90 protein-coding genes, 1 pseudogene and 2 riboswitches (1 of these 93 cut by a window edge) are annotated in these 115343 nt (G+C 74.9%); of the genes and pseudogenes, 45 read left to right on the top strand and 46 right to left on the bottom strand.

From position 1 onward, the window contains the following. A protein-coding gene (locus AB0C76_RS01820; RefSeq protein ID WP_359958010.1) for a class I SAM-dependent methyltransferase crosses the window boundary here: on the bottom strand, positions 1-522 show its 5' portion. It extends 480 nt beyond the left edge of the window; only the first 522 of its 1002 coding nucleotides appear in the window; the start codon lies at positions 520-522; its stop codon lies beyond the left edge, outside the window. A 390-nt stretch (positions 523-912) separates the two neighbouring features. Here AB0C76_RS01820 and AB0C76_RS01815 point away from each other — a divergent pair, with 390 nt between their 5' ends. Together AB0C76_RS01815 and AB0C76_RS01810 are read left to right on the top strand one after the other, a co-directional pair. Next, complete coding sequence (locus AB0C76_RS01815) at positions 913-1428, top strand: DUF6624 domain-containing protein (protein ID WP_359958008.1); 516 nt, start codon at positions 913-915, stop codon at positions 1426-1428. Positions 1429-1582: 154 nt separating this feature from the next. Further along, complete coding sequence (locus AB0C76_RS01810; RefSeq protein WP_359958005.1) at positions 1583-3070, top strand: aldehyde dehydrogenase family protein; 1488 nt, start codon at positions 1583-1585, stop codon at positions 3068-3070. A gap of 114 nt (positions 3071-3184) precedes the next feature. Here the strand turns inward: AB0C76_RS01810 and AB0C76_RS01805 are convergent, their stop codons facing one another. Next, entirely contained in the window at positions 3185-4684 is a 1500-nt protein-coding gene (locus AB0C76_RS01805; protein WP_359958002.1) for a glycine hydroxymethyltransferase, read from the bottom strand. 20 nt (positions 4685-4704) lie between these two features. After that, positions 4705-4801: riboswitch (ZMP/ZTP riboswitch) on the bottom strand. Positions 4802-5095: 294 nt separating this feature from the next. Here AB0C76_RS01805 and AB0C76_RS01800 point away from each other — a divergent pair. Together AB0C76_RS01800 and AB0C76_RS01795 are read left to right on the top strand one after the other, a co-directional pair. Next, entirely contained in the window at positions 5096-5833 is a 738-nt protein-coding gene (locus AB0C76_RS01800; protein ID WP_359957999.1) for an ABC transporter permease subunit, read from the top strand. Further along, positions 5794-6225 carry an ATP-binding cassette domain-containing protein gene (locus tag AB0C76_RS01795; protein WP_359957997.1) on the top strand — a complete coding sequence of 144 codons (432 nt, stop codon included), beginning with the start codon at positions 5794-5796 and terminating at the stop codon, positions 6223-6225. Before AB0C76_RS01800 ends, AB0C76_RS01795 begins: the two co-directional genes overlap by 40 nt. A gap of 64 nt (positions 6226-6289) precedes the next feature. Here AB0C76_RS01795 and AB0C76_RS01790 read toward each other — a convergent pair whose 3' ends face one another. Continuing rightward, positions 6290-6940, bottom strand: coding sequence for a GNAT family protein (locus AB0C76_RS01790; RefSeq protein ID WP_359957994.1), 651 nt, complete (start codon positions 6938-6940; stop codon positions 6290-6292). A 92-nt stretch (positions 6941-7032) separates the two neighbouring features. Between AB0C76_RS01790 and AB0C76_RS01785 the strand changes: the two genes are divergently transcribed. From AB0C76_RS01785 to AB0C76_RS01775, 3 genes are all read left to right on the top strand, one after another. Beyond that, positions 7033-7434 (top strand): cytidine deaminase, encoded by a 402-nt coding sequence (locus AB0C76_RS01785; RefSeq protein WP_359957991.1) that lies wholly within the window; start codon positions 7033-7035, stop codon positions 7432-7434. A 183-nt stretch (positions 7435-7617) separates the two neighbouring features. Beyond that, entirely contained in the window at positions 7618-7932 is a 315-nt protein-coding gene (locus AB0C76_RS01780; RefSeq protein WP_359957988.1) for a hypothetical protein, read from the top strand. Between the two features lie 314 nt (positions 7933-8246). Beyond that, a complete protein-coding gene (locus AB0C76_RS01775; protein WP_359957985.1) occupies positions 8247-8810 on the top strand; it encodes an EF-hand domain-containing protein in 564 nt (187 codons plus the stop codon). 342 nt (positions 8811-9152) lie between these two features. Here AB0C76_RS01775 and AB0C76_RS01770 read toward each other — a convergent pair whose 3' ends face one another. Continuing rightward, positions 9153-10205 (bottom strand): EamA family transporter, encoded by a 1053-nt coding sequence (locus AB0C76_RS01770; RefSeq protein ID WP_359957982.1) that lies wholly within the window; start codon positions 10203-10205, stop codon positions 9153-9155. 130 nt (positions 10206-10335) lie between these two features. Between AB0C76_RS01770 and AB0C76_RS01765 the strand changes: the two genes are divergently transcribed. The 5 genes from AB0C76_RS01765 to AB0C76_RS01745 all read left to right on the top strand — a co-directional run bounded on the left by AB0C76_RS01765 (position 10336) and on the right by AB0C76_RS01745 (position 14485). After that, on the top strand, positions 10336-10770 hold the full coding sequence (locus AB0C76_RS01765; RefSeq protein WP_359957979.1) for a gamma-glutamylcyclotransferase family protein: 435 nt from the start codon (positions 10336-10338) through the stop codon (positions 10768-10770). A 269-nt stretch (positions 10771-11039) separates the two neighbouring features. Beyond that, positions 11040-12278 (top strand): precorrin-6y C5,15-methyltransferase (decarboxylating) subunit CbiE, encoded by a 1239-nt coding sequence (cbiE, locus tag AB0C76_RS01760; protein WP_359957976.1) that lies wholly within the window; start codon positions 11040-11042, stop codon positions 12276-12278. Beyond that, positions 12275-13036, top strand: a complete 762-nt coding sequence (gene cobM / locus AB0C76_RS01755) for a precorrin-4 C(11)-methyltransferase (RefSeq protein ID WP_359957973.1) — start codon at positions 12275-12277, stop codon at positions 13034-13036. The genes cbiE and cobM overlap by 4 nt, the downstream gene beginning before the upstream one ends. Positions 13037-13040: 4 nt before the next feature. Then, on the top strand, positions 13041-13805 hold the full coding sequence (locus AB0C76_RS01750; RefSeq protein WP_359957970.1) for a cobalt-precorrin-6A reductase: 765 nt from the start codon (positions 13041-13043) through the stop codon (positions 13803-13805). 164 nt (positions 13806-13969) lie between these two features. Next, positions 13970-14485: a protein phosphatase gene (locus AB0C76_RS01745; RefSeq protein ID WP_359957968.1), complete on the top strand. Its 516-nt coding sequence runs from the start codon at positions 13970-13972 to the stop codon at positions 14483-14485. A gap of 28 nt (positions 14486-14513) precedes the next feature. On the opposite strand, the gene AB0C76_RS01740 is transcribed toward AB0C76_RS01745, so the two are convergent. Together AB0C76_RS01740 and AB0C76_RS01735 are read right to left on the bottom strand one after the other, a co-directional pair. Further along, positions 14514-16043 (bottom strand): UDP-N-acetylglucosamine 1-carboxyvinyltransferase, encoded by a 1530-nt coding sequence (locus AB0C76_RS01740; RefSeq protein WP_359957966.1) that lies wholly within the window; start codon positions 16041-16043, stop codon positions 14514-14516. A 236-nt stretch (positions 16044-16279) separates the two neighbouring features. After that, a complete protein-coding gene (locus AB0C76_RS01735) occupies positions 16280-17446 on the bottom strand; it encodes a cobalt-precorrin-5B (C(1))-methyltransferase (RefSeq protein ID WP_359957963.1) in 1167 nt (388 codons plus the stop codon). Between the two features lie 430 nt (positions 17447-17876). Here AB0C76_RS01735 and AB0C76_RS01730 point away from each other — a divergent pair, with 430 nt between their 5' ends. Next, a complete protein-coding gene (locus AB0C76_RS01730; RefSeq protein ID WP_359957960.1) occupies positions 17877-19616 on the top strand; it encodes a TIGR03767 family metallophosphoesterase in 1740 nt (579 codons plus the stop codon). Between the two features lie 98 nt (positions 19617-19714). On the opposite strand, the gene AB0C76_RS01725 is transcribed toward AB0C76_RS01730, so the two are convergent. Genes AB0C76_RS01725 through AB0C76_RS01715 form a run of 3 tightly spaced genes read right to left on the bottom strand, consistent with a single transcriptional unit; the run spans position 19715 to position 23129 of the window. Next, a complete protein-coding gene (locus tag AB0C76_RS01725) occupies positions 19715-21232 on the bottom strand; it encodes a precorrin-2 C(20)-methyltransferase (RefSeq protein WP_359957957.1) in 1518 nt (505 codons plus the stop codon). Next, complete coding sequence (locus AB0C76_RS01720) at positions 21229-21855, bottom strand: precorrin-8X methylmutase (protein ID WP_359957955.1); 627 nt, start codon at positions 21853-21855, stop codon at positions 21229-21231. The genes AB0C76_RS01725 and AB0C76_RS01720 overlap by 4 nt, the downstream gene beginning before the upstream one ends. Further along, complete coding sequence (locus AB0C76_RS01715; protein ID WP_359957952.1) at positions 21852-23129, bottom strand: cobalamin biosynthesis protein CobG; 1278 nt, start codon at positions 23127-23129, stop codon at positions 21852-21854. The genes AB0C76_RS01720 and AB0C76_RS01715 overlap by 4 nt, the downstream gene beginning before the upstream one ends. 368 nt (positions 23130-23497) lie before the next feature. After that, a riboswitch (cobalamin riboswitch) is annotated at positions 23498-23583 on the top strand. A gap of 160 nt (positions 23584-23743) precedes the next feature. Between AB0C76_RS01715 and cobN the strand changes: the two genes are divergently transcribed. Both cobN and lnt read left to right on the top strand, forming a co-directional pair. Continuing rightward, on the top strand, positions 23744-27364 hold the full coding sequence (gene cobN / locus AB0C76_RS01710; protein ID WP_359957949.1) for a cobaltochelatase subunit CobN: 3621 nt from the start codon (positions 23744-23746) through the stop codon (positions 27362-27364). A 131-nt stretch (positions 27365-27495) separates the two neighbouring features. Next, positions 27496-29130, top strand: a complete 1635-nt coding sequence (gene lnt / locus AB0C76_RS01705) for an apolipoprotein N-acyltransferase (protein WP_359957946.1) — start codon at positions 27496-27498, stop codon at positions 29128-29130. On the opposite strand, the gene AB0C76_RS01700 is transcribed toward lnt, so the two are convergent. From AB0C76_RS01700 to gdhA, 4 genes are all read right to left on the bottom strand, one after another. Beyond that, complete coding sequence (locus AB0C76_RS01700; RefSeq protein WP_359957944.1) at positions 29106-29870, bottom strand: VOC family protein; 765 nt, start codon at positions 29868-29870, stop codon at positions 29106-29108. The two genes, lnt and AB0C76_RS01700, sit on opposite strands and share 25 nt — an antisense overlap. Positions 29871-29934: 64 nt before the next feature. Beyond that, positions 29935-30846: a zinc-binding dehydrogenase gene (locus AB0C76_RS01695; protein ID WP_359957942.1), complete on the bottom strand. Its 912-nt coding sequence runs from the start codon at positions 30844-30846 to the stop codon at positions 29935-29937. A 187-nt stretch (positions 30847-31033) separates the two neighbouring features. Continuing rightward, on the bottom strand, positions 31034-31909 hold the full coding sequence (locus AB0C76_RS01690; RefSeq protein WP_359957939.1) for an AraC family transcriptional regulator: 876 nt from the start codon (positions 31907-31909) through the stop codon (positions 31034-31036). A 152-nt stretch (positions 31910-32061) separates the two neighbouring features. Beyond that, positions 32062-33462 (bottom strand): NADP-specific glutamate dehydrogenase, encoded by a 1401-nt coding sequence (gene gdhA / locus AB0C76_RS01685; RefSeq protein WP_359957936.1) that lies wholly within the window; start codon positions 33460-33462, stop codon positions 32062-32064. A 410-nt stretch (positions 33463-33872) separates the two neighbouring features. Here gdhA and ribA point away from each other — a divergent pair, with 410 nt between their 5' ends. Beyond that, positions 33873-34502 (top strand): GTP cyclohydrolase II, encoded by a 630-nt coding sequence (ribA, locus tag AB0C76_RS01680; RefSeq protein WP_359957934.1) that lies wholly within the window; start codon positions 33873-33875, stop codon positions 34500-34502. Between the two features lie 22 nt (positions 34503-34524). Here ribA and AB0C76_RS01675 read toward each other — a convergent pair whose 3' ends face one another. The 3 genes from AB0C76_RS01675 to AB0C76_RS01665 all read right to left on the bottom strand — a co-directional run bounded on the left by AB0C76_RS01675 (position 34525) and on the right by AB0C76_RS01665 (position 39803). Continuing rightward, positions 34525-37794: a hypothetical protein gene (locus AB0C76_RS01675; protein ID WP_359957931.1), complete on the bottom strand. Its 3270-nt coding sequence runs from the start codon at positions 37792-37794 to the stop codon at positions 34525-34527. Between the two features lie 129 nt (positions 37795-37923). After that, positions 37924-38769 carry a glycoside hydrolase family 16 protein gene (locus AB0C76_RS01670; RefSeq protein WP_359957929.1) on the bottom strand — a complete coding sequence of 282 codons (846 nt, stop codon included), beginning with the start codon at positions 38767-38769 and terminating at the stop codon, positions 37924-37926. A gap of 86 nt (positions 38770-38855) precedes the next feature. Next, entirely contained in the window at positions 38856-39803 is a 948-nt protein-coding gene (locus AB0C76_RS01665; protein WP_359957926.1) for an alkaline phosphatase family protein, read from the bottom strand. Positions 39804-40100: 297 nt separating this feature from the next. On the opposite strand from AB0C76_RS01665, the gene AB0C76_RS01660 reads away from it, so the two are divergent. The 5 genes from AB0C76_RS01660 to AB0C76_RS01640 are packed head-to-tail and all read left to right on the top strand — an operon-like array spanning position 40101 to position 48787. Beyond that, positions 40101-43094 (top strand): hypothetical protein, encoded by a 2994-nt coding sequence (locus AB0C76_RS01660; RefSeq protein WP_359957923.1) that lies wholly within the window; start codon positions 40101-40103, stop codon positions 43092-43094. Further along, positions 43091-45556, top strand: coding sequence for an aminoglycoside phosphotransferase family protein (locus AB0C76_RS01655; RefSeq protein ID WP_359957920.1), 2466 nt, complete (start codon positions 43091-43093; stop codon positions 45554-45556). The genes AB0C76_RS01660 and AB0C76_RS01655 overlap by 4 nt, the downstream gene beginning before the upstream one ends. After that, positions 45553-47475: a glycosyltransferase gene (locus AB0C76_RS01650; RefSeq protein WP_359957917.1), complete on the top strand. Its 1923-nt coding sequence runs from the start codon at positions 45553-45555 to the stop codon at positions 47473-47475. Before AB0C76_RS01655 ends, AB0C76_RS01650 begins: the two co-directional genes overlap by 4 nt. After that, on the top strand, positions 47472-47912 hold the full coding sequence (locus tag AB0C76_RS01645; RefSeq protein ID WP_359957914.1) for a hypothetical protein: 441 nt from the start codon (positions 47472-47474) through the stop codon (positions 47910-47912). The genes AB0C76_RS01650 and AB0C76_RS01645 overlap by 4 nt, the downstream gene beginning before the upstream one ends. Continuing rightward, entirely contained in the window at positions 47909-48787 is an 879-nt protein-coding gene (locus AB0C76_RS01640; protein WP_359957912.1) for a glycoside hydrolase family 16 protein, read from the top strand. The genes AB0C76_RS01645 and AB0C76_RS01640 overlap by 4 nt, the downstream gene beginning before the upstream one ends. Before the next feature lie 27 nt (positions 48788-48814). Here the strand turns inward: AB0C76_RS01640 and AB0C76_RS01635 are convergent, their stop codons facing one another. The 6 genes from AB0C76_RS01635 to AB0C76_RS01610 all read right to left on the bottom strand — a co-directional run bounded on the left by AB0C76_RS01635 (position 48815) and on the right by AB0C76_RS01610 (position 57125). Beyond that, positions 48815-49630 carry a polysaccharide deacetylase family protein gene (locus tag AB0C76_RS01635; protein ID WP_359957909.1) on the bottom strand — a complete coding sequence of 272 codons (816 nt, stop codon included), beginning with the start codon at positions 49628-49630 and terminating at the stop codon, positions 48815-48817. Next, positions 49627-50649 (bottom strand): glycosyltransferase family 2 protein, encoded by a 1023-nt coding sequence (locus tag AB0C76_RS01630; protein WP_359957906.1) that lies wholly within the window; start codon positions 50647-50649, stop codon positions 49627-49629. The genes AB0C76_RS01635 and AB0C76_RS01630 overlap by 4 nt, the downstream gene beginning before the upstream one ends. 8 nt (positions 50650-50657) lie before the next feature. After that, positions 50658-52157: a glycosyltransferase gene (locus AB0C76_RS01625; protein WP_359957903.1), complete on the bottom strand. Its 1500-nt coding sequence runs from the start codon at positions 52155-52157 to the stop codon at positions 50658-50660. Positions 52158-52760: 603 nt separating this feature from the next. Then, a complete protein-coding gene (locus AB0C76_RS01620; RefSeq protein ID WP_359957900.1) occupies positions 52761-53627 on the bottom strand; it encodes a glycosyltransferase family 2 protein in 867 nt (288 codons plus the stop codon). A gap of 398 nt (positions 53628-54025) precedes the next feature. After that, positions 54026-56143: an EAL domain-containing protein gene (locus AB0C76_RS01615; protein WP_359957897.1), complete on the bottom strand. Its 2118-nt coding sequence runs from the start codon at positions 56141-56143 to the stop codon at positions 54026-54028. Positions 56144-56321: 178 nt separating this feature from the next. After that, positions 56322-57125, bottom strand: coding sequence for an SAM-dependent methyltransferase (locus AB0C76_RS01610; protein WP_359957894.1), 804 nt, complete (start codon positions 57123-57125; stop codon positions 56322-56324). 231 nt (positions 57126-57356) lie between these two features. On the opposite strand from AB0C76_RS01610, the gene AB0C76_RS01605 reads away from it, so the two are divergent. Together AB0C76_RS01605 and AB0C76_RS01600 are read left to right on the top strand one after the other, a co-directional pair. Then, a complete protein-coding gene (locus AB0C76_RS01605; protein ID WP_359957891.1) occupies positions 57357-59198 on the top strand; it encodes a glycoside hydrolase family 15 protein in 1842 nt (613 codons plus the stop codon). Between the two features lie 9 nt (positions 59199-59207). Next, the gene (locus AB0C76_RS01600; RefSeq protein WP_359957888.1) at positions 59208-59663 is read left to right on the top strand and encodes an SRPBCC family protein; all 456 of its coding nucleotides are present in this window, start codon (positions 59208-59210) and stop codon (positions 59661-59663) included. 135 nt (positions 59664-59798) lie between these two features. Here AB0C76_RS01600 and AB0C76_RS01595 read toward each other — a convergent pair whose 3' ends face one another. Next, entirely contained in the window at positions 59799-60377 is a 579-nt protein-coding gene (locus tag AB0C76_RS01595; protein ID WP_359957886.1) for an antibiotic biosynthesis monooxygenase, read from the bottom strand. 157 nt (positions 60378-60534) lie between these two features. Here AB0C76_RS01595 and AB0C76_RS01590 point away from each other — a divergent pair, with 157 nt between their 5' ends. The 7 genes from AB0C76_RS01590 (at position 60535) to AB0C76_RS01560 (ending at position 69744) form a co-directional block, all read left to right on the top strand. Further along, the gene (locus AB0C76_RS01590) at positions 60535-61818 is read left to right on the top strand and encodes an aminotransferase class I/II-fold pyridoxal phosphate-dependent enzyme (protein WP_359957883.1); all 1284 of its coding nucleotides are present in this window, start codon (positions 60535-60537) and stop codon (positions 61816-61818) included. A gap of 334 nt (positions 61819-62152) precedes the next feature. Then, positions 62153-63415, top strand: coding sequence for an ergothioneine biosynthesis glutamate--cysteine ligase EgtA (egtA, locus tag AB0C76_RS01585; protein WP_359957880.1), 1263 nt, complete (start codon positions 62153-62155; stop codon positions 63413-63415). Next, entirely contained in the window at positions 63412-64764 is a 1353-nt protein-coding gene (gene egtB / locus AB0C76_RS01580; protein WP_359957877.1) for an ergothioneine biosynthesis protein EgtB, read from the top strand. The genes egtA and egtB overlap by 4 nt, the downstream gene beginning before the upstream one ends. Next, on the top strand, positions 64764-65621 hold the full coding sequence (egtC, locus tag AB0C76_RS01575) for an ergothioneine biosynthesis protein EgtC (RefSeq protein WP_359957874.1): 858 nt from the start codon (positions 64764-64766) through the stop codon (positions 65619-65621). The genes egtB and egtC overlap by 1 nt, the downstream gene beginning before the upstream one ends. Before the next feature lie 44 nt (positions 65622-65665). Beyond that, positions 65666-66637, top strand: coding sequence for an L-histidine N(alpha)-methyltransferase (gene egtD, locus AB0C76_RS01570; protein WP_359957872.1), 972 nt, complete (start codon positions 65666-65668; stop codon positions 66635-66637). A gap of 219 nt (positions 66638-66856) precedes the next feature. Next, positions 66857-68281, top strand: coding sequence for a sugar porter family MFS transporter (locus AB0C76_RS01565; protein ID WP_359957870.1), 1425 nt, complete (start codon positions 66857-66859; stop codon positions 68279-68281). Between the two features lie 311 nt (positions 68282-68592). Continuing rightward, on the top strand, positions 68593-69744 hold the full coding sequence (locus AB0C76_RS01560) for a nitric oxide synthase oxygenase (protein WP_359958105.1): 1152 nt from the start codon (positions 68593-68595) through the stop codon (positions 69742-69744). A 77-nt stretch (positions 69745-69821) separates the two neighbouring features. Here AB0C76_RS01560 and AB0C76_RS01555 read toward each other — a convergent pair whose 3' ends face one another. Then, a complete protein-coding gene (locus AB0C76_RS01555) occupies positions 69822-70493 on the bottom strand; it encodes a TetR/AcrR family transcriptional regulator (RefSeq protein ID WP_359957867.1) in 672 nt (223 codons plus the stop codon). Positions 70494-70701: 208 nt separating this feature from the next. Between AB0C76_RS01555 and AB0C76_RS01550 the strand changes: the two genes are divergently transcribed. From AB0C76_RS01550 to AB0C76_RS01535, 4 genes are all read left to right on the top strand, one after another. After that, a complete protein-coding gene (locus tag AB0C76_RS01550; RefSeq protein ID WP_359957865.1) occupies positions 70702-71865 on the top strand; it encodes an acyl-CoA dehydrogenase family protein in 1164 nt (387 codons plus the stop codon). 44 nt (positions 71866-71909) lie between these two features. Next, entirely contained in the window at positions 71910-73097 is a 1188-nt protein-coding gene (locus AB0C76_RS01545; RefSeq protein WP_359957863.1) for a thiolase family protein, read from the top strand. 154 nt (positions 73098-73251) lie between these two features. Beyond that, positions 73252-74010, top strand: a complete 759-nt coding sequence (gene fabG / locus AB0C76_RS01540) for a 3-oxoacyl-ACP reductase FabG (protein ID WP_359957860.1) — start codon at positions 73252-73254, stop codon at positions 74008-74010. A 284-nt stretch (positions 74011-74294) separates the two neighbouring features. Further along, complete coding sequence (locus AB0C76_RS01535; RefSeq protein WP_359957857.1) at positions 74295-75665, top strand: S53 family peptidase; 1371 nt, start codon at positions 74295-74297, stop codon at positions 75663-75665. Positions 75666-75945: 280 nt separating this feature from the next. Here the strand turns inward: AB0C76_RS01535 and AB0C76_RS01530 are convergent, their stop codons facing one another. From AB0C76_RS01530 to AB0C76_RS01465, 14 genes are all read right to left on the bottom strand, one after another. Next, positions 75946-78117, bottom strand: a complete 2172-nt coding sequence (locus AB0C76_RS01530; protein WP_359957854.1) for a hypothetical protein — start codon at positions 78115-78117, stop codon at positions 75946-75948. A gap of 571 nt (positions 78118-78688) precedes the next feature. Then, a complete protein-coding gene (locus tag AB0C76_RS01525) occupies positions 78689-82744 on the bottom strand; it encodes a LysM peptidoglycan-binding domain-containing protein (RefSeq protein ID WP_359957851.1) in 4056 nt (1351 codons plus the stop codon). Beyond that, positions 82744-83277, bottom strand: a complete 534-nt coding sequence (locus tag AB0C76_RS01520) for a hypothetical protein (protein ID WP_359957848.1) — start codon at positions 83275-83277, stop codon at positions 82744-82746. The genes AB0C76_RS01525 and AB0C76_RS01520 overlap by 1 nt, the downstream gene beginning before the upstream one ends. Before the next feature lie 272 nt (positions 83278-83549). Beyond that, complete coding sequence (locus AB0C76_RS01515) at positions 83550-83951, bottom strand: TadE/TadG family type IV pilus assembly protein (RefSeq protein ID WP_359957846.1); 402 nt, start codon at positions 83949-83951, stop codon at positions 83550-83552. Between the two features lie 65 nt (positions 83952-84016). Then, the gene (locus AB0C76_RS01510; protein WP_359957843.1) at positions 84017-84391 is read right to left on the bottom strand and encodes a TadE/TadG family type IV pilus assembly protein; all 375 of its coding nucleotides are present in this window, start codon (positions 84389-84391) and stop codon (positions 84017-84019) included. A 65-nt stretch (positions 84392-84456) separates the two neighbouring features. After that, positions 84457-84741, bottom strand: a complete 285-nt coding sequence (locus AB0C76_RS01505) for a hypothetical protein (protein WP_359957841.1) — start codon at positions 84739-84741, stop codon at positions 84457-84459. A gap of 67 nt (positions 84742-84808) precedes the next feature. Further along, positions 84809-85687 (bottom strand): hypothetical protein, encoded by an 879-nt coding sequence (locus tag AB0C76_RS01500; RefSeq protein ID WP_359957838.1) that lies wholly within the window; start codon positions 85685-85687, stop codon positions 84809-84811. Continuing rightward, positions 85684-86667, bottom strand: a complete 984-nt coding sequence (locus AB0C76_RS01495) for a type II secretion system F family protein (protein ID WP_359957835.1) — start codon at positions 86665-86667, stop codon at positions 85684-85686. The genes AB0C76_RS01500 and AB0C76_RS01495 overlap by 4 nt, the downstream gene beginning before the upstream one ends. Then, positions 86664-88349, bottom strand: a complete 1686-nt coding sequence (locus tag AB0C76_RS01490; RefSeq protein ID WP_359957832.1) for an ATPase, T2SS/T4P/T4SS family — start codon at positions 88347-88349, stop codon at positions 86664-86666. The genes AB0C76_RS01495 and AB0C76_RS01490 overlap by 4 nt, the downstream gene beginning before the upstream one ends. After that, entirely contained in the window at positions 88339-89796 is a 1458-nt protein-coding gene (locus AB0C76_RS01485) for a hypothetical protein (RefSeq protein ID WP_359957829.1), read from the bottom strand. Before AB0C76_RS01485 ends, AB0C76_RS01490 begins: the two co-directional genes overlap by 11 nt. Continuing rightward, positions 89796-90734, bottom strand: a complete 939-nt coding sequence (locus AB0C76_RS01480; protein WP_359957827.1) for an SAF domain-containing protein — start codon at positions 90732-90734, stop codon at positions 89796-89798. Before AB0C76_RS01480 ends, AB0C76_RS01485 begins: the two co-directional genes overlap by 1 nt. A 75-nt stretch (positions 90735-90809) precedes the next feature. Beyond that, positions 90810-91751, bottom strand: a complete 942-nt coding sequence (locus AB0C76_RS01475; RefSeq protein ID WP_359957826.1) for a hypothetical protein — start codon at positions 91749-91751, stop codon at positions 90810-90812. Then, positions 91745-92368, bottom strand: a complete 624-nt coding sequence (locus AB0C76_RS01470; RefSeq protein WP_359957824.1) for a hypothetical protein — start codon at positions 92366-92368, stop codon at positions 91745-91747. The genes AB0C76_RS01475 and AB0C76_RS01470 overlap by 7 nt, the downstream gene beginning before the upstream one ends. 137 nt (positions 92369-92505) lie before the next feature. Continuing rightward, the gene (locus tag AB0C76_RS01465) at positions 92506-93378 is read right to left on the bottom strand and encodes a hypothetical protein (RefSeq protein ID WP_359957821.1); all 873 of its coding nucleotides are present in this window, start codon (positions 93376-93378) and stop codon (positions 92506-92508) included. A 147-nt stretch (positions 93379-93525) separates the two neighbouring features. Here AB0C76_RS01465 and AB0C76_RS01460 point away from each other — a divergent pair, with 147 nt between their 5' ends. From AB0C76_RS01460 to AB0C76_RS01450, 3 genes are all read left to right on the top strand, one after another. After that, positions 93526-93954, top strand: a complete 429-nt coding sequence (locus tag AB0C76_RS01460) for a pyridoxamine 5'-phosphate oxidase family protein (protein ID WP_359957819.1) — start codon at positions 93526-93528, stop codon at positions 93952-93954. Between the two features lie 151 nt (positions 93955-94105). Then, positions 94106-94558 carry a MaoC family dehydratase gene (locus AB0C76_RS01455; RefSeq protein WP_359957817.1) on the top strand — a complete coding sequence of 151 codons (453 nt, stop codon included), beginning with the start codon at positions 94106-94108 and terminating at the stop codon, positions 94556-94558. A gap of 393 nt (positions 94559-94951) precedes the next feature. Further along, a complete protein-coding gene (locus AB0C76_RS01450; RefSeq protein WP_359958102.1) occupies positions 94952-96103 on the top strand; it encodes an MBL fold metallo-hydrolase in 1152 nt (383 codons plus the stop codon). A gap of 91 nt (positions 96104-96194) precedes the next feature. Here AB0C76_RS01450 and AB0C76_RS01445 read toward each other — a convergent pair whose 3' ends face one another. Together AB0C76_RS01445 and AB0C76_RS01440 are read right to left on the bottom strand one after the other, a co-directional pair. Then, positions 96195-98939, bottom strand: coding sequence for a DUF6493 family protein (locus tag AB0C76_RS01445; protein ID WP_359957815.1), 2745 nt, complete (start codon positions 98937-98939; stop codon positions 96195-96197). After that, positions 98936-100330 carry an SWIM zinc finger family protein gene (locus AB0C76_RS01440; protein ID WP_359957812.1) on the bottom strand — a complete coding sequence of 465 codons (1395 nt, stop codon included), beginning with the start codon at positions 100328-100330 and terminating at the stop codon, positions 98936-98938. The genes AB0C76_RS01445 and AB0C76_RS01440 overlap by 4 nt, the downstream gene beginning before the upstream one ends. A 135-nt stretch (positions 100331-100465) precedes the next feature. On the opposite strand from AB0C76_RS01440, the gene AB0C76_RS01435 reads away from it, so the two are divergent. Beyond that, entirely contained in the window at positions 100466-101365 is a 900-nt protein-coding gene (locus AB0C76_RS01435) for an acyl-CoA thioesterase II (protein ID WP_359957809.1), read from the top strand. 141 nt (positions 101366-101506) lie between these two features. Next, a complete protein-coding gene (locus tag AB0C76_RS01430; protein ID WP_359957806.1) occupies positions 101507-102229 on the top strand; it encodes a TetR/AcrR family transcriptional regulator in 723 nt (240 codons plus the stop codon). Here the strand turns inward: AB0C76_RS01430 and AB0C76_RS01425 are convergent. Continuing rightward, a complete protein-coding gene (locus tag AB0C76_RS01425; protein WP_359957803.1) occupies positions 102226-103368 on the bottom strand; it encodes a sulfite oxidase in 1143 nt (380 codons plus the stop codon). The genes AB0C76_RS01430 and AB0C76_RS01425 overlap by 4 nt on opposite strands. Before the next feature lie 352 nt (positions 103369-103720). On the opposite strand from AB0C76_RS01425, the gene AB0C76_RS01420 reads away from it, so the two are divergent. The 4 genes and pseudogenes from AB0C76_RS01420 (at position 103721) to AB0C76_RS01405 (ending at position 106372) form a co-directional block, all read left to right on the top strand. Then, the gene (locus tag AB0C76_RS01420) at positions 103721-104512 is read left to right on the top strand and encodes an alpha/beta fold hydrolase (protein ID WP_359957800.1); all 792 of its coding nucleotides are present in this window, start codon (positions 103721-103723) and stop codon (positions 104510-104512) included. Positions 104513-104584: 72 nt separating this feature from the next. After that, positions 104585-104956: a MerR family transcriptional regulator gene (locus tag AB0C76_RS01415; RefSeq protein ID WP_359957797.1), complete on the top strand. Its 372-nt coding sequence runs from the start codon at positions 104585-104587 to the stop codon at positions 104954-104956. Positions 104957-105163: 207 nt separating this feature from the next. Then, a pseudogene (locus AB0C76_RS01410) lies at positions 105164-106035 on the top strand (BCCT family transporter); the annotation flags it as partial. A gap of 154 nt (positions 106036-106189) precedes the next feature. Further along, a complete protein-coding gene (locus AB0C76_RS01405) occupies positions 106190-106372 on the top strand; it encodes a hypothetical protein (protein WP_359957794.1) in 183 nt (60 codons plus the stop codon). Between the two features lie 160 nt (positions 106373-106532). Here AB0C76_RS01405 and AB0C76_RS01400 read toward each other — a convergent pair whose 3' ends face one another. Continuing rightward, a complete protein-coding gene (locus AB0C76_RS01400; protein WP_359957791.1) occupies positions 106533-108260 on the bottom strand; it encodes a DUF2398 family protein in 1728 nt (575 codons plus the stop codon). Between the two features lie 500 nt (positions 108261-108760). Between AB0C76_RS01400 and AB0C76_RS01395 the strand changes: the two genes are divergently transcribed. Further along, complete coding sequence (locus AB0C76_RS01395; RefSeq protein WP_359957789.1) at positions 108761-109453, top strand: lysoplasmalogenase; 693 nt, start codon at positions 108761-108763, stop codon at positions 109451-109453. A gap of 123 nt (positions 109454-109576) precedes the next feature. Here AB0C76_RS01395 and AB0C76_RS01390 read toward each other — a convergent pair whose 3' ends face one another. The 3 genes from AB0C76_RS01390 to ggt form a co-directional block, all read right to left on the bottom strand. Continuing rightward, positions 109577-110194 carry a hypothetical protein gene (locus AB0C76_RS01390; protein WP_359957786.1) on the bottom strand — a complete coding sequence of 206 codons (618 nt, stop codon included), beginning with the start codon at positions 110192-110194 and terminating at the stop codon, positions 109577-109579. 153 nt (positions 110195-110347) lie between these two features. Beyond that, positions 110348-111151 carry an exodeoxyribonuclease III gene (locus AB0C76_RS01385; protein ID WP_359957783.1) on the bottom strand — a complete coding sequence of 268 codons (804 nt, stop codon included), beginning with the start codon at positions 111149-111151 and terminating at the stop codon, positions 110348-110350. A gap of 115 nt (positions 111152-111266) precedes the next feature. Then, complete coding sequence (gene ggt, locus AB0C76_RS01380) at positions 111267-113054, bottom strand: gamma-glutamyltransferase (protein ID WP_359957780.1); 1788 nt, start codon at positions 113052-113054, stop codon at positions 111267-111269. 257 nt (positions 113055-113311) lie between these two features. On the opposite strand from ggt, the gene AB0C76_RS01375 reads away from it, so the two are divergent. Continuing rightward, positions 113312-113995, top strand: a complete 684-nt coding sequence (locus tag AB0C76_RS01375) for a hypothetical protein (RefSeq protein ID WP_359957778.1) — start codon at positions 113312-113314, stop codon at positions 113993-113995. Between the two features lie 125 nt (positions 113996-114120). Here AB0C76_RS01375 and AB0C76_RS01370 read toward each other — a convergent pair whose 3' ends face one another. After that, entirely contained in the window at positions 114121-115182 is a 1062-nt protein-coding gene (locus AB0C76_RS01370; protein WP_359958099.1) for an ROK family glucokinase, read from the bottom strand. Positions 115183-115343: the final 161 nt, after the last annotated feature.

The raw sequence follows: 115343 nt of genomic DNA, 5'->3' as shown, positions 1-115343 counted from the left end.
GTAGTCGTCGAGCACCACGACGCCCTGGTCCTGCAGCGCGACGCGGGCCACCTGGAGGTCGCCGACCACGTGCTCGTACAGGTGCGAGGCGTCGATGTGGATGAACCGGAACGCGCCCGCCGCTATCCGCCCGCCCGCCAGCGTCGAGGTCGGCGCCTGGATGATCTCCGGCAGCTCGCCGTGGAACGACAGGTAGTTCGACTCGAAGGCCGAGCGGCTCAGGGTCTTGCGGTAGGACATGTCCATTTCGGCGGAATTCTCGTCGTCCGGCGCGTCCGAGTCGAAGAGGTCACAGACGGTGAACGACTCGCCGGGCTGGAGGTGCTCCCCGATGACGATGGCGCTGCGCCCCAGGTATGCGCCCATTTCCAGCAGGTCGCCCGTGACGCCGCTCTTCTCCTGGCGCCCCAGGAACCATTCGAAGGAATGCCGGTCGTGGTCCCAGAACCACCCCGGCACGTCGTCCAGCGAGGCCGGCTCGGCGGGCCGGTGGTGCTCGTCGGTGAACGCGGCTTCGGTCACGGGGAAGCTCCTTTTGCGGTACGGATGACCTGCGGATTCGAGCCAGACCTCAGAGTGGCGGCGCCCTCCCGCCCACCGCGGGGGCGCACGACGTGCCGACGGTGTGCACACGTCTTGCACCCGCCGCCAACCGTAGCCCCCCACAGCTGAGTTCGCTGCAATCTACAGCGCCGTCCGCGCGATTGAGGAGCCTTTCGGGCGCAGGAGTTTCGTGGACCGTCGCATCGGGCCGGGAGTGGGCACGGGCGCACCGATCACGTACGTCCATTGTGCCCCCTCCGCTTCGCAGAGTCACCATTCCCTGGAACGATCTTCGCCGCTTTTCTACTGCCTACCGTGGAACACCGTCGGCCCCCATCGCGGTGGGCCGGGAATGGGGAGCGGAGCGACATGACGACGACCGGGCACGATCTCGCCGCACTGGCCGAGGAATTGACGGAGATGATGACCGAGGATGCCGCCGCCGTGCGGCTCGCCGGCAGCACCGACCTCGCCGAGCAGGCCACCTGGCGACGGCTCACCGCCGGGCACGGGGACCGGCTGGCCGCGATCATGGCCGAGCACGGCTGGCCCACCGAGGCACTGGTCGGAGCCGACGCCGCGAAGGCCGCCTGGCTGGTCGCCCAGCACGCCGATCGCCAACTCGACGTCCAGCGCCGGGCCGTGGAACTGATGGCCGCGGCCGTCGCGGACGGCGCCGCGAGCGCGCGCGACCTGGCGTTCCTTCAGGACCGGCTCGCCGTCAACGAGGGGCGCGAGCAGCGGTACGGCACGCAGATCGGCGCGGTCGCGGACGGCCGCCCGGTGCCGTGGCCCTGCGAGGACCCGGAGCGGCTGGACGAGCGGCGCGCCGACGTGGGGATCGAGCCGTTCGCCGAGTACACCTCGCGGTTCGCGCCGCGGTGACCTCAGGCCCTGCCGGAGCGGATTGACTCTTGCGCGCGGCTACCCCGGCCGCCTTGACTTGGCCTTTGAACCAGCGCTGGTGGTTGAGCGCGGTGGAGCGCGGTGGAGCGCGGTGGAGCGCGGTCGGAAGGCCAGGCGGACGAGAGGACCATCGGTGCAGCACGACGCGGAGCAGGACGCGCGGAACGACGGGCGGGGCGGGGAAGAGCAGGGCGGCCGGTGGTTCGGGGACCACGCGGACCAGTACGTCGACGGCGCCTGGCGCCCCTCCGGGGACACCGGGTCGATCGAGGTGCTGAATCCCGCGACCGAGCGGGTGATCGCCACCGTGCCGGCCGGCGGCGCGGCCGACGTGGACGCCGCGGTGGGCGCGGCCCGCCGAACGGCGCGGGCCTGGGGCGCGACCACCCGTGAGGAGCGGCTCGCGCTGCTCACCCGGCTCCGGGACGGCATCGCCGGGGCGCAGGACGAGATCACCGCGACGGTGGTCGCCGAACTGGGCGCCCCGGTCGGCTTCGCGGCCGCCGTCCACGCCGGGCTGCCGCTGACCGTCGCGTCCACCTACCTGGCGCTGCTCGCCGAGCACCCCTTCGAGGAGCGGATCGGCAACTCGCTGGTGCTGGCCGAGCCGGCCGGCGTGGTCGCGGCGATCACTCCGTGGAACTACCCGCTGCACCAGATCGTGGCCAAGGTCGTCCCGGCACTGGCGGCCGGCTGCCCGGTGGTCCTCAAGCCGGCCGAGGACACGCCGCTGGTGGCGCGGCTGTTCGCCCGGCTGGTGCACGAAGCGGGCTTCCCCGCGGGCGTGTTCAACCTGGTGACCGGCACCGGTGCGGTGGCCGGCGCGGCGCTCGCCGCCCACCGGGACGTGGACGTCGTGTCGTTCACCGGGTCGACCGCCGTCGGCCGCGCGGTCGCCGAGACGGCCGGGCGCGGCCTGAAGCGGGTCGCCCTGGAGCTGGGCGGCAAGTCCGCCAACGTGGTGCTGCCCGGCGCCGACCTGACCCGCGCGGTCAACGTCAACGTGGCCAACGTGTTCGCCAACTCGGGCCAGACGTGCAGCGCGTGGACGAGGCTACTGGTGCACCGGGACCACTACGAGGAGGCCGTCTCGATAGCGGCGAAGGCCGCCGAGAAGTACGTCCCGGGCGATCCGGCCGATGCGCGGACCCGGATCGGTCCGGTGGTCAACGCCAAGCAGCTGGCTCGGGTGCGTAGTTACCTGGAGGGCGCGATCACCGAGGGCGCCCGGGTGGTCGCCGGCGGTCCCGAGCCGATCGCCGACCTTCCCGTCGGCTTCTACGTCCGTCCGACCGTACTCGCCGACGTCACACCGGACATGACGGTGGCTCAGGAGGAGGTCTTCGGACCGGTGCTGGTGGTCCTGCCCTACCGCGACGAGGACCACGCCGCCGAACTCGCCAACGGCACCGAGTACGGCCTGGCCGGCGGCGTCTGGGCGGCCGACACCGACACCGCCGCGGCCTTCGCCCGCCGCCTCGACACCGGCCAGGTCGACCTCAACGGCGGCCGCTTCAACCCCCTGGCCCCGTTCGGCGGTTACAAGAGCTCGGGCCTCGGCCGCGAGCTCGGCCGCCACGGCCTGGAGGAGTTCCTGCAGTACAAGTCGCTGCAGTACTGACCGGTGCGGTGCCGACCTTCGCGCTGGCGACTGATGCGCTGCCGACTGGCGTAGGAGCCGGCCGGGTCGGGGGCGGGACGCGTCGATGCGTCCCGCCCCCGAGGGCTTTGGCGCTCAGACCAGGTCGACGCCCGGGTACAGGGGGAAGGGCGCGAGCAGGTCGGCGGCGCGCTTGGCGATGCCGTCGCGGAGGGCGTCGTCCAGAACGTACTGCGCCTTCGACGGGGCGCCGTTCGCGGTCGTGGTGGGGGTCGTGGCGCGCAGGACGGTGTCGATGAGGGCGGCGATCTCGTCCATCTCGGCAGTGCCGAGGCCGCGGGTGGTGAGCGCGGGGGTGCCGAGGCGGACGCCGGAGGTGTACCAGGCGCCGTTCGGGTCCTGCGGGACGGAGTTGCGGTTGGTGACGATGCCCGCGTCGAGGAGCGCCGCCTCGGCCTGGCGGCCGGTCAGGCCGTGGCCGGAGACGTCGGCGAGGACCAGGTGGTTGTCCGTGCCGCCGGTGACGAGCGTGCCGCCGCGGCGCAGCAGGCCCTCGGCGAGCGCCTGCGCGTTGTCGACGACGGCCTGGGCGTAGGCCCGGAACTCGGGACGGCGGGCCTCGGCGAACGCGACCGCTTTGGCGGCCATGACGTGCGAGAGCGGGCCGCCGAGGACCAGCGGGCAGCCCCGGTCGACGTGTTCGGCGAGTTCGGCGGTGGACAGCACCATGCCGCCGCGCGGGCCGCGCAGCGACTTGTGGGTGGTCGTGGTGACGATGTGGGCGTGCGGCACCGGGTCGAAGTCGCCGGTGAACACCTTGCCCGCGACGAGGCCCGCGAAGTGCGCCATGTCGACCATGAGCGTCGCGCCGACCTCGTCCGCGATCTCGCGCATCCGGCGGAAGTCCACGCGCCGCGGGTAAGCGGAGTACCCGGCCACCAGGATGAGCGGGCGGAACTCGCGGGCCGTCTCGCGCAGCGCGTCGTAGTCGATCAGGCCGGTGGCCGGGTCGGTGCCGTAGCTGCGCTGCTCGAACATCTTGCCCGAGATGTTGGGCCGGAAGCCGTGGGTGAGGTGGCCGCCGGTGTCCAGGGACATGCCGAGCATCCGCTGGTTGCCGAGCTCGTGGCGCAGCCGCGCCCAGTCCTGCTCGGTGAGGTCGTTGACGTTGCGCACCTTGGCGCGCTCCAGGGCCGGGCTCTCTACGCGCTGGGACAGGACGGCCCAGAAGGCGGTCAGGTTGGCGTCGATGCCGGAGTGCGGCTGGACGTAGGCGTGGTCGGCGCCGAACAGGGCGCGGGCGTGCTCGGCGGCGACGGTCTCGACGGTGTCGACGTTGCGGCAGCCGGCGTAGAAGCGGCGCCCGGCGGTGCCCTCGGCGTACTTGTCGCTGAGCCAGTTGCCCATGGCGAGCAGGACGGCCGGGGAGGCGTAGTTCTCGCTGGCGATCAGTTTGAGGGAGGCGCGCTGGTCCTCGATCTCCCGGCCGATGGCGGCGGCGATGCGCGGCTCGACGCCCGCGACGACGTCGAGGGCGCTGCGGAAGGCGGTGTTCGCGGCGGCGTCGGCGGCGGTGTGGGGCTGCGGAAGAAACTGGTGTTCGGGCTGAGGCTCGGGCTGGGGCTGGGCGGCCATGGCGGTCTCCTGGTGGGGATGCGGACGGCCCAGGCGCTCGGCAACTGCACGTGACAGGGCACGGGGCCGCTTCCCGATGGTTGATTCCATCCCTACGCGCCAGTCGCGGCCCACCGGGATCGTACCAATACCCGCAGGGGTGTGGCGCAGATCTCAGAATGCGGGACGGGCTGGATGTTTTGGGGGCTTTTGCCCGTTCTCCTGCGACGAGCGTGTTGCGGCGCCGTGAAGCCGTCGCACCGGCCGAAAAAATGCGCAACACATCGACGCGAAGTGATTTGCCCGAGGTCCATCGCATCCGATCTGATGACATTGCGCCGGCCGCCGGGAAATCCCCGAATGCGGCTCGGAAACGCACGTCATCGCACCCTCATCCCACAGGGCGGCGGAGAATTCGGGAGTACGCCTCGCATGGCCATCGTCGAAACAGTCGCGGCACCTGATTCCGCTGTCCGGCCGGCCCCGGACGGTCCGGTCCGCCGGATCCTGCGCGACCGGGTCGGCGCCACCGCCCTCGCCGTCGTCCTGCTGTTCCTGCTCCTCACCCTCGCCACCCCGCTGATCGCCGCCCTGTACGGGAAGAACCCGACCGAGCACTACGGCCAGGACGCTCCTGGCCTGCTCAGCGACGGCGGATTGCCCGTGCTGGCGAACGGCGGCGTCTCCGGCGATTTCTGGTTCGGCCTGGAGCCGGGCCTCGGCAGGGACGTGTTCACCCAGCTGCTGTACGGCATCCGCACCTCCCCACTGATCGCCTTCGCGTCCGCCGCCGTGACGACCGTGCTCGGTGTGCTGGCCGGTGTCGCGGTCGGCTGTCTCGGCGGAATCGCGGACCGCCTGTTCGGCTTCCTCGCGAACGTGCTGCTCGCCTTTCCGACGCTGCTCCTGCTGCTCGCGCTGAGTCCGGTCATCCAGTCGAGGCTGGTCGATCCGGGCGCCGCGGAACCGGAATGGATGCAGTTCCTGGTGCTGATCCTGGTATTCGCCGCGTTCGGCTGGATTCCGCTCGCGCTTTCCCTCCGGGCCACCGTGCGCTCGTTGCGGGAACGGGATTTCGTGCAATCCGCCCGCGCCCAGGGGCGAGCGGTTTCCACGTCGTCGTCCGCGAATTGCTGCCGAACGTCCGCTCGCAACTGCTGGTGCACGTGACGATGGCGGTGCCGGCGTTCGTCGCCTCGGAGGCGGTGCTGTCGTTCAGCGGGGTCGGCATCACCGAGCCGGTCCCGGACTGGGGCCGGATGATCGCCCGCGGCGCCGAGGTGTTCCGGGCCGACCCGACGTACATGGTCTTCCCCGGACGCCGCCGCTTCCCCGGCGGACGCACCGAGGCCGTCAAGGCCGTCGACGGCGTCGGGCTGCGCATCGCCCCCGGGGAGACCGTCGGCCTCGTCGGCGAGTCCGGCTCCGGCAAGTCCACCACCTCGCGCGTCCTCGCCGGGCTACAACAGCCCACCGGCGGACGCGTTGCGTCGGCGTCGCCTTCCTGTTCGTCTCGCACGACCTCGCCGTGGTCCGGCACTTCTGCGACCGGGTCGCCGTGATGCACCGGGGACGGCTGGTCGAGTCCGCCGACCGCGACCGGCTGTTCGCCGCGCCGCACACGGACTACACCCGCGAGCTGCTGGCCGCCGTGCCCGGGGCGGGTACGCGCACTGCGTCCGGGGCGGATGCGCGTACGGCGTCCGGACGGGCCGCCGTGGCGGGCTGAAGCTCCAGGTCGGCGGCGAGGAGGGCGTACAGCTCCATGTCGCGGCGCTCACCGGCGATCGTGCGATGGGCGCGCAACAGACCCTCGCGCCGGAAGCCGGCCCGCTCGGCCGTTCGCAGCGAGCCGGTGTTCCACGGCTCGATGTGCAGCTCCAGCCGGGCCAACCCGGCCTCGCGCAGCGCCCAGTCCGCGACCGTGCGCAGGGCATGGCCGGCCACGCCCCGGCCGCGGGCCGAGGCCGCCGTCCAGTAGCCGATCGTGGCCCGGCCGTCGCCCTGCGGGAACAGCCCGACGAAGCCGACGGCCCGCTCGTCGGCGCGGCGCGCGACGGCGAACGGGTAGGCGCCGCCGGCCGCCGCCTTGGCCCACTGCCGCTCGACGAAGGCCCGTGCGGCGTCCGCGTCGTAACGGGCCGGGACGGTCGTCACCAGCGGGATGTACGGGTCCGCGGCAGCCTCGCGGAGCACGTCGGCGTCGCTGAGCCGCCACGGGCGCAGGTCGAACGGGCCGGCGGAAAGGGTTGGCAGGGACAGGGGGCTGCGGGCCATGCTCGAAGCCTGTCACGAACGACCTGGGAGACCCACCGAATATGTCCGCCGAGCCCGAGCCCGAGCCCGTGTCTCCGTCACCGTCCCCGTCCTTGCCCCTGCTGTCCACCGCGCACCGGGAGCTCGTCGACGCCGCCGAGGACGCCGTCCGCCGCTTCGCCCGCACGGACAACCACACCGTCGCCGCGGCCGCCCGCAACGCCGACGGACGGGTCGTCACGGCCCTGAACGCCTACCACTTCACCGGCGGTCCCTGCGCCGAGCTCGCCCTCATCGGCGCGGCTGCCGGCCAGGGCGCGTACGACCTCACGGCGATCGTCGCGGTCGGCGACGAGGGGCGGGGCGTCATCCCGCCCTGCGGCCGGTGCCGCCAGGTGCTGCTCGACTACTTCCCCGGCATCGAGGTGCTCGTCGGCCGCGGGCCGGACCTGCGGGCGGTCCGGGTGCGCGACCTGCTCCCCGAGGCGTACGTCCGGGCCGACCACCAGGACTGAGCCGGCGCCTTTCGGCGCCCTCGCGCCCCCGCCGTTCGGACCGGATGCGGGAACGCCGCCTCCGCCCGGGGGCTGACGCCCGCGGTCCGTCCGCCCTGGGAGAGTTCACCGACCCGTTGGGCGCGGACCCGTGCGGGAACAGGCTCTGGGCGGACGGGGGCATCGGTGGGCGGACGACCCGCAGTGCGGTGGCCGCAGGTGGCGGTGTGCCTGGCCGCGATGGCGCTCGCGGGCGGGGCGGCGGGGAGCTGGCAGCTGTTCCAGCGGGACCTGCCCTGCCAGGGCGACGGGCCGCCGTGGCTGCTCCCCGCGCTCGGGGCGGTCGGGCTGGGGCTCCTCGGGGCCGTCGCGGCGGCGCTCTCATGGGTGGCCGGCTGGTGGCGGCACTCCCGGCGGGCCCGGGCCGCGCTGTGGTCGCTGGCGGTGGTCGCGGTGCTGTGCGGGATCGGGATGGTGATGCTCGGGCGCACGTGGCCGTCGTCATGGTCGTGCGAGTGAGCCGGGGGCGTGCGGATGAGTTGTCGTGTCCGTCTGAGCCGGCGCCGTGCGTGTGGGCCGAGGAGGTGCACGTGGGGCGGGAAGCGCCCGTGGGGCGGGAAGCGCACGTGGGGCGGGAAGCGCACGTGGGGCGGGGACGGCGCGCGGTCGGCGCCGTGGATCGGGAGGGCCACCGTCCGGCTGACTGGCCGTGGCCGGAAGCGCTAGCGTGCTGGCGTCGTGCTCCGGCAGGATCGACGGCACGCCCGGCGGACTTCGTCGGCCGGGTCCGTCAAGCGGACTCCACCGGCAGGGATCGCCAACCGAGGGGACATATGTCTGACGATCTGCTCATCGCGAAGATCAATCACGGGTTCCGGTACCTCGACGCCGACGGCGACGGGCTGATCACCGAGCGGGACCACGTCCTCATGGGCCACTCGGTCGCCCGCTCGCTCGGCCACCAGGAGGGTTCGGAGGCGGAGGCGGTCATCGTCCGCGCCTACCTGACGATCTGGCACGACCTGCACCTCGCCCACCTCCCGGCCGACACCGAGTCGATCACCCGGGAGCAGTTCGTCCGCTCGACGGGCTCGCTGGCCGACGACCCGGAGGCCGCCCGCGCCAGCCTCGGGGCGCTCGCGGAGGCCTTCCTCGCCGTGGCCGACGCCGACCGCAGCGGCACGGTCGACGCGGGCGAGTTCTTCGTCTTCCAGCGCGGCCACTTCGTCGGCCTCTCGCGCGACGACGCCGACGAGGCCTTCCGGCGGCTCGACCGCGACGGCGACGGCACCCTCTCCGCCGAGGAGTTCACCACCGCCATCATCGAGTTCTGGACCAGCCGCGACCCCGACGCCCCCGGCAACTGGTGGACGGGCACTCCGCCGCACGCGCTCTGACCCCGCCCCTCTCTGCCGGGAAGGCTATCTGCGGCAGATCGTGTCCTCCCGCACCCCGACGCGAGTCCGCCCCGGCGGTGGAGGTCACCGCCGGGGAGCCGCCGCGCCTCCTCCGCCGACTCGGGCAGGAGGACGAGCTCGGCCTCCGGCTCTGCGCCGGGCCCGGACCGGACCGGCCGGGCCCGGCGGTCAACTTCTGCCCGATATCGACGAGTTGATCGTCGAGCGGCACCCGGTTTCGGCCGGCTCCGGCGTGCCGCTGTTCCCCGCGGACTCCCCACGGACTTGGCGCGGACTGGCGCGCGGACTTCGCGCGGGGCGACGCCGTCCTCACTTACGGGCTCACTTACGAGCGGGCTTCCGGCTGACGCTCACGACCAGGCACACGCCCGCCACCACGATCGCCCCGCCCGCGAGGGTCGGGCCCGTCAGCGGCTCGGACAGGATCAGCCAGCCGAGGAGCACCGCGACGACCGGGTTCACGTAGGCGTACGTCGAGACCAGCGTCAGCGGCGCGTTCCGCAGCAGCCACGCGTACGCGGTGAAGGCGAGCAGCGAGCCGAACAGCACCAGGTACGCGAGCGCGAACCAGGACCGGCCGGAGACCGCGGCGACGTCCAGCCCGTGTGCCTCGCCGCGCACGAGGCCGACCAGCAGATCGGCGAGGCCGCCCGCCAGCATCTGGTAGGCGCTCGCGGCGAGCACGTTGCCCGGCATCGGCAGGCGCTTGCTGACGAACGAACCGCCCGCCCAGGTCAGCGTGGCGCAGATGATCACGATCACGCCGAGCGGCGCGATGTCCCCGCCAAACGCGGGCGCGGACAGCACCCCGAGACCGACAAGACCGAGCAGCACGCCGGCCAGCTCGGCGGGCCGGGGCCGCTCGCCCCCGAACGCCGTCAGCAACACCATCCACAACGGGACGGCCGCGACCAGCAGGGCGGCCAGACCGGACGGGACCGAGCGCTCGCCCAGCACGACGAGGCCGTTGCCTCCGGTCAGCAGGAGCACGCCCACCAGCGCCGAGGAGGCCAGCTGGCGCGCACTCACCCGCAGGCCGGCCGGGCCGCTCCGGACCAGCAGGAAACCGGAGAGCAGGAGGCCCGCGGTCAGGAAGCGGGCGGCGGCGGAGAGGAAGGACGGCATCGTCTCGACCGAGATCCGGATCGCCAGGTAGGTGGAGCCCCAGACGACGTAGACGACGGCGAGGGCCAGCCACACCGCACCACTGAGACGGGCCGGGCGGGGAAGGACAGCGGGGTGCGAGGAGGCGGGGCCCGTGGAGGTCGCGTCCGGAGCGGCAGCCGACGCCGGCGAGGCCGGGCCTGGAGAGGCTTCGCCGTCGGTGTCCCCGGCGGAGGCTCCGGGTGGCGGGGAGGAGGCGGGCGCTGTCATGGGTGTCCCCCTTGGACGGTGCTGGCAGAACATCCGATATGACACCGCATCGGCGGACCCGCACGCCAGTGGGTATCACCAGTCGAGCACGACGACGTACGGTGGGCGCCCCGGACGAGAGGTCGAATCCGTGTCTGATCAGCGCCCGTCCGACGAGTCGCTCCCGTTCTTCGTCTACGGCACCCTGCGCAGCGACGGCCACAACCACGCCGTCCACCTGGCGGGCCGCTGCGCCGACATCCGGCCGGCGGTCCTGGAGGGCGCCGCCCTCCACGACGGTCCCGGATTCCCGTGGGCGGTGCCGGACCCGACGCCCGGGCGCCGGATCGTGGGTGAACTCGTCACCGTGCGCCCGGGAGCGTACGCGGGCGCGCTCGCGGACCTGGACCGGCTGGAGGAGTGCCGGGCCGACGGGACGGGACTGTACGTGCGGCAGCGGCGGGCGGTGCGGACGGCGGCGGGCGAGACTCGGGAGGCATGGGTGTACTTGGCCGGGCCGACGGCGGAGGAGGAACTGCGGGCGCGGCCGGCGCTGATCACCTCGGGGGACTGGGCGAAGCGATGACGGGGCGTGGGTTGGGACCGCTCGGCGCGCGGGGCTCGGGACGGTCTGGGGCGCGGGGGCGGGCGCGGGGGCGCGGTTGCGCTCCGAACGACTTTCAGCGAACAGATGACAGATTTCGAAATCTGTCATCTGTTCGCTGAAAGTCGTCGCCCGCCCGCCGTCACCCGTCGCCCGCCCTGATCCTCCGCCAAACCGCCAGGTAGGCTGCCCCGGCTACGTCCGTTTCCCCCTCCCGCCTCACGGCCCACCGAACGACGAGGAGCCACCCGGTGCCCGAGCTGCCACCCCCGATCACCGTCGTCGGGATCGGGGCCGACGGCTGGCCCGGCCTCGCCACCACCTCCCGCGCCGCCCTCCACTCGGCCGAGGTCGTCATCGGCGGCCCCCGGCAGCTGGACCTCCTCCCCCAAGGCGAGGTGCCCGCCGACCGCGTCCCCTGGCCGTCCCCGCTGCGCCCCGCCGTCCCCGAGCTGCTCGCCGCCCACACCGGCCGCCGCATCGCCGTCCTCGCCAGTGGCGACCCGATGTTCTACGGCATCGGCCGCACCCTCGCCGAGACGGTCGGCGCCGAACGCCTCCGCGTCCTGCCGCACCCCTCCTCCGTCTCCTACGCGTGCGCCCGCCTCGGCTGGCCCCTGGAGGCCACCGAGGTGATCAGCCTCGTCGGCCGCCCGCTGGACACCCTCGCCCTGGCCCTCCACCCCGGCCGCCGCCTGCTCGTGCTCAGCGCCGACGCCGCCACCCCGGCCGCCGTCGCCGCGCTGCTCACCGCCCGCGGTTACGGCACCGCCCGCCTCCGGGTGCTCGAACAGCTCGGCTCCCCCGCCGAACGGCAGCTCGACGGCCCGGCGGACGGCTGGCCGCACCCGCCCGGCGACCCGCTGAACGTCATCGCGGTCGACCTCGGCAACGGCCCCCGCACCTCCCTCGTCCCCGGCCTGCCCGACGCCGCGTACGAGAGCGACGGCCAGCTCACCAAGCGCCACGTCCGCGCCGCGACCCTCGCCGCCCTCGCGCCCGCCCCCGGCGAGCTGCTCTGGGACGTCGGCGGCGGCTCCGGCTCGATCGCCATCGAGTGGCTGCGCGCCCACCGCGACTGCCAGGCCGTCACCGTCGAGCGCGACCCCGTCCGGGCCGGGCGCATCACCCGCAACGCCGCCGCGCTGGGCGTCCCCCGGCTGCGCGTCCTCACCGGTCCGGCCCCTGCCGCGCTCGCCGGACTCCCCACCCCCGACGCCGTGTTCATCGGCGGCGGCCTCACCGCGCCCGGCCTGCTGGAGAGTTGCTGGGCCGCCCTGGCGCCCGGCGGCCGGCTGGTCGCCAACACGGTGACACTGGAATCCGAGGCGCTGCTCACCGACTGGTACCGGCGCCACGGCGGCGAGCTCGTCAAGCTCGCCGTCGCCCACGCCGTCCCGGTCGGCGGGTTCACCGGATGGCGCCAGGCCATGCCGGTCACCCAGTGGTCCGCCGTCAAGCCCAACACCCCCCAGGAGGACGCCTCGTGACCGTCTACTTCATCGGAGCCGGCCCGGGCGCCGCCGACCTGATCACCCTGCGCGGCCAGCGGATCCTCGCCCGTGCCGAGGTCTGCCTCTATGCCGGCAGCCTGGTGCCGCGCGAGCTCCTCGACGAGTGCCCGGCCGGCGCCCGGCTGATCGACACCGCCCAGCTCAACCTCGACCAGATCGTCGCCGAGCTGGTCCGTGCCCACGAGGCCGGGCAGGACGTGGCCCGCCTGCACTCCGGCGACCCGTCCGTCTTCTCCGCCGTCGCCGAGCAGATGCGCCGCCTCGACGCGGCCGGCGTCCCGTACGAGGTGGTCCCGGGTGTGCCCGCCTTCGCGGCCGCGGCGGCCGCGCTGAAGCGGGAACTGACCGTACCGACGGTCGGCCAGACCGTCATCCTCACCCGGATCGCCAAGCGCGCCACGCCCATGCCCGAGGGCGAGGACCTGGCGACCCTCGGGCGCAGCGGCGCCCTGCTGGTGCTGCACCTGGCCGCAGGTTACGTCGACGACGTCGTCGAGCAGCTGCTTCCGCACTACGGCGCCGACTGCCCCGCCGCCGTCGTCGCGATGGCCAGCCGCCCGGACGAACTGGTGCTGCGCGGCACGCTCGCCGACATCGCGGGGCAGGTGAAGGCGGCCGGCGTGGTCCGCACCGCGGTGATCATCGTCGGACGGACCCTCGCCGCCGAGCAGTTCCGCGACAGCCACCTCTACTCGGCGGACCGCGAGCGCCCGCACGAGCCCTGCGGGGCGTGACCGGGTGGCCCGCCACGTCCTGATCCTGGGCGGCACGACCGAGGGCCGGGCCCTCGCCGCCGAACTCGCCGGGCACCCGCACCTGCGCGTGACCAGTTCGCTGGCCGGCCGGGTGGCCCAACCCCGGCTCCCCGCCGGGGAGGTGAGGATCGGCGGCTTCGGCGGTCCGGACGGCCTGGCGGCCTGGCTGCGCACCGAGCGCGTGGCCGCCGCGGTGGATGCCACCCACCCGTTCGCCGCCGGCATGTCCCGCAACGCCGCCCTCGCGGCCGCCGCCACCGGCGTGCCGCTGCTGGCGCTGCGACGGCCCGGTTGGTCGCCGGCCGACGGCGACCGCTGGCACCCAGTCCCCTCGCTCGCCGCGGCGGCCGAGGCCTTGCCCGCCCTCGGGCGGCGGGTGTTCCTCACCACTGGACGGCAGGGCATCGGCACCTTCGCGCACCTCGACGGACTGCACTTCGTGGCCCGCTCGGTCGACCCGCCCGAGCCGCCGTTGCCGGCTTCGCTCGAAGTCCTGCTGGACCGGGGCCCGTTCACGCTGGACGGCGAACGGTCGCTGCTGCGCGAGCACCGGATCGACGTCCTCGTCACCAAGGACAGCGGCGGCGCGGCCACCGCCCCCAAGCTCACCGCCGCCCGCGAACTCGGCCTGCCCGTGGTCGTCGTGGAGCGCCCGCCGCTGCCCGACGGCGTCCCGGTCGCGCCGGACGTCCCCGGCGCGGTCCACTGGCTGTCCACGACGGCCGGGCCCCTGGGCGAAGTCGCCTAGTCCGCGGGCATCACCGGTCGACCCGCCCGGGAACTCGTTTGCGCCACAGCATCGTTGGACACCCCGGGCCGCTTCGGCGCGGAGGTCCGCCCGCTTCGCCGGATCCTCGTTCCCGTTGATCGACGAGCACCGCCCGCCGAACGGGAAGGAGTACGGGACCACACATGCGGACCCGCCAGAAGGAGCGCGACACCCCGGGCCCCTCGGCCCCCTGGAACGAGATCACCCCCGGGCTCTGGATGGGCGGGCACTACTGGACCCCGCCCGGCGGTGATCTCGAACCCGCCGTCGTGGGATACGAGTTCGACGTGGTCGTCAGCCTGTTCACGCTGCCGGGACACGGGCCCGCCCCGCACGTGGAGCACGTCGTCCGGGCGGTGCCGGACGACGTGCTCTCCGCCGCCCAGATCCGGGCGGTCCAGGACGCGGTCGCGCTCACCGCGCAGGCCGTCCGCCGGGGCCGCCGGACGCTCGTGCGCTGCCACTCCGGCTACAACCGCTCCGGCCTCGTGGTGGCGGGCGCCCTCGCGCTCCTCGGGCACGACACCGACCGGGCCGTCGGACTGGTCCGGGAACGGCGTTCGCCCTGGGCACTGAACAACCCGGTGTTCGTGGAGTACCTGAACACCGGGTTGGACGTGGCCCTGCTGCTGTCCGGCCTCGACGGGTCAGTGCACTGACGTACCGTCAGGACGCCTACGCCGGCCGTCAGATGTCACGGAAGGTCTCGATCTGCGCGCCGATCGAGTTGAGGCGCTCGGCGAGGTCCTCGTAGCCGCGGTTGATGACGTAGACGTTGCGCAGCACGGAGGTGCCCTGCGCGGCGAGCATCGCGAGGAGGATGACCACGGCGGGCCGCAGCGCGGGCGGGCACATCATCTCGGCGGCGCGCCAGCGGGTCGGGCCCTGGACGAGGACGCGGTGCGGGTCGAGGAGCTTGACGTCCGCGCCGAGCCTGGTCAGCTCGGTGAGGTAGATCGCCCGGTTGTCGTAGACCCAGTCGTGGATCATCGTCGTGCCGTGCGCCGCCGCGGCGATCGCGGCGAAGAACGGCACGTTGTCGATGTTGATGCCCGGGAACGGCATCGGGTGGATGGTGTCGATCGGCGCGGTCAGCTTGGACGGGCGCACGGTGAGGTCGACCAGCCGGGTGTGACCGTTGTGGGCCCGGTACTCCGGGGTCCGGTCGTAGTCCAGGCCCATGCCCTCCAGCACCGCGAGCTCGATCTCCAGGAACTCGATCGGCACCCGGCGGATCGTCAGCTCGGAGGAGGTGACGACGGCGGCGGCGAGCAGGCTCATCGCCTCCACCGGGTCCTCGGCCGGGGTGTAGTCGACGTCGCAGGTGATCTCCGGGACGCCGTGCACGGTGAGGGTCGTGGTGCCGATGCCCTCGATCTTCACACCGAGCTTCTCCAGGAAGAAGCACAGGTCCTGGACCATGTAGTTGGGCGAGGCGTTGCGGATGACGCTCACGCCGTCGTGGCGGGCCGCGGCCAGCAGCGCGTTCTCGGTGACGGTGTCCCCGCGTTCGGTCAGCACGATCGGACGGTCCAGCGGGACGCCCGGCTCGACCGAGGCGTGGTAGGCGCCGCCGGTGGTGGCGACCTCCAGGCCGAAGCGGCGCAGCGCGGTCAGGTGCGGCTGGACGGTGCGGGTGCCGAGGTCGCAGCCGCCGGCGTACGGGATGGCGAAGTGCTCGGCGCGGTGCATCAGCGGGCCGAGGAACATCAGCACGCTGCGGGTGCGGCGGGCGGCCTCGACGTCCATCGCGGCGAGGTCGAGCTCGGCCGGCGGGGTGAGTTCGAGGTCGCGGCCCTCGTTGATCCAGCGGCTCTTGACGCCGATGCTGGTGAGGACCTCGAGGATGCGGTAGACCTCCTCGATCCGGGCGACGCTGCGGATCGTGGTGCGGCCGGTGGTGAGGAGCGAGGCGCAGAGGATCGCGACGCAGGCGTTCTTGCTGCTGCGGACGTCGATCGCGCCGGAGAGGCGGGTGCCGCCGGCGACGCGCAGGTGCATCGGGCCGGAGTAGCCGAGGGAGACGATCTCGCTGTCGAGGGCTTCGCCGATGCGGGCGATCATCTCAAGGCTGACGTTCTGCTTGCCCTGTTCGATGCGATTGACCGCGCTCTGGCTGGTGCCGAGGGCCTCGCCGAGCTGCGCCTGGGACCAGCCGCGGTGCTGGCGCGCGGTACGGATGAGGGTGCCGATACGGGTGAGGTAGTCGCCTGTCACTCGGCAGACCATATCTCACGCTTGAGATGGCAACAGAATCAGGGGGCGGATGCTTGCTCTATTTGTCCGTTTCTTACCCCGCATGGTCGTCAGATCTTCACATCACCATGAGATATTGCTGAGCCTTCCGCGCATTCCTGGGAGTTCACGCGGCGGAACTCGCGGGGTCCCGACGCGCACCCACAGGGCCCTGGTGCGCACCCGGGACGGCCGGGGGCGCGCACCCGCCGCGCGCCTCACGGCCCGAGCGGTTCCGCCCGTCCGACGATGGTGCCCGCGCGGTCGATGCAGATGACGTCCACCGCCACCGGGGAGCCGACGAGCACACCGAGCGCCGTCGCCCTGGCCGCCTCGGCGACCAGGTCCCCCAGCGGCACGCCCGCCGCGCGGCACAACTGCACCGCCTCCAGCCCGGTGTTGGCGGCGGCCACCGCCGCGGCCAGGGCCTCGTCCGCGCCGCCGCGCCGGGCAAGGTCGGCGAGGTAGCCCTTGTCCACCTGCGAGCGCGCCGAGTGCAGGTCGAGGTGGCCGGCCGCGAGCTTGGACAGCTTGGCGAAGCCGCCCGCGATGGTCAGCCTCGGCACCGGGTGGCGCTTGAGGTACTTGAGGACGGCACCGGCGAAGTCACCCATGTCGAGCAGCGCGTCCTCGGGAAGTCCGTGCACGGCGACGGCGACCTTCTCCGACGTCGACCCGGTGCACCCCGCCACGTGCGTGCGGCCCGCCGCGCGCGCCACGTCCACGCCGCGGCGGATCGAGTCGATCCAGGCCGAGCAGGAGTAGGGGACGACGATGCCGGTCGTGCCCAGGACGGACAGGCCGCCGAGGATCCCGAGCCGGGGGTTCCAGGTCGAGCGGGCGATCTCCTCGCCGTGGTCGACGGAGACCTCGACGACGACGTCCCCCGTCCCACCGTGCTCGGCGGCCACCTCGGCGACGGCGTCGCGGATCATCTGCCTCGGCACCGGGTTGATGGCGGGCTCGCCGACGGGCAGCGGCAGACCGGCCTTGGTGACCGTCCCGACCCCGGGGCCGGCCCGGAACACCACCCCGGCGCCGGGCTCGCCGGCCCGCACCGTCGCGCGGATGAGGGCGCCGTGCGTCACGTCGGGGTCGTCGCCGGCGTCCTTGACCACGCCGGCCATGGCGCTCGGCCCGTCGGGGGCACCCGGGTGCCGACCGGGGGCGGCCGGGCCGCTCGCCGACCTGAGCTCCTCCGCGGCAAGGGCGAACGCGGGCCGCTGCCCCTTGGGGAGGGTGATGGTCACCGGGTCCGGGAACTCGCCGGTGAGCAGCGCCGTGTACGCGGCCTTGGCGGCCGCGGTGGCGCAGGCGCCCGTCGTCCAGCCGTGCCGCAGGCCGCTGCTCTTCAGCTGCCCGGCCCGGCCTCCCGGTTCGGCCACGTCCGCCTCGCTCGCTGTCTCGGTCGCCGTCGTGGCCGCTGCTCCCGTCGCCGCACCGATTGCTGCACGGACCGCCGCCCCCGGCCGCACCACCGGTCACTGCTCCGGCCGCCGCCCCGGGACGGCCGCAACGGCCTCCGATGCCGATTTTCCCCCATGGGCCCGGCCGGACGGTGACCGGGGCCATCGGCGGGTGTGAGCAGGAGTGGGGGCGGGGGCTGGCGGGGGCGGTGGGGGGATGGCGGTGGGGGCGGTGGCGGGGCGGTGGGAATGGCCGCCTCTGGTTACCGAGAAGTTCTCTGCACGGGTCTCGAAACCGCCGCCTACCAGCGAGTAATCTGGCGCTCCGCCAGATGCGGGGTTCATGACACAAGGCCCGGAACCGGTACGACCGGCCGGGCCATCAGAATGCGGGGTTTTCGTGGCAGGGATGAGTCGGCGCACGTTCGTGACGGGTACGTCGGTGGCCGCCGCCTGGGCGGCCCTTTCGCTGGGCGGCGCACAGTTCGCCTCGGCGGCGGCGCGCGACCGGGCACTGGCGGCCACCGCCGCGAGAGCCGTCCGGGTGACCGGGACCACGCTCGACCAGGTGGCGACGCCGGTCGGCAGCGGCTCCTACAAGCGGCTGACGGCCGGGCCGGGCTGGCCTCTGGTCGTCCGCGGGGACATCGCGGCCCCGGGCAGCGGGCGCGACGACCGCCGCACCGGGCTGGCCAGCTTCGTCCAGTTCTCCGACCTGCACCTGGTCGACACCGAGTCGCCGTTCCGCTTCGAGTACCTGGCCAAGTTCCTCGGCGCGGCGCACCGGCCGCACGAGACCCTGAACGCCCGCGGTGTCTCGGCCCTCGTCGAGCGCGTCAACTCGCTCGCCGGCGGCCCCTACACCGGGATGCCGTTCAGCCTGGTGATGGCCACCGGCGACAACACCGACAACCACGAGCACGTCGAACTCGACTGGTACCTCACGGTGATGGGCGGCGGACGCCTCGCTCAGAACACCGGTGATCCGAACCGCTACGAGGGCGTGCAGAACTCCGGCAGCTCCGCCTACTGGAACCCCGAACTGTCCTTCCAGGACGGCTACAAGGCAAAGGGTTTCCCGCAGATACCCGGCTTCCTGTCGGCCGCCGGCCGCCCCTTCGACGCCCCGGGCCTGCGCACGCCCTGGTACACGACGGTCGGCAACCACGATGACAGCCTTGAGGGTTCGCTCCCGGACCTCGGACTGCTGAACGACCTCTACACCGGCCGGTACAAGCTGGAGGGCTGCGACGACGCCGAGGCCGGCCGACTGATGGAGGCCCTGCGGCACGACCCGGCGAGCGCCGCGCTGCTGCTCGGCAAGCTGCTGGCGACCGGCGACGCGGTGCGCGAGATCACCCCCGACGAGCGCCGACGGCCGTTCACGCTCAAGGAGTTCGCGAAGGCCCACCTCGACCCGGCGGTCACCGGCGCGGGCCCGCACGGACACGGCTTCACCTCGGACATGGTGAACAGCGGCAAGCTCTTCTACACCTTCCGCATCTCGGACAAGGTCCTCGGCATCAGCCTGGACACCACCAACCAGGCCGGATTCGCGGACGGTTCGATCGGCACCGCCCAACTGCGCTGGCTGGAGCAGCAGCTGAAGGCGCACAGCGGGCACTGGTACGACGGCAACGGGCGCAAGGTGACCGGCGGCAGCACCGACGACCTGATCCTGATCTTCAGCCACCACACCAGCGGCACCATGGGCAACCTGCTGCCCGACCCGCGCAACATCTTCGAGAAGCGGCACGACGGCAACGAGCTGGTGGCGCTGCTCCAGCGCTACCCCAACGTCGTCGCGTGGGTGAACGGACACACCCACATGAACAAGATCACTGCGCACGGGCACGCGGTACCGGAGCGCGCGTTCTGGGAGATCAACACCGCCTCCCACATCGACTACCCGCAGCACGGCCGGATCATCGAGATCGCGGACAACGGGGACGGCACGCTCTCCCTGTTCACGACGCTGATCGAGTCCGACGCCCCGTACGGGACGGACTTCGCCGGCACGTCGGACGCGAACCTGGCCGCGCTCTACCGCGAGCTGTCCTACAACGACCCGTACGGTCGGCCGGCCGCGCTGCTCGGCGCGGGGCAGGACCACAACACGGAACTGCTGATCACCAAGCCGACGCGGTGACGGGGCGGCCGGCGACCGAGGCCTGACGGCTGACGGCTGACGAGTAACAGATGACAGCTGACAGATTTCGTCATCTGTCAGCTGTCATCCGTTCTCCGTTACTCCGGGTACCGCCGCGGCGTCCAGACCACCTCGACGCCGGCGCCGCGCTCGACGGCCCGCGTCTGCGAGGAGCCGATCAGCAGGATCGTCCGCATGTCGACGAGCGCCGGGTCCAGCTCGCCGAGCCGGACGATCCGGACCCGCTCGGTCGGGCCGCCGACGTCGCGCGCCATCACGACCGGCGTCTCCGGCGCGCGGTACTCCAGGAGGAGGTCCCGGGCCAGACCGACCTGCGTCGTCCGCGACTTGGACCCCGGGTTGTACAGCGCGAGCACCAGGTCCGCCTCCGCCGCCGCGCGCAGGCGGCGGGCCACCGCGTCCCACGGCTTGAGCCGGTCCGACAGTGAGACGACCGCGTAGTCGTGCCCCAGCGGGGCGCCCGCCCGGGACGCGGCCGCGTGCGCCGCGGTCATGCCTGGCAGGACCCGCACCGGCACGTCCCGGTAGGCCTCCTCGCAGGCGACCTCCAGCACCGCCGTCGCCATCGCGAAGACGCCCGGGTCGCCCGAGGACACCACGCAGACCCGCCGTCCGCGCCGGGCCAGGTCGAGGGCGAACTCGGCGCGCTCGGACTCCACCTTGTTGTCCGATCCGTGCCGCACCTGCCCCGGCCGCTCCGGCACCCGGGCCAGGTAGGTGGTGTAGCCGACCAGGTCAGTGGCCTCGGCCAGCGCGCCGCGCGCCTCCGGGGTGAGCCACAGCGGTCCGGCCGGCCCGGTACCGACGACGGTCACACGGCCGACCCCCTCCGCCGTCCGCACGACCGGCTCCAGCGGCGCGACCTTGCTCGGCAGCACCGCCACCGAGAAGTAGGGCACGGTCTCCCCGTCGATCTCGGCGAGCGGCGCGATCCGCTCACCCTCCATGAACGCGCGCTCGACGTACTGCGCGTCCTCCAGGCGGCCCGCCCGCTCCAGCGCGCGGCGGACGGCCGGGAAGGTGCGCCCGAGCTTCATGATCACGGCCGAGTCGGCGGACGCGATCCGTGCCGCCAGCTCCTCCTCGGGCAGCGTTCCCGGGATGACCGTGAGGGTCTCCTCGGCCTCCGTCAGCGGCTGGCCGAGCCGAGCGGCCGCCGCGCTGACGGAGGTCACGCCCGGCACCACCTCGGTCGGGTAGCGGTGCGCGAGCCGCTTGTGCATGTGCTGGTAGGAGCCGTAGAACAGCGGGTCACCCTCGGCGAGCACGACGACGTCGCGCCCGGCGTCCAGGTGGGCGGCCAGCCGGGCGGCGGCCTCCTCGTAGAAGTCGTCCAGCGCACCCCGGTAGCCGCCCGGGTGGTCGGTGGTCTCGACGGTGATCGGGTAGACCAGCTTCTCCTCGACCTGACCACCCGTCAGGTACCGCTCGGCGATCGAGCGCGCGATGGACCGCCCGTGCCGGGCACTGTGGTACGCCACGACGTCGGCCTTGCCGATGAGTTCGGCGGCGCGGACGGTCACCAGGGACGGGTCGCCCGGCCCGAGCCCGACTCCGTAGAGCCGTCCGGTCGAGGCGTTCTGACGATCCGTCACTCTTCTTCACTCGCAATCGCGTTGATGGCTGCGGCGGCCATCGCGCTGCCACCGCGGCGGCCGCGCACCACCAGGTGCTCCAGGCCGGACGGGTGCTCGGCCAGGGCCTGCTTGGACTCGGCGGCGCCGATGAAGCCGACCGGCACGCCGATCACCGCGGCCGGGCGCGGCGCGCCCGCCTCGATCATCTCCAGGAGCCGGAAGAGCGAGGTCGGCGCGTTGCCGACGGCCACCACGGCGCCTTCCAGGCGGGGCAGCCACAGCTCCATGGCGGCGGCGCTACGGGTGTTGCCCATCGCGCGGGCCAGTTCGGGGACCGACGGGTCGGTGAGGGTGCAGACGACCTCGTTGTCGGCGGGCAGCCGCTTGCGGGTCACGCCGCTCGCGACCATGTTGACGTCGCACAGGATCGGCGCGCCGGCGTGCAGCGCGGCGCGCGCGGAGGCGACCACGCCGGGCGAGTACACCAGGTCCTCGACCAGGTCGACCATCCCGCAGGCGTGGATCATCCGCACCGCGACCTGGGAGACGTCCGCCGGCAGGGCGGCCAGGTCGGCCTCCGCGCGGATGGTGGCAAAGGACTGGCGGTAGATGGACGCACCGTCCTTCTCGTACTCGATCACTTCGTGGTCCTCCTGGCCTCGGCGACCGCCTCGGCCATCTCCTCGTTCGTCACATCCACGGCGGAAACCTCCATCGCGGAAACCTCCACGGCGGAAACGTCCACAGCCGAAGCCTGCGCCCCCGCGCCGACCGCCGGGCCGTTCACCGTCACCCGGTAGCCCTGCCCAGTGGCGAGCACGTCCACCCACCGCCCGGCCGGGTGGCCGCAGCGCCGTTCACAGCCCGACCAATGCACGGGCAGGCCGCCGGCGCTCGCCACGTCCAGGGCCCGCGCCGCGTCCGCCCGCACGTCGGCGAGCGATCTGGCGCACCCGGGCAGCCCGGTGCAGGCGGAGGCCCGTTCCCAGGGCGAGCCGGGCAGCGTCCGGAACCCGGCCTCGGCGAGGCCGGCCAGCCGCTCGGCCGGGGCCCCCGGCAGGACGGCTCCGCGCCAGGGCGTCAGGCGCAGTTCACCGGCGGAGGACGCGACCAGCGCGCGCCACTGCGCCGCGCTCGCCCGGCCGAAGCGCACGCCCACCGACAGCCCGCCGGGCAGCGCGCCGACGACGGGGGCGGCCCCGGTGAACGCGGGCAGGGGCACGGTGCCGGCCGGAAGCAGGTCCGGGACCTCGCGCAGGTGCCAGGCCTTGCGCCCGCTCGCGCGCAGCGCGTCCAGGAAGGACCGGGCCGCGTCCAGCACGGCCGTCACTTCCCGCCCGGCCTCGACCGGGTGTCCGGAGGCGTCCCGCCCGAGGCGCAGCAGACGGCGGCCGTCCGGGCCTGCGATCAATGTCACATCGGCGTCGAGCGCGGCGACGTCGCCGTGGCCGTCGTCCAGCGCGAACAGGAACTTGCCGGAGAGTCCGGCCGCCCAGTCGCCCGCGCACAGCCGCGTGTCCAGTTCCCGCACCCAGGCCTGCACGTCGGCGGCCGGGCGGGCGTCGAGGCCGGCGAGCGGCGAGGCGACGATGTTGCGCACCCGTTCGTGGGTGTCGGAGGGCAGCAGCCCGACGGCGCGCAGTCGTTCGGCGAGGTCCGCCGCGCAGTGCGGAGCCAGGCCGCGGAGTTGGACGTTGCCGCGGGAGGTGGTCTCCAGTTCGCCGTCGCCGAGGGCCTCGGCCGCGTCGGCCAGCGCGATCGCCTGACGGTCCGTCAGGAGACCGCCGGGCAGGCGGACCCGGGCCAGGGCGCCGTCGTCGGCCGTGTGCAGACGAAGCGCCCCTGGACAGGCGTCCGCGCGCCCCCGGTCGGGCACCGCGGCGCCCGGCGGGGTGGCGTCGGGTGTCGGTGGCATGGCGGCGAGCATACAGATGATCCGATCGGTTGCCTCCGTCCGCTGCATCACACTCCGGATCACACTCCGGCTCCCGGTAGGTGCCTCTCGCTCACCCCGCCACCGCGCACCCTGGCGCACCCCGGCGCGCGGCGCCCACGCCCGACCACACGCCCCCGCCCGCACCCCCGCCGCACCCTTGCGGCCACCCCTGCGGCCACCCCACCGCACCCCCGCGGCCAGCCCGTCCCCGCGCCTCCTCCGCGCTTCCCCCGCGCCCGCAGCGACACCGGGCAGGTCAGAACTCGCTCTCCCCCAGGTCAGCCACACCCCGTACGATGCTGGCGGGCGGTCCCCGCGGACCGCCCGACGCCAGCGACGGCGCAGGGGAGGAAACCGGTGCAAGCCCGGTGCGGTCCCGCCACTGTGACCGCGGCTCACCGGGACACCCGGTGGCCGCGGGAGCCAGGAACTCCCGCCGTCCTCCACCGGCCCGGGGCGCGGACCCCGAGGAAGGCAGAAATGCACCACCGCTGTCGCATGCCCGCGCCCGCGTCCCCGGCCACCACCGAGGCCGTCCGGGCCGCCGCCGTTTCGGCCGCCCCGGCCACCACCGAGGCCGGGAGGGCCTACGCATGATCCTGCTGCTGTCGACGTCCGACACCGACCTGCTCAGTGCCCGCGCCTCGGCCGGCCCCGTCCCGTACCGGCTCGGCAACCCCGCCCGGCTGTCCCCCGAGGACCTGCCGGAGCTGCTGGACGGCACCGAGCTGGTGGTGGTCCGCCTGCTCGGCGGGCGCCGCGCCTGGCAGGAGGGCCTCGACGCGCTGCTGGCGGGCCCGCGCCCGGTGGTCGTCCTGACCGGCGAACAGGCCCCCGACGCCCAGCTGATGGAGCTGTCCACCGTCCCGGCCGGCATCGCCGCCGAGGCGCACGCCTACCTCGCCCACGGCGGCGCGGCCAACCTGGCCGAGCTCGGCGCGTTCCTCTCCGACACCGTGCTGCTCACCGGCCACGGCTTCGCCCCGCCCGCCTCCGCCCCGGCCTGGGGTCCCCTGGAGCGCGAGGCCGCGACCACCGCCGGCGACGGCCCGACGGTCGCCGTGCTCTACTACCGCGCCCACCACATGAGCGGGAACATCGCGTTCGTCGAGACCCTGTGCCGGGCGATCGAGGACAAGGGCGCCCGCGCGAAGGCGTACTACTGCGCCTCGCTGCGCGGCGCCGAGCCCGAGCTGCTGGCCGCCCTCGGCGAGGCCGACGCGATCGTCACCACCGTGCTCGCCGCCGGCGGCACCCGCCCCGCCGACGCCCAGGCCGGCGGCGACGAGGAGGCCTGGGACGCGGGCGCGCTCGCCGCGCTGGACCGCCCGATCCTCCAGGCGCTGTGCCTCACCTGGTCGCGCGCCCAGTGGGAGGCCAGCGACGACGGCCTGTCCCCGCTGGACACCGCGACGCAGATCGCCGTGCCGGAGTTCGACGGCCGCCTGATCAGCGTCCCGTTCTCGTTCAAGGAGCTCGACGAGGACGGCCTCACCGTCTACGCCGCCGATCCGGAGCGCGCCGCCCGCGTCGCCGGCACCGCCGTCAAGCACGCCCGCCTGCGGCACGTCCCGGCCGCCGAGCGCCGCCTCGCGCTCGTGCTGTCCGCGTACCCGACCAAGCACGCCCGCGTCGGCAACGCCGTCGGCCTGGACACCCCGGCCAGCGCCGTCCGGCTGCTGCACCGGCTGCGCGAGGAGGGCATGGACCTCGGGAACGACCTGCCCGGCCTGGACGACGGCGCCGAGGACGGCCACGAGGGCGACGCGATCATCCACGCCCTGATCGCCGCCGGCGGCTACGACCAGGACTGGCTCACCGAGGACCAGCTGGCCCGCAACCCGGTCCGCATCCCCGCCGCCGACTACCGCCGCTGGTACGCCGGGCTCCCGCAGGCCCTGCGCGCGCAGGTCGAGGAGCACTGGGGCCCGGCCCCCGGCGAGCTGTACGTCGACCGCTCCCAGAACCCCGACGGCGACATCGTGCTCGCCGCGATCCGCTCCGGGAACCTACTCGTCCTCATCCAGCCGCCGCGCGGCTTCGGCGAGAACCCGGTCGCGATCTACCACGACCCCGACCTGCCGCCGAGCCACCACTACCTCGCCGCCTACCGCTGGATCGAGGCCGCCCAGGAGGACGGCGGCTTCGGCGCCCACGCCGTCATCCACCTCGGCAAGCACGGCAACCTGGAGTGGCTGCCCGGCAAGACCGCCGCGCTGTCCGCCGAGTGCGGCCCCGACGCCGTCCTCGGCGACCTCCCGCTCGTCTACCCGTTCCTGGTCAACGACCCGGGCGAGGGCACCCAGGCCAAGCGCCGCGCCCACGCCACGCTGGTCGACCACCTCGTGCCGCCGATGGCCCGCGCCGACTCCTACGGCGACATCGCCCGCCTGGAGCAGCTCCTCGACGAGCACTCCAACATCGCCGCGATGGACCCGGCCAAGCTCCCCGCGATCCGCGCCCAGATCTGGACCCTCATCCAGGCCGCCAAGCTCGACCACGACCTCGGCCTCGACGAGCGCCCCGAGGACGACGGCTTCGACGACTTCCTGCTGCACGTCGACGGCTGGCTGTGCGAGGTCAAGGACGCCCAGATCCGCGACGGCCTGCACGTCCTCGGCCAGGCCCCGGCCGGCACCGACCGGGTCAACATCGTGCTCGCCATCCTGCGTGCCCGCCAGATCTGGGGCGGCGTCAGCGCCCTGCCCGGCCTGCGCGAGGCGCTCGGCCTGGACGAGGCCGCGCTCACCCTCGGCGCCACCGACGCGGCCGAGGCCAAGGCCCGCGCCCTGGTCGAGGCCATGGAGGCCGAGGACTGGGCGCCCGAGGCGGTCGAGAAGGTCGCCGCCGGGTACCCCGAGGCCGTCCGCGAGGTGCTCGCGTTCGCCGCCACCCAGGTGGTGCCGCGCCTCGCCGCCACGACCGACGAGCTGGACGCCGTCCTGCACGCGCTCCAGGGCGGCTTCGTCCCGGCCGGGCCCTCCGGCTCCCCGCTGCGCGGCCTCGTCAACGTGCTGCCCACCGGCCGCAACTTCTACTCCGTCGACCCCAAGGCGGTGCCCAGCAAGCTCGCCTGGGAGACCGGCCAGGCCCTCGCCGCCTCGCTTGTCGAGCGCTACCGGGCCGACAACGACGGCGCCTGCCCGCCCTCGGTCGGGCTCTCGCTGTGGGGCACCAGCGCGATGCGCACCGCCGGCGACGACATCGCCGAGGCCTTCGCCCTGCTCGGCGTCCGCCCGGTCTGGGACGACGCCTCGCGCCGCGTGACCGGCCTGGAGCCGATCCCGCTGGAGGAGCTCGGCCGCCCGCGCATCGACGTCACGCTGCGCATCTCGGGCTTCTTCCGCGACGCGTTCCCGCACGTCGTCGCCCTGCTGGACGACGCGGTGCGCCTGGCCGCCGCCCAGGAGGAACCGGCGGCGGACAACTTCGTCCGCGCCCACGTGCAGGCCGACCTCGCCGTCCACGGGGACGAGCGCAGGGCCACCGTCCGCGTCTTCGGCTCCCGCCCCGGCACCTACGGCGCGGGCCTGCTCCAGCTGATCGACAGCCGCGACTGGCGCACCGACGCCGACCTCGCCGAGGTCTACACGGTGTGGGGCGGCTACGCGTACGGGCGCGGGCTCGACGGGCGCCCGGCGCGCGAGGAGATGGAGACCGCGTACAAGCGGATCACCGTCGCCGCGAAGAACACCGACACCCGCGAGCACGACATCGCCGACTCGGACGACTACTTCCAGTACCACGGCGGCATGGTCGCCACCGTCCGCGCCCTCACCGGCAAGGCGCCGACCGCCTACATCGGCGACTCGACCCGCCCGGAGACCGTCCGCACCAGGACGCTCACCGAGGAGGCCGCCCGCGTCTTCCGCGCCCGGGTGGTCAACCCGCGCTGGATCGAGGCGATGCGCCGCCACGGCTACAAGGGCGCGTTCGAGATGGCCGCGACCGTCGACTACCTGTTCGGCTACGACGCCACGACGGGCGTGGTCGCGGACTGGATGTACGAGAAGCTGACCCAGGAGTACGTGCTGGACCCGGTCAACCGGGAGTTCCTCGCCGGCGCCAACCCGTGGGCTCTGCACGGGATCAGCGAGCGCCTCCTGGAGGCGGCGAGCCGCGGCCTGTGGGAGAAGCCGGACCCGGAGCTGATCGAGCAGTTGCAGGCCGCGTTCCTGGAGACCGAGGGGGACCTGGAGGGCGACGAGGGCTGAGGCACCCCGGCCAGGGCCGGGACACCGGGACGGGACCGGTCGTTCGGGTGTTCCAAACGTGGTGTTCACGTCATCCGTCCGGGTGACGTGAACACTGGTGGCATCATGCGCCCGAGCGGACAATACGGGGCATGTCGCGACGCCTCGCCCTCAGCCGTCCCGTCTCCCCCACGCCCTTCGCCTGCGACCGGGGCGACCCGGCCGGCGCCGGGCCGACGCGGCCCGCCCACCGGTACCGGGCGCGCCTCGGGGCGCTGGCGGCCGGGGCGCTGCCGGTGCTCGCGTTCCCGCCCCTGGGGCTCGCGTGGCTGGCCTGGGTCGCGCTGGTGCCGGGACTGCTGCTGATGCAGCGGGCGCCGTCGGGGCGGGAGGCGGCGGTGCGCGGGTGGTGGTTCGGCGCGGGTTTCATCCTGACCGCGATGTACTGGCTGGTCCCGTCGATCGGACCGGGTCTGCCGGTGCTCGCCGTCCTGTTCGGGGCGCTGCAGGCCGTCGTCGGCCTCGGCGTGCACCGGCTGCTGCGCCCACCGCTGACGGCCCGCCGCGCGCTGCTCGCCGTGGCCCTCGTCCCCGCGCTGTGGCTGACCACCGAGTACGCCCGCTCCTGGCACGCGCTGGGCGGGCCGTGGGCGCTGCTCGGTGCCACCCAGTGGCAGCACCCGGCCGTCCTCGCGCTTGCTTCGGCGGGCGGGATCTGGCTGGTCAGCGCGGCGGTGGTGGCGGTGAACACCGGGGTGCTGGTCGTGCTCACGGCCGCCCCCTGGCGCCCACGGGCCGTCGCGGCGCTGACCGCCGTCCTGGTCCTGGTGGCCGGTCCGCTCCTGTTCGCGCTGCGCGACGCGCCCGCGCGGACGGGGGCGGTGACGGTGGCACTCGTCCAGCCGGGGATCGTCGACGACCCGCGGGCCCGGTTCGACGCGAGCGCCCGGGCCACGGCGGAGCTCGGCGGGCGGCCGGTGGACCTGGTCGTCTGGGGCGAGAGCAGCACCACGTCCGACCTGGACCGCGACCGGGTCGCGCTGGACCGGCTGCGCGAACTGTCCGCCGCCACCGGCGCGCAGGTCATCGCCGGGGAGGACGCGCGCAAGGCCGACGGGCGGATCTCGAAGGACGCCGTCCTGGTCTCCCCGGCGGGCGTCGTGGACCGCTACCGCAAGATCCGGCTGGTGCCGTTCGGCGAGTACATCCCGCTGCGGCCGGTGCTCGGGTGGATCGCGGGCGTCAGCCGGGCGGCGGGCGAGAACCGGGCACCCGGGACCTCGTTCCACGTGCTGCCGGCCACCGACCGGGCGGGCGGCGCGCTGCCGGTCGGCGTGCTGGTCTGCTTCGAGTCGGCGTTCCCCGACATGGCGCGGACGGCGGCGCGGGACGGGGCCCGGGTGCTGGTCTACCAGTCGTCCACGTCGACGTTCCAGCACACGTGGGCGCCCGCGCAGCACGTCTCGCTCGCGGCGATCCGGGCCGCCGAGACCGGCCGTCCGGCCGTGCAGGCCTCGCTGACGGGGGTCTCGGCGGCCTTCGACGCGCAGGGCCGCGAGCTCGCCCGGCTCGGCACCGACGGCACCGGGGCGCTGACCGTGCGGCTGCCGCTCACCGCGCCCGGCACGCTGACCTGGTACGACCGCGTCGGTGACGTGGTGCCACTGGCGGCCGTGCTCGTGACGGCGGGTGCGGCGGCCGCGGTGTGGCGGGGACGGCGCGCGGCACGGGCACTGGTTTCCGGCGGGGAGTCCGGGGAGGGTCAGCCCTCGTCGCCCGCGCGGTAGACGCCGAACACCGCTCCCTGGGCGTCGCGCAGGACGCCGATGCGCGGGCCGTCCGGGACGTCCGTCGCGGGCATCAGCACGTCGGCGCCGAGACCGCTCGCGCGCGTGACGGTGTTGTCGACGTCCGCGACCGCGAAGTACGGCAGCCAGTGCGCGGGGACCTGTGGCGGGAAGCGGTCGTCCATCACCATCATGCCGCCGAAGTCCGCACCGGCCAGGCCCCATTGGGTGTACTGCGGGGACGCGGTGACCGACCAGCCGAACACCGCCGGGTAGAAGGCCGTCGCGCTCTCCGCGTCCCGGGTGGCCAGCTCCACCCAGCCGAGCGCGCCGGGCTCGTTGAACACGCCCGCGCCCTGGAACGCGCGGGCCTGCCAGAGCGTGAAGACCGCGCCGGAGTTGTCGGCGACCACGGCGAACCGACCGAGGTCGAACACGTCGGAGGGCTCCACGAGCGCCTTGCCGCCGCGCGCCTTGATCGTCGCGACGGTCTCGTCGGCGTCGGCGACCGCGAAGGACACCGTCCAGCCCGTCGGCTGCTGCGGCCCGTAGAGCGGGGTGACGGCCGCGACCGGCGCGTCACCGAGGAACATCTGCGTGTAGCCGCCGGCTTCGGGCCGCACGTCGGTCTCGGCGCGCCAGCCGAACAGCTCGCCGTAGAAGGACCGGGCTGCGGCGGGGTCGGAGGTGCCCAGCTCGACCCAACAGGGGGCGCCGATGGTGGCGGAGTTCTGCTTCATGTGCTTCTCTCTGGCCGTTCCTGCGTCGGTGACGACGGTGATGATCCGTCAATTCTGCTTGCTGTCATGCGATTTCGAGGACAATCTTGCCTTTCGCGTGCCCGGACTCGACGAGGGCGAGCGCCTCGGCGGCGCGGGCCAGCGGGTAGCGGGCGGTGATGTGCACGTCCAGCTCGCCGGCCGCGACGAGGGCGGCCAGGGCGGCCAGGCTTTCGGAGGTGGTGGAGCGCGTGACGTAGCGGCCGCCCAGCTCGGCGGCCGTCGCCGGATCGGCGGTGCTGACCAGCTTCGAACGGTCGGCGAGGGCATCGGCGGCGGCGCGCGGCGCGTCACCGCCGACGAGGTCGAGGATGCCGTCCACGCCTTCCGGAGCCGCCTGAGCGATCCGCTCGGCGACACCCTCGCCGTACCGGACGTGCACGGCACCGAGCGCCTCGACGTGGCCGCGGTTGGCGTCGCTCGCGGTGCCGATCACGCGCAGGCCGCGGCTGCGGGCGATCTGCACCGCCGCGCTGCCGACGCCCCCGGCGGCACCGAGGATCAGGAGCGTGCGGCCGGAGCCCAGGCCCACGTCGCGGACGGCGTCGTCGGCGGTCGCCGTGGCGACGGCGAGGGTCGCGGCCCGGTCGAAGCCGACGGCCGCGGGCTTGAGGGCGCTCATCCCGGCGCGCAGCAGCGTCTGTTCGGCGAAGGCGCCGGCGGCGGCGACCCCGAAGACCTCGTCCCCCGGGGTGAAGGCGGTCACGTCCGGGCCGACCCGCAGGACGACGCCCGCGGCCTCCTGGCCCATGACGAAGGGCAGGTCTCGGCCCTGGCGGCCGAGGAAACCGCTGCGGACCTTCCAGTCCACCGGGTTCACCCCGGCGGCGCGGACAGCGACGGCCAGTTGCCCCGGGCCCGGCAGGAGCTCCGGGCGGTCCAGGAACTCCTGGGTCTCCGGCCCGCCGTAGTCGACGAACGCGAACGCTCTGGCCATCGGTGATCCCACTCCTCGGGTAGCCCCCCGCTGGTAGCCCCACCCCGCCCCCGCCCAGCATGCGGGGGCGTTCGGGGACGGGCCGCCGGTGCTGCGCCGAACGGGGGCGAGCGAACGGAAAACAGATGACAGATGACAGATTTCGAAATCTGTCATCTGTCATCCGTTCGCCGTCAGTCGCCGACCGTCAGCTCCGCACGGCCCGCGCCACCGGGATCCAGAGCTCCGCCTCGGCGTCGCCCGTCCCCGGGACGAAGTGGGTGCGCAGGATCTCCGGGCCCGGCCTGGCCTCGTACGGGTTGGAGGGGAACCACTGGCCGTACACGTCCGCCCACATCTGCTGCAGCGCCTGCGGGAACGACCCCGTGTTGGTGAACACCGCCCACGTCCCGGCCGGGACGTGCAGAACGTCCAGGTCGTCCGGGACGACGGCGTCCTCGCGCGCCACCACCGCGTGCCAGTAGTCGAGTTCGGAGCCCTCCTCCCGGTTGGGCGAGAAGTCGTCGGTCACCGAGACGATGCCGACCGGCTCGTTGCCCGTCAGCGCCGCGATCCGCTCGACGGTCCCCTTGCCGAGCCCCTTGATGAACTCGGCGATGTGCGGGTTGACGCCCTGGTAGATCAGGGGCACCCGCGCCTTCTTGCCGACGATCCGGAAGTCCGGCTTCCGCACGATCCGGTAATCCATACTGCTTGCTCCTTCCACGACGAGTCGGAAGGACATCCGGGCCTGGGACTTGAGCACCGCGCCGTCGCGCCGGGCCTCCCCGGGCCCGACCCCGTGCATCGCCCGGAACGCCCGGGCGAACGCCTCCCCCGAGGTGTAGCCGTACCGGACCGCGATGTCGAGCAACGTCCGCTCGCCGTCGAGCACCTCGGCCCCGGCGACGGTCAGCCGCCGGCGCCGGACGTACTCCGACAGCGGCATCCCGGCGAGCATCGAGAACAGCCGCCGGAAGTGGTGTTCCGACGTCACCGCGATCCGCGCCAGTTCGGCCACGTCGATCTCGCGGTCCAGGTTGCGGTCGATGTCCTCCATCGCCCGGTTCAGGTGCTCCAGCACGCCGGCCCCCGTCCTTCCTCGTTGGTCTCCACCGTAGGAAGGACCCACCTTGCCGCACCCGACAATCGGTGCCCGCTTCGGTCGGGTGGCGGTCCCGGCGGGACCGCCACCCGCGACACGCACCGGGCACCGGGCTCCGGGTCAGCGCCTGATCAGACCAGGCCCTGCGCCAGCATCGCGTCAGCGACGAGCTCGAAGCCCGCGATGTTCGCGCCCACCACGTAGTCGCCCGGCCGCCCGTACCGCTCGGCGGTGACGGCGCAGGACTCGTGGATGTGCCGCATGATGCCGGCCAGCCGCTCCTCGGTGCGTGCGAAGGTCCACGAGTCGCGCGAGGCGTTCTGCTGCATCTCCAGCGCGCTGGTCGCGACGCCGCCCGCGTTCGCGGCCTTGCCCGGGCCGAACGCCACGCCGGCCTCCTGGAACACCCGGACCGCCTCCGGCGTGGTGGGCATGTTGGCGCCCTCGGCGACCGCCTTCACGCCGCCGCGCACCAGCGCGATCGCGTCCGCCTCGGCCAGCTCGTTCTGCGTGGCGCAGGGCAGCGCGACGTCGCACGGCACGCTCCACACGCTCACCCCCTCGGCCCCCGCCTCGACGAACCGGACGTGGTCGCCGCGCAGTTCGGCGTACTCGGCGATCCGGCCGCGCCGGACCTCCTTGACCTCCTTGAGCAGGTCGAGGTCGATACCCTTCTCGTCGACCACGTAGCCGGAGGAGTCGGAGCAGGTGAGGACGGTCGCGCCGAGCTGCTGCGCCTTCTCGATCGCGTACACGGCGACGTTGCCCGAGCCCGAGACGGCGACCCGGCACCCGTCGAGGCTCTCGCCGCGGGCGCGCAGCATCTCCTCGGTGAACAGCACACAGCCGTACCCGGTGGCCTCGGTGCGCACCTGCGCGCCGCCCCAGCCGAGGCCCTTGCCGGTGAGGACGCCGCTCTCGTGGCGGTTGGTGATCCGCTTGTACTGGCCGAAGAGGTAGCCGATCTCCCGGCCGCCGACGCCGATGTCCCCGGCCGGGACGTCGGTGTGCTCGCCGATGTGGCGGTACAGCTCGGTCATGAAGGACTGGCAGAAGCGCATGACCTCGGCGTCCGAGCGGCCCTTGGGGTCGAAGTCGGAGCCGCCCTTGCCGCCGCCGATGGACAGCCCGGTGAGCGCGTTCTTGAAGATCTGTTCGAAGCCGAGGAACTTGACGATGCCGAGGTCGACGGAGGGGTGGAAGCGCAGCCCGCCCTTGTACGGGCCGAGGGCGCTGCTGAACTCCACGCGGAAGCCGCGGTTGACGTGGACCGCGCCGGAGTCGTCCGTCCACGGCACGCGGAACATCAGCTGGCGCTCGGGCTCGCAGACGCGCTCGATGATCCGGGCGTCGACGAGCTCGGGGCGGCGGGCGAGGACCGGACCGAGGGTCTCCAGGACCTCGTGGACGGCCTGGTGGAACTCGTTCTCGCCGCGGTTGCGGCGGACGACGTCCGCGTAGAGCGCCTCGACGGCGCGGCTCTCGGCCTCGGTGGCCTGCGGGGAGGGGGCGGTGGGAGGGTTGGCGGGCATCCGGTTCGGACCTTCCGTGGTCGGGAGTGGACGTGCGCGAGGCGTTCCCGTGCCCAGGAAACGCGGGCAAGTCTCGCAGTGTCCCCGGTACGGCTCCCGGCCCATCCACATACTGAAACCCCCCTGGCCCCGCGGTGGTTACGGTCCCTCAGCCCCCTCGCGCCCGCACCGAGCCCGGCTGAACCGTCTCCCGGCCCCGCCCGCGAATCACGGAACGTAGTCCCCGTGGACGGGAACAGCCGGGGCGGACGTGGTGTTGTGCGCCTCCGACATCGTCTGCGTAGTCGGCCCGGGCACGGACAGTACCCAGTTGTTCAAATTGGAACGACCGAGTACGGTCGGAGCCCGGTCCACCCCCTCGGGGACCTGACCACCTCGGCAACCCGCCACTCGCCATCGGAGGCCCGCCCATGCCGCAGCCCGGCTCCGCCACGGTGCGCTCACGCGTGCGCATCCCGCTGACCTTCCCGGACGGCTACCGCGCCGACGCGGAGGTCTTCACCTTCCACGGCCTGGCCGACGGCGCCGAACACCTGGCGCTCGCGTTCGGGCGGGTGCCGGAGGGCGGGACGCCGCTGGTGCGGCTGCACTCGGAGTGCCTGACCGGCGACGTGTTCGGCTCGGACCGCTGCGACTGCGGCCCGCAGCTGCGCGAGTCGGTCGAGCGGATCAGCGAGGCCGGCGGCTACCTGCTCTACCTCCGTCAGGAGGGCCGCGGCATCGGGCTCTACAACAAGCTCGACGCCTACGCCCTGCAGGACTCCGGCCTCGACACCTACGACGCCAACACCGCCCTCGGCCTGCCCGAGGACGGCCGGGACTACACCGCCGCGGCCCAGATGCTGACCGCCCTCGGCGCCACCGGCATCGAGCTGCTGAGCAACAACCCGGACAAGGCCGCCCAGCTGTCCGCCCTCGGGATCACCGTCGAGCAGCGGGTCCCGACCGGCGTCCACCTCTCGGAGAGCAACGTCCGCTACCTGCGCGCCAAGGTCGAGCGCACGGGCCACTCGATCGAGCTGTCCCGCCTGGTCGGCTGACGACTCGGCTGGAGAACGGGCCTCAGCGGCCCCCGGCGGTACCGGCGGTGGTAGGGGCGGTGGTAGGGGCGGCCGTCCGGCCGACGGTCCGCTGGACGCCCAGGCAGACGAGCGGGAGCGCGATCAGCACGGCGGCCCAGAACGCGCTGTGTCCCCAGAGCCCGGCGATGCCGCGGTAGAGCGGCTCCGCCACCGGGATGCGCAGCGCCTCCATCGGGCCGAGTGCCGTGGGCCAGGCACCGAGCAGCAGGGTGCCGAGGATCCACAGGACGAACAGGCGACGGGCGGTGCGCGGACCGCCGAGGGCGGCGGCGACCGAGACGGCGGCGAGCAGCAGCGTGAAGCCGGCCTGGTAGACGGCACCGGTCTGGCCGGTGCCCCAGGACGCCGGGGTCCGGTGGTGCCCGACGGCGGCGAGCCGGACCTCGACGGTCGCCCACAGCAGGACGACCAGGACCGCGGTGGAGCCGAGGGCGAACACGGCACGGTCGCGCGCGCCGGGTGCACCCGCCCGCCAGGCCGCCGCCGCGGGCCGCGGCCAGGACGCGGCGGCCGCCGCCGTCATCGGGGAGGTGGCCGCCCCGCGGCCGTCGGCGATGTCGCGCCACCGGGCCACCGTCCGCCGACGCGCCGCGTGGACCGGGCCGAGCAGCCTGGTGGCGCGCTCGATCAGGACGAGGGCGAGGACGACCCCGGCGATCGCCGCCACCCCGGCCCAGCTGCCCATGCCGCCCTCGAAGGTCACCACCCGGTCGGCCAGCGCGGGCGGCGGCTTGAGCACCGTCATCGGCGGCCCTAGCCGCAGGTAGCCGATCGCGCCGGCGCCGGCGGCGGCCAGGGCGAGCGTCCCCCGGCCGACGCGCGCGGGGAAGGCCACCAGGGTGAGGGCGGCGGCCAGCGCCGCGCCGAGCTGGGGCGTCATCATCCGGGCGGCGTGTTCGCCGGCCGTCCGCAGCGGACCGCCGAACAGGCCGTTGGGCAGGATCTTCAGCTGGTTGCCCGCGTCGACGCTGATCCGGGCGAGCGCGCCCGCCCAGAGCACCAGCGCGAGCGCGACGAGCACGAGCAGCGCCGCCGCGACCTGCCGGGGAACCACGGTTCCGGCGTTGGCCCACCAGGCCGCGGCCCATGCCCGCCAGGGCCTCGGCCGCCCGGTGCGCCCGGCCGCCGCCCACCGGTTCGTCCCCGGCGTCCCGCCCCGCCCGGCCTGCCCGTTCGCGGCCGGCCGGCCGCCTGCCGTGCGCCGGCCCCGCAGCGCCTCGGCCGCGATCAGCGCAGCGCAGCCGTGCACGGTCGCGGGGTCGGCGCCGACCGCACGCCGGCGCAGCGCGGACCAGCGGCGCCGCACGTCGTCCGCCGGGCGGCGGCGCACCGCGCCCCAGGCCTTCGCCACGGCGTCCACCAGGACGGCCGCGATCACGGCCGTCATGGCCGCCGCCCGCCCGGTGAGCGGGAGCCGGTACAGCGCGGCGGGCAGCGGGGAGAGCCGGGCGAGCAGCCGGGCGTGCTCCTCGGGCTGGACGGTCAGCCAGATCGCCAGGCGGTAGGCGTGGGCCCGCTCGTCGACGGTCAGGCCGTCGCCGGTGCGTCCGCCGCCGCCGAGTTCGCGGGCGGCGCGGTCGGTCTCGGCGACGACCTGCGGGACGCGGACGAGGGCGAGCAGCCGTCCGCAGTGCTCGCCGGAGCACTCGGGATGGTCGCAGTCGTAGCGGGCGGCGACGGCCGGCACCGAGGCGGCGAGCAGTTCGTCGAGGACGGCGACGACGTCCGGCTCGGTGCCGATCCGGGTCAGCCCGGCCGCGTCGACCGGGCGCTCGCGGTAGTGCGGGACGGCGGAGGGCGCGAACGCGGCGCCGAAGGCGAGCACGGCGAGCGCGGCCGCGCGGGCCCGTCCGGTGCCCCGGGCGCGGTCGACGTCGCGCAGGTGGTGCAGGTCGAAGAGGGTGTCGCGGACGTCGTCCTGCAGCCAGGAGAGCAGCCTCCGTGCGCCGCCGTCGACCAGCCACTCGGCGGCCTCGCCGGAGCGGTTGAGCATGGTCCAGGCGAGGGCGGACGGGGCGTGGTAGGGGTCGCCGAGGAAGGTGACCGGCCGGTGGGCGTGGCCGGTGCCGGCGGCCGCGGCGGGCGCCTGGGTGCGCACGACCGCCGGGCTGCCGCCGTCCAGCCAGGCCCTGACCTGCTGGGCCTGCCAGCGGTGGGCCGGGTTCCTGGTGAACAGGCCCTGGAGCAGGAGCCGGCGGCGCGGGTCGGTGACGGCGGAGAGGTCGACCTCCTCGTTGAAGACCAGGTCGTACTGGAGGACCTCGTCGCTCAGCAGGAGGCCGTCCTGGTCCAGGTAGCGGGGGCGGCCGGTGAACAGCTCGTACAGGACGTTGCCCAGGCCCCACCAGGGGCCCGCCGGGTGGTTGGAGCCGGCCAGCTGCTCGGGGGCCATGTAGGCGACGGTGACCTGCATCTCGGGCGAGAAGCTGCGGCTGGCGGTGAGCTTGGCGACGCCGCCGAAGTCCGCGATCACGAACTGGCCGGGGCCGGCGCCGGGGCGCACCAGGATGTTGGCGGGCTTGAAGTCGACCGGGTTGCGGGCCACCCGCCGCTGCCAGAAGTCCAGCATCGCGACGAGTTCGCGGACGATGGGGTCGGTCGCGCGCGGGTCGGTGTGCCGGCCGGCGCGGCTGAGCTCGGCGATGCGGTCGGCGAGGGTGACCGGGAGGTACTCCATCGCCACCCAGTCGCAGCCGATCCCGGCGTGCTCGACCTGGCCGTAGTCGACGATCCGCGGGACGTGGCGCAGGTAGGCCTCGTCGCGCAGGTGGTCCAGGAGCTCGGTGTCCATGGCCTGGCCCGTGCGGGTGACCTTCACCGCGGCGTCGCCGCCGCCGTCCAGGCGCCGGACCTGCCAGACGGTGCCCTCGGTGCCCGAGCCGGCGACCTGGTTCGGCTCGTAGCGGTTCAGCAGGGCCGCCGGGAAGGCGCCCCCGAAGTGGCCGCCGCGGGAGGGGGCCGCGCGGCGGGTCTGCGTGGGCGGGGTGGCGGCCCGGGGTTTGACCCTGGTCGGCGCCTCGGGATCGACGCGCACCCTGGTCGGTGCCTCGGGATCGACGCGCACCCTGGTCGGCGCCTCGGGGTCGACCCGGACCCGCGTCGGCGCCTCCGGGTCCGCGCGTAGCCGCCGGAGCCGCGAGGGCGGGAGGTCCTGGCCGCGGGCCCGGTCGCGGCGGGTCCGGGGCCACTGGTCCGTCCGCGCCGGCGGAACCGCGTCCGGGACCGCATCCGTCGGCGTGCCGTCGCCCATCCTGCCGTTCTCCCTCCACCGCCCGCGTGACGCATCATCATGTCGCGCGGAAGGGGGCCGCGTTCCCGGTTTGGACGGCTTTGGGGAACGCCTGTGGCCAAGCCGTTACGCAGCGGGTACGAGGAGGTCCTACTGCTGCCAGACCCGGACGTAGTCGATCAGCAGGGTGGCCGGGACCGACGTGGGGCCGCCGATCGTCGGCTGGACGGCGTTGTCGATCATCAGCCACATGGGGGCGGAGGTGATGCCCTGGTTGAGGGTGGCCGCGTAGACGCCGTCCCGGTAGTAGTCCACGCGCCCGTTCTGCCACTCGGCGCCGAAGACGTGCCAGCCGGTCAGGTCGCGGGCGGCGCAGCTGCCGGTGGAGGCCGTCGCGGAGTTGAAGTAGGCGCAGATCTTGCCGTGCAGCCCCTCCATGACGTCGTTCTCCCCGCCGCTGGGCCAGTCGGGCCCGACGGCCCAGAAGGCGGGCCAGTTGGCGACCGACCCGTCGGCGGTGGCGGGGACGTGGACCCGGGCCTCCAGGGCGCCGAAGGCGAAGGAGAACTTGTCCTTGGTGTTGACCATGCCGGAGACGTACGGGAGCGTCCTGCCGCCGCACTTCTGCTGCTTCTGCACGGCGGTGATGTGCAGCATGCCGTCGCGCACCACGACCTGGCCCGCGTCGTAGCAGTCGAGCTCCTGGCCGCCGACCGGCGGGGTGATCCGCTGCGGCTCGACGTACGGGTTGCCGACGTTCCACTTGGAGCCGTCGAGGGAGGTGCCGTCGAAGTCGTCCTGGAAGACGAGGTGCCAGTCGCCGGGGATGCCGGTGGGCAGGACGGCGCGCGGCCCCGGGGAGCCCGCGGACGGGGGCGCGGAGGACGCCGGGGCGGGGCCGCCGCCGGTGCCCGAGCAGCCGGCGAGGGCGGTGAGCAGGAGGGCGAGCGCTGCGGCCGGGACGGTGTACCGCGGTCCGCGGCGGCGGTGTTCCATGGCGCACCCACCTCCTTGCCCGACCAGCGTTCCACCGCGGCCCGGCGCGCGCATCCGGTGCGCGGCGGCGCGCCCGCCGGGCCCGGTCAGGGCCGGGTCCGCCAGATGTCCCCGATGGGCGCGGTGTCCGCCGCCGCTCCGGTCGGCGGCAGGCCGAAGGCGTCCTCCAGGGTGCGCAGCAGCCGGTAGTGGTCGATCCGCTCGTCGTAGCCTCCGGGCTGGACCTGCTGGCCGACGACGACGGTGGGGACCTGGTTGCCCTGGCCGTTGTCGTCCTCGTCCCAGGTGACCACCAGCAGGCTGTTGTGGCCGCGGGCCCAGTCCGCGTAGCCGGCCAGGTTGGCCTTCAGCCAGTCGTCGCCCTGCCGGACGGTGCCGTCGTGCATGTCGTGGGTCAGGTTCGGCACGACGAAGGAGAGCGCCGGCAGGGCGGCGTAGTCGCCGGGGAAGGCCGAGAAGGGCTGGTTGACTCCGGGCGGCAGGGCTCCGAAGTCCACCCACGGGTTGTGCTTGCGGGCGTACCCGCCGGCGGCGCAGCCGGTGTAGCCGGCGGCGGGGAGGTCCTCGGAGTAGCCGGTGAAGGTCAGGCCCGCGGCGAGCAGGGCGGAGCCGAGGTCGGGCGTGCCGAAGGACTTGGGGCAGGAGTCGTCGGTGACGCCCTGGACGGAACCGGAGAACAGCGCCAGGTAGTTGGGCTGGCTGGGGTGGGCGACGGCGTACGACCGGCTGAAGGACGCGCCCTGCGCGGCCAGCGCGTTGATGAACGGCGCGTCGGAGGTGTTGCCGATCACGTCGGAATAGGACTTGTTCTCCTCGACGACCACCACGACGTGGTCGGGCCGGGGCACGCGGACCGCGGAGCCCGGGGAGCCCGGGGAACTCGCCGAGCCCGCCGAGCCCGGGGAGCCGTGCGTGGACGGGCCGCCCCCCGAGCCCGCGCACCCGGCCAGCAGCACCGCGCAGAGCGCGGCCGCACCGGCGACCGCGCGCGCCCGGCGGCGCCGACCGGTACCCCGGACCTCCGTGGGGATCACAGACTCCAGCCTGGGCGTCCGGGAAGGCGGCGGCAAATCGGACCGGACGGACGACGGGGACAGGCGGTCGCGCGGCCCCGACAGTGTGTCAACTACTCCACGGCCCGACTACTCCACGTCACGAACGATGAGCATTTATTGCCCATATATAGGGCGAAAACGTCCGTTGTCCACCACTGTATTGACTGAAGGTGACCGACGGGCTAAGGATGGGAGACAGTACCGCTGACCCTTCGGTGACGCACGCCGGTGACGCGCGCCGGAGACGAGGATCCCAGCCACTCCGGGAGCCCGACGATGAGTGACGCGCAGGCCCCGGCGGCACTCTCCACGGCGGAACGTTCCAGCCGCCCGTCCTCACCGCGCTCCGGCTCCGGCGAGCCGTCCCGCACCGCCGATCTGTACCTGGACGTCACCGAGCTGACGGCCCGGCTGGTCACCGCCGTCGAAGAGTCCCGCCGCACCACCCCCCACCCCGCCGTGTCCCACCCCGCCGGGGCCCACCTCCTCGACGCCTTCCTGCTGAGCGCGGGGATCTGCCAGATCGTCGAGGACCGGCTCCAGGGCGCCTCCTGGGGCGCCCGGCGACTGGTGGACCACCTCGCCCCGGGAGCGCGCGGGCCCGCCGCGCGCTCGGCGCTCCGGGCCGCGCGCCTGGGCGTCGGGCTGTCCGCCGGGGCGTTCCGGTCGGTCGCTCCCGGCCGCGGCCTGCGGCGCTGGGGTGACGGGATGGCCGCGCTGCGCGACCTGCTCGCCGGACGGGTGGTGGACGACCTCCTCGCCGACACCCCGGGGCCCGAGCGCCTCGGCGGCGGCCGCGGCCACGCTCCGGACGCGGACCTCGTCCGGGCCGTCCACGAGGCCGCCGCCCGGCTCACCACGCTGCCCGCCACCGGGGCCCTGCTCGGCGCGGAGTACCTGCGCCCGCCGTCCTGCTTCCGCAGCTTCGACCAGCACCCGGCGGACACCGTCGAGCTGGCCCGCCGCTTCACCGGGCCGCACGGCACCCGGCACCGGCCACTCCTGGTCCTGGGAGTGCGCACGTCGGGCAGCTACCTGGCGCCCCTGGCCGGCGCGGCGCTGCGCCGGCTCGGCCACCGGTCGGTGACGGTCGGCACCACCCGGCCCGGCCTGGCGCTGCTGCCCGGCCGGGCGGCGGTCGTCCGCGCCGTCCGCGAGAGTGCGGGAGCCGTCCTGGTCCTCGACGATCCGCCGGCCACCGGCGGATCGCTCGCCGCCGTCGCCGCCGCCGCCGAACACGCGGGCTTCCCCGCCGATGCCGTCGTCCCCCTGTTCGCGACCTTCGAGGACGACGGACCGGTGCCCGACGTCCTGCGGCGGTACCCGTGCCTCGTGCTGCCCGGCGGGGATTGGGAGGTCCACCGCCGACTGGGCGCGGCGGCGCTCGCCGACCTGCTGCCCGACCTCCTGCCGGGCGCGGCGCGGGCAGCCGCCCGCGCGCCCGAGATCGGCCCGGCGGGCCCGCTCTCCCGCTGGTCGCACATCTCCGTCCCCCTGACCGCGCACGTCCCGGACGCCGAAGGCCGCGAGCACGCCCTGCCCCTCGTCGCCCAGTGGGCTGGGGTCGGCTACCTCGGCCGGCAGGCGGTGACCGTCGCCCGGGCGCTGGACGGCCTGGTGCCCGAGGTCCACGGCTTCGCGGACGGCGTCCTGCTGCGCACCCGCCTGCCCGGCGAACCCGGGCCCGGGCCCGGGCCAGAGCCGGAGCCAGGTCCGGAGCCGGGCACCGGCGCCGACCGCACCGGCCGCCCCCGCCCGGCCGAGGTCGCCAGGTACGTCGCGGCCCGCCAGCGGCTCCTCGCGGTGCCCGCCGACCGGAGCCTGGGGCTCGCCGGGCGCCAGCCGGTCTGGGAGGTCGCGGCGCGCATCCTGGCCCCCGTCGGCGGCCGCCTCGACCCCGTCCTGCGCCCCGCGCTGCTGCACCCGCTGGCCCGCTCCCTGCTGGCGGCGCCCCGGCCCTGCGTCGTCGACGGCCGCACCGGGGACGAGCACTGGACCCCCGACGGCAGCGGCGGCCGGGTGAAGACCGGCTTCGCCGACGGCGCGTTCAGCAACCTCGACCTGGCGACCTACGACGCGGCCTTCGACCTCGCGGGAGCGGTCACCGAAGCACCCGGCGACCCCGCGCACTCCCATCCCGCCGAGGCCGAACTCCTCTCCGCCTACGAGCAGTTGACCGGCCGACGGATCGACCCGGCGCGCTGGTGCCTGCTCCGGCTGGTCCACAACTGGGACGCGGCGCGGCTGGCCCGGACGGCGGACCCGGCCCGCGCACCCCTCGTCCGCGCCCACGAGCGACGGGCGCAGGCCGCGGCCGTCCAGCGCTTCCTCGCCGACGCGTACCTGGCCGATCTGGACACCGATCCCCAAGGCCCCTGGTGCGTCCTGGACGTCGACGGAGTGCTGGAGTCGGACGTCCTCGGGTTCCCCGCGTCCTCGCCCCAGGGCGTGCTCGCGCTGCGGGCCCTTCGCGCGCACGGCTACCGCGTGCTGCTCGCCACCGGCCGCTCCCTGCCCGAGGTGCGGGACCGCTGCGCGGCCTACCGGCTGGCCGGCGGCGTCGCCGAGTACGGCGCGGTGGCCTTCGACGCGAGGACAGGGACCGTCCACCCCGTCAGCGGGACGGACGCCACCGGCCTGCGGCGCCGACTCGCGGCGCTGCCGGGCGTCTTCGTCGACCCGTACGCCCGGTGGTCCCCCCGCGCGAGCGCGGGGGACGGTCCGCGGCGCACCGCGCTGCCCGCCCGGACGGTCGCCGGGCTGCTGCGCCGGCCGCCGTACGGGACCCGGTTCACCGTCGTGACCGGTGACGCCCAGTCGGACTTCGTCCCGCGCGGCGTCGACAAGGCCGGCGGCGTGCGCACCCTGCTGGCGGCGCTCGGCGACGGGAGCGCCGTCCCCGCGCTGGCCGTCGGGGACACCGCCGCCGACCTCCCGCTGCTCACCTGGGCCCGGCGCGCCGCCGCCCCGGCGAACGCGGCGCCCGCCGTCGCCGCCGCGGGCGTCCCGCCGGCCCGGCACCCGTACCAGGCCGGGCTCGCCGAGATCGTGGGCCGGCTGATCGGCCACCGGCCGGGCGGCTGCCCGGACTGCCGGACACCCGGACACACCCCCGAAGTCCGCGCGCTGCTGGCCCTGCTGGCCGTGCCCGAGGCCGGACGGGCCGGCGCCGCACCCCGGATCGCCGCACTCGCCCGGGCCACCGCGCGCGCCCGCGCCGACGCACCCCCGGGCGGCACCGGGCCGGCCGACCGGGAGCGACCCGGATGAAGCCCCCCGCAGCCCGGCCCGAAACCCCCACGGCCGCCACCCGACGCCCGTCCACGACCGGCGGACGGACGGCCGCGCGCCGGTCCGACCCGCTGCTGCGCAACGGGCACCTGCTCACGGCCAGTTCACTGGTGACCGCCGGGGTCGGCGCCGGCTACTGGGCGCTGGCCGCCCGCCTGTTCACGCCCGCCGCGGTCGGCACCGGTTTCGCCGCCGTCTCCGCGATGATGTTCCTCGGCGGGGTCGGGCAGCTCAACCTGGTCAACACCATGATCCGCTTCGTCCCGCCGGCCGGCCGCCGGACCGGACGGCTGGTGGGCCGGGCCTACCTCGCGGCGGCGGGCTGCGGACTGCTGCTCGGCGCCGGGTTCGTCCTGCTGGTCCCGCAGCTCTCCCCCGGGCTGGGCTTCCTGCGCTCGCCGCCCGTCGGGGCCGGGTTCGCCGCCGCCACCGCGGCGTACGCGCTGTTCGTCGTCCAGGACGGGGTGCTGACCGGACTGCGCCGCGCGGACTGGGTGGTCCTGGAGAACACCCTGTTCGCCGCGGCGAAGCTGCTGCTGCTCGTGCTGTTCGCCGCGGCCGGCGCGCGGGCCGCGATCCTCGGTTCCTGGGGCGCGGGGCTGGCCCTCTCCGTGCTGTTCACCAACACCTTCGTCTTCTGCCGCGCCGTCCCGCGGCACGTCCGCCGGGCCGCCGAGGGCACGGGCCCGCCCGCCGACGCCCGGCGGGAGGCCCCCTCACCCGCCTACCTGGCGGCCGACTGGACCGGCTCCCTGTGCTGGCTGGCCGCCACCACGCTGCCGCCGCTGATCGTGCTGGGCCGGCTCGGGGCCGCTGCGGGCGCGTACTTCTCGATCGCCTGGCTGGTGGCCTACGCGCTCTACCAGTTCGCGATCAACATGAGCGCCTCCCTGATCGTCGAGGCGACCAGTCCGGGGGACTCCCCCGACGCCGCCGAACAGCTGCTGCGCCACTGCCGGCGGGTGCTCCGCCACAGCGGGGCCGTGCTGGCGGCCGCGGCCCTGGCGGCGACGGTGGCCGCGCCCTGGGTGCTGTCCGTGTTCGGCCCCGACTACGCCCGCGCCGGAACGACGACGCTACGGCTGCTCGCGCTCTCGGCCCTGCCCAACCTGGTGGTCGCCGTCGCCGTCGCGGCGTGCCGGGTGCGGCGGCGGCTGCGGGTCGTCCTGGCCGTCCTGAGCACACAGGCCGCCCTGGCCCTCGGGCTGACGGTGCTGCTGCTGGCACCCATGGGGGTCGCGGGCGCCGGGCTGGCCTGGCTGGTGGCGCAGTGCGCGGTGGCCGGGGCCCTGCTCTGGCGCCGCTCCTGGTGGCTGCCCACCCGCGACACGGCCCCGGCCGAAACCCCCGCGGCCGCCGGGCCGGCCGCCGCCTGGCTCGCCGTGGCCGGCCTGCTGCCGATCCGCCGCCCGGCCCTGCTCTACCGGCCCGTCGACGGCCTGACCACCCGGCGGCTCACCCGCCGGATCGAGCCCGCCCGCGGCGCCATCGCCCACCGCAGCTCCCAGGGCCGCTCCGACGTGCTCGTGTTCCGCCTGGACGGCGCCGCCCCGCCGCCGCTGGCCGTCAAGCACCCCCGGAGCGCCCCGGCCGTCGCCACCCTGGCCCGCGAGTGGGAGGTACTGCGCCGGCTCGACGCCGACCCCCGGCTGGGCCAGTGGCGCCGGCTCCTGCCCCGCCCGGTGACCCGCCGCCTCGACGGGCCGCTGCCACTGGTCACCCAGGACTGGCTGCCGGGCGTCACCGCCGACGAGCACCTCGCCCGCTTCCCCGAACACGCCCCCCGGGTGGCGGCCGCCGCGCTGGGCGCCCTGGCCGAACTGCACCGGGCCACCGGGCGCACCGAGCACCTCGCGGACCGGTTCGACGACTGGGTGGAGCCGCGCCGCGCCCTGCTGTCCGCACGGATCGCCTGGTGCCGCACGGGCCCAGGGGCCGAGCACCTGGACGCCCTCGTCGAGCTGCTGCACCGGGAACTGACCGGCCGGCCGACCCGCGTCGCGTGGTTCCACGGGGACTTCGCCCCCGGCAACGTCCTGCTCGGCGAGGACGGCACCCGGGTCACCGGCGTGCTCGACTGGGGCGGCGCGCGGCCCGACGGCCCGGCCGAGGTCGACGCGTACACCTTCGTCATCGCGCTGCGCACCCAGCTGTCCGGCCGCCCCTGGGGCGCCCTGATCACCGACGCCGTCCGCACGGGCTCCCTCCCGCCCGCCGACCTCCGGCTGCTGCGCGCCGCCGGGTTCGACGATCCCCCCGGCGGCATCGGACTCCCCCTCCTGGCCTGGCTCTGCCACGTGGCCTCGAACGTGGAGAAGTCGACGCGCTACGGGCGCAGCCACTGGTGGGTCGGCGCCAACGTCGTCCCCGTGCTGAAGGAAGCCGGCGCGGCCCTGGAGGAGACCGGCGCGACGGCCGCGACGGCCAGGTGGCCGGGATGACCAGGCCCGCGGCGCCCGCGCCCCGCGGCGTCCGCACCGACCGCCCGCCGTCGGCGGGGGCCGGCGCCGGACCGCGGCGGCCGTCCGTCCGCGCGCTCGTCACGCGCGGCGCCCTCCCGGTGGCCATGGTGCTCTGGCTGGTGTCGCTGCGCCACGTGCGCCTGGAACGGATGGACGACCTCGGGCTGATCGAGGTGCTGCCGGTGCTGTTCTGGGTCGCGCTCGGCCTGCTGACCCTGGGCTTCGCCGTCCAGCTGCGCGGCCCCCGGCTCAGCCACGCGTGGTCGGCGGCGTACGTGGTCGGGCTCATCGCGATCGTGCACGCCACCCCGAGCCTGCTCCACCCCGACGTCCGGTACTCGTGGGCGTGGAAGCACGTCGAAGTGGTCGACGCCTTCCTGCGGCACGGCGGCCCGGTGCCGCGGCCGGGCTGGCTGGACATCTACAACCAGTGGCCGGGCTTCTTCGCCGTCAACGGCCTGGTCCTGCGCGCCACCGGGCTGCCGTCGGCGATGGGCTACGCCCACTGGGCCACGCCGGTGGCCGACGTGCTGCTGATCGGCCCGCTGATCCTGCTCTACCGCACGATCACCCGGGACTGGCGGCTGGTCTGGGGGGCCGTGTGGATCTTCTTCTCGTGCATGTGGATCGGGCAGGACTACTTCGCGCCGCAGACCTTCGGGTTCCTGCTCTTCGTCACCGTGCTCGCGATGGTCCTCAAACAGCTGGCGCCGGTGCGGCCGCCCGGCGCGCCGGCGGACCCGCCGCCCGCCGGGGCGACCGGCGCCGCGGCGGTGCGCGAGGGCTGGCGGCCCACCCGGTTCCTGATGGTGCTGCTGCTGGTGGCGGTCCTGGTCACCTCGCACCAGCTCACCCCGCTGATGCTGATCGTCTTCCTGACCGCGCTGTCGCTCCCGCGCCGCAACCGCCGCGTCGTGCTGCCCGTCCTCGCCTGCGCCGTCGTCCTGCAGGCGGTCTGGCTGGCCACCGCGGCCCGCCCGTACATCTCGGCGAACCTGCGCAGCTTCGTCGCGGTGGTCGCCTCCCCGGACGCCAACGCCCCCACGTGGCTGACCGGGCTCGGCTCCCCCGCCCCCGGCCAGGTGCTCCTGGCCTGGGTGGACCGCGGGCTGTCGGCGGCCGTGGTGCTGCTGGCCGCGGTCGCGCTGCTGCGCCGGCCCTGGACCCGCCGGACGGCGCTGCCGTACCTGCTGATCGCCCCGATGCCGATGCCGGCGCTCAACAGCTACGGCGGCGAGATGATCTTCCGCGCCTACCTGTTCGCCCTGCCCGCCGCCGCGATGCTGGTCTCCGCGCTGGTGCTGCGCACCGGAGCGCCCGCGCGGTGGCGGTGGCGGGTGCGGCTGCGGGCCGTCGCCTCGTTCGCGCTCCTGCTGGCCTTCCTCGGCGGCCTGGTGTTCGGCTACTACGGCAAGGAGATGATGGAGTCCTTCACCTCCCGCGAGGTCGCGGCGACCGAGTTCCTGTACCGGACGGCGCCGGCCGGCTCGCTCGTCGTGACGGTCACCAACAACGTCCCGGACATCGACAAGGACTACGACCAGCACGACCGGGTGGTCATCGCCTGGAACCAGCTGGAGAACCGCAAGCTCCTGGTGAGGGACCCGCTCGCGGGCCTGGACCAGGCCGTGTCACTGGCCGCCCCGCCCGGCCCGGTGTACCTCGTCCTCAACCGCGCCCAGACCGCCGAGTGCTACATCACGGGCGTGCTGCCCGCGGACACCGTGCCCCGGCTGGAGGCGGCGGTGGACGGCTCGCACCTGTTCTCCCCCGTGTTCCGCAACTCCGACGCCGTCGTGTACGAGCTGGTCGACCACAACGCGCCCGAGATCCAGCCCCATCCGCAGCAGCAGCCGCAGCAGCCCCGGTCGCAGCAACAGCACGGAGGCCAGCCGTGACCCGCCTCCCGGTCCGCGCCCTCACCCGTCTTCCGGCGGCCCTGCCACCCGCCGAGGCCGTCCTCGCGGTGTCCGGCTGGGTGGCCCTCGCCGCCACGACCCTGCCCCCGGCCCTGCTGCCGCTGCGCGCCGTCGTCGCGGCCTCCTTCCTGCTGCTCTGCCCCGGCGCGGCGGCCCTGCGCCTGACCCACCCGGCGCGCGCCGGGCACCGTCGGGACCCGCTCGAAGCCGCCGTCCTCACCGTCGCGTTCAGCATCGCGATCGACACGGCCGTCGCCGAGGTCTTCTTCTTCACCCGGTCCATCAGCACCGCGCGGGCGGTCGGCGCGGTCGCCCTGATCACCTCGCTGATGGTCCTGGTGCCGGCCGCCGTCCGGCACCGCAGGCGGGCGGCGCCCGCCGCGGACCGGCCGGCCGAAGGGAGGCCACCGACATGAGGCTCCGTCCGAGGATCGCGCACCGGCCCCGCGCCGGTCGGCGGCCCGGCCGCGCGCCGTGGGCGGGCCGGGTGGGCCGGGCGGCCGGCGCCGGGCTGTTCGTCCTGCTGGCCGCCACCGCCGGCTGCTCCGCCGGACAGGCCCCCCGGCCGGACGCCCCCGGGTCCTGGCACCTCGTCTTCAAGGAGGAGTTCGGCGGCTCTGCGCTCGACTCGTCGCGCTGGGCGACCTGTTACGACTGGAACAACAACGGGTGCACCAACGCGGGCAACCGCGAGTCCGAGTGGTACCAGCCCGGCCAGGTGTCCGTCGGTGGCGGCGCGCTCACCCTTCGGGCCGAGCGCGCCAGCACCCCGGGGTCCGACGGCCGGACGTACCCGTGGACCTCGGGCATGGTCTCCACCGGGCGCGACAGCTGGAACGGCACCCCGCGCTTCACGTTCACCCGGGGCTACGTCGCGGCGGCCGTCCGCATCCCCGCCGAGCAGGGCGTCTACCCCGCGTTCTGGCTGTCGCCGGTCACCCGCGTCACCCCGCCCGAGATCGACGTGGCGGAGTTCCTGGGGACCTCGCGGAACGTCCAGATGTCCGTGCACTGGGCGGGCCCGAAGGGCACGGACCAGTCCTCGGCGGGCCACTACGGGCCGCTGGACTTCCCGGCCGGGTACCACGTCTTCGCGCTCGACTGGGAGGCCGACTCCCTCACCTGGCTGGTCGACGGCCAGGCCCGGTACTGGATGACCGACAGGGCGAACATCCCGGACGTGGCCATGGAGGTCCTGCTCAGCCTCGCCGTCGGCGTCCCCGACCAGCCGCCGGCCTCGGTCGACTCGGCACAGATGCAGGTGGAGTGGGTGCGGGTCTGGCAGCACTGAGCCCGCCGCCCGCCCCGGCCGGCTCCCCTACGCCCCGGCCGGACCGCCGACCGGGCGCCCGAGCCCGGCCCGCAGCCGGCGGTAGCCGCGCCACGCCCTGGTGCGGACGGACTCGGGGTACGGCGCCACCCGCGCGCCCTGCCCGAGGGTCCAGCGGTGGAACACCTCGGGCGCCGTGTCGGCCCGGACGGTCAGCCGGGCGATCCGCAGCAGATCGTCCGCGCCCGAGCTGAACGCCTCGCGCACCGCGCACCCGGAGGTCCACCCGTACTCGCGAAGCCGGCGGCGCACCACGGCGCTGGAGTAGCCGTGCGGGTAGGCGAAGGACTCCACCTCGTGGCCGAGCACCTCCTCCAACTGCCGTTTGCAGTAACCGATCTCGGCGTCCAACGCACTCCACGACAGGGTGTCCAGCTGGGCGTGGGTGCGGCTGTGCCCGCCGATCTCGACCCCGCCCAGGACGTCCAGGTCGGCGATCTGACGCCACGACAGCATCGGCGCCGGCGGCAGCAGACTGCCCTCCGGCGCGCCGCCGGGCGGGTGGACGGCCCCGGTGGTGACGAACAGGGCGGCCGGCAGGCCGCGGTCGGCGAGCTGCGGGGCCACCGTCCAGAAGAAGTCCTCGAAGCCGTCGTCGAAGGTCAGCACGGCCGCGCGCGGGGGCAGCCGGGGACCGCCGTGCAGGGCCGCGACCAGCCGGTGCAGCGGGACCACGGTCAGACCGCTGTCGGCGATCCGGTCGAGCTGCTCGGCGAAGGCCCGCGGGGAGACGGTGAACGGCGCGATCCAGGACGGCGGGTCGTCGGCGACCGAGTGGTACAGGAACACGGGGACGGCGCTCACGGCGGGCTCCCGCCCGGCGCGGCGCCGCGGGCGGGCCGGGCGCCGTGCGGGCGGACGCGCCGGCGCAGCGAGCCGACCGCGTACCCGAGCGACGCGGCCGAGACGCCCCCGAGCAGGGCGCCGAGCGTGCGCAGCCCGCGGCCGCCGCCCGCCCGCACCTCCCGGAGGGCGGCCCGGGGCAGGGTGGAGCGCAGGTAGCGGCGTTCGCTGGACAGGGCCGGGCCCGCGCCCGCCCGGCCGGCCACGGCGGCCTTGGACAGGCCCTCGCAGTAGCAGCGCGACCGGAAGTACCGCCAGGTCGTCCTGGTGTCCGGCACGTGGTGGCGCACGGCCGCCGACGGCTCGTACAGCAGCAGGCCGCGCGGGCGGCGGGCGGCCAGGCGCAGGCACAGCTCGGTCTCCTCGCAGCCCAGCGGGCGCTTGCCGACGCGGCCGAGGCCGGTCCGGAAGCCGCCGGCCGCGATCACCTCGGAGCGCCGGAAGGACATGTTGGCGCCGATGAAGTTCCTTACCGGGGACGGACGTTCGGGCAGACCGCGGTAGGAGCAGCCGACCACCCAGTCGAACTCCGGCGGGAACCAGGCGGGTCGCCCGGCCTCCCACCACGGCCGCACCAGGCCGCCGACGCCGAGCACCCGCGGGTCGCGGTAGCCGGCCAGCAGGCGGTCGGCCCAGTCGGGTTCGGCGGCGGCGTCGTCGTCCAGGAACGCCACGATCTCGCCGTGCGCCGCGCGCACGCCGCTGTTGCGCGCGCCGGACAGGCCCCGGCACTCGCTGTTGGTGACGACCCGTACCGACGGGAAGCCCGCGGCCGCACGGGCGGCGAGCTCGGGGCAGTGGTCCACGACCAGGACGACCTCGTCGGCGGGCCGGTGCTGGCGGGCGACCGAGGCCAGGCAGGCGCAGAGGTCGTCCCAGCGGTCCGTGGTGTAGGCGCAGACCACCACGGACAGGCTCGGCGCGGCGGCGCCTGCGCGCGTGTCCGCGCTCCGGGCGGTCCGGCGGGAGGCGTCGGTCATGGTGCCCGTCAGCCCTTCCGGTTGTCGCGGTGGGCCCGGTGCACGGCGGCCAGGTAGCCGAGCGGCCCGTACAGCAGGCCCTGGAGCTCCAGCCGGGAGAGCCGCCACGACCAGGCCTCGTCCGCGGCCGGCCGGGCGCGGGCCCGGCCGAGGGCGAAGGCGATGCCGCGCGGGAGGCGGCGCAGCAGCGCGGGCAGGAGCCGCGGTTCGTGGAGGGCGGCGGCGGTCAGGTAGGCGCCGAGGCCGCTGCCGTACCCGAAGGCCTGGACGGCGAGCGCCTCCTCGGTGCGGCGGTGGCGGTGCCAGACCACGGCGCCGGGCTGGTAGACGAGTTCGCGCCCGGCGGCCAGCACCCGGAAGAAGGCGAGCAGGTCCTCGCCGCCCCTGGCCGGCGTGCCGGGGCCGGTGGCCAGGTCGAACCCGCCGAGGGCGCGCAGCAGGTCGGCCCGGATGGCCATGTTGCCGCCGGAGCCGAAGCGCCCCGCGGTGAACGGGAAGAGGGGGTCCGGTGGCGGGGCCGCGAGGGACCACCGCCGGAGGGCGAAGCCCTTGTCGAAGTCCGCGTGGCGGACGACGGCGGCCTGGGCGTCGGTGACCAGTTCGGCGGGCAGGATCAGCCCGGTCACGCAGCCGGTACGCCGGGACCCGGCGAAGGCCTCCGCGATCGCGGCGAGCCAGGCCCGGTCGACGACGATGTCGTCGTCGACGTAGGCGATCAACTGCCCCGCGGCGACGGCCAGTCCGCGGTTGCGTGCCCGGGCCAGGCCGGCGATCGGCTCGCGCAGGTAGCGGACCCGGCCCTGGTAGTGCTCGCGGACCAGGCGGGCGGCGGCCTCGCTGTGCGGCGCGTTGTCCACCACGACGACCTCGAACCGCGGGTAGTCCACGCGCAGGACGGAGTCCAGGCAGTCCCGCAGCATCCCGGCGCGGTCGTGCGTGCACACGACCACGCTGATCAGCGGTGCGTCGCGGAGGGTGTCCGCCCGGGCCGCGAGGCATGGATGGAGGACGCGGGCGGACGCTCGGGGAGGGTGGGGGCCGTGGTCGTTCGCGGGCGGCGTCCGGTCGGCCGCGAGGTGGCGGTCGATCGGGACGGCGAGTTCCCGGCGGGCGGCCTCGGTGAGGGCCGGGAGCAGCGCACCGGGGCCTTCGGCGCTCGCGCCGACCAGGCCGAGCGGGTGCCCGTGCAGCCTGACCAGGGCCAGGGCCCGGCCGGAGGCCTCGGTGGCGTCGGTGCCGTCGGGTGTCCGCAGGCGGGCCCGGCCGGGGTCCGCCGCGGATTCGGTGTCGGGTTCGACGTCGGGTTCGACGTCGGGTTCGACGTCGGGTTCGACGTCGAGGTCGAGGTCGAGGTCGAGGTCGAGGTCGAGCACGTGCCCGGGTCGACACAGCGCCGTGCCGGTCCTCGCTCCGAGGGCGGTCCCGGACCGGGCGCCGTCGCCTGCCGTGGTGGCATCTGTCGTCGTGGCGCCCGTCGTCGTGGCCTCGGGCCACCTGGTGCCGCGCATCGTTCCTCCTCACGGTGCCTCTGGGCGTTGCCGGCTCGGGACTCGGACCGGGCGGGCCGGTTCGGGCGGGTCCGCGTCAGCGCGGACCCGCCCGGTGGGCGGGCGGGCACCCGGGGCGCGGCGACCCCGACCGGGACGCGCTCGGGGGCTCCGCCCGCGGTGGCGCCGCCGGAGCCCCGGCGTCTCGGATCGGCCTGCGGCCGGTGCGGTCGGCTCGGTGACCTCGGTCGGCGCCGACCGTGTCGTCCGTCCGCGGGCCCGCAGGCACCCGGGCGCGTCCGGCCCGACCGGGACGCGCCGCGGGTGTCGCGGTGGACGGGGTGGGAACGCGCGGTTCCCGGAGGGAGGCGTCGACCAGCGCCCGGTGCGGCGCGGCGAGGCCGCCCGCCGTACCGGTGGCCGTGGCCAGGCCGGGCAGGTGTCCGTGCAGCCGCACCAACGCCGACACGCGGCCGGCCGGGTCGACGGCGCCGCGACCGCCGGGTGCGCGCGAGGCCCCCGGCTCGTCCGGATCCGGCTCGACGACACGGACGGGGGTGTGGAGCGAGTCGCGGGCGGCAGGGCGCGGGCAGGCGGCCTCGGTGCGCCGGTCGGTGCCCTCCATCAGCGCTCCCCCAGGGAGGCGGCCGCCGGGGACCGGGCGCCGGGACGCTCGGCGATCAGGGTCCTCAGCACCCGGCGGCCGTCGGAGACGGCGTGCAGGTGCGAGTGACCGCTGCGGCGGGGGAGTTCCAGGCTCGGCACCTCGGCGATCCGCAGTCCGGAACGCAGCGCGTGCGCGATCATCTCGGCCTCGATCTCGAACCCGGTGGAGCACAGGTCGAGGGCGTCCAGGAAGGAGCGGCGGAAGGCACAGTAGCCGTAGCACAGGTCGGTGAGGCTCGCCTCGTAGAGGCGGTTGACGACGGCGAGCAGGAAGCGGTTGCCGAGCGAGCGGATCCTGGTGAAGTCCAGCGAGCCGCCGCCGGCGATGCAGCGCGAGCCCTTGACGAAGTCGAAGCCGTGGTCGAGGAAGTGCAGGTAGTGCGGGATCTCGCCGGGCCACATGGAGCCGTCGGCGTCCATCATGACGATGTACTCGCCGGTGGCGGCGGCGAACCCGGTGCGCAGCGCGTTGCCCTTGCCCGGGGCGCTCTGCTGGACGCTGCGGACGGTCGGCAGGCACTGCCTGGCCATCGGCACGGTGGCGTCGCTGGAGGCGCCGTCGACCAGGATGACCTCGTCCACGCAGCGCGGGATCTGTTCGAAGACCCAGGCGATGTTGCGGGCCTCGTTCTGGGCGGGGACGACGAGGCTGACCGTGTGGGTGGTGGCGACGACGTCGCCGGCCCGGCGCATCGGACGGTGGTCGAGGACCCGGTCGCTGGCGCGCCGGTGCGGGTGCCGGTCCGGCGGGATGCCGGGGGGCCGACCTGCGTACGGGTACGGGACGACGGTGGGGGGCACGGTGGGGGGCACGGTGGTACTCATGGAGGGCCTCTCGAACGAACGGAGGCGGGGGGCGGCCGGCGACGCCGGGGAGCGGCGCGGCACTGCCCTTGGAGATGTGGCGAACAGGCCCGGGGCGCGGACGGATACGCGCACGCGCAGCCTGGGGAGGTGGCCCCGCTGGGGCCGCCTGAACTGTCGAGAGCGCCTGGGGCGGCCGAAGGTGGGGTGCGCACCGCTCCGGGCTCTCGCACGGCGCCGAGGGCGCCGTCGGGACGAACCGGGCCGCCGCGTCCCGCGGGACGCTGGCTGAGCCAATGACTAATCGTCCGTCCGCACGCACGGTGACGTCAAGGGCTTTTTGTCCGATTTTCGGCGTAACTTCCCATGACTCGTGGTGACGCCGAGTCACCGCTCCCGATCGTCACCCGTCTCGGACGTCAGCGTTCCCCGACCGGACGGCCCTGCGGCTCCTCCGCGATCCGGCGGGCGATCTCGGCCGGCCGCACCGGGCGCCCGAAGTGCCAGCCCTGAGCCCAGTCGCAGCCGATGGTGCGCAGCCGCTCGGCGTCCCTGCGGGTCTCCACGCCCTCGGCGGTGACGGTCAGCCCGAGCGCGTGTGCCATCGACACCAGCCCGCTGACGATGCGCCACCCGGTCGACTCGTCCTTGCCGGGGTCGTGCAGGTCCCCCACGAAGGACCCGGCGATCTTCAGGCCGGAGACCGGCAGGTCGCGCAGGTAGGCGAGGTTGGACCAGCCGGTGCCGAAGTCGTCCACCGCCAGCGACACCCCGAGGTCCACCAGGCCGTGCAGGGTGCGCAGCGCCTCGTCCTCGGGCCCGACCACGGTGGACTCGGTGATCTCCAGCTGGAGCCGGGCCGGGTCCAGGCCGGTGCCGTCCAGGATCCGGCCGAGGTCGGTGACCAGCGCCGCACTGCGCGCCTGACGCACCGCCAGGTTGACGTTGAGCTGGGGCGCGGCGTCGCCGAACCGCTTGATCCACTCGGCCGCCTGGCCGCAGGCCTGCTCCAGCACCCAGCGGCCGAGCGGCATGATCAGCCCGGTCTCCTCGGCGGTGGTGACGAACTCGTCCGGGCCGAGCACGCCGAGCTGCGGGTGGCGCCAGCGCACCAGCGCCTCCACGGCGGCGAGCCGGCCGTCGCCGAGCGCGTAGAGCGGCTGGTAGTCGATGAAGAACTCGCCGCGGTCGAGGGCGGCCGGCATCCGCACCGACACCGCGTACCGGCTGACCGCGCGGGCGTTCTCCTTCGGGTCGAACAGCGTCCAGCGCCCCCGGCCGGCCTCCTTGGCCCGGTAGAGCGTCAGGTCGGCGGCCCGGACGGCGGCGCCCGGGGTGGTCGTGGACACGCGCCGCTCCAGCACGCCGACGCTCGCCCCCACGGCGAGCTTGTGATCGCCGATCAGCACGGGCCCGGCCAGCGCCTTGAGGACGGTCTTCGCGGCGGCGACGGCCTCCTGCTCGCCCCGGCACTTCTCCAGCAGGACCACGAACTCGTCGCCGCCGAGCCGGGCGACCAGGTGGCCGAGCGGGGAGAGCGCGGCCTTCAGGCGGGCGGCGACGGCGGAGAGCAGCTGGTCGCCGGTGTCGTGGCCGAGGCTGTCGTTGACGATCTTGAAGCCGTCGAGGTCGACGTAGCACAGGCCGAAGCGGGCGCCGGGCTCCGGCTCCTCGAACAGCTTCTCCAGCCGCTCGAAGAAGGCCGCCCGGTTGGGCAGTCCGGTGAGCGGGTCGTGGGTGGCCTGGTGGCGCAGCCGCTCCTGGAGGCGGTAACGGTCGGTGACGTCCTCCAGCATCGCGACCTGGTACTGCGGCCGGCCGTCGTCGTCGCGGATCAGCGAGACGGTGAGGTGGGTCCAGATGACCTCGCTGTCCTGCCGGTAGTACGGCTTGTCGAACTGGAAGTAGTCCCGCTTGCCGCTGATCAGGTCCTCGTACGCCTCCCACACGCCGGGGGTGTCCTCGGGGTGGACGAGGTCTCCGACCCGGCGGCCGATCATGTCCTCGGGCCCGGCGCCGAACAGGTCCTGCAGAGCCTTGTTCACGGCCAGGATGTTGCCGTCCGTGTCGCCGATGCCGATGCCGATCGCGGCGCTCTCGAACAGGGCGCGGAAGCGGGCCTCGGAGGCGCGCAGCGCCCGCTCGGCCTCCTTGCGGGCGACGTCGGCGGCGGCCCGGATCGCCTCCTGCTCGCGCAGGGTGCGCTCGCGCAGGGCGGCCGCCCAGCCCGCGGCGAAGGCACCGGTCAGGGCGGGGCCGCGGTCGTCGCCGACCGGCTGGGCGTGCAGCAGCTCCACCGCGCGGGCGAGCACGACCGGGTCGGTGAAGTGCGCGTCGACCAGCTCCGCGCCGGCCTGGGCGGCCAGGTGCGGCTCGAACGGCTCGTCCTGCTGGGCGCGGTGCAGCAGCGCGGCGGTGCGGGCCACCAGGCGGCCGAGCAGGCCGGGGTGGACGACGGCGCCGTGGTCGCCGGAGAGCAGCCGGGCCCACTCCTCGTGGAAGCGCTCCGCGCTGCCGGGGGCCGGGGTCCTGCTCATGCGGCCGCCGCCCCGGCGGTCGCGGTTGCGCCTCTGCCGGCCGGTCGCCCGCCTCGTCCGACGCGTCCGCTGGGCCCGGTGCGTCCGACGGGCCGGGTGCGTCCGACGCGCCCGGTGCGTCCGATGGGCTGGGTCCGTCCGATGCGTCCGCTGAGCCCACTGAGCCCGCTGGGTCCGTTCAAGGACGGAACCCCACGCCCGCCACCCCGCTCATCCGCTCGGGGTGTTCGCCGACCGACTCCGGCTGGTCCGGCCGCCACTGCGGCAGGTAGACCACGCCCGGCTCCACGAGCTCGAAGCCCTCGAACATCGCGGTGACCTGTGCGCGGGTGCGCATGGTCAGGGGGGTCGGCGTCATCCGGTACAGGTTCTGGTGGTCCTCCGCCTGGTCGGGGCGGCCCTCCGAGGAGGCGTGCGAGAGGACCAGCGCGCTGCCGGGCGGGAGCGCGTCGCGGATCGTGGCGATCAGCTTCCACGGGTCCTCGTCGTCGCTGACGAAGTGCGCGACGGCCACCAGCAGGACGCCCACCGGCTCGCCGGCCGCCAGCAGGTCGGCCACCTCCGGGCGGGCCAGCAGGTCCGTGTCGCGCAGGTCGGCCTGGACGACGGCGCACTGCGGGTCGTCCGCCAGCAGCAGCCGGCTGTGCGCGACGGCCACCGGGTCGCGGTCGACGTACACCACCTGCGCCTCGGGGCGGATCGCGCGGGCGATCTCGTGCACGGCGCCGAAGGTCGGGATGCCGGAGCCGATGTCCAGGAAGCGGGTGATGCCGCGCTCGGCGAGCAGGGTCACGGCGCGGCGCAGGAAGGCGCGGTTGGAGCGCATGATCTGGGGCAGCTCCGGCCACAGGGCGAGCGCCTTGCGGGCCATCTCCCGGTCCACCTCGAAGTTGTGCGATCCCCCGAGGTAGTAGTCGTAGACCCGTGCGGCGTTCGGTTTGTCCAGGTCCGTGCCCTCCGGTACCCAGCTCGGTCGCCGCATGCCTGTGACTCCTTCACTCCGATTCCGGGGCAGCAGCGACCACAGGGCACTGCTGTGACAGATGAGACTACAAGCACAGAAGATCCTCCCCCGCACCCCGAACGGGTGCAAGCGGAGTGTCCGCTTCCCGCGCCGTCTCCCGCGCCGACCGGCGGGGCGCCGAGTGGGGGTGCCGACCAGCGGGGCGGGCGGCGGGGGCGCCGTCCGGGCACGGAGCCGAGAATGGAGGTGATGGCCGGACGCATCGAGGACTACGCCCTCATCGGCGACCTGCAGACCGCCGCCCTGGTCGGCCGGGACGGTTCGGTCGACTGGCTGTGCCTGCCCCGCTTCGACTCCCCCAGTTGCTTCGCCGGACTGCTCGGCGCCCCCTTCCACGGCGCCTGGCAGCTCGCCCCCGCGGGCGCCGGCGCCTGCCGCACCCGCCGCTACCGGGGCGACAGCCTCGTCCTGGAGAGCGAGTGGCACACCGCCGCCGGGCGGGTCCGGGTCACCGACTTCATGCCTCAGCGCGGCCCGCACGGGCGGCGTGCCCCTCAGCTGATCCGCGTCGTCGACGGCCTCACAGGCAGCGTCCCGATGCGCGGCGCGCTGCGGCCGCGCTTCAACTACGGCCGCGTCGCCCCCTGGGTGCGGCGCACCGGGCACCACCGGGTCGCCGTCGCCGGGCCCGACTCCGCCTGGCTGCGGGTGCCCGACGGCGTGCACACCTACGGCCTCGACGGGGTCACCACCTCCGATTTCACCGTCGCCGCCGGGCAACGCGTCCCGTTCGTCCTCACCTGGCAGCCCTCCCACCTGGCCACCGCCCCGCGCACCGATCCCGACCGGGCGCTGCTCGACACCGTCTCCCGCTGGCAGCACTGGGCGGCCGGGTGCCGTTACCAGGGCGAGTGGCGGGCCGCCGTCCTGCGCTCGCTGATCACCCTCAAGGCGCTCGCGTACGCGCCCACCGGCGGGATCGTCGCCGCACCCACGGCCTCGCTGCCCGAGCGGATCGGCGGGGCTCGCAACTGGGACTACCGCTTCTGCTGGCTGCGCGACTCCTCCATGACGCTCTCCGCCCTCCTGCGCAGCGGCTTCCGCGAAGAGGCCGTCGCATGGCGCCGCTGGCTGCTGCGCGCCATCGCCGGGGACCCGGGCGACCTCCAGGCCGTCTACGGGGTCGCCGGCGAACGCGTCCTCGGCGAGACCACCGCCGACTGGCTGCCCGGCTACGAGGGCTCGCAGCCGGTGCGGTTCGGCAACGCCGCCGTCGGACAGCTCCAACTCGACGTCTACGGCGAGGTGGTGGACACCCTGCACCTCGCGCTGCTGGCCGGCCTGCCGATGGAGCGGCACGTCTGGACGCTGCTCCGCTCGCTCATGGCGTACCTGGAACAGCACTGGCGCGAACCCGACGAGGGACTGTGGGAAGTGCGGGACGGGCGGCGGCACTTCGTGCACTCCAAGGTGATGTGCTGGGTCGCCGCCGACCGCGCCGTCCGGCTCGCCGAGGCCACCGGGCTGCCCGCGCCGACCGAGCGATGGCGGGCGATGCGCGACGCCGTCCACGCCGACGTGTGCGCCCACGGCTACGACCGGCGGCGCGGCGTCTTCGTCCAGCACTACGGGGGGCAAGGGCTGGACGCGGCCACCCTGTTCGTCGTCAAGAGCGGGTTCCTGCCGCCGGACGACCCCCGGGTCGTGCGCACCGTCGACGCCGTCCGCGACGGGCTCGACCACGGCGGACTGGTCCGGCGGTACCGGGCCGGATGGTCCGGCGACGGGCCGGACGGCGGCGAGCCCTCCGGGGACGGGCCGGCCGGGTACGGTCTTTCGGGGGACGGGCTGGCCGGGGGCGAAGGCGCCTTCCTCGCCTGCTCGTTCTGGCTCGCCGACGCGCTCGCCGCCACCGGACGGGCGGACGAGGCGCGCGGACTGTTCGGACGCCTGGTCGGGCTCGCCAACGACCTGGGCCTGCTCTCGGAGCAGTGGGACCCGCACGCCGGACGCCAACTCGGCAACACCCCACAGGCATTCAGCCACGTCGCCCTGGTCAACACCGCGTTCACCCTGACCCGACCGGACTAAGCTGGGGCCGTGGACCCCAACCACTACCGCTTCCGGGGCACGTGGCAACTCGCCGCGCCCGCACGGAAGGTGTTCGCGGCGCTGGAGGACGTGCAGAGCTACCCGCTGTGGTGGCCGGAGATCCGGGAGGTGCGGCAGACGGGCGAGGAGGAGGGGGCGGTGGTGGTGCGCGCGCTGCTGCCGTACACGCTGCTGATCGGGCTGGAGGCGCGCCGCCGCGACCCGGTGGCGGGGGTGCTGGAGGTCGCCATGCGGGGCGACCTCGCCGGGTGGTCCCGGTTCACCGTCACACCGGAGGGCGCGGACCGCTGCCGCGTGCTCTTCGAGGAGGACACCCGCCCGGGCAAACCCCTGCTGCGCCGGCTCGCCCTGACGCTGCACCCGCTGTTCCGGGCGAACCACGCGGTGATGATGCGGCGGGGGCGGCGCGGCCTGGCGCGGTACCTGGCGACGGCGGGCGGGTGAGGGCCGCCGGGCTCGGGCGAACGGGTTGCGACGAACAGATTTCAGCGAACAGATTTCAAAATCTGTTCGCTGAAATCTGTCATCTGTTTTCTGTCATCTGTTTTCTGTCATCTGTTTTCTGTCACCTGTCAGCAGTCACTTGTCCGCCGGGAACAGCCACCTCCGCAGCCACCGCGTCACCAGCGGCAGCGCCGCGTACGTCATCAGCCCGCTGATGAGCGGCGCGGTGACCAGCGGACGGACCGGTACCGGCAGGCCCGCGAGATAGGGGGCGATCAGCACCGCGGACGCCACGACGAGCGGGGCGATGGCGATCGTCGAGGCGACCGCCATCCGCCAGCGCACCGGCGGGCGGCGCTGCGCGGCGCCGGGCGTCGTGGCGAACCAGCCCTCCATGCCGAGGATCTCGTGCCGGTGCACCTCGTGGTGGTGGCCGTCCGCCTTCTCGAAGCAGGCCGCCCGGGCCGGGGAGGCCTGCCAGGCGCGAAAGGCCCCGGCGTCGCGGAAGTGCAGCAGCAGGTGCCAGGGTTCGCCCGGCCCGGCCGGGCGCAGCAGCCCGGTGACGAGGTTGCCCTCGTGGGCGCAGGCGGCGGCGAGGATGTTCTTCGCCCACGCCTCGAACGCCTCCTCGTAGCCCGACTCGACCCGCCGGGCCACGAACAGCGTGACCTCGTCGCCCTGTTCGGTGGCCGTCTCCTGCGCCGTCATCGCCATCCGCCGCCCGCCTCTCCCCCGTGCGCCTGCCGTTCGCAGGCCGCCCGGAGGATACGGCCCACTGCCCGCACCCCGCCCGCCGCGCCCGAAGCGTGGGACGGGCCGACCCCGCCGGGGTTAGCGTGGCGGCGCACGCCCGACGCCCCGGAGGCCCGCCGTGAGCCGCAGCCCGAGCACCCCGCCCAGCACCCCCGGCCCCACACCCTCGCCCACCCCCTCGCCCACCCCCTCCGCCGCTCCCACGCCCGCGCCCGCCCCGGCGCCCGACTTCGGCTTCGGGCGGCCCTTCGACCGGTCCGGGACCGGGAGCAGCAAGTGGGCGCGGGCGGCCGCGCCGGGGGTGATCGCCATGGGCCTCGCCGACATGGACCTGCCGGGCCCGCCCGCCGTCGCCGAAGCGCTCACCCGCCGGGCCCGGCACGGGGCGTACGGGTACACGGTGTGCGACCCGGCCGGGCGGGAGCTGGTGGCGCGCTGGTACCGGACGCGGCACGGCGTCGCGGTCGACCCGGACTGGGTGCTGCTCCTGCCGTTCGGCCCGCGCACCGCGATCCGGCTGCTGCTGGAGGCCGTACGCCCGCAGGCGCCCGTCGCCTTCCCCGCCCCGGAGTGGGGCGGCTTCGCCCAGGTCTGCCGCGCGGCCGGCCTGCCGCACCGCGCACTGCCGCTCTCCCTCCGCCCGCAGGACGGCTACCGCCTCCCGTCCGGCCTGCTTCCCCGCCCCACCTCCGTGGTGCTGCTCAGCAGCCCGCACAACCCGTCCGGTCGCGTCTGGCCCGCCGAGGACATCCGCGCCCTCGCCGAGGAGGCGGCCGAGGCGGGCGCGCTGCTGGTCTCCGACGAGGTGCACGGCGACCTCACCCACCCCGGCCACACCCACCCCGTCGCCGTCGCCACCGTCGACGAGCCGCTCCGCGCCCGAACCGTCACGCTCAACTCCGTCGGCAAGACCTTCAACGCCTCCGGTCTCCCGAGCAGCTTCGCGCTCGTACCCGATCCCGCCCTGCGCACCCGGCTGCTCGACACCATGGCGGGCTTCGGTTTCTGGGAGGGCGGCCTCGTCGAACAGGCCGTCCAGCACGCCGCGCTCAGCGAGGGCGGCCCCTGGCTGGACGCCCTGCTCGCCCATCTCGCCGCCGCCCGCGAGCGCCTGACCGACCGTCTCGGTCCCGCCGTCCGCTCCGCGCCGCAGGCGTCCTACCTGCTCTGGCTCGACGCCGCCGCGCTGGGGCTCCCCCCGGCCACCGCCCGCCAGGCGCTCCTCGACCGCTGCGCGCTGGAAGCCTCCGACGGCACCGAGTTCGGCGCCGGATCCGGCACCGGGGCCGGACCCGCGCCCGGCCCCGCGTCCGGCCCCGGTGGCCACGGCTCGCTGCGCCTGAACTACGCGCTGCCACAACCCGTGCTGGAGACCGTCCTCGAACGCCTCGCGCGGATGTGAGCACGGGTGTGAAGATCTCCGGGAGCGCCCCGTGAGAGCGCCCTCGAACTCAGCACGGAATACCGCCGACCGACGTTCACGGACAGTCCCGTTCACCCGATTGCACCGCCCTTGACCTGCAAAGACGAACATTCACGCGAATTTTGCGGGGCGCCGCCGCATGCTCCGTAGCAGACTGGGCAAAGTAGACCGGGCCGCAATCGTGATCCCGAGGATGGTGAGTCCGGTGATACCCGTATCCCCAGCCACTCCGCCCGACCGGCAGAGCCCCCCGACGGCCCCGAGCGGGGTCACCCCGCTGACGGAATCGGGGGCGCGCAGCCACGTGTCGGGGGTGTGTTTCAAGATCGGTCCGCCCCGGCTGGTCGGTGTCGAGGTCGAGTGGTTCGTCTACGACGCCCGATGTCCCAGCCGGCCCGTCCCCCCTGAACGGACCCACGCCGCCCTCCGTTCGCTGCCGCTCGGCGGCGAGGACGGCACGTCACTCCCCTCCGGTTCGCGTCTCACGCTCGAACCCGGCGGACAGGTCGAGCTCAGCTCCCCGCCCGCCACCGGCCTCCTGGCCTGTGTCGACGACACCCGGCGCGATCTGACCGCCCTGCGGGCCGCGTTCGCGGCGCAGGGGCTGCGTCTCACCGGCACCGGCACCGACCCCCTCGCCCGCCCCCGCCGGATGGTCCTCGACCATCCCCGCTACCTCGCGATGGAGCGGCACTTCGACTCCGCCGGCCCCTGGGGCCGCATCATGATGACGGGCACCGCGTCCCTCCAGGTGTGCCTGGACGCCGGCGACGCGGACGGCCCGCACGCGGTGGACCGGCGCTGGCTGCTGGCGCACCGGCTCGGCCCGGTGCTGGTCGCGGCCTTCGCCAACTCACCGCTGCTGGACGGGAAGCCGACCGGCCACCGGTCCACCCGGCAGACCGTGTGGTCCCGGATGGACCCGACCCGCACGCTCGCCCCGGCCCCCGACCACGGCGACCCGCGCGAGGCGTGGGCGCAGTACGTGCTGGACGCCGAAGTGCTGTGCGTGCGCCGCCCGGACGGCCTGCCGTGGACGGCTCCACGCGGCCTCACCTTCCGCGACTGGCTGCGCGGCGCCGGCGAACGACCGCCCACCCTGGCCGACTTGGACTACCACCGCACCACCCTCTTCCCACCGGTGCGCCCGCGCGGTCACCTGGAGCTGCGGATGATCGACGCCCAGCCCGGCGACGGCTGGGTGGTGCCCGCGGCCCTGGTCACCGCTCTGCTGGACGACCCGGTGGCCGCCGACGCCGCACTCGCCGCGCTGGAGCCCCTGGAGGCGCCGGGGCCGCCGCGGGGCGCGGACGGCCCGCGCCCGCCCCGCAGCGACATCTGGCGCCGGGCCGCCACCCTGGCCGTCGCCGACCCCGAGCTGCGCCGCGCCGCGCTCGCCTGCTTCGCCGCCGCCGACGCCGCGCTGGGCCGCCTGCCCGGCGCCGGACGGCTGCGCGCCACCGTCGCCGACTTCGCCGAGCGCTACCCCGCACGCGGCCGCTGCCCGGCCGACGACCAGCTGGACGCGCTGCGCGCCGGCACCCGACGCACCCTCCCGGAGGAGGCCGCCCCATGACCGACGTCCGACCCCCCGCAGAGGCGCCGACGGGCACCGAGTCGCTGCGCGACGCCATCGCCGCCGAGCTGCTCGCCGCCCGTGCCCGCACCGCCGCCCTCACCGACTGCGTCGAGGACCACGACCTCACCGCCCAGCACTCACCGCTGATGTCGCCACTGGTCTGGGACCTGGCCCACATCGGCAACCAGGAGGAGCTCTGGCTGCTGCGCAACGTCGGCGGCCACGACCCGATGCACCCGGAGATCGACCCGCTCTACGACGCGTTCCAGCACCCGCGCGCCGAGCGCCCCAGCCTGCCGCTGCTGCCGCCCGGCGAGGCCCGCGCCTACGCGCACGAGGTGCGCGGCCGGGTGCTCGACCTGCTCGCGGCGAGCCCGCTGGAGGGGGCGCCGCTGCTGGACGCCGGCTTCGCGTTCGGCATGATCGCGCAGCACGAACAGCAGCACGACGAGACGATGCTGATCACCCATCAACTCCGCAAGGGCGAACCCGCCCTGGCCGCTCCCCCGCCACCGCCCGCGCCCGCGGACGCCGCCGCGCTGCCCGCCGAAGTCCTGGTCCCTGCGGGGCCGTTCACGATGGGCACGGACATCGAGCCGTGGGCGCTGGACAACGAGCGCCCGGCCCACGTCGTCGACCTCCCGGCGTTCCGGCTCGACACCACCCCCGTCACCAACGGCGCCTACCTGCGCTTCATCGCCGACGGCGGCTACGACGAGCCACACTGGTGGAGCCCCGAGGGGTGGGCGCACCGGCGGCAGGCCGGCCTGACCGCCCCGCTCTTCTGGCGGCACGAGGACGGCCAGTGGCTGCGCCGCCGCTTCGGCACGCTGGAGCCCGTCCCGCTGGACGAGCCGGTGCTGCACGTCAGCTGGTACGAGGCGGACGCGTACGCCCGCTGGGCCGGGCGGCGGCTGCCGACCGAGGCGGAGTGGGAGAAGGCCGCCCGGCACGACCCGGCGACCGGCCGTTCGCGCCGCTACCCCTGGGGCGACGGGACCCCGACGCCCGACCGCGCCAACCTCGGCCAGCGCCACCTGCGCCCGGCTCCGGCCGGCAGCTACCCGGAAGGCCAGTCCCCTTACGGTGTCCGGCAGTTGATCGGCGACGTGTGGGAGTGGACGGCGAGCGACTTCCGCCCCTACCCGGGCTTCCGGGCGTGGCCGTACAAGGAGTACTCGGAGGTGTTCTTCGGGCCCGAGTACAAGGTGCTGCGCGGCGGCGCCTTCGCGGTCGCGCCGGTGGCCTGCCGGGGCACCTTCCGCAACTGGGACTATCCGGTCCGCCGGCAGATCTTCTCCGGCTTCCGCACGGCCGCCGACGTCCTCGACCAGGGGGATGCCTGATGTGCCGCCACATCGCCTACCTGGGCCGGCCGCTGGCTCCGGGAGAGCTGCTGGTCGCGCCGCCGTACGCACTGCACCGGCAGTCCTGGGCGCCGCGCGCGCAGCAGTACGGCACGATGAACGTCGACGGGTTCGGCCTCGGCTGGTACGCGGACGGCGACGAGATCCCCGCCCGCTACCGCCGGGCCGGGCCGATCTGGGCGGACGCCGCCTTCGCCGACCTCGCCCGGGTGGTCCGCACCCGGGCGCTGCTGGCGGCCGTCCGCTCCGCCACCGAGGGCTGCGCGGCCGGCGAGCACGCCGCCGCACCGTTCTCCGCCGGGCGCTGGCTCTTCAGCCACAACGGCGCCGTGGCCGGCTGGCCGGACAAGCTGGACGCACTCGCCAGACTGCTGCCCGCCGCCGAGCTCCTGGACCTGGAGGCGCGCACCGACTCCGCCCTCGTGTGGGCGCTCACCCTGCACCGGCTGCGCGCCGGGGCCGGACTGGGCGAGGCGCTCGCGGCGACCGTCGCGGACGTCACCGAGCACACCACCGCGCGGCTCAACCTCCTGCTGACCGACGGCCGCTCGGTCGCGGCCACGACGTGGGGCGACACGCTGCACCACCGCACCCTGCCGGGGGGCGGTCTGGTGGTGGCCTCCGAACCGTACGACGACGAGCCGGGCTGGACGGCTGTCCCCGAGGGCTCGCTCCTCGTGGCCGGCGCGGAAACCCCGGCCGGTGCGGAAACCACGGCCGGCGCCGACGCCCCGAACGACCTCGACGCCACCGCCGCAGTCCCCGCTGAAGCCGGACCGGAGGGGGCCCACCCGGCGCCGGCCGTCACCGTCCATCCCCTCCCCCGCCGCGGCTGAGCCCGCGCCCTACCTTCACCTTCTGAACAGAGGACCGCCCTGTCATGAACAGCTTTGACCTCACCAGGCTGCTCCCCGCCGACCACTTCAGCACCGCCTTGCGCCACGACGTGCAGCACGGCCTGACGTCCGAACCCAAGTGGCTGCCCCCGAAGTGGTTCTACGACGCGCGCGGCAGCGACCTGTTCGAGGAGATCACCCGGCTGCCCGAGTACTACCCGACCCGCGCCGAGCGGGCCATCCTCACCGCCCGGGCCGGCGAGATCGCCGCCGCGACCAAGGCCCGCACGCTCGTCGAGCTCGGCTCCGGCTCCTCCGAGAAGACCAGGCTCCTGCTGGACGCCCTGAACGACCTCGGCACGCTGCGCACCTACGTCCCGGTGGACGTCAGCGAGAGCGCGCTCACCTCGGCCGGCGAGGCGCTCGCCGCCGACTACCCCGGGGTCGCGGTGCACGGCGTGCTGGCCGACTTCACCGCACGGCTCGGCCTGCCGCCGGACGGCGCCCCGCGCCTGGTCGCCTTCCTCGGCGGCACCCTCGGAAACCTGCTGCCCGACGAGCGCGCCGGCTTCCTCGGCGGCCTCCGCGCCACCCTCGACCAGGGCGACCACCTGCTGCTCGGCACCGACCTGGTCAAGGACCCGGCCGTGCTGGTCGCCGCCTACGACGACGCGGCCGGGGTGACCGCCGAGTTCAACCGCAACGTGCTGAACGTGCTCAACCGCGAGCTGGCCGCCGACTTCGACCCGGAGGCCTTCGAGCACGTCGCGCTCTGGGACGCGGAGCGGGAGTGGATCGAGATGCGGCTGCGCTCGCTGCGCTCCCAGACCGTGAAGATCCCGGCCCTTGACCTGCCGGTGCACTTCGAGCGCGGCGAGGAACTGCGCACCGAGGTGTCGGCCAAGTTCCGCCGCGAGCGGGTGGCCGAGGAGCTGGCGGCGGCCGGGATGCGGCTGACCCACTGGTGGACGGACGAGGAAGGCCGCTTCGGGCTGTCGCTGTCCGCCCCGATGTGAGGCCGCCCGGCCCGCGGCGCGGCGGAGCGGCCGTCGCGCCGCCCGCCGCCCGCCGCCCGCCGCCCGCCGCCCGCCGCAGGACCACGTCGGCCCCAATTTGCTTGTTCACCTTACGAATTCTCTGAGCAAAACTTGAGGAGTCTGGTGTACAAGAGTTAAACAAACAGGGGTTACGATCTCGACTACCGAGCTCAGCGTTGAGTACCAGGAGTCAAGATCGTGAGCGTCACCCAGAAGCCCTCCGGGGCGGTCGAGGCCACCGCGCCCGGCCGCCTCGGCTTCGTCGTCTTCATCACCGCCGCCGCCGCCCTCGGCGGGTTCCTGTTCGGCTACGACAGCTCCGTGATCAACGGCGCCGTCTCGGGCATCCAGGAGAAGTTCGGGGTCGGCGACGGCGTGACCGGTCTGATCGTCTCCTCGGCACTGCTCGGGTCGGCGATCGGCGCCGCGGTGGCCGGCCGGTTCGCCGACCGCTACGGCCGCATCAAGGTCATGAAGGCGGGCGCGCTGATGTTCGCCGTCAGCGCCGTCGGCTCGATGCTCCCGTTCTCCGCCTGGGACCTCGCCTTCTGGCGCGTGCTGGGCGGCGCCGCCATCGGCATCGCCTCGGTGATCGCGCCGACCTACATCGCCGAGGTCGCGCCGACCAGGTACCGCGGCCGCCTGGCCTCCTTCCAGCAGGCCGCGATCGTGCTCGGCATCGCGATATCCCAGCTGGTCAACTGGGTGCTGGCGGACGCCGCCGGCGGCGACACCCGCGGCAAGCTGCTCGGCCTGGAGGCCTGGCAGTGGATGCTCGGCATCTGCGTGATCCCGGCCGCCGTCTACTTCGTGCTCTCCTCGGTCATCCCCGAGTCCCCGCGATACCTGATCCAGGCCGGCCGCCTCGACGACGCCCGCACCGTGCTCGCCGAGGTCGAGGGCGAGGGCATCGACACCGACGCCCGGATCGCCGAGGTCCAGGCCCTGATCGCCTCCGACCACCGCCCGCGCTTCCGCGACCTGCTCGGCGGCCGCTTCGGCCTGCTGCCGATCGTCTGGGTCGGCATCGGCCTGTCGGTCTTCCAGCAGCTCGTCGGCATCAACGTGATCTTCTACTACTCGTCGATCCTGTGGCAGTCGGTCGGCATCGACCAGAGCAACTCGCTGCTGATCAGCTTCATCGGCTCGGTCATCAACATCCTCGGCACCGTGATCGCGATCCTGCTGGTGGACCGGATCGGCCGCAAGCCGCTCGCCCTGATCGGCTCGGCCGGCATGGCCGTCGCCCTCGGCGCCGCCGGCTGGGCGTTCTCCTCGGCCACCGGCAGCGGCGACAACGTCACCCTGCCCGACCTCCAGGGCACCGTCGCGCTGATCGCCGCCAACGCCTTCGTGCTGTTCTTCGCGATGTCGTGGGGCGTGGTCGTCTGGGTGATGCTCGGCGAGATGTTCCCGAACCGCGTCCGCGCCGCCGCCCTGTCCGTCGCGGCCTCCGCGCAGTGGATCGCCAACTGGGCGATCACCGTCTCGTTCCCGTCGATGTCCCGCTGGAACCTGTCCGCGACCTACCTGATCTACGCCGCCTTCGCCGCGCTGTCGATCGTCTTCGTGGCCAAGTACATGAAGGAGACGAAGGGCGTCCGCCTGGAGGACATGGGCTGACGGGAGGACACGGGCCGCTCCGCCGGCCCCGGACCTCCGGCCCCCGCACCCTAGCGCGATCAGCGCGGGTGCGGGGGCCGAATCGTTCACTCCCTGCGGCGGCCCGGCCGGCTCCGGTACTCCTGTTCGGCAGGAGGGATGTCTTGATCTTCAACCGGCTTCGCACCCGCAGGTCCGCCGCCGCGCCCGCCGGCGGCTGCCCGTACGCCCACACCCACCCCGCCGCCCACGCCACCGGGCCCCACGACCCCGGGCCCCACGGCTCCGGGCCCCACCCCGCGGAGCCCCGCACCGCCGGCGCGGGCGACGCGCTGCTCCCGGCGGACCCGCCGTTCACCGACCCCGCCCAGGCCACCTCGTTCATCCGGCAGTTCCACCACGAGCAGCCCGCGGCCGACGGCGACCCGGACGGGCGGATACGCGCCGTGCTCGACGAGATCGACCGCACCGGCACCTACGAGCACACCCCCGCCGAGCTCGCCTACGGCGCCAAACTGGCCTGGCGCAACGCCGCCCGCTGCATCGGCCGGCTGTACTGGCGCAGCCTCGTGGTCCGCGACCTGCGCCACCTCGCCTCCGCCGACGACATCGCCGCCGAGTGCTTCGAACACCTGCGGCTGGCCGGCAACGGCGGCCGGATCCGCCCGGTCATCTCGGTGTTCGCCCCCGACCGGCCCGGCCGGCCCGCCGCGCGCATCCTCAACCAGCAACTCGTCCGCTACGCCGGCCACCGGACGACGGACGACGCCCCGGACGACGCCCCGGACGGCGCCACCGGTCGCATCACCAGCCGCGTCACCGGCGACCCGGCCGGCGTCCAACTCGCCGCCCTCGCCCGGGACCTGGGCTGGAAGTGCGCCGAGGACCGGTTCGAGGTGCTGCCCCTGCTGATCCGGGAACGGCCGGGCGAGCGCCCCGAGTGGTACCAGCTGCCGGACGACACCACACTCGAAGTCCCGCTCTCCCACCCCGAGTTCGCCTGGTTCGCCGAACTCGGCCTACGCTGGTACGCGGTGCCGGCGATCAGCGACATGACACTGGAGATCGGCGGCGTGCGCTACCCCGCCGCGCCCTTCAACGGGTGGTACATGGGCACCGAGATCGGCGCCCGCAACCTCGCCGACGCCGACCGCTACGACATGCTCGCCACCGTCGCCGGGCTGCTCGGCCTGGACACCTCCAACGACCGCACCCTCTGGCGGGACCGCGCGCTGGTCGAGCTCAACGTCGCCGTGCTGCACTCCTTCCAGGAGGCGGGGGTGACGATGGCCGACCACCACACCGAGTCGGAGCGCTTCCTCAGACACGTCGCGCAGGAGAAGCGCCTCGGCAGGCCCACCCCGGCGGACTGGAGCTGGATCGTGCCCCCGGTCTCCGGCGGGCTCACCCCCGTCTACCACCGCTACTACGACCCGGTGGACCCGTCGCTGCGCCCGGCCTTCCTCGCGCGCGAGCCCTGGTGACGCACGAGCCGTGATGACGCACGAGCCCTGGTGACGCGCGAGCCCTGGTGGCGCAGGCGGCCGACCTCCCGCGCCGGCTACGTGCCAGCCCCGGTGAGGCGCTCGAAGCGCAGCGCAAGCCCGTCGAGGAGCGCCTCCAGGCCGGTCTCGAACGCGGCTTCGTCGACGGTGCCCCGGTGGCCGGCCAGCCGGTGCGCCTCGCCGAGGTGCGGGTAGTCGGCGACGTCGTACAGCTCCGCGTCCGCCGGGAACCCGGCCGCGAAGGAGGCCAGCGCCGAGCCGGTGACGAAGTAGCGCATCAGTGCGCCGATCCGGGTGGCCTGGCCGCGCGGCCACCCGGCGTCCACCAGGTGCCCGAACACGGCATCGGCCAGGCGCAGCGCGTGCGGCCGACGGCCGGGGCCCTGGGCGAGCACCGGGACGATGTTGGGGTGGGCGGCCAGCGCGGCGCGGTAGGAGCGGGCCCAGTCTCGCAGCGCCTCCGGCCACGGGGTCGGCGCCGCCGCACCCGCTGCGCTCGGCGATCCACCGAACATCGACAGGTCGACTTCCCCGATGACGGTGTCGACGACCGCGTCCAGCAGCTCGTCCTTGGTCGCGAAGTGGTTGTAGAGCGACGGTCCGCTGACCGACAGCTCGGTGGCGAGTCGGCGGGTGGAGAGGGCGTCCAGGCCCTCGGCGTCGATCAGCCGCAGAGCGGCGGAGACGATGCGCTCGCGGCTGAGCAGCGGGGTGCGCGGGCGGGCCATCGAGCCGCTTCCTCCGGTCTCTCGGGCGGTCGGTCCGGCCGGAGTCCTCCGGTCGGGTGGGTCGGGGACCGATTCTGACAGGCGCCTCTTCCCAGCACGGCCCGGTCGGGGCTACAGTCCCCCCGTAAAACTTGCAGCGCTAGTTTAATGGGCACGGAAGGTCGGTGGGCGCGAAAGCCCCTCGCCGGGCCCGGAACCGGGAGCCGCCGTGAATCTGGAGCTGTCCGAGGAGCAGACCGCCGTCCGGGAACTCGCCGCCGAGTTCACCGACCGCGAGATCGCCCCGTACGCCGCCGCGTGGGACCGCGCCGAGTCCGTGGACCGCGCGATCGTCGGCAAACTCGCCGAGCTGGGCTTCCTCGGCCTCACCCTGCCCGAGGAGTACGGCGGCAGCGGCGGCGACCACCTGGCCTACTGCCTCGTCCTGGAGGAGCTCGGGCGCGGCGACTCGGCGGTGCGCGGCATCGTCTCCGTCTCCCTCGGGCTCGTCGCCAAGTCGATCAACAGCCACGGCACCGAGGAGCAGAAACGCCACTGGCTCCCGCGGCTCACCTCCGGCGAGGCCCTCGCCTGCTTCGCGCTCACCGAACCCGGCACCGGCTCGGACGCGGCCAACCTCACCACCCGGGCCGTCCGGGACGGTGACGACTGGCTGATCAGCGGCGCCAAGACCTTCATCACCAACGGCACCTGGGCCGACGTCGCCCTCGTCTTCGCCCGCACCGGCGGCGACGACCCGCAGCAGCGCGGACACAAGGGCATCACCGCCTTCCTCGTCCCCACCGGCCTGCCCGGCTTCACCCGCACCGAGATCCACGGCAAGCTCGGCCTGCGCGGCCAGGCCACCGCCGAACTCTCCTTCGACCGGGTCCGGGTGCCCGACGGCGCCCGGCTCGGCGCCGTCGGCAAGGGCTTCGGCGTGGCGATGGGCGCCCTCGCCAAGGGCCGGATGTCGGTCGCCGCCGGGTGCGTCGGCATCGCCCGCGCCTGCCTGGAGGCCGCCGTGCGCTATGCCGGGGAGCGCGAGCAGTTCGGCAAGCCGATCGCCTCGCACCAGCTCGTCCAGGAGCTGCTGGCCGGCATCGCCGTCGACGTCGAGGCCGCCCGGCTGCTCACCTGGAAGGTCGCCGACCACATCGAACGCGGCCTGCCGTTCGCCACCGAGTCCTCCGTCGCCAAGCTCCACGCGAGCGAGGCCGCCGTCCGGGCCGCCAACAACGCGCTCCAGGTGTTCGGCGGCTACGGGTTCATCGACGAGTACCCGGTCGGCAAGTACCTGCGCGACGCGCGGGTCATGACCCTCTACGAGGGCACCAGCCAGATCCACCAACTGCTCATCGGCCGCGCGCTCACCGGCGTCAACGCCTTCTGACCAGGACACCCCCAACCCCTTCATCGGACAAGGAGCCCGACGACGTGCGTCCCGTCTACTTCGCCGCCGCCCGCCGCACACCCATCGGCCGGCTGCGCGGAGCGCTCGCCACGGTCCGGCCGGACGACCTCTCGGCCACCGTGCTGCGCGCCCTGCTCACCGACGTGCCCGCCCTCGACCCCGCCCGCATCGACGACGTCTACTGGGGTGCCGCCAACCAGGCCGGCGAGGACAACCGCAACGCCGCCCGGATGGCCGTCCTGCTCGCCGGCCTGCCCGACACCGTCCCCGGCGCCACCGTCAACCGGCTCTGCGCCTCCGGCCTGGAGGCCGTCACACTCGCCGCGCGGGCGATCGGTTCCGGCGAGGCCGACGTCGTGCTCGCCGGCGGCTGCGAGTCGATGACCCGCGCACCCTTCGTCCTCCCCCGCCCGGACGAAGCGCTCCCGCACCGGATCGAGACCTACGACACCCGGCTCGGCTGGAGGCTCACCAACCCCCGGATGGCCGAACTGCACGGCGTGCTCAGCATGGGCGAGACCGCCGAGGAGGTGGCCGGCCGCTACGGCATCGACCGCGAACGTCAGGACGCCTTCGCGCTGCGCAGCCACCAGCGGGCCGCCGCCGCGCGCAAGGACGGGCACTTCGACGCCGAGCTGGTCCCGGTCGAGCGGCCGGACGGCGTGACGGTGAACCAGGACGAGGGCATCCGCGAGGACACCAGCCTGGAGAAGCTCGCCCGGCTCAAGCCCGCGTTCCGCCCGGACGGCACCGTCACCGCCGGGAACGCCTCGCCCATGAACGACGGCGCCGCCGGGCTCGTCCTGGTCAGCGAGGAGGCCCTGCGCGACCTGGGCCTCGAGCCGCTCGGCCGGTACGTCGCCGGGGCCTCCGCCGGGGTGCACCCGGACGTCATGGGCATCGGCCCGGTGCCCGCGACGCAGAAGGCGCTGGGGCGCAGCGGCTGGTCGATCGGCGACGTCGACACGGCCGAGCTGAACGAGGCGTTCGCGGCCCAGGCGCTGGCCTCCATGGACGGGCTGGGCATCGACCCCGAGCGCGTCAACCCGAGCGGCGGCGCGATCGCCCTCGGCCACCCGCTGGGCGGCTCCGGCGCCCGCATCCTGACGACGCTGCTGCACCGGATGCACCGCACCGGCGCGCGGCGCGGGCTCGCCACGATGTGCGTGGGCGTCGGGCAGGGCACCGCGGTGCTGGTCGAGAACGCCTGATGTCCCGGATCGTCCTGACGTTCCGCTCGTCCTGATGTCCCGGATCGTCCTGACGTTCCGCTCGTTCCGACGTCGTCTTGTCCGGACCTGAATTGTCCGGACATCCCTTTGTCTACATATCCACCCTCAGGATCCACCCCCCAGGGAGTACGAAGTGTCGCGTTTCGCAGGAAAGGTCGCCGTGGTCACCGGTGCGGCGCAGGGCATCGGCGCGGCGACGGCCCGTCGGCTGGCCGAGGAGGGCGCGGCGGTCGCCGTCGTCGACCTCACGGCCGAGCGCGCGGCCGGGACGGTCGCCGAGATCACCGCCAAGGGCGGAACGGCAAGGGCGTACGGCTGCGACGTGGCCGACTACGACGCCGTCGAGGCGGTGTTCGCCCAGGTCGCCGCCGACCTCGGCGGTGTGCACATCCTGGTCAACAACGCCGGGATCACCCGGGACAACCTGTTCTTCAGGATGCCGAAGGCCGACTGGGACGCGGTGCTGACGGTCAACCTGACCAGCGCCTACAACTGCAGCCACGTCGCACAGAAGTACATGGTGGCACAGAAGTTCGGCAAGATCGTCTCGCTCAGCTCGCGCTCGGCGCTCGGCAACCGCGGCCAGGCCAACTACGCCGCCGCCAAGGCCGGCATCCAGGGACTGACCGCGACCCTGGCCATCGAGCTGGGCCCGTTCAACATCAACGTCAACGCCGTCGCGCCCGGCTACATCGCCACCGCGATGACCGCCGCGACCGCCGAACGGGTCGGCAGCTCGGCCGAGGAGCACCAGGCCGAGGTGTCCGCCCGGACCCCGCTGCGGCGGGTCGGGCAGCCGGAGGAGATCGCCTCGGTGGTCGCGTTCCTCGCGAGCGAGGACGCCTCGTACGTCAGCGGGCAGACGCTGTACGTCAACGGCGGGGCGCGCTGACCCGACGAAGGCTTACCCCGCGCCGATGAACTTGGTAAAGTTGGCCAACACGGTGAAAACTGTGAAATCGGTGTGGCTTCCCGACGTGTAGTCAACGGGCCGTCCCAGCAGCGGAGTTACTTTCCCCTGGGACGGCCTTTACCTTTTCGCGTGGCCGAACATGACCATGCCGTTCGTAACACCACCACACCAAATGACTATGGCATGATCATGTGGCAATCGATGGGATGGCCGGACCGACCCGACCGGACCAAGGTCGGGCCCTGCGTCCCCCAAGGAGTCCCATGGGCAGCCCCGCTACCCTCCGCCGCGCCCTGGCTCTGCTCGCCGTAGGAGCGACCGCCGTCACGGCCGGCACCGTCTCCGTCCCGGCGGTCGGCGCCGCCGTCGCCGCGCCCTCGCACAGCCTGGCCGGCGTCCACGTCCAGCCCGCCTCGGCCGGACACCACCTCGCCACGACCCGCCCGGCCCCGCTGAGCACCACCCAGTGCGTCAGCCAGATCGGCATCCACTGCTACTCGCCGCTCCAGTACCAGAAGGCCTACAACCTGGGCCCGCTGTACCAGGAGGGCATCACGGGCAAGGGCCGCACGATCGTCATCGTCGACTCCTTCGGCTCGCCGACCATCCAGCACGACCTGGAGGTCTTCGACAAGCAGTGGGGCATCAAGGACACCAACGTCGAGGTGGTCAAGTGGGGCAACGTCCCCGTCTTCGACCCGAAGAACCCCGACCACACCGGCTGGGCCGGCGAGACCACCCTGGACGTCGAGTACGCCCACGCGATGGCCCCCGACGCCCACATCGTCCTGGTCGAGACCGGTGTCGCCGAGACCGAGGGCACCACCGGCCTGCCCGAGATGATGGACGCCGAGAAGGACCTCATCAAGAAGGGCGTCGGCGACGTCATCTCGCAGAGCTTCGGCGCCACCGAGAACACCTTCCCGGGTTACGACAAGGGCGACTTCAAGTCCCTGACCGACCTGCGCTACGCGTTCAAGGCCGCCGCGGCCCACAACGTCACCGTGCTCGCCGCTTCCGGCGACAACGGCGCCACCGACGCGCAGACCAACGGCACCGACCTGTACCCGTTCAAGGTCAACTCGTGGCCGTCCTCGGACCCGCTGGTCACCTCGGTCGGCGGCACCCAGCTGACCCTGGACGACAACGGCAACCGCACCGCGGCCGACAAGGTGTGGCACGACAAGTCCGGCGCCGGCGGCGGTGGCGTCTCCGGCATCTTCGAGCGCCCGTGGTACCAGGCCGGCGTCGCCAACGTCACCGGCAACCACCGCGGCACCCCGGACATCAGCATGAGCGCGGCCGTCGACGGCGCCGCCTGGACGTACGAGTCGTACGACCCGACCGCGGTCGGCTGGCACCTCACCGGTGGCACCAGCGAGGCCACCCCGCTGTTCTCGGGCATCGTCGCCCTGGCCGACCAGGCCGCCGGCTACCGCCTCGGCCAGATCAACTGGCGCATGTACGGCCTGAGCCTGCTCCCGAGCGACTGGAGCGGCATCACGGACGTCAAGGACGGCGACAACGGCTGGAACGGCGTCACCGGCTACAACGCGACCGAGGGCTACGACCTCGCCAGCGGCCTCGGCACCATCGACGGCACGAAGTTCGTCCACGCCCTCGCGGGCCGGTGACGGACCTTCAGCGGTCACAGCAGGGACGCAGCGGGGACGCAGCACGGTAGCTGCGCGCGGTAGGGACCTCCGGTAGGGACTTCCGGCAGATACCCGCGCGACTGCGGCAGCAACAGCACATGCACTGGGCGGGAAGTCGGCGGCGGCCGACTTCCCGCCCAGTGGCGTTAGGAGGGACGTGCGCGGGGCGCGAACAGATAACAGCGAACAGATAACAGATTTCGAAATCTGTTATCTGTTCGCTGTTATCTGTTACCGGTCACCCGTCGGCTGTCGCCCGTCAGTTGCCCGGCGCCGCCAGCTGGGCGAGGTAGCGCTCGGCCGCGCGGAGCTTGCGGCCCTCCGGACCCGGAAGGTAGGCGCGCAGTTCGATGATCTCCGGCGCGATGCGGATGGCCTCCGTGCGGTCCTTGATCGCCCGCCAGCATGCCTCGGCGTTCGTGGCCGCCTGCTGGGTCTCCGGATGGTCCGCACCCTGCGAGCGGAGCAGGGTCAGCGCCACCTCGCGGTAGATGTCCGCGGCCTCGGCCGGCTTGCCCGCGAGCCGGCACACGTGCGCCCGGACCTGCCGGACCTGGAGGACCGGCTCGGAGACCGCGCCGTGCTCGGCGATCGCCTCCAGTTCGAGGGCGAACGCGAGGTCCGTGGCGGCGGCGTGGTCACCGGCGTCCGCGCTGCGGACGATCCGGCCGAGCGTCTCGCGGTAGTCGGCGCGCGGCTCGGGGCCGGCGGGCGCGGGGTCCTCCGCTGCGGCCGGGTCCGCGGGCTCGTCCGATGCCTCGGGCGCGCCCGACGTCCCGGGCTGGGCCTCAGCCTCAGCCTCACCCTCGGCCTCGGCTTTGGCCTCGGACTCGGGCTCGGGCTCGGGCTCGGGCTCGGGCTGGTGCGCCTCTTCGAGCGGAGCGGGCTCCTCGAGCAGAGGGCGCTCCTCCGCCGGAATGTCCTCTTCGAACCGGGGCTCCTCCAGCGGGACTTCGGCCTCGGGGTGGAGCTCCTCATCCAAGTCCGGAGCCAGAACCACCACTCCCTCCGGCTCCGGGTCCGGCTCGACGGCGGCGTCCCGCGTCTCGTCCACGACCGGAGTGGCGTACGGAACGGGCGACGCGGCCTTCGCGAGCTTCACGCCCGACGTCGGCGTCGGGGTCGGGGTCGGGGTGGCGTGATCGACAGCGACGTCCTCGGCGACGTCCTCGGTCTCGGCGTCGGCCTCGGTCAGCATGAGCGCGCGGAGCGTCATGGTCCTTGGGGCGTCGGGCAGTTGCTTCCGCAGGCTGACCGGGTGCGCGGGCAGCGGCGGGGTGGGCGGCACGCCGGCCTTGCGGAGGCTCACCAGACCGTCGACGAACGCCTCGGGAGCAGGCTCCTCCTCGACGACCTCCTCGACGACCTCTGTGGCAACAGCGTCGGACACGAAAGCCCCGGGCTCACCGGCTTCGGGCTCAATGATCTCGGGCTCGACGGCCTCCGCTTCGGGGGCCTCCGCTTCGACAGCCTCCGCTTCGGGGGCCGCGGCAGGGACCGGAACCACGGGCTGGCCCGGCGCGGACTCAACCGGCGCAGCGTCCACCGGCACCACGTCCACCGGCACCACGTCCACCGGCGCACCGCCCACCGGCCGCGCGTCCGTCACCGGACCGTCGGTGCGGCGGGCGGTGTTGCGGAAGACCGGGCGGTCCGGAGCGTGCGTCGCGACGATGACCACGTCCGGGCGCAGCACCGAATAGACCTGCTGGCGCAGCTGTTCGGGCGCGAGGACCTCGCCCGCGCCCGGGCGGCCGCCGTGCAGGGCCTCGATGAGGGCACGGGTGAAGGTGCCGATCTGCTCCGGGTCCGGACTGACGACGGCCCACAGCGGGACGCCGTCGCTCAGCGGGGCGGCAGCCCCCGGGCCGCCGGTCTGGAGGAGGGGCCAGGCGTTCTGGTCGGCGCTGAGGTCGGCGATGACCAGGGTCTGCCAGTCGGCCGGGCGGTGGCTCAGCTCGGCGGCGATCGCCTGCCACGGCAGGCCGTCCTGGCGGATGCTCGCGGCCTTGGAGTCCCGAAGGGTGAGGTGGAGCTGCCCGCCGCGCTTGTCCGCGACCAGGTGGCCGCCCAGGTGGACGAGCAGCGGCCCGGGGTGGCGGGCGGCGGCCCGCAGGTGGGCGAGGACGGTGTGCGGGTCGCTGGCGCCGGGCAGGTGGACGGCGTCGACCGCGTCCGCGGCGAGCAGCACTTGGGGCGAGACGGCGGCGAGCATCGCGGACAGCACCGTCGCCTGGGCGGGGACACCGCGCCCCCAGGTGCGGCGGCCGGCGTTGCCGTAGCCGCCCTCGACCACCAGGATCCGCCCGCGCGGCGCCGCCCCCAGCCCGCCGCCGACGCCGGGCACCGAGAACGGCAGCGGCGTCGCGAAGGCGGGTGCCGGGGCCGGGGCCTGCACGGGCGCGGGATCCGGGGCGTCCACGGCGGGCATGCCCGTGAGGGTCCATCCGGTCGGCGCGGCCGGCGGCATCGCCGGTACAGGCGCAGGCGTGGACGCGGCCACAGGCGCGGACGCGGGCACGGACGCAGGAACGTCCAGCGGCTCGTACAGGGCGGCCGGGCCGGGCGGGTGCTCGTCGCCCGGGGTGCGCGGGGGCGGCGGCACGGCGTCCAGGGGACCCCCGTCCGCTGCCGGTTCGGGGCCTCCTGGGACAGCTGTCGTCTCCGCCATCTTCTGGTCACCGCCCCACCCCGCCGCTCGTGCGGCGTCTGATGCCCTTGCTGTGTGGTGCGCGGCACCACTCCCGTTTCGGCCACCCTACGAGATCCCGGCGCACCCGATCCAGGCCGGGTCGCCGATCGGCGCGCCGGTCGACCCGGAGCCCGGCCCTCACTCGTCAACTTCCGCTCCGAGCTGGCACATTGGCCGAGGGATGCGAGGATCCGCCACGGCACCCCCGTCGTGTGCGGATTCCGGCGGCGCGGTGATCGAACTGTGCCCGCGCGGGAACCGCGTGACACCCCCTCCGGCGGCGGGCGGGCCCACCGCCGGAGGACGGGGGTCAGGAGCCGGCCAGGAGGTCGCGGAGGAGGGCGACCGTGTCGGCGTCCAGGTCGCGGCCGGTGCGGCGGCTCAGGGCGTCGAGGCGGTTGACGGCGCGCAGGAGCTGGTCCCGGGCGCCGGCCGAGGCGTACGCGTAGAAGAGGTCGCGGTGCAGCAGCTCGACGTCCGGGGCGACGGCGAGGCCGCGGAAGACGGCGGCCTCGGCACTGCGGTGGTCGCCGTACTGGAGGCGGCGGGCGGCGAGCTCGTGGGCGGTGTCGACGATTGCGGCGATCATGTCCTGGCGCTCGGCCTCGGCCCACCCGTACGACGCGGGCGGGGCCTCGGCGAACGGGGCGCCCCGGACCAGGGCCAGGGCGTGCGCGAGCGCGGCGTCCGCCGTGGCGCTGGTGCTGCGCATGCCGCGCCGGTAGAGGCTGCGGAACTCGTCCCAGTCGCACGTGACGGTCGGGGCGTAGGAGTAGCCGTCGGCGGTGTCGGTGGGCAGGAACGCACGGCCCTCGGGGGTGGCGCCGAGCCACGCCGCGAGGCCCGCGATCTTGCCGGGCAGCGGGCTCACGGCGTCGGCGGTGGTGGGGTGCGGGTCGAGGTGGGCCGCGCCCGGGTGGAGGTCGTGGTCGAGAGCGGCGTGGTCGGCGCCCGGGCGCAGCGCGAGGTAGGCGGCGAGTTCGGTGAGCCGGGGCAGGTGGCCGGGTTCGACGGTACCGAGGGCGCCGGCCACGTCGACCGGGCCGAGCAGCCGGATCCGGGGCGCGTTGCGGGCGCTGTGGGCCTCCGGGGAACGGAGGATCGCGAGGAGGTCGTCGCTGTCCGTGCGACCGGCGACCGCGGTGGCGGTGGCCGTGGTCGTGCCGCCGGCGGTCGTGACGGCGACGGGGGCGGTGGCGGCGGGGCCGGTCCCGGGCTCCGGACGGGCCGGCACCCGCGGGGCCGCGCCGGTGGACGCCGGCGCCGGGTCGTGCGTCGGCGCGGGCTCGGCGGCCGGCTCGACGGCGGGCGCCGGGACCAGGGGCTCCGGCGCGACCGGCGCGACCGGCAGCACGACGGCGGCCGGCCCCGGCACCCGCAGGTCCCGGGTGGCGTCCTCGCCGCCCTCACCGGCACCGTCCTCGACGGACTGCTCGACCGGCACGGCCTGAGCCGCGGGCCCGGTGGGGCCGGCGGGGCCGGCGGGCCCGGCGGGCATGACCGGCCCGAGCGGGGTAACCGGCCCCACCGGCAGAACCGGCGGCAGGGCCGGCGGCACCTGCCCCGTCACCGCCTTGCGCCCGAGCCCGTTGACGGCGTGCCGCCCGGGCCCGGTCGTCGGAGCCGCCGGGTCGGTGCTCGCGAACGGGCTCGCGCCCGTGCCGATGACCCGGGTGAGCGCCCGCGCCCCGGCCCCCGCGCCGGAACCGCCGACGCCGTCGGCCTCGTTGGCCCCACCAGCCCCACCAGCCCCAGCGGCCCCACCAGCTCCGGCGGAACCGTTCGCGCCCTCCTCGGCCGGGCCGCCGACCGTGGCCAGCACCGGTACGGCGGCGGGCAGTTCGGCCGTCTCGAAGTCGTCGCCGTAGCCGTCGTCGGCGTCGTCGTTCCCGGGGCCGTCCAGGGTCCAGGCGGGCGCCGGGTGCTGGGTGGCGTCGTCGGCGGCCCGGAGCAGTTCGGCGACCTGGTCGTACTGGGCGCCGGTGAGCCGCTGGAGCTCGACGGTCAGGTGCAGGCCGGGGATGGTGGCCTGGCCGGTGGTCGGGAGGGTCCAGCGGGCGACCGGCCCGGTGCCGCGCTCGGGGGCGCGGGTGACGACGGCGACGCAGGTGCGCGGCCGGGCGTCGAGCAGGCGGCCGAGTTCGGCGGGGATGCCGCCGCCGGGCTGCTGGGCGCAGAGCACGATCTCCGGGGTCCAGGACTCGTCGGCCTGCCCGCGGCTGCGGGCCTCGCGCGGGCTGGTGGCCTCGGCGGCGACGAGGGTGGCGCGGGCCTTGGCGGTGCGCGGGGCGAGGGCGGCGAGCGCGGCTTCGAGGGTCGGGTGGCGGTGGACGCGTTCGGCGGCCGGGCCGCTGATCGGCACCTCCTCGGCGAGATCGACGAGGTGGAGGTGGAGCCGGTCGGCGAGCGGGCTGTGGGCGAGCTCGATGGCGAGTGTGCGCAGGACGTCGCGGGCGTCGTCGGGGTGCCCGGAGAGGTGGAGGAGGCGGACGGTCTCCAGGTCGGCGAGGACGACGGAGCCGTCCGGTGCGGTGCCGAGGGTGACCAGGGCCGGGTAGGGGGCGGCGGTCTTGCGGGCCTGGGTGGCGTTGAGGAGGTCGCCGGCGTCGGGGCTGCACCACCACACGTTCGGGGCGTGCGCGGCGCGGAAGGGCGCGATCGGCGCGGCCGGGCCGGAGAGGTGGAGCTCGACGGTGTGGCCGGGGGTGATCCGGGCCGCGATGATCGCGGGCAGCCGCTTGCCGCCGCGGACGGTGTTGCGGGCCATGGTGCGCAGGGCGCGGTCGAGCAGGTCGAGGCCGGCGTCGTCCTGACGGGCCCTGAGCTCGTTCTCGAAGGAGGCGGCCTCGGCCTCTGGCATGGTGATGCGGTGCCGGGGGCGGCGGGCGCGCAGCTGCCCGCCGCGCTTGTGGGCGACGGTGCCGATCATGATGGCGGCGAGCAGGACGCCGACGGTGGAGGCGGCGAGGGCGACGGTGTAGTCGTCGCTGGGTGCCGGGTCGGCGTGGGCGGCGGGCGCGGGGGCGTGGCCCGGGGCGTGCGAGGGAGCAGGCGTCGGCGCGGCCTGGGTGGGTGCGGGCGCCGGAGCCTGCGTGGCGGGCGACTGCGTGGCGGGCGACTGGGTGGTGGGCGGCTGGCTGGCCGGGGCGGACGGCGCGGGCGTCTGCTGCGCGGGGGCCGGAGCCGGGTCGGGCGTCGGGGCGGGAGCCGGGGCGGGAGCCGGGACCGGCGCGGGGGCGGGGGCGGGGGCCGCGCCGGGGACGGTGAGCACCATGCCCGGCACCAGCTGGTCCGGGTCGGTCAGGCGTTCGCCGTCCGGGGCCTGGGCGCCCTTGTTGGCGTCGAAGATCTTCGGCCAGGCGTCGCCGTCCCCCAACTCGCGCTGGGCGATGGCGGAGAGGGTGTCCCCTTCCTTGACGGTCACCGTCCCGTGGCCGCCGGCCGCCTGGACACCCGCCGCACCCGTGGCTTCCGTGCCCGCTTGAGGGGCCTGCGGGGCCTGCGAAGCCGACTGCGTCGTCGCGGGGGCGGAAGCGGGCGCCGGGGCGGGCGGCTTGGCCTCGTCCGGCTTCGCGTCGGCGGGCATGAGGAGCTCCCAGCCGGGCTGGATCGGCCGGTCGGCGTCGAAGCGCACGCCCGAACCGTCCATCGTCCGGCCGTCGTTGAGTCTGGCGATCTCCACCCAGCGCTCGCCCGAGCCCAGTTGCCGCTCGGCGATGGACCACAGGCTGTCGGCGGGCCGGCTGTCGCGCACGGTGTAGGTGGGGTGCTGCTCTGCGGCGGCCGCGAGGGCGGGCGCGGCCTGCGCGGCGGGCAGGGCGGCGCGCTGCACGCCGGCCGTCAACTGGGCCGGGGCCGTGGCGGCCTGGGGCCGCTCGTTGACGGCGGCGAAGGACGAGCCGGCCACCGGCAGCAGGGCGAGCACCGCGCCGACCAGCCCGGCGGCCATCCGCTGGCTCCAGCCGAACGCCGGGATCCGGCGGGCGATCCGCCCGCGCAGCTGGGCCGGGACCTCCAGCAGGACGGAGAACGCGAAGCAGGCCCAGGCCACCCAGCCGACGACCACCAGCAGCCACAGGAACAGCCGCCCGTCGTCCGGGCCGGTGAGTGCCTGGCCGATGCCGTCCGGGGCGACGTCGCCCATCGCGGCGACCGCCCGGGTCCCGTAGAGCAGGAGGGCGGGCAGGCCGAGCAGCAGGGCGGCCAGGGTGACCAGCGCGGCGAGCGCGGTGATCACGGCCCCGGCGCGGCCGCCCCCGCCCTGCGCCCGCCGGGCGGGGGCCTGCGGGACCCGCTTGTGGCTCCGGGTGGTCCGGGCCTGGTCCGGAGCGGGTCGGGCCTGGTCCTTTGCACGTGGCGCGGCCATCAGTCGGTCTCCGCTTTCTCGACTCCGTGGACGAGGGTGGCACTGCCCTTGCCCATTACCTTCCGCTCGCCGAGGGAGCCCAGCAGGACGGGCCGGAAGTCGCTCACCACCGTGACGGTGACGACCTTGCCGTCCTTCGAGAACTCGACCTTGGCGGCCTTGAGGCCGTACAGCCCGAGGTAGGCGTCGGCGGCCTCCTGGGCGTAGTCGTGCTCGACCTGGATGCCCTTCCCCTGGAGGACGAGGGCCTGGTCGAGCTGCTGTCCGCCGACCCGGGCCGCCTCCTGGGCGTAGGCGTCCGTGCGTTCGGCGACCCGCAGGCGACCGCCGACGTCGACGACGATGGCGATCACGAACACCAGGTAGACGGCACAGATCGCCACGAAGAGCGAGACCGCGCCGCGGTCGGACCGCCGCCGCAGCCGGCCGCCCGACCGGCCGGGCGGCCCGGACCCGATCAGCCCGGGCCCGGGCAGCCCGGCCCGCTTCGACGGCCCCGGCCGCAGCCGCCCGGCACCCTCACGTGCACGCACCTTCACACCCCACACCCCCTCGGGCTTCCGCACCGCTGTTCGCCCCCCGGCCTTTCGTCCCCGTTCGTCCCCGAGCCGTCCACCCCCGAGCCGTCCGCCCACAGGCTCTCCACCCGCGAGCTGGGCGTCCCCGAGGCGTCCTTGACCCGCCCGTTCGTCACCCGGTCCCCACCGGGCGCCGCCCGGCCCCGTTCCGTCATCACCCGAGCGCTCTCCGCTTGCGTCTCCCCCGCCCAGGGCGTCCCCAATCCCCGGATCCGGCCCACCTGTTGTCAGGTGCCCCGGTAGCGGTCCACCACGGAGGTGAACTCGCCGGCCAGGGTCTTCGTCACGGGCACCCCGGAGAGCCCGCCGAGCAGGTCGCCCAGCCCGACGTCGCACACCACCCGGACCTTGACGGTGGCGACGACGCCGCCCGGCAGGTCCAGCTCCCCCTGAGTGACGGTCACCGAGAGGTTGCCGCAGGAGACGCCCTGCTGCTTCAGCTGCTCCCGGGCCGCCTCCTTCGCCGGCTCCGCCATCCCGTCGAAACTGCGGACGAGCGAGGCCGTACGGGCGGCCGAGCGCGCCGCCGCCTCCACCGTGCCGGAGGTGGTCTGCAGGCGCCCCGCCGCGATCGCGATCAGGACCAGCCCGACCACGTACGGCGCGATGATCGCCGCCTCGATGGCCACCCCGCCGCCGTCCGGCCGTCGCCGCACCCCCGGTGGGCGCCATCGCGAGCGCGCGAGAGGCCCGCTCACGGCGCCGCCGCCGGCGGGACGAAGCGCTCGCGCGGCGCCTGCGCGAACTGGGTGATGTGCGGCGCGGTCAGGCCGGGGACCAGCAGCGTCGGGGTCAACTTGACGGTGACCCGCACCAGTTGCGCGGTACTGCCGTCGGTGCTCACCTCGTACGAGCCGCTCCCCTGCCGGTGCAGGAAGTCCTCGGCCTGCGCGCGCGCCGCCGCGTCCTTCGCCTTGTCGTCCGCGGCGCCCTGCGTCCGGCCGGCCTCGACGCCCTCGCGGGCGGCGGTCAGCGCGACCTGCCGCGCGTACCACCACAGCGAGGCCTGGACGACCAGCAGCAGGAGCAGCAGGACGACCGGGAAGACGATGGCCAGGCTCAGGCTCATCGCTCCCCGGTCACTCCCGCTGCCGCTGCCGGCACCACGGCGCGAGCGGCGCATGTCGCCCATCATCAGGTTGCCGCGCCGCCCGGGTACTTCGGGTCCTGCTCGACCTTGGTGGACACCTTCTTCTGCAGGATCACCAGCGAGGCCGCGACGGCGCCCGCGACGACCACCAGCGCGATGATGGCGAGGGCCAGTTCGATGCTGATGGCGCCGCGGTCGCCGCGGGCCCGGGCGGCGCGCAGCCGGCCGAGCCGGAAGGTGAACAGCAGCAGGGCGAACTGGACGGGCAGGAGCACGGGCCGCAGGAACAGCCCGGCCAGGTATTTGAGCCGGACGGCCAGGTGGGTCATCGGGTTCTCCCGGTGGTGAGGTGAGGTGCGGTGCGGGCTCGCCCGTCCGGCGGGCGCCGGGCGGGCGTCAGGCGAGCATCTGGTGGAGGGCGGGGAAGACGATCAGGACGGTCATCAGCAGGGTCAGCGCGGACCCGGGGGCGACCATCCGCTCGCTGTCGGCGTTGGCGCGGGCCAGGTCCTCGGCGAGCAGTTCGCCCCGCAGGCCCTTGGCGCGGGCCCGCAGGGTGTCGTACACGGCGGCGCCGTCGGTGCCGGACAGCCTCATGATGTCGGCGACGTCCTGGAGCGGGGTGAGGCCGAGTTCGGCGGCCAGCGCGTCCAGTCCGGCCCACGGCGGCATGCGGTCGGTGGCGGCGCGGTCGAGGGCGTCGCGGATGCGCAGGAACACCGTGCCGCGCCCGACCGAGGCGGCCCGGCGCAGCGCCTCGGCGGGCCCGCAGTCGGCGGCCCGTTCGAGCGCGACGAGTTCGAGGTAGGCGGCGATGCCGTGCAGGTACTCGACGCGCGCCTCCTTGGCCTCGCCGGCCACGATGGCGTCGGGGACGAACCAGAGCAGCGCGGCCAGCAGCGGTCCGGCCAGCAGCGGCAGGGCGAAGGGAAGTCGGACGTCCACGACGGCGAACACCGCCGCCAGGTAGGCGGGCAGCATCAGGCCGATCACGGCGAACAGCAGCTTGTGCGCCATGAAGCGGGCCGGGGTGCGGCCGATCAGGGCGAGTTCGCGGTGCGGGACGCGCACCCCGCGCACGGCGACGGAGCGCTCGCCGATCCGGTCGTACCAGCGCGGGCGCTCGTCCGGGTCCTCGGGGCGGTCTGCGGGGGCACGGTGCAGCCGGTCCAGGGCCTGGCGCAAGTCCGGTGGCGCCGGGCGCAGTTCGGCGATCAGCAGCGCGACGCCGCCGGCCGCGGCGGCGCCGGCCAGGACGGACCACGGCGAGATCATCGGGCCTCCCCGAGCAGTTCCGCCGCCTCGCCGGCGCCTCGGGCGTCCTGGGCGGGCGCGCCTCGGCGGCGGCCGGTGCGGCTGCGCCGGTCGGCCACCAGCAGCCGGGGCACCGGCGGGTGGGAGGCGAGCGCGCGCATCCACGCGATGATCGCGACGAACAGCGCGGCGACGACGGCGAGCACGACCTGCCCGACGAGGGTGGTGTAGGGGCGGGTGTATTCGGAGTTGAAGGCGCCGACCACTATCACCAGCGTGATGATGCCGACCAGCCAGCGGATCGTGGTGCGGTGCTTGGAGCGGTCGGCCTCGATGGCGCGGCGCTGGCGCACCTCCTCGCGCACCGAGTCGGCCATGTCGGCGAGCGCGCGGGCGAGGCCGGGGCCGCTGTCGCCGGCCCGCAGGAGGAGCGCGGCGAGCACCTTGTCGGCGGTCGCGTCGGCGAGGCTGTCGGCGAAGGCGCGCAGGGCCTCCTCGGGCCGCCAGCGGGCCTGGAGGCGGGCGGCGAGCTCGCCGATCTCCTCCTCCAGGGCGGCGGGGGCGGTGCGGCGGCTGGTGACGATGGCCTGGTTGAGACCGACGCCGAGCAGCAGCACGTCGGCGATGCGCTGGGTCCACTCGGAGAGCGCTTCGAGGCGTTCGATCCGGTGGGTGTCGGAGCGGGTGGTGTCGAACAGCCAGGGCAGGCCGAACACGGCGAGCGGCACCAGCAGGGCGGTCAGCGGGATGCCGGTGAACAGCCAGCCGAGCGCGGCGCCGATCAGCGCGAGCGGCAGCTGGATCCGGCGCAGGCGCACCATCCGGGCGGGGGCGGTTCCGGGGGCGCCGTACCAGAGCGTGTGGGCCCGGGTGGCGAGCGGGTTCTCCCGTTCGTCGCCGCCGTCCGCTTCCGGCACCGGTTCGCTGCCGCGGGCCCACGCCACCAGGGCGACGACGCCGCCGGTGACCAGCAGCCCGCACAGCACGAAGAGCAGCATCATCGGGCGCCACCGCCGATCCGCAGCTGGAGCTGGGAGGTCCAGCTCCCGTACCGGGAGCCGAGGAGCGAGGCGTCGAAGCCGGCCCGGCGCAGGTCGTCCAGGCACTGCGGCGGGGTGTGCGGGACGGCGCGCGGCTCGCCGAGCTCGGGGCGCGGGCCGAACACGGTGTTCAGCGCGGGCCGGCCGCTCTCGCCGAGGCCGGTGACCTCCAGGACGTGCGAGACGAAGCGGTGCCGGCGCCCGCCGACGGCCGTCTCGTCGACCATCGCGACGTGCACGATCAGGTCCAGCGCGTTGGCGGTGAGGCGGTAGGCGAGGCCGTCGGTCATGTGCGAGCCGTACTCCAGGCAGAGTTCGGCGATGCGGTCGACGACCATGTGCGGGCCGCGGGCGTGCAGCGTGCACATCGAGCCGCCCTCGCCGTTGGTCATGACGCGCAGCATCGGCACCACCTCGCCGGAGCGGACCTCGCCGACGATGATCCGCGAGAGCGTCATCCGCAGCGCGGCCGGGATGAGGTCGCCGATCGTCAGCTCACCTGCCAGGCGGCCCTCGACGCGTTCGCCGTTGCCCTCGCGGGCCTCCATCGGGACGACCTGGCGCAGGTGGCCGAGGGTGTGCAGCCAGAGCTCGAACTCCGACTCCAGGGTGCCGATCCGCTCGTCCGGCGGGATCTCGGCGGCCATGGCGCGCAGCAGACTGGTCTTGCCGACGCCCTGGGTTCCGGTGATCATCACGTTCTTCCGGGCCCGGATGGCGGCGGCCAGGAATGCGGCCAAGGTGCTGTCCAGGGTACCGAGTTGGACCATTTCGGGGAGCGTCGCGGAGGCCACCCGGTGGCGCCGGATCGCGACGTACGGGCGGGGCGTGACCTCGGTGAGCGCCTGGAGGCGCATGCCGCCCTCCAGGCGCAGGGCGAGGGTGGGGCTGGCGGTGGAGAGGCTGCGCTCGCCGCCGCCGTGCTGACGGGCCAGGTCCTGGAGCAGCTCGACGAGTTCGGCGTCGCTGTCGGCCACCGGCGGCACCTGGCGCAGCGGCTGGTGCACGCGTGAGACCCAGACGTCGTCGCAGCCGTTGATCAGGATGTTCTCGATCTCCGGATCGTCCAGGTAGGGCTGGAGCCGTCCGGCGCGGAACAGCAGGTCGAACACGGCCTCGGCGAGCGCGCGGTCCTGCTCCCGGGTGGGCGGGATGCCGTGGGTCTGCGCGTAGGCGTCCGACCAGCGCGCGACGGCCTCCTCGATCAGCGCCCGGCCGCGCTGGCGGCGGGTGGCGCGGTCCGGCTCGGCGCCGGTGCCGGAGGTCAACCGGGCGATCTGCTGGTGCAGTTCGGCCGCTACCTGGCGCTTGAGCTCGCGCGCGACCTGCGGGTCGACGGCCGGCCGGGTCGCGGCGCCGCGCAGGTCGAGCGAGGGCAGCTGGGACGGGACGGCGGTGGGGCCGGCCGGCGCCGCCGCGTACGCCGACCGCTGTGCGTACGGCGGCTGTTGCGCGTGCTGCTGCTGTTGCGCGTGCTGCTGCGGCTGTTCGGCGTGCTGCTGCGGCAACCGGCCGGGCGCCGGCTGGGACACGGGCTGGGACGCCGGCTGCGGATGGACCGGCCCGGTCGTGGGCAGCGGGCCCGACCACGGGAGCGCGGCCGGATCGGCGGACGGGCGCTGGTGCAGGGGGCTACCGCGCACGGAGCACCTCCCCGGGGCCGTGGGGCCGGCCGTTCACCGGGGGCTGCTGCTCCTGGTGCGGGTCCGGCTCCTGGACGTGCTGCTCTGGGACCTGCTGCTGCGGGTGGGACTGCTGCTGGGCGTAAGGCCGTTGCGGCTGTCGCCCGTGGGCCTGCTGCCCGTGGGCCTGTTCTCCGTACGCCTGCTGCCCGTGGGCCTGTTCTCCGTACGCCTGCTGCCCGTACACCTGCTGCCCGTGGGCCTGCGGGGCGTACGGCGACGGGACCTGCCCCTGCGGGGCGTACGCCTGCGGCCCCTGCCCGGGGAACGGCGCGGGTGCGGCCGGCTGCGGCGCGAGCCCGGCCAGCGGCGCCACCGGGCCGGTGACGATCACCGGCGCGACCGGCTGCGGCTGGGGCTGCGCCTGGAACTGCGCCTGGGCTCGCGGCTGTGCCTGCGACCGCACCTGGCCGGACGACGGCATGGGAGACTGCAACCTCGCCTGAGCGTAGGGAAGTTGATCCGCCTCCACCCCCGAGGGCGCCGCCACGCCAGCCCCGGCGGGCACGCCGACCGGCGCCCCCGGCTGCGCGATCTGCGCGGGCGGCGCGGGGACGGGCCCCGCCGTCGACGCCACCGCCGCGACCGACGCCACCGGCACGTGCGCCACCGCCTGCCCGGGCGCCAGCCGCTGCCGCCGACGGCGCACCGCGAGCTGCACCTCGTCCGCCGCCGACCGCGCAGTGCGCATCAGCTCCGACCGGATGAACCGACGGTCCGTGATGTCCCCGCCGTCGGAGAGCACCCGCGCGGTGCGCACCGCGTGCGGCAGCAGCCCGAGCACCGGCAGGCCGAACTCGCGCGACACCTCCGCCCCCGAGTACGGCCCCTCCGCGACGAGCAGCAGCCCCAGCGCGTCCGCTCCGGTGCCGGCCGTCGCCAGGTCCTCGGCGAGCGCTGCCAGCCGGGGCCGGGCCGCGCTCAGCCCGCGCAGGGTCGTCCGCACGGTGGCCGCGACGACGTCCGCCCGGCGGGCGAGGACGGCACTCGCGCCGGTGGCACCGGAGCGGCCGAGGTCCACGATGACGTCGTAGCCCTGCTGTTCGAGCCCGTGCAGCACGTCGGCGAGCGGCTCCCAGGTGTAGGCGAGGCCGGGTGCCTGGCTCGGGTCGGTGAGACCGGGCAGCAGGAGGCGCTCGGCGGTGCCGTCCGGCGAGAGGTCGACGAGCTGCTCCCAGAGCGTCTGGGCGAGCAGGCCGCGCCGGTCGGCGACGGCCAGGTTGCGCAGTCCGTACACCGCTTCGACGCGCCCTTCCAGGGCGCCCGCGAGCACGGCGCCGCCGTCCGGGTCGGCCTCGACGAGGACGATCCGGCGGCCGGGCTCCAGCGGCCAGGCGAGCAGCAGGGCCAGTGCGGACGTGGTCGCACCGGGTGCGCCGGGGCCGCCGGCCAGCGCGATCACCGCCATCAGGCCCCACCCGCCCCTGCGCTGCGGCTCGCGCCGGCCGACGGGCTGCCCGCGGGCGGCGCCCCGGCGGCGGAGGTCCCGGGGACGGGAGTGCCCGGCGCCGGTGTCCCCGTGGCCGGGGACGCGGGAGCCGCGGGAGCGGGAGCCGAGGGAGCCGGGGTGGACGCCCCGGCGGCCGGCGGCGCGTCCCCGGCGGCGGCGCGCGGCGCGAGCAGCACCTGGATCCGTCCGCTCGCGACCCACTGGGCCAGCCGGGGGCCGTCCGCCGTGCCGATCGCCACGTCGGTCACGACGCTGCCGTCGGTGTCCGGGCGCCCGACCGTGATGACGGTCGCGGTCAACGAGTCCGCCCGGCCGTTGTCGGGGGTGTAGACGATCACGACCTGCACGCCCGGCTGGAGTCGGGAGGCGGGCAGTTGGCTGCGGTGGGCCGCCACGCCGACGATGATCTGCCCGGGCTGCACGGCCAGCGACTGGGCGAGGTCGCCCTTGGTCAGCATCGCACCGCGCTTGAGGTCGGTGGCGGCCCGCAGGCCGACCGCGCCCGACCGGTCCTGCGCGGACACCGGGCGCAGCGCCGGGTCGGAGGCGATCCGCGCGACCACGAGGTCGTCGTCGGTGATCACCTGCCCGTACGGGACGTCCCGGGCGAGCGCCAGCACGGCGACCCGCTGCCCGGTGCTGTTGTAGAGGACGGCGCCGCCGAGCCCGCCGGCGGCGATCAGCGCGATCGACATGGCGAGCACGGCCGGACGGCGGCGCCGGGCCCGCAGGGTGCGGGCGGGAGCGTGCGGCGCGGCGCGGCCCTTGCCGCCCTTGCCCTTGCCGCCCCTGCCCGTGCCGCCGCCCTGACCCTGCGGCTGTTCGGGCACGGCCACGGACACCCCGGCGCCTGCGGGTGTGCCGGGTGCCGGCGTCGCGTACGTACGGTTCTCCACCGGGTTCCGGCCTTTCGCGTGTCGTCGTGCTCGTCGGTCGTGCGTCGGTCGTGCGTCGGTCGTCGGCCGGGCCGGTCAGTTGAGGACCTGCACCTCGGCGACCTTGAGCTGGAAGGTGGCGGTCTGCGGCATGGGGATCTCGAAGTTCTTGGTGTTCAGACCGGTGACGGAGACCGCGCCCACCCAGTTCGCCGTGGCGGACACGGTGAACGCGCCGCCGGGCTCGCCGGCCGAGCCGGTCGCGAACTCGTAGCCGCAGTCGGGGGACTTGGCGCCGCCGTAGCTCGGGTCGTACGGCGTCCCCGGCTTGTCGCAGGTCACCGAGAGCTTGTCGCCGAAGTTCCAGACCACGTTCTGCAGCCGCGGGGTGACCGTGACGGTGACGCCGCGGAGCGTCAGGGAGACGGGCTGCGGCGCCTGGTAGCCGTTCACCCAGAGCCAGACCGGCGACTTCACCACGGCCGTGCCGAGCGGCCTGGCGGTGGGCGCGGGGGCCGGGAAGGCCATCTTGTCCTTGAGGATCTGCAGGGCGAGCGCCCGCGGGTCCGGCGGCGGCGCGGCGGGCGCGGCGGCGCTGAACTGGATCTTGCCCGGGGAGAACCCTCCCCCGGCCTGCGGGCACGATGGCAGGTACAGCGAGCCCTCCGACGGCTTGTGCCCCTCCCACTCGGGGGCGTCGGCAGGCTTGTCGACGGTGGTGTAGTAGCAGCCGTCGCTGTTGTTGAACCAGCCCATCTCGGGGTCGTGGCAGGGCCATTCCTGCCCGTGGTAACTGCAGAGCAGCGGACCGTCGCTGCTGCTTCCGCCCCCGCCGCCACCGCCTCCGCCCCCACCGCCGGTGGACGTTCCTCCCCCACCGTGGACGTCGCCGCAGATCACGTTCGGGGCGCATTGCTGCGCGCCGCCGCCCGGTGTCTCGTCCGCGATCGCCGGAACGGCCGCCGACATCAGCAGCAGGGCCGCCGACACCGGCACGAGGGCCGCGCGGCGCCGAGCGGTATTCCTGGTGTTCAGCATGTCCGGTCCGCCTCCCGCTTGAAGTCGTAGATCAGCCAGCGTGCTTGGAACCAGCGCAGGGACGCCGTCGCCACGTACCGGTCGACCCGCCCCACCGGTTCGCGCGCGGCCTTCGTGGCGGCGTCGACCCGGTGCCAGTCGGACAGGTCGAGGCAGTCCTCGATCACGGCTGTGTGCGGATCGGCATTCAGGTCGACCGCCGTCACGACGGCGGAATTGCGCGGCGCTCCGGTCATGACCATTTTGGCGTCGTGGAGTTGGCGCAGTCCGACGAGCGTATCGGCGAGCGCCCGGCCGGAGGAGTACGCCTCCAGAGCGATTCCGTCCGAATCCGTTCGGCCGAATGCCTCGGTCTGGGCCCGCCACCAGTCCTGATAGGTGCTCATGGCCAGTCGCCCGGCGGAACCCTCCGGACCGGTGGTCGGCGCGATCGTGGCGTTTACGGAACCACCCGAAGGAGTTAGCGGGTTCACTTGCGCGACGCTCGGCGCACCCGTCCCGAGACGATCGACGGAACCGCCCGACCCGCCGCCCGCGCACGCGCCCAGCAGCATCGCCAGAACCACCCCGCCGACCCCAACCGCCCCAGGGCGCAACACATTTCCGCGCTGCCGCATCGCCCCACCTCATCGCGACCGAACCCGACCGAAGTCCGTGGCCGCCGGAAGAATTCCGCCGTCCCACCGATGTTTCCGCGGGGCATCGATTCTTCGCCAACCCACCCCATCACGGCAACACCTCGGGCCCCCTGACCTTACGCGGAAGGCGGATCCGTCGGGGCACTTTCGCGCCACAGGACGGCCAACAGTTCTTCGGAAAGCGACAATCCGGCCAATGCGCCCCGCACCGCCGCCCGATTGCGCATCAAGAGGCGCCCGCCCTGCGGCGGAACGAGCAGGCGCGCGCCCGGCGCACCCGAACTTCCGGCCGGTTCCGCGCCGTCCACGACCGCGGCGACGGCGGGCTGGAGGTCCAGCGGCCCCACGGCGGCCGGCGCCCCCGGCAGGCCCTGGCGCAGCACGGTGGTGAGGGCGTGGCTGAACGATCCGTCACCGCCCGGCAGGACGGCGTCCCGGCCGCGTCTACCGGGGACGTAACGGCCGATCCGGCCCCAGAGCGGGACGCGCGAGTAGCTCAGCAGTTCGCCCGCGCCCTCCTGGCCGGAACGGGTGTCGGCACCGCGTTCGAACGCCGCCCAGGTGTCCCGGTCGGCGACGGCGTCGACGAGCAGCAGCGCCTCCTCCTGGTCGCCGTGCACCATGGCGCTGACCACCCAGTCCCAGGCGAGGCCGCGCCGGTAGGCGTTGTCGGCGGTGCTGCCGGCCGTGACCAGGGCGATCCGGCGCCCGCGCGGGTCGGCGACCAACTGGCCGAGCAGGCAGACCACCAGCCAGCGGCCGGGGTGCTGGGCGGCCGAACGGACGGCGGTGAGCATCGCGTTGGCGTCCGCGTCCGGCGCGACGGCGGTGACCCGACAGCCCCCCGCGCCGGCGTCGAAGCACATCCCGGGCAGTTCCCCGGCGAGCAGGCGGGCACCGTCCGGCGCGTGCGCCGACCCGCCGAAAGCCCTGTCGGGGCCGCCGTCCGCCCCGATCACCACCAGATCGACCCCACCGGCCATCAGCACGCCCCCTCCTCGCCGGCCCCGGCGCACCCGGGGCCGCCCGCCGGGCAGGCTACCGCCCCCGACCGCCGCCGACGGGGCTCCCGGCCCCTTCGCTCCGGGACCATGGGCCCTATCGGCCCGCGCGGCGACCGGAGGACGATCGGACGCATGGAGCCCGACGACCGTGTGGAGACCCTCAGCGAGGCCGAGTGCCTGCGGCTGCTCAGCACCGTGCCCGTCGGGCGCGTGGTGTACACCGAGCACGCGCTGCCCGCCGTCCTGCCGGTCTCCTTCGAGGTCGTGGACGGGCGGTTGCTGCTCGCCGTGCGCCGGGGGAGTGCGACCGCGCGCGGGCTCGACGGCACCGTGGTGGCGTTCCAGGCGGACCTCCTGGACCCGGTCACCCGCACCGGGTGGAGCGTGCTGGTGCACGGGCGGGCCGACGCGGTCGGCGACCCCGAGCAGGTGCGGCGGGCGCTGCGCTCCGGGCTGCGCCCGTGGGTGGGGGATCCGGAACCGATGTACTTCGCGCTGGTGCCGGAGTTGGTGAGCGGGCGCCGGCTGCTCCCGGCCGGACACGGCGTGCTCTGGTCCTGAGGAGTGCTGCGGCTCCAAGGCGCTGAGCTGCGGGTTCCGTGTCCGCCCCGGATGAGGTGCGGGGCCCGCTCCTGACAGGTACCCGGGAGTAGGCATACCCTGCCGACGTCCTGATCACCGGGCTGCGGCCCGTCCCCCTCCAGGAGCGACCGTGACGAGCTTCGCCTCCCTCGCCGACCTCACCGCCGCCGTCGGCACCGAGCTGGGCACCAGCCAGTGGCACACGATCGAGCAGCGGCAGATCGACCTGTTCGCCGAGGCGACCGGCGACCACCAGTGGATCCACGTCGACCCGCAGCGGGCCAAGGAGAGCAGGTTCGGCTCGACGATCGCGCACGGGTACCTGACGCAGTCGATGATCCCGGTGCTCGCCAAGGAGTGCTACAGCGTCGAGGGGGTGCGGATGGCGCTCAACTACGGATCGGAGAAGGTGCGCTTCCCGGCGCCCGTGCCGGTGGGCACCGCGATCCGGGCCACCGCCGAGCTCGTCTCGGCCACCGAGGTGCCGGGCGGGGTCCAGGCGGTCGTGCGCTTCACGATCACCAGTGCGGAGAGCGCCAAGCCGCACTGCGTCGCCGAGACGATCACCCGCTTCTACGCCTGACCACGCGCGCCGGTGCGGGGCGGCCCTGACCGGCCGGCCCGTACCGGTGGTCCGCGTCCGGGGCCCGTACCCGCACCCGGGACCACCCGTACTGCTGGGCCGCGTCCGGGGCCCGTACTCCGATTGGCCCGCACGGACGTCTCCACCAGGTCCGGACGGCTCACGAGGCGTAATCTCCGACGAGATGGTTGTCGCACCGCATGGGGGCCGCGCCCGGCCCGCCCCGTGGTGCGCCCCCCGGCATGCCCGGTAGCCGTGACCGTCCCTGGAGGAGCCGTGCCCCGCCCTGCCCCGTGGTTCTCCCGCCTCGCCGGTCTGACCTCCCAGCTCGTTCCTCCGCCCACGCACCCGGCCCGCGGCCCGGGATCCAGCTCGGGCCCCGGCCTCGCCGGACTGTCCCGCGCGGCCTGGCACCGCGTGCGGACCGAGGCCTTCGGGGCCGACCCGCGCGGCGAACGGCTGGCCCGCATCCACCGCTCCCCGCAGTTCGCCGACGGCTCCTTCCGCAACCCGCTGCCCACTCGCCGACTGGTGTACGAGCGCACCCCGCTGGAGATCACCCTCGCCCAGTTGTCGGGCGACAAGACCCGCCGGGCGCCGGCCGCCGCCGTGCCGGTGCACCGGCTCCTGCCCTCCGACCTCGCCGAGCCGCCGGAGTCCGGGCTGCGGCTCACCTGGCTCGGGCACGCGACCGTCCTCGCCGAGATCGGCGGACGCCGGGTACTGCTCGACCCGGTGTGGGGCGAGCGCTGCTCCCCGTTCGCCTGGACGGGCCCCAAGCGGCTGCACCCGGTGCCGCTGCCGCTCGCCGAACTCGGACCGGTGGACGTGGTCGTCGTCTCGCACGACCACTACGACCACCTCGACATGGCGACCGTCCGCGCGCTCAACGGGACGGGCGCGGTGTTCGCGGTGCCGCTCGGGGTCGGCGCGCACCTGGAGCACTGGGGGGTGCCGGCCGCGCGGATCGTCGAGCTGGACTGGTGGGAGTCGGCCGAGGTCGCCGGGCTGACCCTGACGGCCACGCCCGCCCGGCACTACTGCAGCCGGGGACCGCGCACGAGCGCGCTGTTCCTGTGGGCGTCCTGGGTGGTGGCCGGCGGCGGGCACCGGGTCTTCCACAGCGGGGACACCGGCTACTTCCCCGGCTTCGCCGAGATCGGGCGTCGACTCGGGCCGTTCGACGCGACGATGATGCAGGTCGGAGCGTACAGCGACTTCTGGCCGGAGGTCCACATGACGCCCGAGGAGGGCGTACGGGCGCACCTGGACCTGGGCGGCGAACTGCTGCTGCCGATCCACTGGTGCACCTTCAACCTCGCGCTGCACCCGTGGGAGGAACCGGCCGAGCGAGTGGTCACGGCCGCCCACGCGCTCGGCGCCCACCTCGCCGTACCCCGCCCGGGCAAGCCGTTCGAACCGGTGAACCCCCCGGCCCTACGGCTGTGGTGGCGGGCGGTCGCGGCGGCGGCGCGCGGGAGCGTCGACCCGGTGGTGGTGCGGGAGACGGGTTTCAGCGAACAGATTTCAAAATCTGTTCGCTGAAATCTGTTATCTGTCATCTGCCTCCTGTCATCTGTCGCCCGTCGCCGCCCACCGACGTCCGCCCGCCGCCTTGCGCCCTACGCCCTACGCCCTACGCTCCCAGGACGTCCCGCAGCGCCCGGGCCTCCTTCACGACCCGGCCCGAGCCGCCCTTCGCCGCCGCGCCCGTCACCTCGGCGATCGCACCGCGCGCCCCCGTCCGGCGGGCGCAGTCGGCGGCCAGCGCGACGAGGTCGCCGAGGCCGCGCACGCCCTGGTCCCCCGCCAGCAGGACGGGCAGCGCGGCACCGAGCACCGACCACACCGTCGCGTACGCCCCCGTCCCGGCCGCGAGGCCCAGCGCCGAGGCGAGCCGGGTGAGCTTCACCGCACCGCACTCGACCAGCGCGCCCAGCTCCCGCCCGAGGAGCGCGCCGTCGAGGTCGCCGCGGGCGGCCAGTACGAGCAGCGCGTCGACGGCCGCCGTCCGGTCCTCCGCGTGCCGGGCACCGAGCCCGTACCCGAGGACCAGGTGCAGCGCGAGCCCCGCCCGCCCGCCTGCCTCGGCGAGCACGGGCAGCACCGGCCCGGCCCCGCGCTCGTCGAGGTCGGCCGCCGCGGCGAACCAGTCGAGCCAGCGGGCGGCCAGCTCCTCGCGGTGCCACGGCAGCATCGCCGCCCAGTGCGCCGTCGGCGTCCACAGCCACTGCCGCTGCGCCCGGACCCGCGCCACGCTCGGCTCGGTGCCGTCCAGCAGCGCCCGGAAGTCGCCCGCGAGCCGCTCGCCCGCCGGCCCCTCGGGCCCGGCGCCGAGGCCCGGCTGGGCGACGGCGACCCGGTGCAGGTCCTCCCACCAGCGCTCGCCGTAGAAGTGCGAGCTCCGCGCGCCCCGGCCGGGTGCGAAGACCACCCGCTCCGACGGCTGGGCGGGCAGGCCGCCGCCGCGCAGCCACTGCGCCACCCACCGCCCGGCGGGCGTGGGCACCGCCTCCGCCGCGCGGAGCACGCCGGTATCGGCCGGCCCGACCCGCAGCAGCGCCGAGCACAGGTCCGCCTGGCCCGGCGTGACGCCCGCCGCCGCGTACCCGGCCAGCCGCTCGACCAGCGCCGCCGCGTCCAGCGCGCCGGTCGCGTCGGTGGGCGTGGCCAGCAGGTACGGCGGCCGGTTCGCGGTCACCTGCCACGCCGCCTCCTCCAGCCGGGCGGCGAGCACCCGGCCGTACGGCGTCGTGTGGTCGCCGCGCAGCGGGGAGCGGCCCTTGCCGCCGAGGAACTCCCAGAGCCGGTGCGGCGGCGTCCGGCCGGCCGCCGCCGTCGCCACGTGGAGGACGCCCTCAGGACCGCAGTCCTGCCAGCGCCCGACGCCGTTCCACTCGTGCACCCGCAGGACCGGCCCCAGCGCCTCGACGAGCGCGGCCCGGTCCTCGCAGGCGTGCCGCACGAGCCCGTCCAGGACGCGCTCGAACACCGCGACCTCCGGCGCCGAGGACGCGAGCAGCGCCGACAGCTCCTCCGCGACCTCCGCCGCCGAGGCGATCGGCGCCCCGAGCGGCAGCGGCTCGGGAACGGGCGGCAGCAGCTCGTTCCACCCGGTGTCCGGGTCGTCCCCGCCGACCGGCGCACCGAACAGCTCACCCGCCCGCGGATGATGGACGGGGTTCAGCCCCTCTGCGGCGAAGAGGAGTTCGGGCAGCACCGCGCTCCCGGCCGCCTTGAGGTGACGGGCCACCACGTTCAACGCCCGCTCCTGGACGCCCGCGTCCGGGTGCCCGAACGCCCCGGACGCGGCGAGCACCACCGCGCCCGCACGCTCCGGCGAGCGCCGGGCCGCCTTGTCCAGCCACCCCAACTGCGCGCGCACCAGCTTCTTCTCCGCCCGGAACAGCACCACCGCCGAGGCCTCGCCCAGCAGTTCGGGCTCCACCAACCCGGCCTCGTCCAGCCCGGCCAGCACCTCCTGCGCGTACCCGGCGATGACCGCCAGACCGTCCAGCATCGCCACCAAGTCCCGTGCCCGCCCGGCGAACTCCTCACGCGTGGGCGCGAGGGCGCGCAACACGTCCAGGAAGACGCGCTGGTCGGGGAGTCTCCCGCCGCGCAGCAGCCGGGCCAGGCAGCGGTCGAGCACCTCGCCGCGCTCCAGCGTTCCGGACGTCGCGAGCTCCGCGACGGCCTCGGCGAACACGTCCCCGGGCCGGGGGCTGAGCCGCCAGGACAACAGCCCTCCGACGTCATCGAGTTCGAAGACCCTCGGCATCAGCACGGGGGTGAAGGCGTCGGCGCGCAGCTCATCCGCGAGCGTCGGACGCGGGCCGGTGGCGCCGACGATCTTGCCGTCCACCCACTGCCGGACGAACGGCTCGCTCTGCGGCACCGCGCACCCGGTGCGCCGCACCACGGCCTCGACCACCGGATGGAGCGACCAGCCCCAGCCCGGCGCAGCCCGCTCGGCGAGCCGCGCGGCCACCTCGACCTGCCACTCCACCGGCTGCGCCTCGACGACCACGGCCAGCTCCCGGGGCAGCGTGCCGCTGCGCCCGCCGAAATCCCGCCCGCCGATCCAGGTGGCCGCACCGGCCGGGCCCGCGTGGCAGCCGGCCCCGGCGACCAGCAGGGCAGCGGCCCGCGCGTTCGCGAGGTTCGACCACTCGCCGCGGATCTCCCGGCGCTGCTCCTTCAGCCCGGGCACGCAGGCCCGCCGCTGCGCCGGGTCAAGCGCGGCGAGCAGTCCGGGCACCGCCTTCACCGACCCGCTCCGGACGGCCGCCAGCAGCTCGCCCACGCCGTCCGCCGCGTTCGCTGCGTCCACCACGTCCGCCGCGCCCGCCGCGCCCGCCACCGATGCCACCGCGTTCACGCCCCGGCCTCCTTGCCGTCCCGTACGATCCCCACCGCGAGCGCGTGCTTGCACGGCCCGCGCCCGCCGCGGTACTTGGCCCACCACAGGCAGGTGCAGCTCACCCGGCCCGCCTCGTCCGTCCGCACCCGCTGGACGTGGTCGTCCACCGTGACGACGGCCGTCGCACCGCCCTCCTCCAGCCGCACCGCGCCCGCCGCGACGAGCGCCCGCGCGGCCCGCAGCCGCGGGTTCGCCGCCTCGGCCCGCCCGGCGTCGTACGGGAGCTGCCGGTGGAAGTGGGCGGCCTCGGCGGTGTCGTAGCCGATCTGCCCGGCGGTGCCGAGCCTGGTGAGCGCGGCCCGCACCCGCTCCGGGGTGAGCCCGGACTGCTCGGCCAGGTCGGCGACCTCGATCCGCGGCTCCCACGCGAGCAGGACGGAGACGAGCTCGGCGTCCCGCTCGACGGTGCCGGCGGCCAGGGCCCCGAGCACACCACCCTCGCCGGAGAAACCGCGCGAGGCGTCCGGGGAGAGCGTCAGCGTCAGCCGCATGCCCGGCAGCACGACCTCCCACGCGGAGGCCGCCGGGCCGGCCGGGGCCGCACCGGCCGCCGGCCCGTACACCCGCAGCGCGAGCGCGTGCCGCAGCACCCGCTGGAGCGCGACCAGCCGCTCGGGGCCGGGCAGGCAGACCGCGCCGGGCACCGGACGGGTGGTCGGCCGCAGGGTGCGCCCGGCCGGCACGACCCACCCGACGCCGCTGCGCCCGCCGCTGCGCCCTCCGCGCGGCAGCGAGCGCAGGAAGCGGACCGCCTCCGCCGCGGGCAGCTCGGCCCGCAGGTCGAAGCCGGCGGCGATGACCTGCGTCTCGGCGAAGCCGCGCAGCCAGCGCTCGGGCAGCGGCACCTTCTTCTCCACCACCGGCCCGTCGAAGGTGGTGACCTCCAGCGCGTCCGGCCCGACCGCGAGGTGCAGCGGCTCGGCCGGGCCTATCCGCGTGAGGGCCTCGCGCAGCGGGTTGTTGACGTCCACGTTGGTGGTGCCGTGGCCGATGTCGTCGCCGTCGAGTCCGGCCTCCAGCACGTCGAGCCGGGCGTAGACGCCGCAGCAGCCGGAGAAGGACTCGAAGCGCAGCCGGTCCCCGTTGGCGGTGACCACCGGGTCGAGCGAGGCGCGCAGCTGCGGCTGGTAGTAACGCGCGGCGGCGACGTCCGCGACCGCGAGCAGCGCGGCGGCGGCCGGCGCCGGGTCGGCGAGGAAGCCCGCGAAGAACCGCGGGTTGGCCGCCGCGCCGAGCGGCGTGGCCCCGCCCGAGGTGGCCAGGTCGAGCCGCCGACCGGCACCCGCGGCGTCCGGATCGAGGACGGCGGAGGGTCGCAGATAGGCGTACGCGTGTGCGGATTGCGTCATGCCGAGCACGCTAGGTGAGGGCACTGACAATTCCTCACCCACATCCTCGACTGAAACAGGTTCTACATCTGTTTCGCCCCCTTGAGGGTTACCCACGTCACACCGCCACCGGTTGGCATCTGCCACTATGGGCCCGTGACCGACCTGACCGAACAGGCGAGACGAGCCGACGCCCCGGCCGGCTCCTTCGCCACGCTGCTGAAGATCGAGCGGCTGGACGAGAACACGTTCCGGGGCCGCTGCCACGCCGGGGCGCCGATGCGCGCGTTCGGCGGACAGGTCGCCGCGCAGGCGCTGACCGCCGCCGGGCGCACCTGCGACGGCGAACGCGCGGTGCACTCGCTGCACAGCTACTTCCTGCTGCCCGGCGACCCGACCGAGCCGATCGACTACGAGGTCGACCGGGTCCGCGACGGCATGTCCTACACCACCCGCCGCGTCACGGCGGTGCAGAACGGGAACGCGATCTTCACGCTCTCCGCGTCCTTCAAGCGCCCCGAGCCGGCCGCCGACCGCCACCGCCCGGCGCCCCCCGTGCCCGGCCCCGACGGTCTGCCGGACGCGTTCTCGCTCTGGGAGCCGGCCGCCCGCGAGGCCCTCGCCCGCACCGAGGGCTTCCGCGAGCTCGAACTGCGCTTCGTCCCGGACGACGCGCCCGGCCTGCCGGAGGCCGTCCCGGGGATGCCGCAGCAGTTCGTCTGGCTGCGCACCGGCTCCCCACTGCCGGACGGCGACCCGCTCCTGCACACGTGCGCGCTCACCTACCTGTCCGACCTCACCCTCGCGTCCACCGCCGGACTGCACGTGCAGCCGAACTTCTTCCGGCGCATCGAGCCGCCCCGGCTGCTGATGGCCTCGCTGGACCACGCGATGTGGTTCCACCGCCCGTTCCGGGCCGACGAGTGGCTGCTGTTCGCCCAGCGCAGCCCGTCCTCCTCGGACGGCCGGGGGCTGTCGCTCGGCGAGTTCTACGACCGGGACGGGCGGCTCGTCGCCTCGGCCGTGCAGGAGGCGCTGATCCGGGAACGGCGCTGAGCCGGGCCCTGCCCGGCGACCGGCACCGCCCTGCTCACCGCCGTCCCGGGCCTCCCCGGCACGGCGGTGACCGCCCGGCGAACGGAAGGGGGCCGGTCGGCGTCATACTCCTGAGCGGCCCCGGCCCGTATCATGGTGCGGGTGACCAAGGTTGACCTGTCACCACGGCCGGTGGAGACGATGTCTCCGCGTCAGCTCGAACGCCGCGAAAGCCTGATCGCGGCGGCGCTCGCCCTGGTGAACGAGATCGGCGTCGAGCGACTGCAGATGAAGCAGGTCTGCGAGCGGTCCGGAGTCGCCCTGGGGACGGCGTACCGCTACTTCTCCTCCAAGGACCACCTCCTGGCGGCGGCGATCGCCGAGTGGCACCGCCTGCTGCTGGCCGACCTGGTGGCCGAGCTTCGCGGGCCACGCGCCGGACTGGGTGCCACGGACCGGGCGGTGCGGTTCGTCCGCGGCGGAATGCGCGCCTACCAGCGCCAGCCCGAGCTGGCACGGCTGCGGGTGGCCGTCGCCGCGTCCACCGACCCCTTCGCCAGCGAGGCACTGCAGGGCATGGCCCGGGCCGACAGCGCCGCGCTCCAGGCGCTGATGGGCGAGGTGCCCGGCGCCGCGAGCGACCTCGTGCGGCACATCGTGGGCCACGCCTGGCAGGGCGAGCTGACCGCGTGGGTGACCGGCCGGACGACGCTCGGGGACGCCAGGCGGCGCCTGGAGGACGTGGTGCGGCTGGTCCTGGCCCCGTACGAAACGCCCTACCCGGCTCCCTACGAGGTCCAGACCGCGGTCCCGTCGACCGCGGTCCAGACCACCGGCGTACCGGCCGGCGCGGTCCAGACCACGCCGGTCCCGACCACCGCCTAGGCCCGGCCCCCGGCGGGCGCCGGTCCCGCGACCACCGTCACCGGGTGGGCCACCACCGCGCCGAACAGGTAGCCCTCCCGGTTGAACTCCGCCGAGCGCGGCTGCGTAGCGCCCCGGCGGTCCGTCGCTCGGGCGAGCAGCTCGTGGCGGCCGGGCCCCGTGGGGCGCCAGGCGATGCTCCAGCGCGTCCAGTCGCGGGCGCGCGGCTCGTCGTGCAGCTCGGCGCGGCGCCACGTCCGACCGCCGTCGTCGCTCACCTCCACCCGGAGCACCGCGGCCCCGCCGGACCACGAGCGGCCGTGCAGCCGGTGGGTGTGCCCGGCCGCGAGCACGGCGCCCTCGGCGAGCTCGAAGGCGCACTTCGGCACCTGCCGGGTCAGCGGGGCGCCGCCGGTCGACGGGTGGCCGCGGCCGAACATCCGGTAGAAGTCGGTGTTCCAGGGCGAGGACAGCGGCCGGTCGGCGACCTCGATCGAGCCGAGCCACTTGATCGACGCGATGCCCACCCAGCCCGGCACCACCAGGCGGGCCGGCGCGCCGTGGTCGGGCGTCAGCGGTTCGCCGTTCATCCCGTAGGCGAGCAGCACGTCGTCCAGCGCCTTGGCGAGCGGCAGCGGACGGCGCACCGGGCCGTGGTCGACGCCGTCGCGGACGTAATGCGGGTCGAGGCCGACCGGCAGCAGGTCGACCGCCCCGGGGCCCAGCCCGGCCTCGCGCAGCACGTCCGCGAGCCGGACGCCGTACCAGCTCGCGGAGCCGACGCCGCCGAGCGCCCAGGGCGTGCCCGGGACGCGCTGGTGCTGGCGGCTCGCGTAGTAGCTGCGGCCGTTCCCGGCGCACTCGATCAGGGCGCTGACCCGGGTGCGCGGCAGGGCCCGGAGGTCGTCGAGGGAGAACTCGACCGGCCGGTCGGCGGACGGGGAGCCGCGCAGACCGGTGCCGAACAGCCGCAGCCGCCACGTGCCGGGGTCGATCAACGGGGTACGGGTGTGGTTGCGGACGAAGAACCGTTCCACCGGGACGTGCCGGCCGATCGCCGCGCCGCCGTCCGCGCCGCGCAGCGCGTCCCAGCGCATCTCGGCGTTGGTGTCGTGCGGCACGAACCACGCCGCGGGCAGCGGCTTGGCGATCCCGGGCACGCGAACGAACTCCTGGACGGGCTCGTGGACGGACTCAGAGTCGGACCCAGAGTCGGACTCACGGACGGACTCGTGGGCGGATTCGCCGATGGACTCACGGACGGGCTCGCGGGCGGATTTCCGAACGGACACCTCGGCTGGTGCGTGGGCTGGCGCATGGACGTCATCGGCCATGGGCGGACTCCTTCCCTCCGGACGGAAGGCACTGTGCGCCACCGTTCCGTCACGCTCCGGATGGTACGGCCACGCCCGGCCCCCCGGTAAGACGGCCGGGGGCTTGACCTTCTCACCGGTGTGAACACCTACCGTACGGACGAGCCGAGCCCCGCACCCACCGACAGGAGCACCCGCGATGGCATCCACCCCCTTCCCCCCGCTCGCCCGGATCGTCCGCGGCACCGGCCCCGGCCTGCTGCTCGCCCACGGCGCCGGCGGCAGCGCCCGGGACAACTGGGGCCCGCTGCTGACCGACCTCGCCGCCCACCGCACCGTCGTCGCCCCCGACTACCCGGGCTCCGGCGACACCCCGTACGAGCCCGGCGAGCCCACCCTCGACGACCTCGCCGACCGGCTCGTGGCGACCGCCGACGAGGAGGGCCTCGACACCTTCGACCTGGCCGGCTACTCGCTCGGCGCCGCCGTCGCCGTCCGCGCCGCCACCCGCCACCCCGGGCGGGTCCGCTCGCTGCTGCTCCTCGCGGGCGTGGCCGGCGGCTCGGCGCGGCTGCGACTGCTGGCCGACCTCGCCATCGACCTCGCCGACCGCCCGGCCGACCTGACCCGTCTGATGCTCACCGTCGTGCTCGGCGGGACGTGGATCGACGCGCTCTCCCCCGACGACCTCGCGTTCCTGCGGGAGTCGCTCAACTCGCCCGTCCCGCCGGGCTTCCGACAGCAGTTCCGGCTGGCGGGCCGGGCCGACGTACGCGCGGAGCTCGCCGCGATAGCCGTGCCGGCCCTGGTCGTCAGCACCGCCGAGGACCAGCTCGTGCCGCCCGGCCAGCACCGCCTCCTGGCCGACGGGATCCCCGGCGCCCGCCTCGCCGAGATCCCCTGCGGCCACCTCCCCGTGGTCGAGCGGCTGCCCGAACTGCGCTCCGTGGTGCTCGACTTCCTCAAGGAGCTGGACGCCACGGCCGCCTAGCACCGTGGGCACCCCGGGGAGCAGCGGGCAACGGCGGGGAACACCGCCCGCCGACGGGACGTTCGCCCGGTCATGCGCATCGGAGAAGTCTCCCGCCTGACCGGGGTGTCCACCCGCCTGCTCCGCTACTACGAGGAGCAGGGCCTGCTCGAACCGGCCCGCTCCGCCGCCGGCTACCGCGAGTACGCCGAGGCCGACACCGTCCGGGTGCGGCAGATCCGCAGCCTGCTCGCGGCCGGCCTGTCCACCCGTGTCATCGCCGAGATCCTCCCCTGCGCCACCGGCCCGGTCCCGGCCCTGGAGGCCTGCCCGGACCTGCTCGCCACGCTGCGCGGCGAACTCGCCGACATCGACTCGCGCATCGACGAGCTGACCCGAAGCCGCCAGGCCCTCGCCCGCTACCTCACCACCGCGCACGCCCCGACGCACGAGTACGCGGCCTGACCACCGCGCACGCCCCCGCGCACCAGTACGCGGCCTGACCCTCCGCCGGCGAGCGGCGGTGACGGGACGTGAGTGCCCTCTCGCCGCCTCCCCGGCGCGCCCTCCGCGCCCGCGCGGTGCGAACCGGACATAGTGCGACATGCAGCCGAATCCCCGTCATATCGCCGCCGTCCCGGTCCGCCCCGCGAGGTACGAGAGGTAGGCCCGATGAGCACCCAGCCGCCGCAGTCCGAGCCCCGCCCCAAGGGCCCGGACGAACCCGCTGCGACCCTCCCCGTCGACCGGGTGGTGTTCGGGGTCGGCGCCGTCCTGGTCCTGGCTGTGGTCGCCTGGGGAATCTTCGCCGAGGACTCCCTCGGCCGGACCTCGAAGACGGCGCTCGACTGGGTCCTGCACACCTTCGGCTGGCTGTTCGTCGTCGCCGCCGACGTGTTCCTCGCCCTCACCGTCCTGCTGGCCTTCAGCCGCTTCGGCCGCATCAGGCTCGGCCGCGACGACGACGAGCCCGAGTTCTCCACCCTCGCGTGGGTCGCGATGATGTTCAGCGCCGGCATGGGCATCGGCCTCATGTTCTACGGCGTCGGCGAGCCGCTGCAGCTGTTCGCCGCCCCGCAGCCCGGCTCCGGCCTCGAACCGCAGAGCGCCGCCGCAGCCCAGCAGGCCATGGAGTTCTCGTTGTTCCACTGGACCCTGCACCCGTGGGCGATCTACGCCGTCGGCGGCCTCGCACTCGCCTACACCACCTTCCGCAAGCGCCGGGGCAACCGGATCTCCTCGGCCTTCGTGCCGCTGATCGGGCAGCGCGGCGCGGACGGCTGGCCGGGGAGGGCGATCGACCTGCTCGCCGTGTTCGCCACCGTCTTCGGCTCGGCGACCTGCTGCTCGCGGGCGGGCTCACCGCCCTGCAGAACGCGACGATCCTCGTCGCGCTGCCGTTCGTCGTCGTGATGCTGCTGCTCTGCGTGTCCCTGGTGAAGGAACTGCGGGAGGACCCGGCCGCCGGGCCGACCCGTTTCCACCCGGCGGCCCACGGACTGCGGGACGCGGTCCGCGTCGCGGTCGGCGAGGCCCTCGCCGACGCGGGCCACCGAGACCGCACACCACCCGTCTGACCAGCCACGACGCCCCACCCGAGCCAGGATGGGACGTATCCGCCCCAACCGACGTCCAACCCCCGTCCGGACTTAACCCGTGCGTACCGACCGTTCATCCCGCCCTGCCACCCTCCGTGACATGAACGCCCTCCCTTCGGCGACCCACCAGGAACCGCGCTTCCCGCTCCCCCAGCGCCACCGCCGCCTGCTCGCCTGCGCCGCCGTCCTCGCCTCCATCGCCCTCGGCACCTTCGGCGTCGGCGCGACCGTGGAGACCGTCCAGCACGACACGGTGACGACGACGGCCACTGCCGGCAAGTAACCGGCCGCCCCATTGGACCCACCGGCACCGCCGTCCCCCACGGGCGCGGTGCTTTTCGCATGGCCGGACCGGGTGCGCTGGCGAGACCCCCGGAGAGACGGGCCCGGGAGGAAGGGGCCGGGAGGAAGGGGCCGGGAGGGAGGGGCCGGGAGGGAGGGCCTTACTCGCCCTCGTCGCGGCGGGAGTGGCGGCCCGTGCCCGGCGAAGGGCGGAGGTCCAGCGCGGGGGCGTAGCGGGCGGCCGGGGGGCGAAGGAGCCACGCCGGTGGCCGGGTCGCACGCGGGGCGGGGGTGATCAGGCCCAGGCGGTGCAGGAGGTCGAGGGCGTCGCGGCGCAGCGCGGTGCGGTCGGCGAGGTAGTCGCGGTGCCAGCCGGCCGGGAGGCCGTACTCGTCGGCGATGTCGCCCAGGACGCCGTCTATCAGCGCGTCGGGGATCGGCACGTCGCCGTCGGTCGGGTCGCCGGGCAGCGGGCGGACCTCCTCGACGAGGCGCTCGACGAGCAGCAGGGCCGCCTGCGACAGGGTGCCGGCGCCGGGCAGGGCGAGGTCGGTCAGTTCGTCGGCCGGGTCCAGCAGGGCCACCCCCTCGGCCCGCAACTCCGCCTCCAGGCCGAGGAATTCGCCGAGCGCGGCGGGTCCGCTGAGCCGGTGGTCGCGCAGCCAGGCACGCTGTTCGCCGGGGAGGTCGGCGGCGAGGACGGCGGGGGTCTCGGCGAGCAGGCGGCGCACGGCGGTGGCGGGTTCGGCGTCGGCGGCGCGGCGGATGAGGTCGGCGGCGCCGTCGGCGAGGGCGGGCGGGCCGGCGGGGACGGCGCGGGCGAGTTCGCGGTCGACGGTGAGCACGCAGGAGCGGTCGGCGGGGACGGCCGGGTCGTCCGGGAGGCCGTCGAGCACCTGCCAGTCGGCGAGCGCGGCGAGGGCCATGGCGCGGTCGGCGGGCGCGGCGGGCAGGTCGGGCGCGGCGGCGTGCATGGCGTCGAGCAGCCGCCGGTACGGGAGTTGCTCGGGGGCGTCGACGAGCAGGGCGAGCGCGAGGGCGAGCTGGGCGTAGCCGGCGGGGGTGAACGGGGTGCCGGTGCCGGGGTCGTGGAGGCGGCGGGCGGCGGCGGGGCCGAGGCCGGCCTTGTAGAGGCGGGCGTGCCAGGGGCCGACGACGAGGCGGTAGCCGAGCAGGGTGTCGAAGCGCTCGGTGAGCCAGTCGCGGTGACGGCGGATCAGCGGAAAGCCGTCGGCGTGCGGGCCGGAGGCGGTGACGAGGGGGTGGGCGAGCAACAGCCGGGCGGCGATGCGGCGTTCGGCGGCGGCGTCGGAGTGCGGCGGGTCCTGGGGGCCGTGGTCATGCGGGGCGTGGTCTTGCGGGGCGTGGTCATGCGGGGCGTGGTCCTGAGCATCACGCTGCTGGGCAACGCAGTCCTGGGCGTCACGCGGCTGGACGTCACGCGGCTGGATTTCGCACGCCTGCACGTCGCAGGCCTGGGCTGCGCGCCCCTCGGTCTCCCGCTCCTGGGCGGAACGATCCTGCGCACCGGGCAGCGGCCGGGTCCGCTCGGGCTTGCGGTGCCTGCCGGGCTTGCCCGCCTTGGCGCCTGAGCGCACGACGGGCAGTGCGGCGGCGTCCCGACGGGCGCGGCGCAGGCCGCGCACCGGGCGGGCCTCGCGGACGCGGCGCACGGCGGCGGCGTGCGCGGTGGGACCGTGCCACCAGCTGATGTCGGCATCGGCCGGCACGTCGGCCGGCACGCCGAAGTGCCGGGCCGGATAGAGGCCGAAGGACGCGGTGCACAGGTCGTCGGCGACACCGGGGCCTGCCGCGGCGAACCAGTGCGCGAGCCGCAGCAGCCCTGGATCCGGCGACAGCTCCTGATCCGCCGGGAACTGTCCCTTCACACCGTCAGACCTGCCGCCGGAAACGGGGGCGGACGGCGTGACGGATGCACAGGCGGTCGCGGGTGCAGCGGCGGGGGCGGGTACGGCGAGGACGGCGTCGGTGGTCCCTCGCCCCGTTCCGCCCGTGCGCCCGTCCGGCCTGCCGTCCGCCAACCGAGTGGCGGAGGCCGCGTACTCCTGCTGCTCCATGTCGGGGACCAGACTAGACGGTGGCCGGGTCACCCGTCGGCAGCAACCGGGCCCCGGGCGGACATCCCGGCCAAGTGGCCGCCCGCCCTCCGCTACGCCGCCGACGGCCCGCGGGCACCGTCACCACAGCGCCGTCGCGCCCCCGTCACAGTCCCGTCGCGCTCCTCAGGTGCCCCTCGCCGGGGTGTCATCCCCTGCCCCGGGACGGGGTTACGCACCGGTAACCCGGTCTACCGCCGCGCCGGGCGGTCGCCTAGGGTTCGAGCGCGAGACCCGTTCCCCCACCCTCATCCCCGGAGGTCAGCAGCCGCATGAGCATCAGTACGACCACCCGCGCCCTCCTCGGCGGGCGCCTGCGCTCGACCACCGGCCTGCTGGGCGGCTTCGCGGCCACCTCGGCGGCACACCTCGGCGCGATCCTCTCCGGCACCCCGGCGCTCCGCAACGCCACCAAGCCCGCCCTGATGCCCCTGCTGGCCGCGCACAGCGCCTCGGCGGCGACGGCGGCGCAGCGGGAGGCACCGAAGCTGCTGACACCGGCGCTACTGCTGAGCGCGGGCGGGGACGTGCTGCTCCAGTTCAAGGACGACACGGCGTTCCTGGCCGGAATGGGTTCCTTCGCGGCGGCGCACGTGTGCTACGTGACGATGTTCGTGCGCCAGGGGGCGCTCACCGACCGCAAGCGCGCCCTGCTGGTGGCGGCCGCGTACGCGGGGGCGTGGGCCGGCATGATCGGGCAGCTCTGGCCGGACCTCGGGGACCTCCAGGTGCCGGTGGCGGGCTACAGCCTGCTGCTCGCCTCGACCGCCGTCACCTCGGCGGGGCTGGGCTGGCGCACCGGCCTCGGCGGGGCGCTGTTCCTGCTCTCCGACACCCTGATCGCCACCCAGCTGGCGAAGTGGCGCGAGCTGCCGGGGCATCAGTTCTGGATCATGGCGACGTACATCCTCGCCCAGTACCTGCTGGCCGACGGCGCCCTGAAGGCCGAGCAGCGGCAGGCCTGAGCCCGCCCCGAGGCCCTGGTGCCTCGGGACACCGCCGCAACCCCGTCAGACACCACCGCGCCGCCGGTCCGAGAACGGTCCGGCGGCGCGGCGGATGCGAGCGGGAGGCACGCGGAGGAGCCATCAGGCACCGCGCCTGCGCAGCAGCCAGAAGCCGCCGACCCCGCCCGCGACGAGCACCAGGCCGCCGGCCAGCTCGGCCGGGTTGCCCGCGACCGAGCCGCCGAGGCCGGTGTGGACGGTGCCGTGCGGGGCGACCTGCTGGTTCCCGGCGCCGGACTGACCGAGCGAACCGGCCCACTCCCCGGCCGCCTTGCCCCAGTCGCCCAGGCCGTTGTCGGCGCCCTTGTCGGCGCCCTTGTCGGTGCCCTTGTCCGGGCCCGTGACGGTGGTGACGGTGACGGACGTGGAGAAGGCACCGCCGTCGGGACAGGTGCCGTCGACCTTGCTGTCCCCGCCATGCTGGCCGGCCAGGCGCGCGGAGCCGCTGTGCTTGCCGTCCGGGCCCAGGGTGAGGGTGGCCGGGCCGCCCTCGAAGGCCGCCGAGTGGGCGGTGATGGTCTTCGCGTCGGGTTTGTCCGACTTCTCGCAGGAGACCGTGACCGTCACGGTCTGGCCCGGTGCGGCCTGGGACGGGCTGACCGAGGCCGCACCGTCCCTGGCGATCGCGAGGGGGGCCGTCAGACCGGTCAGTACCGTCGCGCCGATCAGGGCGGCGGCGGCCGTACGCGTGGGGCGCATGCCGGAACCTCCGGGATTCTCGGGCGCGGCCGGGGACTCCCATGTCCACGTGGTCGAACAACCGCACCCGGTCATTCACCGACGGTAGGCACCCCTTCGGCGCCCGGCCACCGCGCAGGACCGTTCGGGTTACGGGCGGTAGCCGTGCGTGACTCAGAGGTCCAGGTCGACGACCACCGGGGCGTGGTCCGAGGTGCCCTTGCCCTTGCGCGCCTCGCGGTCGACGTAGCTGTCGGTGACAGCGTCGGCGAAGGGCTGGTTGGCGTAGGTGAGGTCGATGCGCATGCCCCGGTTCTTCGGGAACGCCAGCTGGCGGTAGTCCCAATAGGTGTAGGGGCGGTCGTACTTGAGCGGGCGGGGCACGACGTCGTGCAGGCCGACCTCGCCGAGGGCCTCCAGCGCGGCCCGCTCGGCCGGGGTGACGTGGGTGAGGCCCTCGAAGGCGGCGACGTCGAAGACGTCCTCGTCGGTGGGGGCGATGTTGAAGTCCCCGAGGACGGCGAAGGGGCGCGGCCCGGCGGCGTCCTCGGCGGAGGCCTTGCGCAGGGCCTCCAGCCACTCCAGCTTGTAGCGGTAGTGCGCGTGGTCGACCTCGCGGCCGTTGGGCACGTAGACGGACCAGACCCGGACGGGGCCGCAGGTGGCGGCGATGGCGCGGGGCTCGACGTCGGGCAGCAGGGCGTCGTCGGCGAGGTAGCCGGGCTGGCCGGGCAGGTCCCGCACGACGTCGTCGAGGCCGAGCCGGGAGACGATCGCGACGCCGTTCCACCGGCCGGTGCCGTGGGCGGCCGTCTCGTAGCCGAGCGCGCGGACCTCCTCGTAGGGGAAGGCGTCGGCCGCGCACTTGAGCTCCTGGAGGCAGAGCACGTCGGGCTTGGCGCTCTCCAGCCACTCCAGGAGCTTGGGCAGCCGCGCGGTGACGGAGTTGATGTTCCAGGTGGCGATGCGGACGGTCACGGCGGGCGGCCTTCCCGGGTCGTACGGACGGCGGACGGGGCGGGCGCCCGCTGGGAGCGCCCACCCCGAACATACCGCCCGCTACCGACAATCCCGGCAGGCTCCGGTCCGCACCTCAGCCCGCGGGCCGGACCACGGCGGCCGCGCCGCCGCCGCGCCGCACGGGTTCGGCCGCGGCCACCCAGCGGCCGTCCGGCAGCCGCTCGACGCCGGTCGCGGCACCGATCTCGTCCACCGGACTGAAGCGCTGCCCGAGCGCCTCCAGCCCGGACCGCTCGGGCAGCGCGAGGAAGCCCGGCTCGGCCTGGGTGGTGGCGGTGTTGCGCTGGCTGGCGCGCGGCGCGGCGATGGCCTGCTCCAGGCTCAGGCCGCGGTCGAGGCGGCCGAGGAGCACCTGGAGGGTGGTGGTGATGATGGTCGCGCCGCCGGGGCTGCCGGTGGCGAGCAGCGGCCGGCCGTCGCGCAGCACGACGGTGGGCGACATCGACGAGCGCGGCCGCTTGCCGGGCCCGGGCAGGTTGGGGTCGGGCACGCCGGCGGCGAGCGGGGCGAAGTCGAAGTCGGTCAGCTCGTTGTTGAGCAGGAAGCCGCGGCCGGGGACGGTGATGCCGCTGCCACCGGTCTGTTCGATGGACAGGGTGTACGCGACGACGTTGCCCCAGCGGTCGGCCACGGTGAGGTGCGTGGTGTTCTGGCCCTCGTACGGCTCGGGCGCGGCCTGGCCACCGTCCGCGCACTCGGCCGGGTCGTACGGGTCGCCGGGGGCGAGCGGGCTGCCCAGGGCCTTGTCCGGGCTGATCAGGCAGGCCCGGGAGGCGGCGTAGTCGGGCGAGAGCAGTTCCTTCGTCGGCACGTCCGAGAAGCGCGGGTCGCCGACCCAGCGGTTGCGGTCGGCGAAGGCGATCCGGGAGGCCTCCAGGAAGTGGTGGTAGTACTGCGTGCTGCTGTAGCCGGAGACGTCGCCGTTCTCCAGGATGCCGAGGGCCTCGCCGACGGTGGTGCCGCCGGAGCTGGACGGGGCGATCGAGTAGACGTCGTAGTCCCGGTAGGCGACGTGCGTCGGGGCCTGGCGGCGGACCGCGTAGGAGGCGAGGTCGGCGGTGTCGACCTTGCCGGGGCGGGCGTTGCGCCCGGAGGCGGGGTCGACCGGCGGGTGCTGGAGGGTGTTGACGACGTCCCGGCCGATGTCGCCCTGGTAGAACGCCTTGGTGCCGTCCTTGCCCAACTGCCGGTAGGTGGCGGCTAGATCGGGGTTTCGCAGGACGGAACCGACCTCGGGGAGCTTGCCGCCGGGCAGGAACAGCTCGGCCGTGGCCGGGAAGTCCTTGAAGCGGCTGTAGTTGTCCTCGGTCATGCCGCGGAAGGTGGCGTTGACGACGAAGCCGTCGTCGGCGATCCGCTCGGCGGGCCGCAGGTTCTCGGCGAGCGAGCGGGTGCCCCACTGCCGCAGCGCGTCGTCCCAGGTGGCCGCGGTGCCGGGGACGCCGACCGACAGGCCGCTGGTGACGGCGTCGGGGAAGGCGAGCGGCTTTCCGCCCTCCAGGAAGAGCCCGGCGTCGGCGGTGCGGCCGGCGGTCTCGCGGCCGTCGATGGTGTGCACGCGGCCGGTGGCGTGGTCGTAGTAGACGAAGTACCCGCCCCCGCCGATCCCCGACGAGTAGGGCTCGGTGACGCCGAGGGCCGCGGCGGCGGCGACGGCCGCGTCCACCGCGTTCCCGCCCTTGCGCAGCACCTCGATCCCGGCGGCGGTCGCCTCCGCGGAGACCGTGGACACGGCCCCGCCCCACCCGACCGCCTCCGGCACGTGGGCCGGGGGCGCCACCGCCCCGGCCGGCCCGGCGACGGACCACACCAGAGCAGTCGCGAGCAACAACGGTGGCGCGAGACGGGTCAGAGCCCTCATCCCATTCCTCCTGAGTCGGCGTCAACTCCGTTGTTTCACAGGAGGTGTGATCTCGACAACCACACCGCACCGGCGAAGTGCGGCGGCCGGCCCCCGGCGGGACCTCCGGCGATCCGAAGATCACAGTCCGGAATCGATCCCCCCGGAGGCAGCGGGAATGCCTTCACCAGCCCCATACCGTATGCGGGTTCACTGCAGTTCCAACACAAGAAGGACACATCGCCGCCGTGCACCCGGTCCCGCCTCCGCCGCCCCCGATGCCCGCCGCTCCCCCGCGCCGCCCCTGGTGGCAGCACCGGGCGGTGCACCTCGGCAGCTTCCTGGTCTTCCCGTTCGCGGCGTTCGCGATCGCCTGGACCTGGCCGCGCCCCCTGTGGCGCAAGCTCCTCAGCACGGCGGTGGCGGCGTTCTGCAGCCTCGTCTGGATCGGTGCGGTCTTCGGCCCCAAGCCGGCCGACCGCACACCCGTGCCGGCCCCGAGCCCGGCCGTGACGGTGACCGCCACGGCCACGCCCACGCAGACGCCCGCGGCCACCCCGGCACCCACGCCGACCCCGACACCCACGCCGACGCCGACCGCGACGGCCGAGCCCGCCCCGGCCGAGCCTCCGGCACCCGCCCCGGCCGCGACACCGCCCGCCCCGCAGCACACGGAGGCACCCGCTCCGGCCGCCCCCAAGCCCAGCACCCCGCCCGCGACCCACCCTGCCGACGGCGGCGGAACCACGACCGGCGGCGGCTCGGGGTCCGGGTCGGGGTCCGGCAGTGGCTCCGGCTCGACCTCGGGCGGGGGCTCGACCTCGGGCGGGGGCTCCGTCGGGACCGTTCACCCCGGCGCTTTCTGCTCGCCGGCGGGCGCGCTCGGCGTCAGCAGCAAGGGCACCCCGATGATCTGCGGCCCGGCCTCGGACGGGCGGGACCGCTGGAAGGCCGCGGGCTGACCCTTCGAAAGCCGGCGGGCTGGGGATTGCCGACAGCCGGCAGCGAACAGATGACAGAAGACGAAATCTGTCATCTGTTATCTGTCATCTGTTCGCTGAAAGCTGTTCGCCGTCCCCCGCCCGCCCTACAGCGCGCTGCGCTCGACCCGGCGGCGCTTGATCGTGCGGAAGCGGCGAGCGACCTGGCGGGCGAGGTCGGCGGCGCCGACCAGGCCCGCCTCGTTGCCGAGGGCGGCGTGGACGATGGCGGCCTCGGGGCGGAAGCCGCGGCCGGTGAGGGTGCGGCGGAAGGTGTCCCGGGCGGGCCCGAGCAGGAGGTCGCCGGCCTCGGAGACGCCGCCGCCGATGACGAACCGGCCCGGGTCGAGGGCCGCGGCCAGATTGGCGATGCCGACACCCAGCCACGTGCCGACCTCGTAGAGCAGCTCGGTCGCCGTCGGGTCGCCTGCCTGCGCGGCCTCGGTGACCAGCGGGCCGGTGATGCCGTCGACGGTCCCGCCGGCGCGGGCCAGCAGCGGCTGCACCACCGGCGACTCCTCGGCGACGAGCTCGCGCGCGTCGCGCACCAGCGCGTTGCCGGAGGAGTACTGCTCCCAGCAGCCCCGGTTGCCGCACGGGCACCGGTGGCCGCCGGGCACCACCTGCATGTGCCCGAACTCGCCCGCGAGCCCGTACTTGCCGCGGTCGACGTAGCCGTCGCGCACGACGGCCCCGCCGATGCCGGTGCCCAGCGTGAGCATCACCATGTGGTCCTCGCCGCGCCCGGCACCGAAGCGCCACTCGGCCCAGGCCGCCGCGTTGGCGTCGTTCTCGACGATCACCGGGAACCGCAGCCGCTCGCTGAGCGCCTGCTGGAGCGGCTCGTTGCGCCAGTTGAGGTGGGGGGCGAAGAGCACCGTGGCGCGGTCGGCGTCCACCCAGCCGGCCGCGCCGATGCCGACGGCGTGGACGTCGTGCCGGTCGGCGAGCTCCAGCACCAGTTCGACGATCACGTCCTCGACGACCTTGGGGCTCTTGCTCTTGTGCGGGGTGTCGGTGCGCAGCTTCTCCAGCACCTTGCCCTCGCCGTCCACGACGCCCGCGACGACCTTGGTGCCGCCGATGTCGACGCCGATGGTGGGCAGTCGCAGTATCCCGGCGGGCAGGGCGCGACGGCGGCGTTCGGCGCGCGGGCCGAGGCCGAGCAGGGTGGGCAGGACGGCCGGCCGGGTGCTGCCTTGGGGGCTGTTCACGGCTTCGGACGCTCCTCACGGGTGTCGGAACTGGTGTCGGAACTGGTGTCGGAACTGGTGTCGGAACTGGTGTCGGAACTGGTGTCGGAACTGGTGTCGGAACTGGTGTCGGAACT

Origin of the sequence: Kitasatospora sp. NPDC048722 (assembly GCF_040650235.1) — a bacterium.
Taxonomy (GTDB): domain Bacteria; phylum Actinomycetota; class Actinomycetes; order Streptomycetales; family Streptomycetaceae; genus Kitasatospora.
This window is presented reverse-complemented; position numbering and strand designations above follow the sequence as displayed.

Bases quoted from the DNA above. Each gene is read 5' to 3' on its own strand.
- AB0C76_RS01500 (WP_359957838.1), bottom strand. From the start codon at position 85,687: ATGATCTCGCCGTGGTCCGTCCTGGCCGGCGCCGCCGCGGCCGGCGGC.
- AB0C76_RS01605 (WP_359957891.1), top strand. From the start codon at position 57,357: ATGGCCGGACGCATCGAGGACTACGCCCTCATCGGCGACCTGCAGACC.
- AB0C76_RS01715 (WP_359957952.1), bottom strand. From the start codon at position 23,129: ATGCCACCGACACCCGACGCCACCCCGCCGGGCGCCGCGGTGCCCGAC.
- AB0C76_RS01495 (WP_359957835.1), bottom strand. From the start codon at position 86,667: ATGATGCTGCTCTTCGTGCTGTGCGGGCTGCTGGTCACCGGCGGCGTC.
- AB0C76_RS01675 (WP_359957931.1), bottom strand. From the start codon at position 37,794: ATGGGCGACGGCACGCCGACGGATGCGGTCCCGGACGCGGTTCCGCCG.
- gdhA (WP_359957936.1), bottom strand. From the start codon at position 33,462: ATGCCCGCCAACCCTCCCACCGCCCCCTCCCCGCAGGCCACCGAGGCC.
- AB0C76_RS01530 (WP_359957854.1), bottom strand. From the start codon at position 78,117: ATGCCCGCCGTGGACGCCCCGGATCCCGCGCCCGTGCAGGCCCCGGCC.
- AB0C76_RS01620 (WP_359957900.1), bottom strand. From the start codon at position 53,627: ATGAGTACCACCGTGCCCCCCACCGTGCCCCCCACCGTCGTCCCGTAC.
- AB0C76_RS01670 (WP_359957929.1), bottom strand. From the start codon at position 38,769: ATGGAACACCGCCGCCGCGGACCGCGGTACACCGTCCCGGCCGCAGCG.
- AB0C76_RS01485 (WP_359957829.1), bottom strand. From the start codon at position 89,796: ATGGCGGTGATCGCGCTGGCCGGCGGCCCCGGCGCACCCGGTGCGACC.
- AB0C76_RS01610 (WP_359957894.1), bottom strand. From the start codon at position 57,125: ATGCGGCGACCGAGCTGGGTACCGGAGGGCACGGACCTGGACAAACCG.
- AB0C76_RS01800 (WP_359957999.1), top strand. From the start codon at position 5,096: ATGGCCATCGTCGAAACAGTCGCGGCACCTGATTCCGCTGTCCGGCCG.
- AB0C76_RS01525 (WP_359957851.1), bottom strand. From the start codon at position 82,744: ATGGCCGCGCCACGTGCAAAGGACCAGGCCCGACCCGCTCCGGACCAG.
- AB0C76_RS01650 (WP_359957917.1), top strand. From the start codon at position 45,553: ATGACCAGGCCCGCGGCGCCCGCGCCCCGCGGCGTCCGCACCGACCGC.
- AB0C76_RS01695 (WP_359957942.1), bottom strand. From the start codon at position 30,846: ATGGCCAGAGCGTTCGCGTTCGTCGACTACGGCGGGCCGGAGACCCAG.
- ribA (WP_359957934.1), top strand. From the start codon at position 33,873: ATGCCGCAGCCCGGCTCCGCCACGGTGCGCTCACGCGTGCGCATCCCG.
- AB0C76_RS01475 (WP_359957826.1), bottom strand. From the start codon at position 91,751: ATGCTGAACACCAGGAATACCGCTCGGCGCCGCGCGGCCCTCGTGCCG.
- cobN (WP_359957949.1), top strand. From the start codon at position 23,744: ATGATCCTGCTGCTGTCGACGTCCGACACCGACCTGCTCAGTGCCCGC.
- AB0C76_RS01420 (WP_359957800.1), top strand. From the start codon at position 103,721: ATGGCATCCACCCCCTTCCCCCCGCTCGCCCGGATCGTCCGCGGCACC.
- AB0C76_RS01615 (WP_359957897.1), bottom strand. From the start codon at position 56,143: ATGAGCAGGACCCCGGCCCCCGGCAGCGCGGAGCGCTTCCACGAGGAG.
- AB0C76_RS01555 (WP_359957867.1), bottom strand. From the start codon at position 70,493: ATGGCCCGCCCGCGCACCCCGCTGCTCAGCCGCGAGCGCATCGTCTCC.
- AB0C76_RS01805 (WP_359958002.1), bottom strand. From the start codon at position 4,684: ATGGCCGCCCAGCCCCAGCCCGAGCCTCAGCCCGAACACCAGTTTCTT.
- AB0C76_RS01770 (WP_359957982.1), bottom strand. From the start codon at position 10,205: ATGACAGCGCCCGCCTCCTCCCCGCCACCCGGAGCCTCCGCCGGGGAC.
- AB0C76_RS01775 (WP_359957985.1), top strand. From the start codon at position 8,247: ATGTCTGACGATCTGCTCATCGCGAAGATCAATCACGGGTTCCGGTAC.
- AB0C76_RS01625 (WP_359957903.1), bottom strand. From the start codon at position 52,157: ATGCGCGGCACCAGGTGGCCCGAGGCCACGACGACGGGCGCCACGACG.
- AB0C76_RS01460 (WP_359957819.1), top strand. From the start codon at position 93,526: ATGGAGCCCGACGACCGTGTGGAGACCCTCAGCGAGGCCGAGTGCCTG.
- AB0C76_RS01440 (WP_359957812.1), bottom strand. From the start codon at position 100,330: ATGACGCAATCCGCACACGCGTACGCCTATCTGCGACCCTCCGCCGTC.
- ggt (WP_359957780.1), bottom strand. From the start codon at position 113,054: ATGAGGGCTCTGACCCGTCTCGCGCCACCGTTGTTGCTCGCGACTGCT.
- AB0C76_RS01470 (WP_359957824.1), bottom strand. From the start codon at position 92,368: ATGCGGCAGCGCGGAAATGTGTTGCGCCCTGGGGCGGTTGGGGTCGGC.
- AB0C76_RS01745 (WP_359957968.1), top strand. From the start codon at position 13,970: ATGCGGACCCGCCAGAAGGAGCGCGACACCCCGGGCCCCTCGGCCCCC.
- egtC (WP_359957874.1), top strand. From the start codon at position 64,764: ATGTGCCGCCACATCGCCTACCTGGGCCGGCCGCTGGCTCCGGGAGAG.
- AB0C76_RS01630 (WP_359957906.1), bottom strand. From the start codon at position 50,649: ATGACCGACGCCTCCCGCCGGACCGCCCGGAGCGCGGACACGCGCGCA.
- AB0C76_RS01505 (WP_359957841.1), bottom strand. From the start codon at position 84,741: ATGACCCACCTGGCCGTCCGGCTCAAATACCTGGCCGGGCTGTTCCTG.
- AB0C76_RS01730 (WP_359957960.1), top strand. From the start codon at position 17,877: ATGAGTCGGCGCACGTTCGTGACGGGTACGTCGGTGGCCGCCGCCTGG.
- AB0C76_RS01655 (WP_359957920.1), top strand. From the start codon at position 43,091: ATGAAGCCCCCCGCAGCCCGGCCCGAAACCCCCACGGCCGCCACCCGA.
- AB0C76_RS01595 (WP_359957886.1), bottom strand. From the start codon at position 60,377: ATGGCGATGACGGCGCAGGAGACGGCCACCGAACAGGGCGACGAGGTC.
- AB0C76_RS01510 (WP_359957843.1), bottom strand. From the start codon at position 84,391: ATGAGCCTGAGCCTGGCCATCGTCTTCCCGGTCGTCCTGCTGCTCCTG.
- AB0C76_RS01415 (WP_359957797.1), top strand. From the start codon at position 104,585: ATGCGCATCGGAGAAGTCTCCCGCCTGACCGGGGTGTCCACCCGCCTG.
- egtD (WP_359957872.1), top strand. From the start codon at position 65,666: ATGAACAGCTTTGACCTCACCAGGCTGCTCCCCGCCGACCACTTCAGC.
- AB0C76_RS01405 (WP_359957794.1), top strand. From the start codon at position 106,190: ATGAACGCCCTCCCTTCGGCGACCCACCAGGAACCGCGCTTCCCGCTC.
- AB0C76_RS01390 (WP_359957786.1), bottom strand. From the start codon at position 110,194: ATGCGCCCCACGCGTACGGCCGCCGCCGCCCTGATCGGCGCGACGGTA.
- AB0C76_RS01815 (WP_359958008.1), top strand. From the start codon at position 913: ATGACGACGACCGGGCACGATCTCGCCGCACTGGCCGAGGAATTGACG.
- AB0C76_RS01375 (WP_359957778.1), top strand. From the start codon at position 113,312: ATGCCCGCCGCTCCCCCGCGCCGCCCCTGGTGGCAGCACCGGGCGGTG.
- AB0C76_RS01640 (WP_359957912.1), top strand. From the start codon at position 47,909: ATGAGGCTCCGTCCGAGGATCGCGCACCGGCCCCGCGCCGGTCGGCGG.
- AB0C76_RS01535 (WP_359957857.1), top strand. From the start codon at position 74,295: ATGGGCAGCCCCGCTACCCTCCGCCGCGCCCTGGCTCTGCTCGCCGTA.
- egtB (WP_359957877.1), top strand. From the start codon at position 63,412: ATGACCGACGTCCGACCCCCCGCAGAGGCGCCGACGGGCACCGAGTCG.
- AB0C76_RS01700 (WP_359957944.1), bottom strand. From the start codon at position 29,870: ATGAAGCAGAACTCCGCCACCATCGGCGCCCCCTGTTGGGTCGAGCTG.
- AB0C76_RS01790 (WP_359957994.1), bottom strand. From the start codon at position 6,940: ATGGCCCGCAGCCCCCTGTCCCTGCCAACCCTTTCCGCCGGCCCGTTC.
- AB0C76_RS01660 (WP_359957923.1), top strand. From the start codon at position 40,101: ATGAGTGACGCGCAGGCCCCGGCGGCACTCTCCACGGCGGAACGTTCC.
- lnt (WP_359957946.1), top strand. From the start codon at position 27,496: ATGTCGCGACGCCTCGCCCTCAGCCGTCCCGTCTCCCCCACGCCCTTC.
- AB0C76_RS01395 (WP_359957789.1), top strand. From the start codon at position 108,761: ATGAGCATCAGTACGACCACCCGCGCCCTCCTCGGCGGGCGCCTGCGC.